Source organism: Synechococcus sp. PCC 7336 (genome assembly GCF_000332275.1).
GTDB lineage: Bacteria > Cyanobacteriota > Cyanobacteriia > Thermostichales > PCC-7336 > PCC-7336.
In genome coordinates this window covers 631,278-746,620 of the sequence record NZ_CM001776.1, presented here as the reverse complement: position 1 = coordinate 746,620, position 115,343 = coordinate 631,278, and the positions used below count along the sequence as shown (strand labels likewise).

At 53.7% G+C, this 115,343-nt stretch carries 106 protein-coding genes, 3 tRNA genes, 1 pseudogene and 1 CRISPR repeat array (2 of these 111 cut by a window edge); of the genes and pseudogenes, 54 read left to right on the top strand and 56 right to left on the bottom strand.

Features of this window, described 5'->3' with window-relative positions; all coding sequences use genetic code 11:
• On the top strand, nt 1–96 hold the 3' portion of the coding sequence (gene gltX, locus SYN7336_RS03655) for a glutamate--tRNA ligase (protein ID WP_017324565.1). 1,341 nt of this gene lie to the left of the window's left edge; 96 of the gene's 1,437 nt are visible here — the last part of the coding sequence; its start codon lies beyond the left edge, outside the window; the stop codon is at nt 94–96.
• 14 nt (nt 97–110) lie between these two features.
• Here gltX and SYN7336_RS03650 read toward each other — a convergent pair whose 3' ends face one another.
• Nucleotides 111–698: a hypothetical protein gene (locus tag SYN7336_RS03650; protein WP_017324564.1), complete on the bottom strand. Its 588-nt coding sequence runs from the start codon at nt 696–698 to the stop codon at nt 111–113.
• 179 nt (nt 699–877) lie between these two features.
• On the opposite strand from SYN7336_RS03650, the gene SYN7336_RS03645 reads away from it, so the two are divergent.
• Nucleotides 878–1,348: a hypothetical protein gene (locus tag SYN7336_RS03645; RefSeq protein WP_017324563.1), complete on the top strand. Its 471-nt coding sequence runs from the start codon at nt 878–880 to the stop codon at nt 1,346–1,348.
• A gap of 168 nt (nt 1,349–1,516) precedes the next feature.
• Nucleotides 1,517–1,786: a type II toxin-antitoxin system ParD family antitoxin gene (locus SYN7336_RS03640; protein WP_017324562.1), complete on the top strand. Its 270-nt coding sequence runs from the start codon at nt 1,517–1,519 to the stop codon at nt 1,784–1,786.
• A gap of 191 nt (nt 1,787–1,977) precedes the next feature.
• Here SYN7336_RS03640 and SYN7336_RS03635 read toward each other — a convergent pair whose 3' ends face one another.
• Together SYN7336_RS03635 and hypF are read right to left on the bottom strand one after the other, a co-directional pair.
• Nucleotides 1,978–2,214: a HypC/HybG/HupF family hydrogenase formation chaperone gene (locus SYN7336_RS03635; protein ID WP_017324561.1), complete on the bottom strand. Its 237-nt coding sequence runs from the start codon at nt 2,212–2,214 to the stop codon at nt 1,978–1,980.
• Between the two features lie 35 nt (nt 2,215–2,249).
• Nucleotides 2,250–4,718 carry a carbamoyltransferase HypF gene (gene hypF / locus SYN7336_RS03630; RefSeq protein WP_017324560.1) on the bottom strand — a complete coding sequence of 823 codons (2,469 nt, stop codon included), beginning with the start codon at nt 4,716–4,718 and terminating at the stop codon, nt 2,250–2,252.
• A gap of 347 nt (nt 4,719–5,065) precedes the next feature.
• Here hypF and SYN7336_RS03625 point away from each other — a divergent pair, with 347 nt between their 5' ends.
• Genes SYN7336_RS03625 through SYN7336_RS03615 form a run of 3 tightly spaced genes read left to right on the top strand, consistent with a single transcriptional unit; the run spans nt 5,066 to nt 8,598 of the window.
• Complete coding sequence (locus SYN7336_RS03625; RefSeq protein WP_017324559.1) at nt 5,066–5,473, top strand: VOC family protein; 408 nt, start codon at nt 5,066–5,068, stop codon at nt 5,471–5,473.
• Nucleotides 5,474–5,526: 53 nt separating this feature from the next.
• Nucleotides 5,527–7,179: a response regulator gene (locus SYN7336_RS03620; RefSeq protein WP_017324558.1), complete on the top strand. Its 1,653-nt coding sequence runs from the start codon at nt 5,527–5,529 to the stop codon at nt 7,177–7,179.
• A 12-nt stretch (nt 7,180–7,191) separates the two neighbouring features.
• Nucleotides 7,192–8,598: a sensor histidine kinase gene (locus SYN7336_RS03615; protein WP_017324557.1), complete on the top strand. Its 1,407-nt coding sequence runs from the start codon at nt 7,192–7,194 to the stop codon at nt 8,596–8,598.
• Between the two features lie 29 nt (nt 8,599–8,627).
• Here the strand turns inward: SYN7336_RS03615 and SYN7336_RS03610 are convergent, their stop codons facing one another.
• Nucleotides 8,628–8,867 carry a GUN4 domain-containing protein gene (locus tag SYN7336_RS03610; protein WP_017324556.1) on the bottom strand — a complete coding sequence of 80 codons (240 nt, stop codon included), beginning with the start codon at nt 8,865–8,867 and terminating at the stop codon, nt 8,628–8,630.
• Nucleotides 8,868–9,042: 175 nt separating this feature from the next.
• Here SYN7336_RS03610 and SYN7336_RS03605 point away from each other — a divergent pair, with 175 nt between their 5' ends.
• A complete protein-coding gene (locus SYN7336_RS03605; RefSeq protein WP_017324555.1) occupies nt 9,043–10,410 on the top strand; it encodes an MATE family efflux transporter in 1,368 nt (455 codons plus the stop codon).
• Here the strand turns inward: SYN7336_RS03605 and SYN7336_RS24275 are convergent.
• Both SYN7336_RS24275 and SYN7336_RS24270 read right to left on the bottom strand, forming a co-directional pair.
• Entirely contained in the window at nt 10,400–10,984 is a 585-nt protein-coding gene (locus SYN7336_RS24275; protein WP_051039736.1) for a hydrogenase maturation protease, read from the bottom strand. The two genes, SYN7336_RS03605 and SYN7336_RS24275, sit on opposite strands and share 11 nt — an antisense overlap.
• A gap of 224 nt (nt 10,985–11,208) precedes the next feature.
• Complete coding sequence (locus SYN7336_RS24270; protein ID WP_017324553.1) at nt 11,209–12,783, bottom strand: tyrosinase family protein; 1,575 nt, start codon at nt 12,781–12,783, stop codon at nt 11,209–11,211.
• A 297-nt stretch (nt 12,784–13,080) separates the two neighbouring features.
• On the opposite strand from SYN7336_RS24270, the gene SYN7336_RS03590 reads away from it, so the two are divergent.
• On the top strand, nt 13,081–13,284 hold the full coding sequence (locus SYN7336_RS03590) for a type II toxin-antitoxin system HicB family antitoxin (protein WP_017324552.1): 204 nt from the start codon (nt 13,081–13,083) through the stop codon (nt 13,282–13,284).
• Nucleotides 13,285–13,606: 322 nt separating this feature from the next.
• Here the strand turns inward: SYN7336_RS03590 and SYN7336_RS24265 are convergent, their stop codons facing one another.
• A complete protein-coding gene (locus SYN7336_RS24265) occupies nt 13,607–14,608 on the bottom strand; it encodes a RimK family alpha-L-glutamate ligase (protein WP_156820011.1) in 1,002 nt (333 codons plus the stop codon).
• Nucleotides 14,605–15,582: a hypothetical protein gene (locus SYN7336_RS03580; protein WP_017324550.1), complete on the bottom strand. Its 978-nt coding sequence runs from the start codon at nt 15,580–15,582 to the stop codon at nt 14,605–14,607. The genes SYN7336_RS24265 and SYN7336_RS03580 overlap by 4 nt, the downstream gene beginning before the upstream one ends.
• A gap of 365 nt (nt 15,583–15,947) precedes the next feature.
• On the opposite strand from SYN7336_RS03580, the gene SYN7336_RS03575 reads away from it, so the two are divergent.
• Nucleotides 15,948–16,021 (top strand) — tRNA-Arg (locus tag SYN7336_RS03575).
• 623 nt (nt 16,022–16,644) lie between these two features.
• Here SYN7336_RS03575 and SYN7336_RS30455 read toward each other — a convergent pair.
• Nucleotides 16,645–17,067: a hypothetical protein gene (locus SYN7336_RS30455; protein ID WP_156820010.1), complete on the bottom strand. Its 423-nt coding sequence runs from the start codon at nt 17,065–17,067 to the stop codon at nt 16,645–16,647.
• 390 nt (nt 17,068–17,457) lie between these two features.
• On the opposite strand from SYN7336_RS30455, the gene SYN7336_RS24260 reads away from it, so the two are divergent.
• A complete protein-coding gene (locus SYN7336_RS24260) occupies nt 17,458–17,721 on the top strand; it encodes a hypothetical protein (RefSeq protein ID WP_156820009.1) in 264 nt (87 codons plus the stop codon).
• 16 nt (nt 17,722–17,737) lie between these two features.
• Here SYN7336_RS24260 and SYN7336_RS03560 read toward each other — a convergent pair whose 3' ends face one another.
• Both SYN7336_RS03560 and SYN7336_RS32890 read right to left on the bottom strand, forming a co-directional pair.
• Nucleotides 17,738–18,145 (bottom strand): type II toxin-antitoxin system VapC family toxin, encoded by a 408-nt coding sequence (locus SYN7336_RS03560; protein ID WP_202951135.1) that lies wholly within the window; start codon nt 18,143–18,145, stop codon nt 17,738–17,740.
• Nucleotides 18,096–18,347: pseudogene (locus SYN7336_RS32890) on the bottom strand (type II toxin-antitoxin system Phd/YefM family antitoxin); the annotation flags it as partial. The gene SYN7336_RS03560 and the pseudogene SYN7336_RS32890, both read right to left, overlap by 50 nt.
• Before the next feature lie 518 nt (nt 18,348–18,865).
• On the opposite strand from SYN7336_RS32890, the gene SYN7336_RS03550 reads away from it, so the two are divergent.
• Together SYN7336_RS03550 and SYN7336_RS03545 are read left to right on the top strand one after the other, a co-directional pair.
• Entirely contained in the window at nt 18,866–19,918 is a 1,053-nt protein-coding gene (locus SYN7336_RS03550; protein WP_017324545.1) for an AAA family ATPase, read from the top strand.
• On the top strand, nt 19,918–20,616 hold the full coding sequence (locus tag SYN7336_RS03545) for a DUF4276 family protein (RefSeq protein WP_017324544.1): 699 nt from the start codon (nt 19,918–19,920) through the stop codon (nt 20,614–20,616). The genes SYN7336_RS03550 and SYN7336_RS03545 overlap by 1 nt, the downstream gene beginning before the upstream one ends.
• A 187-nt stretch (nt 20,617–20,803) precedes the next feature.
• On the opposite strand, the gene SYN7336_RS03540 is transcribed toward SYN7336_RS03545, so the two are convergent.
• From SYN7336_RS03540 to SYN7336_RS03510, 8 genes are all read right to left on the bottom strand, one after another.
• On the bottom strand, nt 20,804–22,252 hold the full coding sequence (locus SYN7336_RS03540; RefSeq protein WP_017324543.1) for a Ni/Fe hydrogenase subunit alpha: 1,449 nt from the start codon (nt 22,250–22,252) through the stop codon (nt 20,804–20,806).
• 356 nt (nt 22,253–22,608) lie between these two features.
• Complete coding sequence (locus tag SYN7336_RS24255; RefSeq protein ID WP_017324542.1) at nt 22,609–23,247, bottom strand: CBS domain-containing protein; 639 nt, start codon at nt 23,245–23,247, stop codon at nt 22,609–22,611.
• An 82-nt stretch (nt 23,248–23,329) separates the two neighbouring features.
• Nucleotides 23,330–23,875, bottom strand: coding sequence for a hypothetical protein (locus tag SYN7336_RS03530; RefSeq protein ID WP_017324541.1), 546 nt, complete (start codon nt 23,873–23,875; stop codon nt 23,330–23,332).
• Nucleotides 23,876–23,883: 8 nt separating this feature from the next.
• Nucleotides 23,884–24,600 carry a bidirectional hydrogenase complex protein HoxU gene (gene hoxU, locus SYN7336_RS03525; protein ID WP_017324540.1) on the bottom strand — a complete coding sequence of 239 codons (717 nt, stop codon included), beginning with the start codon at nt 24,598–24,600 and terminating at the stop codon, nt 23,884–23,886.
• On the bottom strand, nt 24,590–24,775 hold the full coding sequence (locus SYN7336_RS30450; RefSeq protein WP_156820008.1) for a hypothetical protein: 186 nt from the start codon (nt 24,773–24,775) through the stop codon (nt 24,590–24,592). Before SYN7336_RS30450 ends, hoxU begins: the two co-directional genes overlap by 11 nt.
• Entirely contained in the window at nt 24,759–26,393 is a 1,635-nt protein-coding gene (gene nuoF / locus SYN7336_RS24250) for an NADH-quinone oxidoreductase subunit NuoF (RefSeq protein WP_051039732.1), read from the bottom strand. Before nuoF ends, SYN7336_RS30450 begins: the two co-directional genes overlap by 17 nt.
• Nucleotides 26,380–26,907: a bidirectional hydrogenase complex protein HoxE gene (gene hoxE / locus SYN7336_RS03515; RefSeq protein WP_017324538.1), complete on the bottom strand. Its 528-nt coding sequence runs from the start codon at nt 26,905–26,907 to the stop codon at nt 26,380–26,382. The genes nuoF and hoxE overlap by 14 nt, the downstream gene beginning before the upstream one ends.
• A 136-nt stretch (nt 26,908–27,043) precedes the next feature.
• The gene (locus SYN7336_RS03510; RefSeq protein ID WP_017324537.1) at nt 27,044–28,054 is read right to left on the bottom strand and encodes a DUF4351 domain-containing protein; all 1,011 of its coding nucleotides are present in this window, start codon (nt 28,052–28,054) and stop codon (nt 27,044–27,046) included.
• 310 nt (nt 28,055–28,364) lie between these two features.
• On the opposite strand from SYN7336_RS03510, the gene atpD reads away from it, so the two are divergent.
• From atpD to SYN7336_RS03465, 9 genes are all read left to right on the top strand, one after another.
• Complete coding sequence (gene atpD, locus SYN7336_RS03505) at nt 28,365–29,738, top strand: F0F1 ATP synthase subunit beta (protein ID WP_017324536.1); 1,374 nt, start codon at nt 28,365–28,367, stop codon at nt 29,736–29,738.
• The gene (locus SYN7336_RS03500) at nt 29,735–30,148 is read left to right on the top strand and encodes a F0F1 ATP synthase subunit epsilon (RefSeq protein ID WP_017324535.1); all 414 of its coding nucleotides are present in this window, start codon (nt 29,735–29,737) and stop codon (nt 30,146–30,148) included. Before atpD ends, SYN7336_RS03500 begins: the two co-directional genes overlap by 4 nt.
• On the top strand, nt 30,135–30,455 hold the full coding sequence (locus SYN7336_RS03495) for an AtpZ/AtpI family protein (RefSeq protein ID WP_017324534.1): 321 nt from the start codon (nt 30,135–30,137) through the stop codon (nt 30,453–30,455). Before SYN7336_RS03500 ends, SYN7336_RS03495 begins: the two co-directional genes overlap by 14 nt.
• Nucleotides 30,456–30,545: 90 nt before the next feature.
• A complete protein-coding gene (locus SYN7336_RS03490; RefSeq protein ID WP_369791871.1) occupies nt 30,546–30,881 on the top strand; it encodes an ATP synthase subunit I in 336 nt (111 codons plus the stop codon).
• Nucleotides 30,871–31,548 (top strand): F0F1 ATP synthase subunit A, encoded by a 678-nt coding sequence (locus tag SYN7336_RS03485; protein WP_017324532.1) that lies wholly within the window; start codon nt 30,871–30,873, stop codon nt 31,546–31,548. The genes SYN7336_RS03490 and SYN7336_RS03485 overlap by 11 nt, the downstream gene beginning before the upstream one ends.
• 38 nt (nt 31,549–31,586) lie before the next feature.
• Nucleotides 31,587–31,865: a F0F1 ATP synthase subunit C gene (locus SYN7336_RS03480; RefSeq protein ID WP_017324531.1), complete on the top strand. Its 279-nt coding sequence runs from the start codon at nt 31,587–31,589 to the stop codon at nt 31,863–31,865.
• 4 nt (nt 31,866–31,869) lie between these two features.
• A complete protein-coding gene (locus SYN7336_RS03475; protein ID WP_017324530.1) occupies nt 31,870–32,652 on the top strand; it encodes a hypothetical protein in 783 nt (260 codons plus the stop codon).
• Nucleotides 32,649–34,205, top strand: coding sequence for an alternate F1F0 ATPase, F1 subunit alpha (locus SYN7336_RS03470; protein WP_017324529.1), 1,557 nt, complete (start codon nt 32,649–32,651; stop codon nt 34,203–34,205). The genes SYN7336_RS03475 and SYN7336_RS03470 overlap by 4 nt, the downstream gene beginning before the upstream one ends.
• Nucleotides 34,196–35,092, top strand: coding sequence for a F0F1 ATP synthase subunit gamma (locus SYN7336_RS03465; RefSeq protein WP_017324528.1), 897 nt, complete (start codon nt 34,196–34,198; stop codon nt 35,090–35,092). The genes SYN7336_RS03470 and SYN7336_RS03465 overlap by 10 nt, the downstream gene beginning before the upstream one ends.
• 44 nt (nt 35,093–35,136) lie before the next feature.
• Here the strand turns inward: SYN7336_RS03465 and SYN7336_RS03460 are convergent, their stop codons facing one another.
• Nucleotides 35,137–36,375, bottom strand: a complete 1,239-nt coding sequence (locus tag SYN7336_RS03460; protein WP_369791870.1) for a DUF790 family protein — start codon at nt 36,373–36,375, stop codon at nt 35,137–35,139.
• A 51-nt stretch (nt 36,376–36,426) separates the two neighbouring features.
• Nucleotides 36,427–38,391: a D-Ala-D-Ala carboxypeptidase family metallohydrolase gene (locus tag SYN7336_RS27655; protein ID WP_162139079.1), complete on the bottom strand. Its 1,965-nt coding sequence runs from the start codon at nt 38,389–38,391 to the stop codon at nt 36,427–36,429.
• A gap of 590 nt (nt 38,392–38,981) precedes the next feature.
• On the opposite strand from SYN7336_RS27655, the gene ppk2 reads away from it, so the two are divergent.
• The 4 genes from ppk2 to SYN7336_RS30445 all read left to right on the top strand — a co-directional run bounded on the left by ppk2 (nt 38,982) and on the right by SYN7336_RS30445 (nt 41,805).
• Complete coding sequence (ppk2, locus tag SYN7336_RS03445; RefSeq protein WP_017324525.1) at nt 38,982–39,953, top strand: polyphosphate kinase 2; 972 nt, start codon at nt 38,982–38,984, stop codon at nt 39,951–39,953.
• A 140-nt stretch (nt 39,954–40,093) separates the two neighbouring features.
• Nucleotides 40,094–40,225, top strand: coding sequence for a hypothetical protein (locus SYN7336_RS32600; protein WP_255346703.1), 132 nt, complete (start codon nt 40,094–40,096; stop codon nt 40,223–40,225).
• Between the two features lie 87 nt (nt 40,226–40,312).
• The gene (locus tag SYN7336_RS03435; protein WP_017324523.1) at nt 40,313–41,350 is read left to right on the top strand and encodes a hypothetical protein; all 1,038 of its coding nucleotides are present in this window, start codon (nt 40,313–40,315) and stop codon (nt 41,348–41,350) included.
• 257 nt (nt 41,351–41,607) lie between these two features.
• Nucleotides 41,608–41,805: a hypothetical protein gene (locus tag SYN7336_RS30445; RefSeq protein ID WP_017324522.1), complete on the top strand. Its 198-nt coding sequence runs from the start codon at nt 41,608–41,610 to the stop codon at nt 41,803–41,805.
• A gap of 12 nt (nt 41,806–41,817) precedes the next feature.
• Here the strand turns inward: SYN7336_RS30445 and pgl are convergent, their stop codons facing one another.
• Nucleotides 41,818–42,540, bottom strand: a complete 723-nt coding sequence (gene pgl / locus SYN7336_RS03425; RefSeq protein ID WP_017324521.1) for a 6-phosphogluconolactonase — start codon at nt 42,538–42,540, stop codon at nt 41,818–41,820.
• Nucleotides 42,541–42,895: 355 nt separating this feature from the next.
• On the opposite strand from pgl, the gene dnaK reads away from it, so the two are divergent.
• Nucleotides 42,896–44,815, top strand: a complete 1,920-nt coding sequence (dnaK, locus tag SYN7336_RS03420) for a molecular chaperone DnaK (protein ID WP_026100661.1) — start codon at nt 42,896–42,898, stop codon at nt 44,813–44,815.
• 254 nt (nt 44,816–45,069) lie between these two features.
• Nucleotides 45,070–46,029, top strand: a complete 960-nt coding sequence (locus tag SYN7336_RS03415; RefSeq protein ID WP_026100660.1) for a DnaJ C-terminal domain-containing protein — start codon at nt 45,070–45,072, stop codon at nt 46,027–46,029.
• Nucleotides 46,030–46,349: 320 nt separating this feature from the next.
• Nucleotides 46,350–51,466: a CRISPR direct-repeat array (repeat unit 36 nt; unit sequence GTGCTCAACGCCTTACGGCATCAATGGTTGGGGCAC).
• 245 nt (nt 51,467–51,711) lie between these two features.
• On the opposite strand, the gene cas2 is transcribed toward SYN7336_RS03415, so the two are convergent.
• From cas2 to SYN7336_RS03355, 9 genes are all read right to left on the bottom strand, one after another.
• Nucleotides 51,712–52,005 (bottom strand): CRISPR-associated endonuclease Cas2, encoded by a 294-nt coding sequence (cas2, locus tag SYN7336_RS03405; protein ID WP_017324518.1) that lies wholly within the window; start codon nt 52,003–52,005, stop codon nt 51,712–51,714.
• A 10-nt stretch (nt 52,006–52,015) separates the two neighbouring features.
• A complete protein-coding gene (locus SYN7336_RS03400; protein WP_017324517.1) occupies nt 52,016–53,677 on the bottom strand; it encodes a type I-MYXAN CRISPR-associated endonuclease Cas4/Cas1 in 1,662 nt (553 codons plus the stop codon).
• A gap of 489 nt (nt 53,678–54,166) precedes the next feature.
• Nucleotides 54,167–54,841 carry a type I-MYXAN CRISPR-associated protein Cas5/Cmx5/DevS gene (cas5, locus tag SYN7336_RS03390; protein WP_017324515.1) on the bottom strand — a complete coding sequence of 225 codons (675 nt, stop codon included), beginning with the start codon at nt 54,839–54,841 and terminating at the stop codon, nt 54,167–54,169.
• On the bottom strand, nt 54,841–55,704 hold the full coding sequence (gene cas7i, locus SYN7336_RS03385; RefSeq protein WP_017324514.1) for a type I-B CRISPR-associated protein Cas7/Cst2/DevR: 864 nt from the start codon (nt 55,702–55,704) through the stop codon (nt 54,841–54,843). The genes cas5 and cas7i overlap by 1 nt, the downstream gene beginning before the upstream one ends.
• 192 nt (nt 55,705–55,896) lie before the next feature.
• Nucleotides 55,897–56,289, bottom strand: a complete 393-nt coding sequence (locus SYN7336_RS03380; RefSeq protein WP_071590732.1) for an endonuclease domain-containing protein — start codon at nt 56,287–56,289, stop codon at nt 55,897–55,899.
• A 66-nt stretch (nt 56,290–56,355) separates the two neighbouring features.
• Nucleotides 56,356–57,786 (bottom strand): type I-MYXAN CRISPR-associated Cas8a1/Cmx1, encoded by a 1,431-nt coding sequence (gene cas8a1, locus SYN7336_RS03375; protein ID WP_017324512.1) that lies wholly within the window; start codon nt 57,784–57,786, stop codon nt 56,356–56,358.
• Nucleotides 57,786–60,071, bottom strand: coding sequence for a CRISPR-associated helicase/endonuclease Cas3 (locus tag SYN7336_RS03370; RefSeq protein WP_017324511.1), 2,286 nt, complete (start codon nt 60,069–60,071; stop codon nt 57,786–57,788). Before SYN7336_RS03370 ends, cas8a1 begins: the two co-directional genes overlap by 1 nt.
• 162 nt (nt 60,072–60,233) lie before the next feature.
• Nucleotides 60,234–60,863, bottom strand: coding sequence for a type I-MYXAN CRISPR-associated protein Cas6/Cmx6 (cas6, locus tag SYN7336_RS03360; RefSeq protein ID WP_017324509.1), 630 nt, complete (start codon nt 60,861–60,863; stop codon nt 60,234–60,236).
• Between the two features lie 12 nt (nt 60,864–60,875).
• Nucleotides 60,876–61,859, bottom strand: a complete 984-nt coding sequence (locus SYN7336_RS03355; RefSeq protein ID WP_017324508.1) for a YafY family protein — start codon at nt 61,857–61,859, stop codon at nt 60,876–60,878.
• A 336-nt stretch (nt 61,860–62,195) separates the two neighbouring features.
• Between SYN7336_RS03355 and SYN7336_RS03350 the strand changes: the two genes are divergently transcribed.
• Nucleotides 62,196–63,089: a sulfotransferase domain-containing protein gene (locus SYN7336_RS03350; protein ID WP_017324507.1), complete on the top strand. Its 894-nt coding sequence runs from the start codon at nt 62,196–62,198 to the stop codon at nt 63,087–63,089.
• Nucleotides 63,090–63,167: 78 nt separating this feature from the next.
• Here SYN7336_RS03350 and SYN7336_RS03345 read toward each other — a convergent pair whose 3' ends face one another.
• Together SYN7336_RS03345 and SYN7336_RS03340 are read right to left on the bottom strand one after the other, a co-directional pair.
• Nucleotides 63,168–64,868, bottom strand: a complete 1,701-nt coding sequence (locus SYN7336_RS03345) for a DUF262 domain-containing protein (protein ID WP_017324506.1) — start codon at nt 64,866–64,868, stop codon at nt 63,168–63,170.
• A gap of 53 nt (nt 64,869–64,921) precedes the next feature.
• On the bottom strand, nt 64,922–66,472 hold the full coding sequence (locus SYN7336_RS03340) for an NAD(P)/FAD-dependent oxidoreductase (protein WP_017324505.1): 1,551 nt from the start codon (nt 66,470–66,472) through the stop codon (nt 64,922–64,924).
• A gap of 315 nt (nt 66,473–66,787) precedes the next feature.
• On the opposite strand from SYN7336_RS03340, the gene guaA reads away from it, so the two are divergent.
• The 5 genes from guaA (at nt 66,788) to SYN7336_RS03315 (ending at nt 72,365) form a co-directional block, all read left to right on the top strand.
• Nucleotides 66,788–68,338, top strand: a complete 1,551-nt coding sequence (guaA, locus tag SYN7336_RS03335; protein ID WP_051039728.1) for a glutamine-hydrolyzing GMP synthase — start codon at nt 66,788–66,790, stop codon at nt 68,336–68,338.
• 74 nt (nt 68,339–68,412) lie between these two features.
• Nucleotides 68,413–69,942, top strand: a complete 1,530-nt coding sequence (locus tag SYN7336_RS03330) for a TM0106 family RecB-like putative nuclease (RefSeq protein ID WP_017324503.1) — start codon at nt 68,413–68,415, stop codon at nt 69,940–69,942.
• A gap of 365 nt (nt 69,943–70,307) precedes the next feature.
• On the top strand, nt 70,308–70,820 hold the full coding sequence (locus SYN7336_RS24230) for a phosphate-starvation-inducible PsiE family protein (protein ID WP_017324502.1): 513 nt from the start codon (nt 70,308–70,310) through the stop codon (nt 70,818–70,820).
• 94 nt (nt 70,821–70,914) lie between these two features.
• On the top strand, nt 70,915–71,991 hold the full coding sequence (locus SYN7336_RS03320; protein WP_017324501.1) for a 3-deoxy-7-phosphoheptulonate synthase: 1,077 nt from the start codon (nt 70,915–70,917) through the stop codon (nt 71,989–71,991).
• A gap of 119 nt (nt 71,992–72,110) precedes the next feature.
• A complete protein-coding gene (locus SYN7336_RS03315; RefSeq protein WP_017324500.1) occupies nt 72,111–72,365 on the top strand; it encodes a hypothetical protein in 255 nt (84 codons plus the stop codon).
• A gap of 195 nt (nt 72,366–72,560) precedes the next feature.
• Here SYN7336_RS03315 and SYN7336_RS03310 read toward each other — a convergent pair whose 3' ends face one another.
• A complete protein-coding gene (locus tag SYN7336_RS03310; protein ID WP_156820006.1) occupies nt 72,561–72,974 on the bottom strand; it encodes a hypothetical protein in 414 nt (137 codons plus the stop codon).
• Nucleotides 72,975–73,036: 62 nt separating this feature from the next.
• Here SYN7336_RS03310 and SYN7336_RS24225 point away from each other — a divergent pair, with 62 nt between their 5' ends.
• From SYN7336_RS24225 to SYN7336_RS03275, 6 genes are all read left to right on the top strand, one after another.
• Nucleotides 73,037–73,489 carry a phycobilisome linker polypeptide gene (locus tag SYN7336_RS24225; protein WP_017324498.1) on the top strand — a complete coding sequence of 151 codons (453 nt, stop codon included), beginning with the start codon at nt 73,037–73,039 and terminating at the stop codon, nt 73,487–73,489.
• Nucleotides 73,490–73,648: 159 nt separating this feature from the next.
• Complete coding sequence (locus SYN7336_RS03300) at nt 73,649–74,416, top strand: WecB/TagA/CpsF family glycosyltransferase (protein WP_227498593.1); 768 nt, start codon at nt 73,649–73,651, stop codon at nt 74,414–74,416.
• The gene (ftsE, locus tag SYN7336_RS03295) at nt 74,413–75,270 is read left to right on the top strand and encodes a cell division ATP-binding protein FtsE (RefSeq protein WP_255346702.1); all 858 of its coding nucleotides are present in this window, start codon (nt 74,413–74,415) and stop codon (nt 75,268–75,270) included. The genes SYN7336_RS03300 and ftsE overlap by 4 nt, the downstream gene beginning before the upstream one ends.
• A gap of 142 nt (nt 75,271–75,412) precedes the next feature.
• Complete coding sequence (locus tag SYN7336_RS03290; RefSeq protein WP_017324495.1) at nt 75,413–76,345, top strand: ABC transporter permease; 933 nt, start codon at nt 75,413–75,415, stop codon at nt 76,343–76,345.
• A 481-nt stretch (nt 76,346–76,826) separates the two neighbouring features.
• Nucleotides 76,827–78,251: a cation:proton antiporter gene (locus tag SYN7336_RS03280; protein WP_017324493.1), complete on the top strand. Its 1,425-nt coding sequence runs from the start codon at nt 76,827–76,829 to the stop codon at nt 78,249–78,251.
• 12 nt (nt 78,252–78,263) lie between these two features.
• Entirely contained in the window at nt 78,264–78,950 is a 687-nt protein-coding gene (locus SYN7336_RS03275; RefSeq protein WP_017324492.1) for an urease accessory protein UreF, read from the top strand.
• Nucleotides 78,951–79,018: 68 nt separating this feature from the next.
• Here SYN7336_RS03275 and SYN7336_RS03270 read toward each other — a convergent pair whose 3' ends face one another.
• Complete coding sequence (locus tag SYN7336_RS03270) at nt 79,019–79,222, bottom strand: hypothetical protein (RefSeq protein WP_017324491.1); 204 nt, start codon at nt 79,220–79,222, stop codon at nt 79,019–79,021.
• 298 nt (nt 79,223–79,520) lie between these two features.
• Between SYN7336_RS03270 and SYN7336_RS03265 the strand changes: the two genes are divergently transcribed.
• On the top strand, nt 79,521–80,309 hold the full coding sequence (locus SYN7336_RS03265; RefSeq protein WP_017324490.1) for an MBL fold metallo-hydrolase: 789 nt from the start codon (nt 79,521–79,523) through the stop codon (nt 80,307–80,309).
• A gap of 8 nt (nt 80,310–80,317) precedes the next feature.
• On the opposite strand, the gene SYN7336_RS03260 is transcribed toward SYN7336_RS03265, so the two are convergent.
• Both SYN7336_RS03260 and SYN7336_RS03255 read right to left on the bottom strand, forming a co-directional pair.
• Complete coding sequence (locus SYN7336_RS03260) at nt 80,318–81,019, bottom strand: diacylglycerol/polyprenol kinase family protein (protein ID WP_017324489.1); 702 nt, start codon at nt 81,017–81,019, stop codon at nt 80,318–80,320.
• A gap of 57 nt (nt 81,020–81,076) precedes the next feature.
• A tRNA-Lys gene (locus SYN7336_RS03255) sits at nt 81,077–81,148 on the bottom strand.
• 50 nt (nt 81,149–81,198) lie between these two features.
• Here SYN7336_RS03255 and SYN7336_RS03250 point away from each other — a divergent pair.
• The 5 genes from SYN7336_RS03250 to SYN7336_RS03230 all read left to right on the top strand — a co-directional run bounded on the left by SYN7336_RS03250 (nt 81,199) and on the right by SYN7336_RS03230 (nt 86,229).
• Nucleotides 81,199–82,638 carry an amidohydrolase gene (locus SYN7336_RS03250; RefSeq protein WP_017324488.1) on the top strand — a complete coding sequence of 480 codons (1,440 nt, stop codon included), beginning with the start codon at nt 81,199–81,201 and terminating at the stop codon, nt 82,636–82,638.
• A gap of 18 nt (nt 82,639–82,656) precedes the next feature.
• Complete coding sequence (locus SYN7336_RS03245; protein WP_017324487.1) at nt 82,657–83,811, top strand: FAD-binding oxidoreductase; 1,155 nt, start codon at nt 82,657–82,659, stop codon at nt 83,809–83,811.
• Between the two features lie 180 nt (nt 83,812–83,991).
• The gene (locus tag SYN7336_RS03240) at nt 83,992–84,477 is read left to right on the top strand and encodes a hypothetical protein (RefSeq protein WP_017324486.1); all 486 of its coding nucleotides are present in this window, start codon (nt 83,992–83,994) and stop codon (nt 84,475–84,477) included.
• Between the two features lie 73 nt (nt 84,478–84,550).
• Nucleotides 84,551–85,399: an alpha/beta fold hydrolase gene (locus SYN7336_RS03235; protein ID WP_017324485.1), complete on the top strand. Its 849-nt coding sequence runs from the start codon at nt 84,551–84,553 to the stop codon at nt 85,397–85,399.
• 209 nt (nt 85,400–85,608) lie between these two features.
• Nucleotides 85,609–86,229 carry a site-2 protease family protein gene (locus SYN7336_RS03230; protein WP_017324484.1) on the top strand — a complete coding sequence of 207 codons (621 nt, stop codon included), beginning with the start codon at nt 85,609–85,611 and terminating at the stop codon, nt 86,227–86,229.
• Nucleotides 86,230–86,270: 41 nt separating this feature from the next.
• Here the strand turns inward: SYN7336_RS03230 and SYN7336_RS03225 are convergent, their stop codons facing one another.
• Both SYN7336_RS03225 and SYN7336_RS03220 read right to left on the bottom strand, forming a co-directional pair.
• Nucleotides 86,271–87,626 carry a UbiH/UbiF/VisC/COQ6 family ubiquinone biosynthesis hydroxylase gene (locus SYN7336_RS03225; protein WP_017324483.1) on the bottom strand — a complete coding sequence of 452 codons (1,356 nt, stop codon included), beginning with the start codon at nt 87,624–87,626 and terminating at the stop codon, nt 86,271–86,273.
• Between the two features lie 403 nt (nt 87,627–88,029).
• Nucleotides 88,030–88,103: transfer RNA gene (locus SYN7336_RS03220), tRNA-Val, on the bottom strand.
• A 163-nt stretch (nt 88,104–88,266) separates the two neighbouring features.
• Here SYN7336_RS03220 and SYN7336_RS31640 point away from each other — a divergent pair.
• Nucleotides 88,267–88,404, top strand: a complete 138-nt coding sequence (locus tag SYN7336_RS31640) for a hypothetical protein (RefSeq protein ID WP_017324482.1) — start codon at nt 88,267–88,269, stop codon at nt 88,402–88,404.
• Nucleotides 88,405–88,582: 178 nt separating this feature from the next.
• Nucleotides 88,583–89,017, top strand: a complete 435-nt coding sequence (locus tag SYN7336_RS03210; protein ID WP_017324481.1) for a hypothetical protein — start codon at nt 88,583–88,585, stop codon at nt 89,015–89,017.
• On the opposite strand, the gene SYN7336_RS24220 is transcribed toward SYN7336_RS03210, so the two are convergent.
• The 7 genes from SYN7336_RS24220 to rfbC all read right to left on the bottom strand — a co-directional run bounded on the left by SYN7336_RS24220 (nt 89,005) and on the right by rfbC (nt 96,112).
• On the bottom strand, nt 89,005–90,426 hold the full coding sequence (locus tag SYN7336_RS24220; RefSeq protein WP_017324480.1) for a GTP-binding protein: 1,422 nt from the start codon (nt 90,424–90,426) through the stop codon (nt 89,005–89,007). The genes SYN7336_RS03210 and SYN7336_RS24220 overlap by 13 nt on opposite strands.
• A 59-nt stretch (nt 90,427–90,485) precedes the next feature.
• The gene (locus SYN7336_RS03200; RefSeq protein WP_017324479.1) at nt 90,486–90,824 is read right to left on the bottom strand and encodes a DUF1815 family protein; all 339 of its coding nucleotides are present in this window, start codon (nt 90,822–90,824) and stop codon (nt 90,486–90,488) included.
• Between the two features lie 519 nt (nt 90,825–91,343).
• Nucleotides 91,344–92,315: a hypothetical protein gene (locus SYN7336_RS31860; protein ID WP_017324478.1), complete on the bottom strand. Its 972-nt coding sequence runs from the start codon at nt 92,313–92,315 to the stop codon at nt 91,344–91,346.
• Nucleotides 92,316–92,509: 194 nt separating this feature from the next.
• The gene (gene rfbB / locus SYN7336_RS03190) at nt 92,510–93,607 is read right to left on the bottom strand and encodes a dTDP-glucose 4,6-dehydratase (RefSeq protein WP_017324477.1); all 1,098 of its coding nucleotides are present in this window, start codon (nt 93,605–93,607) and stop codon (nt 92,510–92,512) included.
• Nucleotides 93,608–93,615: 8 nt separating this feature from the next.
• Entirely contained in the window at nt 93,616–94,689 is a 1,074-nt protein-coding gene (locus tag SYN7336_RS03185; protein WP_017324476.1) for a glucose-1-phosphate thymidylyltransferase, read from the bottom strand.
• The gene (gene rfbD / locus SYN7336_RS03180; RefSeq protein WP_017324475.1) at nt 94,686–95,561 is read right to left on the bottom strand and encodes a dTDP-4-dehydrorhamnose reductase; all 876 of its coding nucleotides are present in this window, start codon (nt 95,559–95,561) and stop codon (nt 94,686–94,688) included. The genes SYN7336_RS03185 and rfbD overlap by 4 nt, the downstream gene beginning before the upstream one ends.
• Nucleotides 95,561–96,112, bottom strand: coding sequence for a dTDP-4-dehydrorhamnose 3,5-epimerase (gene rfbC / locus SYN7336_RS03175; RefSeq protein WP_017324474.1), 552 nt, complete (start codon nt 96,110–96,112; stop codon nt 95,561–95,563). The genes rfbD and rfbC overlap by 1 nt, the downstream gene beginning before the upstream one ends.
• A 710-nt stretch (nt 96,113–96,822) precedes the next feature.
• On the opposite strand from rfbC, the gene SYN7336_RS03170 reads away from it, so the two are divergent.
• Nucleotides 96,823–100,416: a calcium-binding protein gene (locus SYN7336_RS03170; protein WP_038025699.1), complete on the top strand. Its 3,594-nt coding sequence runs from the start codon at nt 96,823–96,825 to the stop codon at nt 100,414–100,416.
• Between the two features lie 168 nt (nt 100,417–100,584).
• Here SYN7336_RS03170 and SYN7336_RS24210 read toward each other — a convergent pair whose 3' ends face one another.
• From SYN7336_RS24210 to cbiD, 7 genes are all read right to left on the bottom strand, one after another.
• On the bottom strand, nt 100,585–101,307 hold the full coding sequence (locus SYN7336_RS24210) for a pentapeptide repeat-containing protein (protein ID WP_017324472.1): 723 nt from the start codon (nt 101,305–101,307) through the stop codon (nt 100,585–100,587).
• 71 nt (nt 101,308–101,378) lie between these two features.
• Nucleotides 101,379–102,074: a pentapeptide repeat-containing protein gene (locus SYN7336_RS27645; protein ID WP_017324471.1), complete on the bottom strand. Its 696-nt coding sequence runs from the start codon at nt 102,072–102,074 to the stop codon at nt 101,379–101,381.
• Nucleotides 102,075–102,145: 71 nt separating this feature from the next.
• Nucleotides 102,146–102,793 carry a pentapeptide repeat-containing protein gene (locus SYN7336_RS27640; RefSeq protein WP_227498592.1) on the bottom strand — a complete coding sequence of 216 codons (648 nt, stop codon included), beginning with the start codon at nt 102,791–102,793 and terminating at the stop codon, nt 102,146–102,148.
• Nucleotides 102,794–103,161: 368 nt separating this feature from the next.
• Nucleotides 103,162–103,353 carry a hypothetical protein gene (locus tag SYN7336_RS03150; protein ID WP_156820005.1) on the bottom strand — a complete coding sequence of 64 codons (192 nt, stop codon included), beginning with the start codon at nt 103,351–103,353 and terminating at the stop codon, nt 103,162–103,164.
• Between the two features lie 115 nt (nt 103,354–103,468).
• Nucleotides 103,469–103,771 carry a type II toxin-antitoxin system RelE/ParE family toxin gene (locus SYN7336_RS03145; protein ID WP_017324468.1) on the bottom strand — a complete coding sequence of 101 codons (303 nt, stop codon included), beginning with the start codon at nt 103,769–103,771 and terminating at the stop codon, nt 103,469–103,471.
• Nucleotides 103,761–103,949, bottom strand: a complete 189-nt coding sequence (locus tag SYN7336_RS03140; protein ID WP_017324467.1) for a hypothetical protein — start codon at nt 103,947–103,949, stop codon at nt 103,761–103,763. Before SYN7336_RS03140 ends, SYN7336_RS03145 begins: the two co-directional genes overlap by 11 nt.
• Before the next feature lie 207 nt (nt 103,950–104,156).
• Nucleotides 104,157–105,245, bottom strand: a complete 1,089-nt coding sequence (gene cbiD / locus SYN7336_RS03135; RefSeq protein WP_026100652.1) for a cobalt-precorrin-5B (C(1))-methyltransferase CbiD — start codon at nt 105,243–105,245, stop codon at nt 104,157–104,159.
• Between the two features lie 186 nt (nt 105,246–105,431).
• Between cbiD and SYN7336_RS27635 the strand changes: the two genes are divergently transcribed.
• Entirely contained in the window at nt 105,432–106,418 is a 987-nt protein-coding gene (locus SYN7336_RS27635; RefSeq protein ID WP_051039726.1) for a hypothetical protein, read from the top strand.
• A 128-nt stretch (nt 106,419–106,546) separates the two neighbouring features.
• On the top strand, nt 106,547–106,915 hold the full coding sequence (locus SYN7336_RS24190; RefSeq protein ID WP_017324465.1) for a hypothetical protein: 369 nt from the start codon (nt 106,547–106,549) through the stop codon (nt 106,913–106,915).
• A 7-nt stretch (nt 106,916–106,922) separates the two neighbouring features.
• Here SYN7336_RS24190 and SYN7336_RS03120 read toward each other — a convergent pair whose 3' ends face one another.
• From SYN7336_RS03120 to SYN7336_RS03110, 3 genes are all read right to left on the bottom strand, one after another.
• On the bottom strand, nt 106,923–107,753 hold the full coding sequence (locus SYN7336_RS03120; protein ID WP_017324464.1) for a M48 family metallopeptidase: 831 nt from the start codon (nt 107,751–107,753) through the stop codon (nt 106,923–106,925).
• Between the two features lie 81 nt (nt 107,754–107,834).
• Nucleotides 107,835–108,308, bottom strand: coding sequence for a YbjQ family protein (locus SYN7336_RS03115; RefSeq protein WP_017324463.1), 474 nt, complete (start codon nt 108,306–108,308; stop codon nt 107,835–107,837).
• A gap of 31 nt (nt 108,309–108,339) precedes the next feature.
• A complete protein-coding gene (locus tag SYN7336_RS03110; RefSeq protein ID WP_017324462.1) occupies nt 108,340–108,654 on the bottom strand; it encodes a YbjQ family protein in 315 nt (104 codons plus the stop codon).
• 393 nt (nt 108,655–109,047) lie between these two features.
• Here SYN7336_RS03110 and SYN7336_RS03105 point away from each other — a divergent pair, with 393 nt between their 5' ends.
• The 4 genes from SYN7336_RS03105 to SYN7336_RS03090 all read left to right on the top strand — a co-directional run.
• Nucleotides 109,048–109,656 carry a PEP-CTERM sorting domain-containing protein gene (locus SYN7336_RS03105; RefSeq protein WP_017324461.1) on the top strand — a complete coding sequence of 203 codons (609 nt, stop codon included), beginning with the start codon at nt 109,048–109,050 and terminating at the stop codon, nt 109,654–109,656.
• A gap of 281 nt (nt 109,657–109,937) precedes the next feature.
• Nucleotides 109,938–112,697: an isoleucine--tRNA ligase gene (ileS, locus tag SYN7336_RS03100; protein WP_051039885.1), complete on the top strand. Its 2,760-nt coding sequence runs from the start codon at nt 109,938–109,940 to the stop codon at nt 112,695–112,697.
• Nucleotides 112,698–112,952: 255 nt separating this feature from the next.
• Nucleotides 112,953–113,930 (top strand): NAD-dependent epimerase/dehydratase family protein, encoded by a 978-nt coding sequence (locus SYN7336_RS03095; RefSeq protein WP_026100650.1) that lies wholly within the window; start codon nt 112,953–112,955, stop codon nt 113,928–113,930.
• 12 nt (nt 113,931–113,942) lie between these two features.
• Nucleotides 113,943–115,343, top strand: partial view of an amino acid permease gene (locus SYN7336_RS03090; RefSeq protein ID WP_017324457.1) — the 5' portion only. 849 nt of this gene lie beyond the right edge of the window; 1,401 of the gene's 2,250 nt are visible here — the first part of the coding sequence; it begins with the start codon at nt 113,943–113,945; its stop codon lies beyond the right edge, outside the window.

Below are 115,343 nucleotides of genomic sequence, written 5' to 3'. Positions count from 1 at the left end.
TCGCTGCGCGGTCCCGATTTAATGGCTTCTTTTAACCTTTTGCATCGGCGGGGTTGGGCGATCGAGCGCCTGCAAGCTGTGGAAACATTGCAATAAGCAGACTGCCGAACTCAAGGAACTAATGTCAGCGGGCTATCCAGTAACAATCGAAAAGGTTGCTCTGCATTCAATACAATTGTGCGGGGAGCCGTTACATTGCCCGTCGTAGACCCTAACGCTGCCCCGGCGAGCACCGAAGCGATCGGAACTCCCCCGGTTAATGCTGCACTCAGCACCGTACCGGCAACTGCCCCAATCCCTGCATCGATCGCGATCGCTCCGGCCGACACTTGGCCGGGATCTTTGACATCGTGCAGCAGCGGCGAACTGGCTCGAATGTTATAAGCTCGTCCGTCCAGAATCATTAACGTGCCTAGAAACTGAGCTCCTCCCGGTCGCGGGTGCAATTGGCCCCGCACTGTCGTGCCGGGGGGAATAGCCAGAACACCTCTGGCATCGTAAATCGGCTCCGTTACCGTCAGGCTGATGGGATGAACGGCATCATTGCTCAACACTTGCTCTCCCGCTGTACTGGCCACAGTCAGTTGAGTACCGGTTTGCAGGCGCACCACACCCACATCCAGTTGGGTTTGAGCGGCAACCGGCAGCAGCATCGCAGGAGCCAATCCGATTGCCACAGCCACAAGACCGGAAAACATCGAGTGGGAGATCACAGCAGCAGCTCCTTTCAGTTCGGCGAGGACAAACCTATTGTGACCGCTCTTTAGAGTGAAGGCTTCTCATATAGTGTCATTTTCCGAAATTTCTCTTAGAGAAACACTATTAGTACGGTTAAGCCCCCTGAAGGGAGGATCGCACCCTTAACGACCTGAATTCGATGGCTCTGCATGGCCCTCACCCCCGACCCCTCTCCCTGGAGGAGAGGGGAGCAACAGCCTCAAACCTGCAATCTACGGTTCTGTTCCCCTTCCCCCAGAATTGTAGGAATTTCGCAACAGGGTTAGCAGCACTGGGAGATCGCGATCGCCGCTTCTTCCTCGAAGATGTCAACGCCGTCATCAATGCCCCCAACTTCTACCGTGACGGCAACGCCTACTTCGCAGGAGTCTGGGGACAAGCAGAAACAACCGCCCCTCAAGGGCAAACCCAGATCCTCAAAGCCCTCAGCCACACCCCTCTCTCCCTCGCCGAACTCTTCGAGAGATTGGGCTTAACCGCAGCAGAAAGTCAAGCGGCGATCGCCACCTTAGAAAGCCACGATGTCATTGCCAGACAGGCGGATGGAACCTATATCTACACCGTAGAATTGATGCGGCGCTGGGTCGTTCAAAATCTAGACACCTTATAGATAACTCAACCTTGCTGGACAGGGCCGATTGCAATCTCGCACCCACAAGTTTGAATGAGTGGGATTGTGCGGTAGAAAGCCCTTGACCACTGCCCATAAGAATGCGTGTAACGTTCCCTGGGGTTAAAATCGTAAGCAAAGCTATCGATCGCTCATTCAATTTCCTCAATGCAAATCGTCTTGGCACCCGAGCTAGAGCAGTTAGTCCAACGCCAAATTGCCAGTGGTAAATACCATTCAGCGATTGAAGTCCTCACAGCAGGTGTGCATTTACTCGAACAGCACGATGACATCTATCGAGGGCGGCTGCAGGAACTTCAACAGGAAGTCCAGATTGGTTGGAATGCGGCTCAACGAGGAGAACTCGTCGAGGGTGCTACTGCTATGGCTCAGATTCGGGCTAACTTGAAAAAGCGTCATCCATCAGAAAGGGAATGACGCCTCAGTTTTTTCTAACTCAGCCTGCGATTAAAGATATTGAGGCGATTGCAGACTATAAACTTCATTTGTGTTGAAACTTGGAGTTTTCAGACTAAATTCGGTTGAATTTGACGCGGGTTTGAATCCTATTCTCCGGGCAGACATGGCCCCACTCGGTTTCAATCGCCAGTGCAAGCCCATACCGGCAACTATTGACCGGCCTGCATTTGCTGCACGTCTCGCAACGTTTGCTCCGCCTCCCACTCATCCACGATCGCCAGTGCAAACCCCGCATGAACCAGAGCATAATCGCCCACATTGGCCTCGGGCACATAGGCCAAGCTAATGGTTTTGACCGCTCCGCCGAAACTCACTTTGCCCGCGCGCAGCAGGGGATCGTCTCCTTCGAGAATACTGAGAATTTTGCCTGGAACGGCTAAGCACACGGCGTTTCTCCCGAAATGAAACTCTGCTGCTGGCTTTACACCCTGTCTGGACCGCGCTGTAGAACATTGGCCGCAGCCACAAGCTGTCCGATCGCAATTCCCCCATCATTTGGCGGAATCTGGCGGTGCCAGTAGGGGTGCAACGATTCCTCTCGCAAGCGCTGAGTCACCCGCTGGAGCAGGTAGCGATTTTGAAAGCAGCCACCCGTCAATAACACCCGATCGCATTGCGACGCTTTAGCAACAGAGACGATCGCCTCCACCAATCCATTATGAAACTTCGCCACAATCTGTCCTAATGACAAACCTGCCCGAGCGTCGCTCAACAGGGCTGTGACGAGTGCGGTCCAATCCAAACTTGCTGGTTCTGGAGCATCCAGTCCTATCAAAGGGATCTCGTAGCTTGCCGAAGTGCGAACTCCCGCCAGCTGAGCCTCTAAAGCCATTGCCGCTTGACCTTCAAACGTAGCAATGTGTTTTAAGCCCAGAATTGAGGCGATCGCATCAAATAGGCGACCGACACTGGAGGCAAGCGGCGCGCGATAGGAATTCCGCAACATCGCCCGCAACACTGGGAGATCGCGATCGCTAAATGCCTGAAGGCCCCTACAATCCCGCTGCTCGAACAGCGCCTCCCCAAACACCTCGTACAGCAACCCGATCGCCGATCGCCTGGGTTCTTTGATAGCCCGTTCGCCCCCCGGCAGCCGAAATGGGCGCAGGCGAGCGAACCGTTCGAATCCCGCCTCCGCGACGCGCAAAAACTCGCCCCCCCAGATCGTCCCATCGCTCCCGTAGCCGGCACCATCCCACGCAACTCCGAGCATGGGAGAGTCCATCGAATTCAGAAGTTGATTGTCAGCCATGCAGGCCAAGACGTGGGCGTAATGGTGCTGAACCCGAATGACCGGCAAGCCCAGCCCCTCGGCCATGTGAGTAGAGCGGTAGTCGGGATGTAAATCGCAGGCCACAGCCACGGGCTGCAGGTCGTAGAAGCTTTCGAGATCGGCGATCGCCCGTTCGTAATGCTCGACGGCGGCCACCGTTTGCAAATCCCCCAGATGCTGGCTCGCGATCGCCTGTCCTGCCACCGCCACCGCGACAGTATTCTTCAGATGTCCCCCCAAAGCCAGCAGACATCCCCTAGCCCCTTCCCCCCTCGCGAAGCGTGGCGTCAGCCGTAATTCCGAGGGAAGGGGAACCGAACCGCAGATTGAGGATTTCAGACTGTTTCTCCCCTCTCCCTGGGGGAGAGGGGCCGGGGGAGAGGGCAATGCAGCGCCATCGAACCCAGCAGAAATCGGCAAGGGAGCATAGCCGCGAGCTCGCCGCAAAACCATCTCTCGCCCCGCCACCCCGCAAACGACCGAATCGTCCACGGCTCGAGCAATCGGACGGTTGTGAACCAGAAACAGATCGGCAACTCCCGCCAACGTTCGCAGCGCTACTGATTCATCAATGCAGAGGGGGTCTCCCCCCAGGTTGCCGCTCGTGGCCACCACCGGACAGCTCAACTCCTGCATCAAGAGGTGGTGCAGTGGGGTGTAGGGCAGCATGACGCCCAAATATGGAGTTTCGGGGGCAATATTGGGGGCTAGGTTCGGGGCAGGGGTGGCTTGTCTGCGCTGCAGCAGGACGATGGGCGCGGCAGGCGATCGCAACAGTCGAGCTTCTACATCGGATAGATGACAGTGGACACGGACCGCTTCGAGAGAGGGATACATGAGTGCAAACGGCTTGTCCGGTCGTTGCTTGGCCAAGCGCAATTGCCGGACTGCAGATTCGCTCTCGGCGATCGCCATCAAGTGAAATCCCCCCAAGCCTTTCACCGCGACTATTTTGGCTTGGCGCAGCGCTCCGATTGCATCGAATAGGGCATCGTCCCAGTCGGCAAGAGCATTCCCCTGTCGATCCCACAGTTCTATATGGGGGCCACACCGAGGACAGGCATTGGGTTGGGCGTGGAAGCGGCGATTGCCCGGATCGCGATATTCGGTCTCGCAAGCAGCACACATGTGAAAGTCAGACATGGTGGTGCGATCGCGATCGTAGGGGAGCCCTTGCAGGAGGCTGAAACGGGGACCGCACTGGGTGCAGTTGGCGAACGGATATCGATAGCGACGGTTGTCGGGATCGCGGATGTCTTGCAGGCATTCGGGGCAGGTGGCTAAATCTGGCGAGATGGCCGCTGTTATGAGGCCCGAATGGCTGGAGCGAATGCTGAAATTTCTATAGCCAAAGGGTTCTAGCCAGTCCTCTCGGCAGCGGGCGATCGCTGCCGCAGGCGGCTTGTCCGACTGGAGTCGGCGAACGAATTCGTGCAGTAGAGAACTTTCCCCTTCAACTTCGATCAGCACGCCCTCGCCCGAATTGCGCACCCAACCCTCTAGCCCTAAAGCGATCGCGAGACGGTATACGAACGGACGAAACCCCACCCCCTGAATGGTGCCGCTGAGGGTGAGGCGCAGTCTTTGTCGAGAACAGTGCGAGGGCGTTCTATCCACGTCAGTCAGAACTCCACGGAATCGCCAGAATCAATTGCTCTGATGCCGCAGCTTGAAGTTGTCGCAGCTTGAAGTTGTCGCAGCTTGAAGTTGTCGCTGGCTGGCTAGCCTATCAGCTCCGCCGCTTTCAGCGATCCCGAAGCTGACAGGTTCGACAATGTTCGACAATGTGAGGCATCTTTAAAGGTGACTTCGCGCCCCGAGCAGATCTGCTTTACGATACAGTCGCTGCTGCCAGACAGCAATCTGAACGGTTCAATCCATCGAGCGAGAGTGCTTTCGAGCTCGACGATCCGCGAGTTCACTGTTGAAGGCGATCGCCTTTTGTCCGGGAGAGAGATCGATTCATGCATTTTCAATACATTTACACTCGGCTGAATGTCGAAAATTTTCAAACCTGCAAAGCCTTCTATCGAGATGTGTTGAAACTGAGCATTAAGTTTGAAGATGACATGGACGAATACGTAGAATTCGACGCAGGCTCTATTCGCATCACTCTGTTCAATCGCAAAAAACTCGCTGGCTTTATTACCAGGGATGACTCTCTCAACTACGACACCCACAGTGCCCGTGTGGTTCTCTCATTTCAAGTCGGCAATATGGAAGAAGCGATCGCCTATCTCCGAGCTCGCGATATAGCAATACTCAATCCACCAACCAGCTATCCAGATCGAGGCTTTATCTCCACCTGTTTTCGCGATCCAGATGGCAACCTGATTGAATTAGAGCAAATGACAGATGTGTCGATCGTATAGATCTTCGATCTTCGATTGCAAGAACAGATTCAGATCGAAAGTAGGACCCCCCGATGGATAAGCCTGTTATTTTGACGATTGATGACGACCCTGCGGTGCTCCAGGCGATCGCCCGAGATCTGCGCAAACAGTATGGCGATCGCTTTCGCGTTGTGCGGGCCGACTCCGGTACGACAGCCCTAGAGGTGTTACAGCAGCTCAAGCTGCGAGGCGATACTGTCGCGCTGTTCTTGGCCGATCAGCGCATGCCAGAGATGAGCGGCGTCGAGTTTTTGAACCAGGCAGTAGACGTTTTTCCGCAGGCCAAGCGAGCACTGCTGACCGCTTATGCCGACACGAATGCAGCCATCGATGCCATTAACACCGCCCAACTGGATTACTACTTGCTCAAGCCCTGGGACCCGCCGGAGGAAAAGCTTTACCCAGTGCTGGACGATCTGATGAATGACTGGCAGGTCGGGTTTAAGCCCGAGTTTCAGGGGGTCAAGGTGATTGCCGATCGCTGGTCCCCCGAATCTCACGACTTGAGGGATTTTTTAGCTCGCAACCAAGTTCCCTATCGTTGGCTAGATATCGAGCATAACCGCGAGGCTCAGCAATTGGTGACCTACGCGGGGGAAAAAGACAATCCCTGCTTGCCAATGGTGCTGCTTCCTAACGGCGAGAAATTAGTCAAGCCCAGCACCACTCAGTTGGCTCAGCAAGTGGGCATGCAAACCGAGGCCAATCGACCCTTTTACGATCTAGTTATCGTCGGCGGCGGTCCGGCGGGGCTCTCCGCCGCAGTTTATGGCGCTTCGGAGGGCTTGCGCACAGTGACGATCGAGCGTCAGGCCCCTGGCGGACAAGCGGGTAGCAGCTCCCGCATCGAAAACTACTTAGGCTTTCCGGCAGGTCTCAGCGGCGGCGACCTGGCCCGACGAGCGGTGACCCAGGCCAAGCGCTTTGGCGTAGAGATCCTGACCCCTCAGGAGGCTAAAGCGATTCGACTGGAAGATAATTACCGCATCATCACTCTGTCAGATGGCAGGGAGGTTAGCTGTCACGCGGTCATTCTGGCGATGGGAGTAACCTGGCGGAGGCTAACTGTTCCGGGCATCGAGCAGTTTACCGGAGCAGGGGTGTATTACGGTGCCGCCCAAACCGAAGCAGCAGCCTGCAAAAATGAGGACGTTTATGTGGTGGGTGGGGCAAACTCCGCCGGTCAGGCGGCGATGCATTTTTCCAAGTACGCCCGTAAGGTTCGCATGCTGGTGCGGGGCGAGTCGCTCGCCAGGGGCATGTCCCGGTACCTCAGCGATCGCATTGCAAGCACCGACAACATCGAAGTATTGCCCTGCCACAGCGTCATTGAGGCGCAAGGTGGCGATCGCCTCGAACAGATCTCGGTCAAAGACTCTCAAACTGGCGAGGTCAAAACCTTTGACACCAGCTCCCTATTCATCTTCATCGGCGCAACCCCCGGGACGGAATGGCTCGATGGCGTGGTGCAGCGGGACGAGGGAAGCTTTATCTGCACGGGACCCGATGTGTCAGCCGCTAGCCCTTGGCCGTTGAAGCGCGATCGCTTTTTGCTCGAAACCAGCGTCCCCGGCATCTTTGCGGTCGGGGACGTGCGCCACGGCTCGGTCAAGCGGGTAGCTTCCAGCGTGGGCGAAGGGTCGATTTGCGTTTCGTTCGTGCATCGCCACCTAGCAAATGTTTAGCGGGTTGCCCCCATGCTCTGTTCGGAATCCTTATTGCAACTAGAAGCTTTCCAGGCCCTACCTGCCGAGCGGCTGGAGTGGATCTGCGATCGCGTCGAGCACATTCATCTGGCCCCGGGCGATGTGCTCGTGCGCGAAGGCGAACCCACCAAAGGATTCTTCATCCAGCTCAGCGGCCAAATCACCGTCAGCCGTCTGAGCCAAGGCATCGATATGCCTATTGGCCGTCACGAAAGCCCTTCCTTCTTTGGCGAAGTTCAGGCTCTTACCGAAGACCTCGTGCCTGTCACCCTGACTGCCGACACCGATACAGACCTCTACCGACTCAGTTGCAATGACTTTCTGGAGGTGCTTCACAGTTGCCGCGAGTTCGAAAAAGACATCTTTCGCACCGTCAGCAGTCGCCTGCGCGGTTTGGAGTCTTTCATCCGCAACCGGGAAAAAATGGCTGCTCTGGGCACTCTCTCCGCCGGATTGGCCCACGAACTCAATAACCCCGCTGCTGCCCTCGTTCGCGTCCTCAAGGATGTCAAACCCGCCCTGCTCGAACTACAGCGCATGAACCTGGTGTACGGCCAACGGCAGGTGGATGAGGCCCATACTCAGCAGTGGGTGGAGGTGCGCGATCGCGGTTTCGAGGCGATCGCCAATCCCAAAAATGACCCCTTGGCTCAGGGCGATCGCGAGGATGCCCTGACGGACTGGTTGGAAGACTACGGCGTAGAAGATGCTTGGAAGTTAGTCGACCCCCTTGCCGCTGCAGAGGTCGAGCCTGAAACTTTAAACTCGCTCGTGGCCCGCTGGCGCGACGACCCCACCGAGCTGCGAGACATGGGTCTGCGCTGGCTGGCCCTGTCTTTTGACGTGATGGGCATGATTAAAAACGGGCTGGATGGGGCCGAGCGCATCTCCACGCTGGTGCAATCGATGAAGTCCTATTCCTATATGGACCGTGCTGCCCAGCAGCGGGTCGACATCCACGACGGCATCGAAGACACCCTGCGCCTGTTTGCCTTCAAACTCAAGCACGGCATCAAAGTCGAACGACACTACAGCCAAGCTCTACCGGAGATCGTGGCCTTTGGCAGCGAGCTCAACCAGGTTTGGACTAACCTGATTGACAATGCCATCGACGCCCTTAGCGAAGCAAACCCCGACGCTGCAACGCCCACGATCGCCATTCGCACCTGCCAACAGGGCAATTGCCTCCGCGTTGAAGTAGAAGACAACGGCCCTGGCATTCCTGTCGAGATCGAAAACCGAATTCTCGAACCCTTCTTCACCACCAAACCCATGGGCAAGGGCTCCGGTCTGGGGCTCGATGTCGTGCGGAGGGTGGTCGAAAACCGTCATGGCGGCAGCCTCGCGATCGAGTCCGAGCCGGGACGGACCTGCTTTGCAGTATTATTGCCCCTTTAAGATCCGCTCTTGTCTGGCATTAGAGCCTTTTATGCTTCTCTGGAGGAAGCCCCATTCAACTCGCAGGCGAGCAGTCGCCCCAAAAAGAAACTGGTCATTTTCGCTCCGTAAGGAGAGTTCCACCAACGGGCAGGTAGGCTGCCTGCTGGCGCATCTAAGGAATAATCGAGTTCGTCGCAGCGACGCCAGCGATCCCCTCCGCGCCAGCCCAGGCGATCGCCCCACGCTTTGAAACCTCGAGTGTTCCCCGAGGCTCTGTAGCTAGGCAAAGAAAGTCTCAGGCGGAAAATACTCGACAGCCTTTCGGGCTAAAACTTCCAGATTGGGAGGTGTGAATTTGACAGCAGTTCGGGCGATCGCCTCGAACCGATGGCGACCTCGGATAGATGACTTGCACGGGGATTCCTGTCTTAGACTGACGGGAGAAACCATCGGCAACGATCTATGAAACGCACACTGACTGAAGGCCCTGTGGGCTCCCAGCTCTTCAAGCTGACGCTGCCGATGGTGTGGGGCGTATTTGCCATCATTGCATTCAACCTGGTCGATACCTACTTTATCGGTCAACTGGGCACAGCACAACTTGCGGCCATGAGCTTTACGTTTCCAGCAGTCATGACTCTGGGCAGTTTGGCAATGGGGTTGGGTGTCGGCGCGTCATCAGTGATTGCTCGGGCGATCGGCGAAGGCGATATGCGTCGAGTGCAACGGTTTACGACCAATAGCCTGACCCTGGCGCTGACGGTGGTCATTCTGTTCGCAGCACTCGGATTCTCGACCATTGACCCGCTCTTTCAGTTGCTCGGGGCTGGGCCGGAGGTCATGCCCTTTATACGGGAATACATGCGCATTTGGTATTTCGGCATGGTGTTTCTGGTGGTGCCGATGGTGGGCAACAGTGCCATCCGCGCTGCAGGAAATACCCTGACGCCCAGCATCATCATGACCCTCGCAGCAGCACTGAATATTGCCCTCGATCCGCTGCTCATTAATGGGGCGCTGGGCTTTCCTCGACTAGAGCTGCAGGGGGCAGCCCTAGCAACAGTGATTGCAAGAGCGATGACGCTGGTGGCAGCCTTGCTCGTGCTGCGCTTCAAAGAAAATATGCTTTCGATGCACCTGCCAGATCTAAAGGAAACTTTTTGGTGCTGGAAGGACATTTTGAGCGTCGGTTTGCCTGCAGCGGCATCGAGCGCGATCGTGCCGATTTCTATTGGCGCGATCGTCAGTTTTTTAGCGGTACACGGACCCGCAGCGGTGGCAGGATTTGGTGTGGCTTCGCGGATGGAGTCGTTTGCCCTGATTGCGGTGGTGGCACTGTCCGCGAGTATTGGTCCGTTTGTGGGACAAAATTGGGGGGCGCAGCAGTTCGAACGGGTACGGCTGGCGCTACACATGAGCTTTCTATTCTGTCTGGGGTGGGGCTTGTTGATGGCAGGTGGACTGGGACTGGGGGCGCGATCGCTCTCGACAATCTTCAATCGAGACCCAGAAGTTGTTGCCGTGGCAACACTCTATCTCTGGCTGGTTCCCATTAGCTATGGTGCAGCAGGCATTATTCAGGTGGCGAGCTCGGCATTCAACGCTATGGGAAAACCAATACCGTCGATTGTGATGACGATTGCTCGCATGTTTGTCCTCTATTTACCGCTGGCTTATGTAGGCAGTCGAGTTGCTGGACCCATGGGCATTTTTGCAGCAGCACTGGTGTCCAATCTGGTAGTGGGGCTGAGCGCTTATTGGTGGAATCGGCGGACTTGCAATTTGAAGCCTGCGGTCGAACTTGCTAAACGTGAAGTGCTCAGCCACTAGACCTGTCGCGAATTAGATTTTGCTTCTCCCGCTGGTGAGTTTCGATCGCTTTAGCAACAACGTCGATCGCCTCGACAACACCTTGTTGAGCTGTCTCGGAGAGGCGATCGCCCAAGGCAAAATTGACTCCCGGCACCAATATCCACCAGGCAGGCGGACAGTGCCCGTAGAGCTGTTCGGCCAGAAATAAGAGCGATCGGGGCTCGCTGATGTGGCTGTTGTAGGGTTGGGGCGATCGCGGTTCCAAGGCGATCGTCTGGACGGATGCGGCAGGGTCAGCAGGATAAGCATCGACAAAGATCGCCAAGCTGACACTGGCAATGGAGCAAGCCAGTTCGGGGGTGAGTTGATGGACGCAGAGGGTGCTGACGCCAGGTGGAGGATTGCGGGCGATCGCCTCCACCACGCGCCTCCCGACCCAATCGTCACTGCGCAGGCTACTGCCAAACCCAACGATCAGGATTGAGGACTGAATAACTTGTCCAACCTGCGTTGGGTGGCTCTGCATGGCTCTCACCCCCGGCCCCTCTCCCTGAGGGGAGGGGAGTAACAACCGCAAATCCTTGTTTGACACCCTATTCGATCCTCGTTCCTTAGCCTTGAGCGATCCGGCGATCGCTCTGCCCCGATCCTGCGCTCAAACTGTTACCTAAAAAACCAGTTCCTGAACCAGACCAAATTGAACCAACAGAGGTCAATTTGTGGTAGATGCCAACAGCGATCGCCACCAGCCCAGAATGACTTGAATTTCAGTAGCAGTACCGACAGCGTCAAATGAGGGACGGTCCTGCAAGTTTGCTATTTTAGCTTGACCACATCGGGAATGAAGTTTTCCCGTAGGTTTGGACCGCGATGCTGAATATCAAAACTGAACGTGGCCCCCTCCACCTCATCGGCAGGCACATTGCTCAAAGAGAAGTGGGCAATCACTTCTTGGTGGGTCAAGCAATTAGCACATCTGACCACATTGCGGCGACTGAGGACGGAATAGTGACCGAGATAGTACTTCTTCCCACTAGCCACGGTCGCATAGGCCAGCAACACGAACGAGCCTTGGAAGTGGGCGCGATCGATCCCCCGCACCATCAATGTCTGCGTACTAAACCCCGCCACCTCCTCCTCTGGGGCAGCGGGTTTTTCCAACGAGCCAGAGCCGTAGGTAAAGCCCAGATCCTTTTCGATGTTGACGCAGTCATTGGATGTGAAGATTGTCCCGAAGTTATCTTTGGCGAACGGGTAGAGAGGGGTCTCTAATGTGAGTTTGGTGCCGGGGGAAATCCCAGGAGTCGGTCCCTGACTATCGCTAGAACTCGTGCCGTAAAAACCATCAATAATCTCAATCTTGTCGGTCTTTCCATTTTGCTTCTGCCACAGCCAGAACATGCGATCGACGTTGCAATGGTGGAAGAAGAAAATTGGATCGAGTCCGGCGGTGTTGTTTTCCCCCATATCGCCATTAGCACCAGCAATCTGTCCCGATTCTCCAGCACCAGGCAGATCGAATCCGCCTACAGACAGGTGAATGTCATTGTGCGGCGCTTCTAAAGGGGTTACCGGAATGCGATCGGGATGATCTAAATGCCACTGACCGGCGGAGGTAGTGTTGGAGAAGACGGTGTAGTTGGGAGTCTTGAGGCAACGTTTGAATTGCCAGTAGATGCCGTTCTTTTTGGGGTTTGGGTCACTGGGGCTCGGTCCAGAGGTATGCGGTCCCGCACCGTGCAACCAAGCAGTGACATTTTGATTAAGGAGTTCGGTGTTGACGGATGAGTGGGGATATTTTGCGTTGTGGGCATCGGTTGCTGCGCGGGCTTCCGGCGTACCCACCAAGCCGGATAGAGGATATCGCACGGTCTCGTAGCCTGCGGGTTTAACATAATCCTGGTCGTCACCGGGCAATTGATCGGAAAGGGCTTCTGGCAAAACAAACGATCTCAGCGGGTTGTCGATTAGCTTGCCATCCAGTTCGAATTGTTCTTGGGTAAGGACGGTAGGGATCCCATGTTTCAGGGTTTCTTCGCTGGTTTCATCCCAGAAGGGCATGGTGACATCGGGTACGATGCTTTGCAAAGCTTGCTCTATTTTGTAGACGTAGACTCGGTGCCAGGTGGGAAAGAGCACGTTGCCGTGGTTGCAGTAGCCGCCCCAGTAGGTGTATTGGTCGGTGGTAGATAGATTATCGACGGCCTGTCGGTATGCGAAGGGTTCGCCGTGGTAGCCGCCAAGAACAAAGAAGGAGCGTTTGTCAGTAGCGGGAAGGGCTTGGATTCCTTGCCAAGCCCGAACGAGATCTTCAAGAGGTTTTTTGTTGCCGTTATCGTATTGCTCTTGAAGGTAACGGACTGAGTGCCGGACTTTCGGTTCAAACGACATAGAGAGCTTGTCCTATTGTGAAGACCTCATGATTATATTTCCTCTATCTTCTTTAATCATCTATAGAAATACGTTTTTAAAAGTTACTGAGCTACTTTACTAGTCTTATATTGACAAATGACGTTACCTATTACACATCTAGAGGGGGCCTTCTGCTGTCGAAGATTGTGGTTGTCAGCAACATAGAAACCAGTCCAATAGATGGAAAATCATCTTGACTATTGCTATTTTTCTAGTTCTAACGGATAGTGATAGATTTTTGGTATCTTATAGGTGCTCAACTAGCCGGGAGGTCTCATGTCACAGTCTTTCATCTTGGAGTATTGGAATGATGATGATTGGTTTGTTGGTCGCTTGAAAGGCGTTCCTGGAGTTTTTAGTCAGGGGCAAACTCTTGCAGATCTGGAGGAAAATATACGCGATGCCTATCAACTCATGGCTATAGAAGCGGAGCCTGCACCGGCAGAAGCAAAAACCAAGGAACTTATCCTTGAAGTATGAAGCGTAAAGGGTTTATTCGTGAACTAGAGAAATCTGCTTGTGTTTTGCATCGGCATGGCTCAAGACATGACATTTACCTGAATCCAGCAACAGGAAAAAATCTCCCATACCACGTCATACTGAGATCGAGAACAGCAACCTACTTGCCTACGGCGCTATAGCCGCCTGATTCTGTCCGAAGTTGTTGATAAAAAACAATAGAAAGACGCTTTTTTTTGGTCATACGGAGCGTACCAAAAATGGTACAAAGAATCAATCGATTGCTTGACTCTCCTTTGAGATAGTAGCGCTCAAGGGATGTTAAGTACCCTTTTCCCAATCCTCAATCGGTACGTCGTAACTGTACAATCCATTTCCGAATCATTTCACCAATTTCTACCGCAGGGTCCAGGCCTTTTGCTGCATACAGTTCGGGATAATTACCTGGAGAAGTGTTCTCATCGATCGCCATCGGCCCTTCCTCTGTCCAGATTGTATCGAAGCCGAGGATAGGACAATTCAGTGCTCGGCTGGCGCGATCGACCAGACTGATGTGAGCCTCTTGCAAAGGTTGTAGTTTGACTTCTCCACCCCGTTCGCTAGCATCAAAAACCTTATAGCCTTTCTCTCCTAATGGCACCATTTTGCTGGCTTTCTTCTGATAGCCATACATGATGCGATCGCCACACAGCGTGATACTGGTCCATCGTTTGGGGTCATTTTCGTAGTAGCGCTCTAGCAAAAAACCGCCATCCACAGAGTAGATGGTTGTCGAACGAATATAGCCAACGAGATCGCGCAAGAGTGCGGCACTATCCACCAGCGTGACTCCCTTGCCCCAACCGCCTCGCCGAGGTTTGAGTAGAGCGAGTTCCCAGCGTTCTAATAGCTGCTCTACCTCGACAGGAAAACTGGGGCCGCGAACATCAAACAGGACGAATTCCGGCACCCGCACACCTGCCCGAGCCAATTCCAAATGAGCCGTATATTTATCTACGGCAATTTCCCAACTCCAGGGATCTGGCAAGACAGGAATAGACTTCGCTAAAGTCTTCAGGACTTGCAAGTGGTAGGCATTGGGAGCTCGGTCTATCTCACAATACCAAAAGTATCCATTTAGCTCGTTGAGACAGACATTTTGGGTCCAGACGCGGCCTTGATGAATGACAGCATCGCGAAAGTCCAGATCGGTATGCAAGACGCAGTCTGGAAACTCGTTTAAATAGGCGATTAAGTTTGTCTGTATCGGCTGTCGCAAACATCCCCAACAGTTGGGATTGTTGTAGTTTGGCTCGCCCACTTGCGGGCGTGGCGGGATGCAGATTCCAACCTGTAGTGGTTTCACAATTGTAAAAGATATTCGAGTATAAGTTTAGGAATATCGTGCTGTTTTCTTTCTGAAAAAGTATGATGCAGCCATTGGGGTTGTGCGTTGACTTCTAGAGCTACAGTATGATTTTCCTTCGGATCGGCTTGAGGATTGGGAGAAATTAAATCTAAGCCAAAAATATCCAGAGGTAGACTGTGGGCGAGACAATCGACCCAGGCTTGATAGCGTTCGTGTAAAGTGTCCGTGACATCGATCGCCATTCCCCCCTGCCCGATATTCGCAACTTGTTTGACGGTCACCTTTTCCCCAGCGGCAGGGCAGTCATCCACTGTCATGCCAGCCTTTTCTAGCAACTGTAGCGTTTCATCATTGACGAGCAGCCGATTTTGCGGATTTTGCGTTTGGATCGAGCGATCGCGATCGGCCATGAGTTGCCCGATAGAAGAATGGCCATCTCCGGTTACATAGGCGGGTTCCCGAATGCAAGCAGCCACAACGCGATCGCCGATAACCTGTAGGCGCAGATCGTATCCGTCAGCCTGCTCTTCGATGACGAGCGTATCGGACGCAGCCCGTTGAATTGCCGTGTAGAGGCTCTCGATATCTCTCAGCCCCATAGTCACCCCTTCGCCGTTTGTACCCAGCGTAGGTTTGCAGACGACTTGGCTGCCGCTGGGAGCATCGGCCCAGAAAGTCTCTAATTGTTGTTGAAGGTCTGCAGCGTTGCGATCGAGCTGAATGCTGCGTGGGGAAGGGATACCACATTGGCGAAAAACTGACTTTGTGCGGTGTTTGTCGGCACAGAGCGCATCCACCTGTGGGGTTAGGCCGGGGTAAATACAGCCTTCAACAATCGTTACGCTCCGCTCGCGAGTGCGATAAATGACGCGGTCGCAGGGACTTTGAGACGGGTCGCCATCATAAATCGTTTCTATGCCAAGTCGCCGAGCAGCTTTTATCAAAGCTTGTTGGTGTGGATCCGCGCTCATACGGTTTTTCTCTAAACTTGGAGGGCACGCCAACCCAAAACGCCTCACTTGGCGCACGATGCCCGGTTCTTTAACACTGTAGATAGTCGGAGGTTACCGGAGATAACGGAAGTTTGCAAGTGGCTTGGGCGGCAGTGTAGCTACCAGGTACAGAGAAGCTCCACGCTGATAGACTGATACTCGATGACCTTGCAACCGCTTGTTGACAGCGTCTACCGTCCATTGCTTCCTGGGCATATCGCAGATGGCTCAAAAATGGCTCGAAAAAATGGGTTATTCTACGCCTTTCGAGTCTAATTCAAGCTCATCTGCATTGTCTAAAATGGCTGTAGAAGCTTACTCAAAGGTCTGTGAAGTAAGGTTTTGGGGCTGTGGCACAGTTGGATAGCGCGAGCGCCTCCTAAGCGCTAGGTCGTGGGTTCGAATCCCGCCAGCCCCGCTTCAATAATCAAGTCGAAAACCCTATAATACTTGACTTCTGGCTGTTGCTCTTGTCCAATGCAATTAGCAGCCAATGGCTCTTATTGGCCTTTATCGGGCAACATTTTAGGCAACATCTAGGCAACGCTAGGCAGCCATGAGCAGGCAAGATCGGTGGTCGCTGGAAGCTGTTAACAAACGGCTCAAAGGCAGCCGCGTTCGAATCAATCAAGTAAAACAATCTCTATATTTGAGAGCGACGTTACCGCCAAAGCCAGGGTAGGCTGCTCCAAAGCAACGACGTCTGCCCGTAGGGCCAGCTACACCCGAAGGCTTTGAATGGGCGGAGGCACAGGCTTACAAGCTCAATGCCGATCTGATGCGGGGAACGTTCAGTTGGGACGAATGGTTGATGCCCGGCGAGGAGAAATCCAGCAGCCTCAAGACCTGCGATCGCATCGAGGCATTCAAAGACTGGTATATGAGTCGAAATACTCTAACGGAAAAAACCTGGCAGCGACATTGGCAAAGGATCTTTAATCAACTTCAACCAAACAAGGAATTATCTGAGGGCGAGATCCTGAAAGTTGTTCTGCAAACACCGGCTAACAGTCGGTCCCGCAAGCTATGTTGCCAGAAACTTCAGAAATTGGCTGATTGGGCGGGCATCGAAGTCGATTGCCAGCCCAAGCTCATGGCATCCCACTCGCCTTCGCATAAATAGGTTTGCTGGGCTGCTTTGGGTTTGTGAGTGAAGAAGACTGTCGCTAGGACTCCATACTGGCTCCAGGGTTGATAGTCGGCGGGCAATTGGTCGGCGGGTACCCACGGGGCAATGCGTAATTTGCGGTGGTACTGCCCTTTGCTAGCTGGAATGGGGATAGCTATTGCCCAGAGCTTGCGATCGCCGATTCGCTTGGACTCGATTCCTAGCTGGAAGTGGGCAATGGCCTCGTCGGGGATGCCGCGATCGCGCAGCCAAGCTCGGGCGGGACCTTTGCGGCTGAGCAGTCTGCGGTGGCGTCTTCTCCTGTTAGGGAGAAGTGGTATTTGTGGGACGAACAAGGTGCTTGCAGTGCTATGGAGATTTTCCGGATGCTATTTACTTTGCGAGCCCTAGATGCGCTCAATCAGGAGATTGTCAGTGTGAGATTGGAGCTGAACGTTATGAAGGAGGAGTAAATCAGATATGAGATTCATTACAGAAGGATTACTCATACTGCGATATACAAAAAATCAGACCTAGTTTTCATACCAAATTTCCTGAAAATTATTCATCAATTTATGGGCAAGAAATCTGGAAAGCTCATCACATATATCAGTCATTGCAGCGCTCTCCCAAATGTTATTTGGCTGAACGTTCTATGTTAGATATTTACATCGCCAGTATATGTGCAATTTCAACCGAGAGAGGCTATGATTGCGAATGACTTGAAGGGTTTTCAGGGGTAGATGGTGTTAGATAGCGAACTTTGGAGTGATTTCGCAAATTATGAAAATTGTCTCTTGGCTTGGCAGAGAACTGTAAATGTGACCAGCCGGATGCTCCATGAAAAATTGGGAATGGAGATATTTGCATATAATCTCCAAGATAATCTCGAAGATTTAGTGGAGCAAACAACAAAGGAATACTTCTCCTACTCTCCTCTATCTGACCATAAAGTTTATGTACCAAAGCCATCGACAACTCTAAAAACTATCGCACAACTTTACCGTTAGGCTGATTTAAAATCTATCAATGCCCTACTGGCTCAAAAGGATTTAGTATTTCAACATCGAGAACCTTGAAATCGGCTACATTTCGCGTCACAACAATCAAATTATGCACACCTGCTGTGGCAGCAATCATCGCATCCTCATAAAGGGTGTCTGACTTGCGGTGCATCAGTCGAGCCCAGCTTCTAAACGTCGCTGCATCCATGGATAATACGTTGTAAGTCACAGCAACGAGTTCAAGCCAGGTTTTTATCTCCGCAGCCTTGGCCCGATCTTGCTCGCGCGTCACCTCAATACCCGCCTGAATCTCACCCAGTGTCACCGCTGACAAAAATAGCTTGGCATCGTCAACAAACTGCAACCATTCCACCACTAACCTATGCGGGCGAGGCTTTCGCAACTCCGAAACGACGTTTAGCTCGGCCACGCGCAGGTATCACGAGTTCTGTGCGCGCCGAGTCCGACAGCAGGAGCTGCTTGAGGGATGGGCGGGCAGCAGCCTGCAAGCGCCGCCACTCTTCCACAGACACCAGCACTGCAGCTTCCTTCCCACGCTTCGTCACTATCTGCGGCCCTTCTGACAAGCACGAGTCCAAGAACTTGCTGAACCTTGCCTTCGCATCTTGAACTGGCCACGTATGCTATGCATGGTTCACTCGCTAAAACTAGTTATATAACTAGTCTGCTGAATCATTACTGACCTGTCAATATCAAGTTAGGTTTCTGCTGTCCTTAAGTTTTGTTGGTAAAATTGGGGGGTGCTAGCCTGCGATCGCTATAATAATTGGCTTGGCTATTGCGAGTCGGCCATCAAACCTAACAATTCGCCGCAGTGGATGCTTGGCAAAACTGTCGATCTTAATTGAGAGTTTTCCTAGCACCGCTGAGCTCAAGGCCGTTAGGCAGCACAGATCGACTGCGACCTCGTGTTTCCTTGTCAACCTTTGCTCCAGAACTGAAATAATGGACATGCTCTTGACTACAGACTTATCCGATCTTTTTGATTAGAGATGCCAATTGAGTAATATTAGTAGACAATTAAGTCTGGTGCTTTGCAAAAGAGTAGATACATGGATTACCCTTGGGAGGTTATTTTTTGGATAGATTACGAAGGCTGACTCTCAAGGGATTTAAGTCTATCAAGGCAATGGATCTTGAACTGAACCCTTTAAATATTTTGATTGGAGCAAATGGTGCAGGCAAGAGCAATCTCATTTCGTTTTTCAAAATGCTGAATGAGATGATGGCTGAACGCTTTCAACACTATATTGGTACATCAGGACGTGCTCAATCTCTTCTATATTTTGGTTCCAAGATCACGCCTCAGATAGAAGCAAGACTAGAATTTGAAGTTAAAAATGGTTCAGACATTTATCTTATAAGGTTGTTTCATGCTGCTGCCGATACATTAATTTTCGCTGAAGAGTCCTTGAGTTTTTTAGAAACCGGTCGAGATTCTCCAAGATTAGATGATTTAGGTGCAGGACATCAGGAAACTAAAATCAACGAAGCAGTAAAGGAAGAAAAACAAACGGCAAAAGTCCTCAAATATCTGCTCGATCGTTGCCGTGTTTATCATTTTCATGATACGTCGGCTACCGCAGGCATCCGTCAATCCTGTTATGTTGGTAACAACCGGTGGCTCATGCCTGATGCTGCCAATTTAGCTGCTCTCCTTCTCAGATTTCGCGAAGGAGATGGGAATACAGCTTACCAGCGGATTGTTGGAACTATTCGGCTTATTGCGCCTTTTTTTAAAGACTTTATTCTCGAGCCAGATGCGTCTCATCATGTCATTCTCAATTGGAGAGAAAAAGATTCAGACCGAGTATTTGGACCGCATCAGTTTTCAGATGGAACTTTGCGTGCTATTTGCCTTGCCACGCTACTCTTGCAACCCGAAGATGAATTCCCGAAACTTATAGTTGTAGATGAGCCTGAGCTGGGACTTCATCCCTACGCCCTAAATGTTATCGCCGATCTTTTTAGTAAAGCATCTTTGCATACCCAAATCCTCATTAGCACCCAGTCTAGTTCTTTTTTAGACAATTTTCATCCTGAAGATGTGATTATTGTAAACCGAGAAGGTAAAGAGTCGAAATTCAAGAGGCTATATCCCGAAGAGTTGGAAATTTGGCTTGATGAATACAGCTTAGGAGAAGTTTGGGAGAAAAATGTAATAGGCGGAGGACCACATTAATGGCGCGCCTTTACTTATTCGCTGAAGGACAAACTGAGCAAACATTTGCGGATGATTTAATAAGGCCATATTTAGCGCAGCATAACGTCTTCATGAACAAACCGGTGCTTATTGCTCATGCAAAGAAGAAGGGGCGAATACATCGTGGTGGTGGTCGCAAATATACACCTATGAGAAATGACATAATACGGCTTCTTAAACAGGATCGAGCTGAAAATGCGTTTTTTACAACCATGATTGACTTGTACGCAATTCATCCTGATTTTCCAGGTTTGGCTGAAGCTAAACGTATAACGCAAAATCCACTTGAAAGGGTTGAATTCTTAGAACAAAAATTTGCAGAAGATATTGGCGACCGGCGATTTATCCCTTATATTCAGTTGCATGAGTATGAGGCATACCTTTTTTCTGAACCAGCTTGTTTTGAATACCTTAGTGCTGGGAAAATACGAGAAATCAAGACACTCCAGGATATTGCTAGCCAATATGAGACTCCAGAGTTAATCAATGATGGGCCGCAAACAGCACCAAGCAAGCGAATTATTGCTCAATTTCCTGATTATGGACAGTCAAAGTCTACCTTTGGACCGCAGTTAGCTGAGAGAATCGGTTTACAATCAATTCGGAATAAATGCTTACATTTTCATGAATGGTTAACAAAGCTCGAATCTTTGGATGAGCAATCAATTAGCAGTTGATTGCCTAACCACGCTCATGCACCCGACCGTCGAGAGATGAGCTATTGAAATTTTGTTTTGTTGGCGGCGGGTGATGGTCACCGTTAGGTTTCTGCTGTCCTTAAGTTCTTCTGGTGAAATTGGGAGGTGCTAGACTGCGATCGCCTTAATTGGTCTAACTATTGCAAGTTGGGCACTGGTCCTGCTCTCAATCTCTCCAAGCTTCATCGGCCAACCTACCATCGGGCTGGAATAACTGAATATGCAGGGGCATACCGGCAGCATGGGTGGAGCAACTGAGACAGGGATCGAAGGCACGAATGCCCGCTTCGACTCGATTCAACATGCCTTCGGGAATGGTCGGCCCGTGAATGTAATGGCGGGCAATTTGAGTCACCGTCCGATTCATAGCCAAACTATTTTGCCCCGTCGCAATTACCAGATTGACGCTGCGCAGCAGGCCGCGATCGTCCACTCGGTAGTGATGAAAGAGCGTGCCGCGAGGAGCTTCGCTCGCCCCAACCCCTTCCAACTGATTCACATCCGCCCGCGCCCGCAGGCGATCGCTCAATAAATCCTCCTCCTCCAGCCACCCTTCAATCCGCTCGATCGCTGCCAAGATTTCGATGAGCCGAGCGTAGTGATAGAAGAACGACGAATTGACCGTACTGCCCCCTCGCTCTCGATACTCTGCCAGTTCGCGATCGGCGAGTGGGGTGCCCATGCGATCGCAAACATTGAGGCGTGCCAAAGGCCCCACCCGATACATGCCACTTTCCAGCCGGCAGTGCTCGTCTCGATCGGGGTAGCCGAGGGGGCGATAGTAGGGAGACTTGAGGTAGGAAGTGGGCTCGACTGCCTCGCCGATATAATCCTCAAAGCGAGTGGGATCGAGGCGATCGGCAATGATATTACCGCCACTATCCACAAACCTGAGCTGGCCGCCGTAATGCTCCCAAGTGCCATTGCTGCTGACTAACCCCATAAACAGAGAGGGAAAATTACCGAAGATGTTGGCTTCTTCGGCATAGCGATCGAGCAAGCCTTTCAGCCGTTCCAGTGCGGCCAAAGTCGTCTCCCGTACCTCGGGAATCCAGGCGCGCAGGCGATCGCGTCCAGCCACCGTCAGCGCTTGCCGCACCCCTCCCGGCACCGCCCAAGAGGGATGAATTTTTTGACCCCCCACCTCCTCAATGACTGACTGGCCAAATTGGCGCAACCGTATCCCCTGTCTGGATAGCTCCGGTTCTGCCGCCATCAAGCCAAAGATATTCCGCCGAGCGGGATCGCTATCGAAGCCCAGGAGCAAGTCGGGGGAACTGAGATGGAAAAAACTGAGGGCGTGGGACTGGACGATTTGGCCGAGATTAATCAATCTGCGCAGCTTTGTGGCGGCGGCGGGAATCTCGACGGACAAAATGCGATCGCCCGCTTTGGCGGATGCCAGCAGGTGACTGACCGGACAAATGCCGCAGACTCGCGGCGTAATACCGGGCATCTCCCAAAAGGGTCTGCCCTCGCAAAATTTCTCAAAGCCGCGAAATTCCGTCACGTGAAATTTTGCCCCCGATACCTCTTCCGCATCGTCGAGATAAATCGAGATTTTGGCATGACCTTCAATGCGGGTGACGGGGTCGATAATGACGGTGCGAGACATATACGGATAAACCTCTTGCCTAAACCCAGTCTAGTCAGAAATCTGTAGTTTTAATGAGACACCTTTTAGTCCCCCTCACTAACGCTGTCGATCGCTGCATTCGCCCCCTAAATCCCCCATTCTGGGGGACTTGACGACAGTGCTAGCTGGGGTTTGGAGACAAGGAAGACGAACTGGAGAATCGCGGTCATTATAAGGTCTAGAACGAAGCCAACAGACTCTCACAAGTCCCCCACTGGTGGGGGATTTAGGGGGCCGAGTGCAATGCCTGAAAACTCCAGGTCTTAATATGGATAAGGTTTAAAGGCTAGGTGAGGGGAGTTTCAAATCCCTCGGGATGGAGAATTTTGCCAGCCTTAAAACCCCATATATCCTTCTAACAACATCTCGTAATCGTCTGTGTCTGCCATCTCTGGATGTGCTGCGAGATATTCTTCAAACGCCGATTGCTCAGGAGTCTCTGCCCGCTGGTGAGCCAGTTCTGCTTGGATGTCTGCAACCGCTCGCCACGCTTGTTTAGACTCTGGAGCCAGCAATCCTTTTTCTGACCCCACCATCCCAGCTCGATTGACCGAAGCCTGCAGTTGCTCTTCCAAGTCAGCGGCAGGGGGGCGATTGACAACATCAGTTTTGAGCAGAATGTCAGTGACGGAAACAATTCCGACGCTATCCCCTTGAATGACCGGCGCGCTGCGAATGCCCACTTCGGCAAACAGGCGGGCCACGTATTCCACGGCCAAATCGGGATTGACGACAATACAGGGCTTCGACATAATCTCGTAAACCTTGACCTGCTTGGGATCTTTGCCGTAAGCCACCACCTTACAAATCACATCGGTGACCGTGACAATGCCGTAGGCATCTTGGGGATGGCGGCGCTCTACTAATAGACTGCTCACCATATGCTCTTTCATCAGTTCGACCGCCCGAGCTACGGTTTCCGCACCGCGAATGGCGATCGCATTTGGAGTCATGATCTCTGCTGCTGTTGGCATTGTTAGCCTCCCCGTAGGGTCTATAAACTGCGATCGCAAATCGAGCGATGCTCAAGTCAAACGATGCTCAAGTCAAACCACCTCACCCAAATTTGATAAATTCTCGTCCCGCTAAATGAGGGACATTACCCTCCAACAGAGGCGCGATCGCCGCCCGAATTCGACTGGCTGGAGGGGGACATCCCGGCAGATACAAATCCACCGGCACCACCGCATGAACGGGCTCGACGCGATCGAGCAGGGGCGGCAGAATGTCACCCGTGTCGGGCAGGCCGGAATTGAGATTGTCCATCTCCACATAGGCTCTTTCTAAAACGGGCTGAGCATCCCCCAAGGGATTGCGCAGTGCCGTGACATTGCCCGTGACGGCACAATCGCCAAACGAGATCAGAAATTGGCTGCGATCGCGCACTTGCCAAATCATCTCTAAGTTGTCCCGATTGGCAACCGCTCCTTCCACCAACACCACATCCACCCCCGATGGATAGTCTTTGGTATCCATAAAAGGGCTAAACACCAGATCCACCTGTTTGGCTAACTCGAATAGCCATTCATCTAAATCGAGCAACGACATGTGGCAGCCGGAGCATCCTGCCAACCACACCGTTGCTAGTTTGAGCTTAGACATGCTATCTCCTACATCAACCACTCTTTGTTCTGACGGGCCTTGGCAATGAACTCTAGGCGATCTTTGTCGTGGACCATCTCCCCTACGGTGGAGCCGCGATTGAATAGCGCCCCCGTCGGACAGGCACTGACGCATTTGCCGCAGGAGGTGCAGCTTTGGGCCTCTCCCCAAGGCTGATTCATGTCCGCAATCACGCGGGAGGTGCGACCGCGACCGGCCATATCCCAAGTGTGTGCCCCTTCGAGCTCGTCACACACCCGAATGCAGCGGGTACAGAGGATGCAGCGGTTGAAATCGAGACCGAAGCGTTCGTGAGAGATATCGACCGATCGTTGGGGATGTTGGTAGGCAAACCGCACGCTATCCATCCCGACGGCGATCGCCAAATCCTGCAATTCGCAGTTGCCGTTCGACACGCAAACGGCACAAACATGGTTGCCCTCCGCAAACAGCAACTCCACAGTCATGCGGCGATACCGTTGCAGCCGCTCGCTGTCGGTGCGGACTTCCATCCCCTCCGCCACTTGGGTGACGCAGGCGGGCAAGAGCTTGGATTGGCCCTCCACTTCGCACAGACACAGCCGACAGGCTCCCACCTCCGAAACTCCGTCTAAATAGCACAGCGTCGGAATCTCAATGCCCGCCTCGCGAGCAGCCTGCAACAGGGTTTCCCCCTCGCGAGCCGTGATGAGTTGGCCATCGATCGTGAGGGTTTTAACGGCCATATTCCCCCCCCATTCCCGGCAACCCCACCGATAGGTCGAACGGTAGGAGCGTCGTACATTCCCGAGACAGTTCGGGGGTGCAGCTAATCGGTCGGTACAGCACTAGGAATGACAGGGCCAAGACCAGGGCCAAAACACCGAACAGAAAGAAGAGAAGCCTAGGTCGATCGAGCATCTGAAGATCCTCCTGAGGATGGGGAATGGCGAGCGGCGATCGCCGCGACATACTCGTCGCGGAAATGGCGCAGCGTACTGAAAACCGGATTGGGGGCAGACTGCCCCAATCCACATAAACTGGTGTATTTCACCATATCGGACAGATCTTCGAGCAACTCCAGATCCGCCAAACAGCCCCGACCCGAGCGGATTTTGTCCAGCAGTTGATAGAGCTGAACGGTGCCAGCGCGGCAGGGAATGCACTTGCCGCAGGATTCTTCCATGCAAAACTGCATAAAGAACTTGGCCACATCCACCATGTTGGTGGCACTATCCATCACCACCATGCCGCCCGATCCCATGATGGAGCCCAGCTCGGTCAGGGCCTCGTAGTCCACAGGCGTATCGAGTGCCTCTGCCGGAATGCACCCACCCGACGGCCCCCCCGTCTGCACGGCCTTCACCGCTCCCCCCTCGGGAACGCCACCCCCCATTGCCTCCACAATCTGTCGCAGCGGAGTTCCCATCGGCACTTCGATTAAGCCAGTATTGCGCACCTTGCCCGCTAAGGAAAACACCTTAGTGCCTTTGCTGCGATCGGTGCCAATACTGGCAAACCAATCGGCTCCCCTGCGAATGATGGCGGGAATATTGGCAAAGGTTTCGACGTTGTTGATGAGGGTGGGACATCCCCACAGGCCCGACTCTGCCGGGTAGGGAGGTCGGGGTCGGGGCAGGCCGCGCTTGCCTTCAATCGAGGCCATCAGGGCGGTCTCTTCGCCACATACAAATGCCCCAGCTCCAATGCGCAAGTCAATGCGGAAATCGAACGGCGATTCAAAAATTTGGCTGCCGAGCAAGCCGTAGCGGCGGGCTTGACGAATCGCGGTTTGCAGGTGGCCGATCGCCAGCGGATATTCCCCCCGCACGTAAATAAACCCTTGGCTGGCTCCCACGGCATAGGCGGCGATCGCCATACCCTCCAAGACGCGATGGGGATCGCTTTCCAACACACTGCGATCCATAAAGGCTCCGGGGTCCCCTTCGTCGGCATTACACACGACATATTTCGGCCCGGGGGGCATTTTAGCCACAGTGGCCCATTTCAACCCCGTCGGATAGCCAGCCCCGCCGCGTCCCCGCAAACCGCTGCGGGCAATTTCTTCCACCACCGCCTCCGCTGCCATCTCCCGCAACACCCGATGCAGGGCTAGATAGCCTTGGGCTGCAATGTAGTCCTCGATCGCCTCGGGGTCGATCTTGCCGCTGTTTTCTAAGACAATCCGCTGCTGCAGAGTATAGAACGGGTGCTGGAGATCCCCTTGACGCAGCTCGACGGCTTCTCCCCCCAGAGCCCGAACCACCTCCTCGGCTCGCTCGGGCAGCACAGTTTCGTATAAGTGCTCGTCCGGGTCGATGCGGACTAGAGGGCCTCTACTACACAGCCCCATGCAACCCACCCCACTCACCTGGACTTGTCCCCCCAATCCCCCCTCGGTGACGGCTTCCTCCAGCGCCTCCTTCAGGGCCGCCCCTCCCGCAGACAGACAACTCCCCACCGTGCAGCAACAAATCCGCTGCTTCTCCAAACGCCGCTGCCGCGTGGCGGCAATCTCTTGTAATTCACTCAGATCCACGCTGCAAGCACTCCTCCAAGCGGGCGATCGCCAGTGCGGGGGTTTGGTGCCCCTCCGTTTCCCCATCCAGCACCACAGCTGGTGCGACACCGCAGGCTCCCAAACATCGAGCAGTGACGAGAGACAATTCCCCGTCGGCGGTGGTTTCCCCCGCCGCTATCCCCGCATATCGCTCGATTGCCCCCAATACGGTGGGAGCCCCTTTGACGTAGCAAGCTGTTCCCATGCACACCACGCAAGTATGTGCCCCTTTGCGCTTGAGGGAGAAAAAGTGGTAGAAGGTTGCAACTCCGTACACCTGACTGGGGGGCAGCTTCAGGCTGTGGGCGATATAGAGGAGTAAATCTTCTTCCAGATAGCCAAACAATTCTTGCGCCCGATGCAACACCTCAATCAGCGCGTCCTGCTGATATTGGTGCTGTTTCATGGTGGCGTCCAGCAGGCGAAACCGTTTGTCCCCACTAGTGCGAGAGGGCGATCGCCGATCCGATGCAGTGTGGGTCTGAAGTCCCATCGACTTCCCTCTAATCGTTACCTTAGTAGACCTTCCCCCTTCGGGTGGACACCCATTGGTTGGTCATTGCCGCGCTGGAAATTTCCCTGGAGCTCGTGGCATCTTGGCGGAAGAGTCAGCCCCCTGAGTCTGAAGATTACGAGTCAGATGACCTTTGGGCCAAGTATTCGGAAAGTTGTTCGAGTGAGTCAGCGGCTAAGACTGTATCGAGTAATCCTTCTAGCTGCACTACCGTAAGCTCCCGAAGTTGAGTCTGAAGTGAAGTTGGAATAGAGCTAAATCGACTTGCCAATAAACGCAGCAGCATGCGTAGCGCTTCTTGTTGTCGCCCCTGTTCGAGTCCTTGTTCGCGCCCTTGTTCGAGCCCCTGTTCGAGCCCTTGTTCGAGCCCTTTGGCCAGACCAATTCTTTCCACGCTGCTGATGTAAGGCATCCTCTGCTCCCGCTCGTAAGCTTGAATCTCTTCCCAGACCTCTCGCTCCAATTCCTCCGGCAATGCCATCACCCAATCGATGAAGTGGAATAGCTGGATGACATCCTCGCGCTCGAAACCCCGCCCGTACAGCCGTCGAATCAACCGCAGCTTCCACTGCAGGCGATCGCGCTGGTCTCGACGGGTGGCTTGTGCCTGCAGGTGAGCCATCGCAATGGTCGCAAACGGATTGCTGCTGGCCTCCAATTCGGCCCATCTTTGCTTGTAGCCTAGCAATTTTGCGGTGAGAAAGCGGAACTCCAGACGACAGCCCAAGACCTCGCGGACAAATTCGCTGGGATGCCAATTGGGACTAGTGTCGCAGAGGATGGCTAAACTCGCCACGGGGCGACCGTAGCGCTCGGCAATGCGGGTGTTGTAGATGTACATGCGTTCCGGGAAGGAGTCATCTTTGTTGCCCTGCACTTCCACATGGATGAGAATCCACATGTCCAGTCCGTCGAGTAGCCAGACCCGGACCAGTTTATCTGCATAGCGACGGCCCAGCTCGGCATCGCGAACAACTTGCTGTAACTCTTTGTCGAGAAACTCGTAGGGACGCGACCAGTCAATTTGGGCGTGGGCGGCAGGGAAGAAGAACTGGAGACAGGGCTCGAAGTAAATCTCCAGCACCTCTTTCCAGGGAGTATCGAAGTCTGCTCGGGGTGCGGGCATATCTCGGGCGAACCACAAAGTCTGACTCTAGAGTACCGCTAGGGCAAGGCCGAGGCTGCCGCTAGGTCCTCGCAGCCTGCCAGCCGTAACTGTAGACTGCATTGACGAACCTCAATTGGCCGGTAACTTTTGAACGGGAAATCTCCCGACCGCAAGATGGCAATCGGACAGCATCGCAAACTGGGCCTTTGTGAATTGTTGTGAGGAAATGCCAGCACTCTGGCACTTGGCTCTGTGCTCTTTCTAGAAGCCACATTAGAGTTCTAGGTACAGGGCGGAGCGGTCCTCAGCCAGAATTGAGGCAGTTGCAATGAATCGAGGCAAAGTCGTTTCGTTTCGGGGTAGCGTAATCGACGTGCAATTTTCCCAGCAGCTTCCCAAACTGTACAGCCAGTTGCGGGCGGGGGAAGATGGCCGCGTCGTGATTGAGGTCGTGGAGCAGCGCGATGCCGAGACGGTCAGAGGCATTGCCTTGACCCCAGTTGCGGGTTTAGCTAGGGGATCGCCCGCGATCGCCACAAACCAACCCCTCCAGGTACCCGTAGGCCAGCGCTTGCTCGGTCGGGTGTTGAATGTGTTTGGGGAAACCGTCGATCGCAAAGAACCGATCGTGGGGGGAGAGTGGCGATCGCTCCATCGAGCTCCCGTCCCGCTATCGCAACGCTCTACCCTCTCGGAGGTTTTAGAAACCGGCATCAAAGCGATCGACCTGCTCGCCCCATTAGAGCGAGGGGGAAAAGCTGGCTTGTTTGGCGGCGCCGGCGTCGGCAAGACGGTCTTAATCGCCGAGACCATCCACAACATGGCAAGTGGGTACGAGGGCATCGGCATCTTTTGCGGCATTGGCGAACGCAATCGAGAAGCTGAAGAGCTGTATCGGGAAATGCAAGCGGCGGGAGTGCTGGATAACACCATCATGGTCTTCGGCCAGATGGACGAGCCTCCCGGTGCCAGGTTTCGGGTGGGGCATGCTGCCCTGACAATGGCGGAGTATTTCCGCGACGATGCGAAACGAGATGTCCTGCTGCTGATTGATAACATCTTTCGGTTTATCCAAGCCGGACAGGAAGTCTCTGGCTTAATGGGGCGGCTGCCCTCTCGGGTGGGCTACCAGCCCACCTTACTGACAGACTTGGCTGAGTTTGAGGAGCGCATCTCCAGTACGGCAACCGGTGCAATCACCTCCATTCAAGCGGTCTACGTGCCAGCCGACGATTTTACCGATCCCGCCGCCGTCCAGACATTCGGTCACCTGTCTTCCTCGATCGTGCTGTCTCGCAAGCGGGCCAGCGAGGGGTTTTATCCGGCAGTTGACTTGCTGCGCTCCAGCTCGAAAATGCTGACGCCGACTGTGGTTGGGAACAGACATTACCAAATTGCTCGGGAAGTCAGACGCACGCTAGCCACTTACGAACAGTTGAAGGACATTATCGCCATGCTAGGCATCGAGGAACTGTCCCAAAGCGATCGCCAGATGGTCGATCGCGCCCGCAAGCTGGAGCGATTTTTGACGCAACCCTTCTTCAGTACTGAGCAATTTACTGGCAAGAGCGGCAAGTTGGTCTCTCTGGAGGCCACCATTTCGGGCTGCGAAAGCATTTTGAATGACGAGTTTGTTCGTTTTTCGGAGCGATCGCTGTACATGATTGGGGCCATCGACGAAGCAGGAGTACAGGGGGCATGAGTACCGAAATGAAGTTGAAGGTCTTGCTGCCGACAGGGGTTTTTCTCGTGGCCCGCGTCAGCAAAGCGATCGCCGAAGCGGCCAATGGCTCCTTCTGCTTGTTGCCCAATCACATCGATTTCGTTGCCACCCTCGTACCCGGTATTCTGTCGTTTGACTCTGGTGGAGATGGAGAAGTCTTTCTCGCGATCGATCGGGGCGTCTTGGTGAAATGCGGCTCGGAGGTGTTGGTGGCGACTCGACAAGCAATTCGGGGGGACGATCTAGACACCTTGATGCAAGCCGTGGAGGAGCGCTTTCTTGCCTTAGACGAACGAGAGAGGCGATCGCGCTCTGCCCTCGCTAAGCTGGAGGCAAGTTTTGTGCGGGGGCTGGCCGAAATGAGAGGGATCGGCAATGACAGAGCCTGACGATTTAACGACTCGAAAACGGCGTCACTTTCGGAATACCTTTCGCCAGAGCATTCGGGATAAATCGACTCGAAAACAGCAGGCAAGGCAAGAAGGGGAAGGTGGAGTCTTATTTTGGATGGGAACCTTTGGCCTCGTGGGGTGGAGCGTCACTGTTCCCACGCTCATTGGAATTGCGATCGGGGCTTGGATCGATCGGCAATGGCCGAGCCGCTATTCCTGGACACTGATGCTATTGTTTGCTGGCGTAGTGCTGGGCTGCTGGAATGCTTGGTTTTGGATTCGAGAGGAAAGCCAGGATGATTGAGGGTAAGCAGTTTCTAACCATATTTTTCTCGACGAATCAATGCAACACTGATTTGAACGATCGTCCCAAAACGTCTCATTCCGATCGAAAATGCTGCTAAGAGAGATTATTATGAACCTAAATTGGCATCTATTCACTGCCTTGCCATTGGGCTTTGGGCTCGGATACTTTTACTTTGGGATGCTCTGGCTGACAGTACGACAATTGCCGAGCACGCAATGGCCAATCCGATTATTTGTCGGCAGCTTCCTGGGTCGATTGACGGTTGCTCTCATTGGTATTTATCTGGTAACGAATGGACAGTGGGAACGGGCACTGGCCTGTCTGGGAGGGTTCCTGTTGGCTCGCAGTCTGCTAATACATCGCTTACAACTCAAGCAACTCCAATGGAAATCACACGTAGAGGAGTCGCAGCATGGAAATTAATCCTGACAATATTATCCTTTTGCACTTAGGCGATATTGGTCTGAATGCCACGATTCTCTTCACCTGGTTGGTTATGGCAGTTTTAGTTGTCGGCTCCTGGCTCGTCACGCGCAATCTGTCAGTAGACTCACAGATCTCGAATTGGCAAAATGTACTTGAAATTATTGTGGAATCTATCTCCGGCCAAATTCGCGATGCCAGCGAGCAAGAACCGGAGCCGTATTTGCCGTTCATCGGGACTCTCTTTCTATTCATTGCGATTGCCAATCTGCTGGCAATCGTGCCGTTTTACATATCGCCCGCCGCCTCTCTCTCGACCACATCCGCGTTGGCGCTCTGCGTTTTTGTCGCAGTGCCTCTGTTTGGCATTCGAAAAGTCGGTTTACTGAGTTATCTCGAAAACTATATTCAACCGACGCCCTTGATGTTACCCTTCACACTCATCGGCGAGATTTCGCGGACGGCATCGCTCGCAATTCGCCTGTTTGGAAACATTATGAGTGGCAATCTGCTGGTGGCGATTCTTGTATCGCTCGTGCCATTATTCATTCCTCCTGTTATGCAAGCATTTGGACTATTGATCGGGGTGATTCAGGCATATGTCTTTTCCATCCTGGCAATGGTCTATATTACGTCTGGAATGCGCACTCAACAGACGCTCGACTGAGATAACACATTCAGCAGGCTTCAAGAGAGAAATAGATAATGGATAATCTCGGTTTGATTGGAGTTGTCTCGATTATTGTTTCGGGTGCGACCATCGCGATCGGCTCGATTGCACCCGCGATTGGAGAAGGATTAGCGCTGGCTCGCGCTTTGGGTGCTTTGGCCCAACAACCCGATCGCGCCAATACGATTACGCGCACCTTATTTGTCGGTTTGGCACTGGTTGAATCCACCGCGATTTACTGCTTTGTGGTTTCCATGATTCTGCTATTTGCCAATCCTTTTTGGAACCACTTTTTAGAAAGGTCGGGGGGGTAATGCAGTGTCGATTAATTGGTTCACCTTTTTTGCTCAAATTGTCAATTTTATTATCTTGGTATTACTGCTGCAGCGTTTTTTGTACGGTCCCATCACTCAAACAATGCGCGATCGCCAGCAGCGGATTGACGATCGCTGGCAGGAAGCCGAGCGGCAACAGGCGGAGGCACAACGGCAGGCCGAGCGCTATCGCCAGCAGCAGCAGGAGTTAGAACGAGAGCAGGAAGAACTGATGTCCGAGGCAAAGGCCGCAGCGGAGGGAGTGCGCCAGGATTTCATCAGACAGGCCCGCATGGATGTCGATCGCTTCCAGGCGGGCTGGCAAGGGGCAGTGGGACGAGAACGGGATGAATTCCTCGCCACTTTAAAGCAGCGGATCGCTCGCGAGGCTTGGGCGATCGCCCGTCGCGCCTTACAAGATGTGGCCAATGTCGAGATCGAACAGCGGGCCGTAGCCGTCTTGCTCGAACGCCTCAAAGCTTTGGAGGAGCGGGAGCGAGCGCAACTGCTGGAATCTTGGCGGGAGTCCGGTCGGGATCTTGCCGTTCGCAGTGGTTTCGACCTTTCCCCCCAGATGCGCCAGAATTTGCTTGACGGCCTGCGAGAGCAGCAGTTGCTCGGCGGAGATGGAGTGCAGTTTTCCACCTCGCCGGAGTTAATTGCGGGGATTGAGCTGCAGGCAGGCGATCGCGCCATCGCCTGGAGTTTGGACTCTTACCTAGAAAATTTAGAAGAACGCTTTTCTACAGTCTTATCAAACCATCGAGGAGGAGTGGAAATGGGATGAATGGAGACTGTCAAAAACCGTTGCAAGCAACGCTGGAAGAGACTTTCGAACTGATGGGGCGATCGCTAGAGAGCTATCGCCCCGTCCTGGAGTCTCGCGAGGTTGGCAGCGTTCGATCGGTCGGCGAGGGGATCGCGACCGTTGCAGGGCTGCCCAACGTCAGAGCGGATGAACTGGTACGCTTTGCCGGTAACGTCTACGGCATCGCATATAACTTCGATCCAGACAGTCTGGGCACGATCTTGCTGGGGCCGAGCGAAGCCCTCGCAGTGGGGGACAAGGTGCAGCGGACCGGTCGTATCTTAGACGTTCCCGTGGGCGAAGCGCTCTTGGGTCGGGTGGTGGATGCCCTCGGTCGTCCGCTGGATACCTCGGGATCGGTGCAAGCAGAGGGCCGCCGCCCTGTCGAGCGACAAGCCCCGCCATTTATGGACCGGGCTCCCGTAGAAGTCCCCCTGCAAACGGGGCTGAAGGTGGTGGATGCTCTTATTCCCATCGGTCGCGGCCAGCGAGAGCTGATTGTGGGCGATCGCCAAACGGGCAAGACAGCGGTTGCCGTGGATACCATTATCAACCAACGGGATAAAGGGGTTATCTGCGTGTATTGCGCCATCGGCCAGCGGTCGTCGAGTGTGGCCGAGGTCATTGGCGATTTGCGCGATCGCGGTGCGATGGATTACAGCATCGTGGTAGTCGCAACCGGCGAAGACCCGCCGGGGTTGCAGTACATCACCCCTTACGCTGCCACCACAATGGCCGAGTATTTTATGGAGTCAGGCCGCGACGTTCTGATCGTTTACGACGATTTGACACGACATGCTTGGATTTATCGAGAACTGTCGCTATTGTTGCGCCGTCCCCCCGGTCGAGAAGCCTATCCGGGGGATATTTTCTACCTTCACTCCCGACTGCTGGAACGGGCCACCCATCTCAAGCCGGAGTTGGGGGGCGGTTCGCTGACGGCTTTACCCATTGCAGAGACGCAAGCCCAGAATATTGCGGCTTACATTCCCACTAATCTCATCTCGATCGCCGACGGACAAATCTATTTGTCTCCCGATCTGTTTCAGCAGGGCATCTTACCGGCAATCGACGTGGGCCAGTCCGTCTCGCGAGTGGGCGGCAAAACCCAACTGTCGGCCTATCGGGCGGTTGCGGGCGACCTGCGGCTGTCCTACGCTCAGTTTCAAGAGTTGGAAGTGTTCGCCCGCTTTGGCACCCAACTGGATGAGGAGACCCACCGCATGCTAGAGCGGGGACGGCGGGTGCGCGAAATGCTCAAACAACCCCAATCCCAACCCCTGTCGGCAGAGGAGCAAATTGCGGTATTGCTGGCGGTCAGTGGCGGGATTTTCGATCGCATTCCCATCCCTGACGTTGACGCCGCCGCTCGCGCCATCCGCACAGCCGTGACAGAACAGTTACCCCACCTTTGCGATCGCATTAACGCGGGCGATCCCCTCGACGATGGCGATCGTCAAGCCCTCTTGGAACGAGCCCGCAAAGCGATTGCAAACTTTGAATCTGACAAGGCAGGCCAGAGATGGGACTGACGCCAGAAGCACTGCAAGCCAAGATCGAGAGTGTGGAAGACTTGCAAGCGATTGTAAAAACGATGAAGGCCCTCGCCTCTGTCAGCATTCAGCAGTATCGCAAGGCGATGGAATCGCTCGAAGATTACAGCCGAACCGTTGAAATGGGCTTGCAAGTGATGCTCCAGCAGCAGCGTTTTTCCGATCGATACGGCCCAGACTTGTTGCCGAAAAGCACCGCTGCGGGACGGGTAGGAGCGCTTGTTTGGGGATCGGATCGGGGCTTGTGCGGCCAATTTGACGAACGGATCGCAGCTTATACAGCAGAGCGTTTGAAGGGGCTGAAGATAGAACCGGCGAACATCTCGATCGCAGCTATAGGCGCGCGGATTGAGACGCCGATGGGCCATCGGGGCTATCCCGTTGCGGAAACAGTTGCGGTACCGAACTCGGCCACAGAAATTATGCCTGCGGTGCAGAATCTATTGTTTGCGATCGAGGAGTGGCGATCGCAGCAGCAGATCGAGCGAATTCTATTGTTCTACAACCGTCCGCTGACCGCTGCCTCTTATCGCTCGTACTCTCTGCAGTTATGCCCAGTCGATGCGAGCTGGCTGCATCGCTTGCAGGATCGGGAGTGGCCCTCCCAGGCCCTACCCATGTTTACAATCGACGCCAGACAGCTATTCTCTGAGTTCATTCGCGAGTATTTCTTCGTCAGTCTTTATCGAGCCTTTGCTGCCTCTCTGGCCAGCGAAAACGCCAGTCGCCTTTCCGCCATGCAGTCTGCCGAGAAGAATATTGAAGAGCGTCTAGCGGAGCTCAAAGCCCGATATCATCGCCAACGCCAAAGCGCGATTACCGCCGAGCTGCTCGACATTGTGGCTGGTTTTGAAGCTTTAACGTAAGAGTCACCTTAAAAAGACATTCTAATTCTTGAAGGGGAGCCAGCTTATTCGTCCAAAACCTCTAAGACAGCCTTGGGCGATAATTTGTGCTTAAACCAGACAATCGGTACTGAAACCTGTTGGAGCTTCACGCCAGCCTTCTCCAGATTGAGTCGTTCGGACACCGCCAAGATCAGATCCTCCCGCTGCGATTGGTGCACTTGAGAAAACTTCTTGCGCAAATATTCCGGCCGCCAATACCCGACAATTTCCAGCAATCGCGATCGCCCATCGGCATGCACCAAGCGAAAATCGGGAATCATGACACTACCGGGGATGGGGATCAGATCCACCTCTCGCTCTAGTTTCCAGTCGGTGCCGAGCTTGTCCCAACGGGAGGCAAACGATTCTTCCAGCATGCTGTCGTAGGGTTTGCCGGGGGGGTAGTGGGTGACCAGACCGCAGTCGGAGTCGAGGGTGTAGCGGTACTGGCGGTATTCTTTCGTGTAGAAGTCGCGGATCTTGAGGGTAGCGGCCAGACTCCATTTCGTGACGTGGAGCAAGGCTGGCAGCAGTTTGGCGATCGCCAGCCCGTAGCGGGTGCTGGGCTTAAACAAGCTAGTGGGGCCGTCCACCGTAATGGTGAAGCCGCGATCGGCATCCCCTTCGATATAGGCCATTAATTGAAACAGTTTGAGATAGCGAAATAACAGCTTGTATTCGCCCGGATCGTTGCGGTGGGCGTTGAGGGTGATGTGGGTGGCTTTGTAGAAGATGCCTTGCACTTGGGAAAGGTTGAAGCGGTGCAGCAGCGCCTCGGGTGTGGGGGCGTCGAATTCGCTGAGGATGCGGTTCTCTTGCAGGTCGGCATAGAGGCCGGTTTGGATTTGCTGGGGATGAATTTCGCGCTCGAGTTCCTGGCTGAGCTGGGTGGCGAGAGTAGCGAGCGTGCCTGCAGTATTGGTTGGGATTGAGGTGGTTTGGGCGGCGAGACCGAAGACTCGCTGGCGCAGCATGGGCGGATCGAGAGGGCTGACGATGTCAAAGGAGCAGAAGCTGCTTTTGAGGATATGGGCCAGACCGCGACGGAGGCGATAGTCGGGGCTGTCTCCTTCTAGGTCTTGCAGTTGGCGATCGAGCGTGCCTTGAGTTTCCCCTTGGCTGGCGGCAAAGGTAGAAATTAGATCGGCGGCGATCGCCAGATTGCGCTCGTTTAACTGCAGCCGCAGCGGCACAACAGATTCGCCATTGCGGCGAAAACTCAATAGGTCAGTGGGCAGCATGGCTCGTAAGACCCATTCCAAACAGAGATATCCGATCCAATTTACATTGGAGAGGGGCAACGACCCAACGGCTCAATAGGGCCATTCCACGGGCTTTCCATTGATGCGTTCTCGAATATCCAGATGTAAAAAGCCCTTAGCCTGACCCAAGCCAATTCCTCCTACCTTAGGGTTTTGTCTCAGGATGTCGAGTAAACGGTTGTAGTTGCCATCAGTGGGATGGATGTCCAGTGCTTTAAAGGGAATGTGCATGCTGCCCGAACTGCCCCCCACTTGAGAATTGATCGGTTCTGGCCTAAATCCAGAGGTGATAATCAAGGGCTTTCCGTAAGCGCGACGAACTTCGCCAAAGACCTCCGCCAGACGTTTGGCATTCTCGACTTCAGCTGGTTGAGTGGGCCAGCGCTGCATGCCTTTAGTGGCTTCACCCCACGTTAAGGGCACCCCCAGCACAATAAATTCATGTTCGAAAACTCGCCCTCCAGTCGGCAGTGTTTTAGAGATCCCCGCTTGCCTGCCTGCATTTTCGTTAGTCATCTCATTGCCAGTAGGAGACTGTTCGGCAGCAGCCGAGTGGGGAACTCCGAGAGCATCCATTAACAATCGAGCGCTACCGGGACCAATCAGGTCGGGATTTGCTTGGCTGGCGCTGCCTTTGAATCTCTTCCAAGCGGAACGCAGTTTATTGACATCGTCGCTCTCGCTCAGAAAGCCGAGATGAATGAGGGCTGCTTCAACTGAAGCGGTCAGCTCGCTATCCCAATCGGCAATGCTAATGGGCTCTTCCACCCGCTCTAAAACAGCCGCAATGCTGCTAACGGGCATCACATCTGACGCGGCTGAACTTGGAGTCAGAGATTTGGCCTCAGCTAAGCTTTTAAGATAAGCAGTATAAAATTGGGCGCGGGCGATGACATCCGAACTATAGTCTTCACCTGTGGTACCCCGATCCAACCCCTCTTTAGATTGAACGTTACCAACCCCTGCGTTATAGGCAACGCACGCCCCTTTTAAAACATATACATCCTCCCAGGTGGGCTGCTTTTGCCGGACCTGTTGGCGATAGTCTGCCAAAATTCCTGCCCCCTGTTCGAGATGTGCCTCGCTGGCCGGATCGCCTCCTAACCCTGCTTGAGTGTGGAAGCGGCGATCGACTTGCAATAAACCAAAGGCATTGCCGCGATCGCCCAGTCCCCCTTGCAGTGCTTTTCCCGCTCGGGATTCGCGACTGGCGATCGCCGCGAGCAGAGCTGGTGGCAGATCGAATTGAGCTCCCACTTTTTCGAAGCGGTCCTCAATCGGCAAGATTTGTGGCAAATCGGTTTCGGCCATTTTTCTAGATGCAGCAATGCCACCCGCAAGTCCATCTTGGCTCGCCGTGATGGCCGATGCTCCCGTTGTGGGCGCTGTCGCCAGTGCTTCATCCCAAGGGTTAGATCGAATTTGAGCTGTTTCAGCTGTAGGGGGTACGGATTGCGCGGGTTGTGGTGTAAAGGATTGCGCGTCAGGTTCTTCGAGGGCAGGGGGTGTTGAGGAATCGCCTTCTGTTTGAGAGGGTAGTTGTTTTTGAGACGTTCTATCCTGCACCTGACTGGCAAGGCGATCGAGCTCGGCCTCGTCAATGCGATCGACAAACCTTTTCAGAGCAGCTTTCAAGATCGCTTTGCCGCCGTACCCACCCACAATACCAATCGCGATCAGCGTTGAGGCGGCGGCATCCTCCACACTTTGCCCGCTGCTAGTTGAACTGACAATCAAGGTAAATGCGACGAATGCCCCGGCAACACCGACTAACACGTCCCCCACAAAACCAGGCTTAATGCTATTTTCATCCCCTTTAGCAGTGGGGATCTCGAGTTTGCCATCATTCAGGATGGAATAAATCAGCCCCCCAAACCACCCGAACAATGCTAGAAGGAGCCAGTTATTATCAATACCATTTAATTCTCGAATAATAATCTCAGCGATAGGATCTCCCGCTATAATTTCATTAGAAGCACCGCTGGCCAACCAAGCCAATACGATTGTTAAAACCACTCCAATCGCGAACGAAATAATAAAAACTGTCCAGCGCGCTCCTAAAGGTGTCAGCGACCAAATTGCGAGCAAGAAGAACAAGGCCCCTAAAAAGACTTCAAAGGGTAGAGAAAACAATGCAACAATTGCAAATCCGATCGAGAGGATGATTATAATTCTTATATACTTATTAACAGAGACAGAAACAGACTGGGTATCACTATCCCCATCTTGAGATGTATTCGGGTGTCTAAATTCCATATTTCTACATCGCTCGTAGTTGTTTGTTGTGAATTTAAATCTAACAAGATTTCGAGGCAGGAATTTCAACGATCTATGCAAGGAACAGAGCGTAATACTATAGGCGTTCTCGAATGTTACAGGTTGCAGCCCAAAATAAGATTATGCTAAAACAAAACCAAACTCTACAAAGTCCCCATCAAAAATAGTTATCAAAAGTTTACGTAAATTTAAGGGAGGCTAGATTTTTTATCAATATTTTCGTTTGTTATATTCAGGATGGGATGCTTATCCCGCTAGGAGGAAGATAGCATACTCACTTCATTGATAACTGGACGAGTGGCCTTCTAGACATAATTTCACTGGGAGATATGGATATGCCTAAAAAAAACAAAACCAAAAAGAGCTCTCATCAAAATGAGAAAGCTAGCGATCCTTCCTTAAGGAAACAAGAACTAGATCGCTTATCAAAATTGAAATATAAAAAAGAGAGGAAAAAATCTAAACATAAGATTCAACAGGCCAGGTTTATTCATAACGGTGGTCTGAAGATCGAATCTGCAGCGAAGAAGTTAACAAAAAAGACCTATGAAAAAGAGCTGAAACGATTGCAGCTAGAACTCGTTAAACTGCAGGAGTGGATTATCGAGAAAGGCTTGAAGGTTGTTGTGATTTTTGAAGGGCGCGATGCGGCTGGAAAAGGTGGCACTATCAAACGAGTTATGGATTGTTTGAACCCTCGTTTCTGTCGAGTCACGGCACTAGGTAAGCCTAGCGATCGCGAAAGAACACAATGGTATTTTCAACGTTATGTGGCGAACCTTCCTGCGGCAGGCGAAATAGTATTGTTCGATCGCAGTTGGTACAATCGAGCTGGTGTCGAAAGGGTGATGGGGTTTTGTACTGAAGAGGAATACTACGAATTTCTCCGCTCTTGCCCCGAGTTCGAGTGTATGCTCAAGCGGGCCGGAATCGTTCTGATCAAATATTGGTTTTCAGTCAGTGATGAAGAGCAAGAAAAACGCTTCCAAGAGCGAATTCAAAACCCTAGCAAACAATGGAAGTTGAGTCCGATGGATTTAGAGGCCCGAGCGCGTTGGGTAGATTACTCAAAAGCAAAAGATGCCATGTTTGATGCCACAGATATTAAGCGATCGCCTTGGTATGTCGTGGATAGCGACAACAAACGTAAAGCTCGACTCAACTGTATTGCCCACCTATTGAGCATGATTCCCTACAAAAATCTCGCCCCAGAGCCACTGGTCTTGCCTCCTCGACAGCAGGATAGCGAGTACCTGCGACCGCCAATATCGCTACAAACTTTTGTACCCGAAATTTATTGATCGTTTGGATGGCGAAGATCGTTACAAGCTGCGATCGTTCGATGGGGACGGGCGCTGTTGGCTGCCGGAAATGCAATTATTTTTAGGGGGTTGGCAGGGGACGAGGGAGAACCGGCAGGGCTTTTGGCTGCGCTGGTGGAATGAAACTGGGGAATTGCTGCTGTGGGGAACCGAGCTCGGCGATCGGGAGCGTCGGGGCCGATGCTGAAGCTCAGCGGGCCGAGCAGTTGGCCGCTCAACTGCGGGCGGCGGGTATCGAACCGGAGGTTTAACGCGATCGAAACCTGACCGAAAAAAATGGAGAGCCACCCGAGAGGTGCGTGCCATAATGATGCGGCAGTTTCTTTGCTTGCCCCTGGATGAGTCCTACTTCCGAATTGACGGCCACCCTCACCCCCGAAGTCTTGGATGGAGTGGCAACGCTCGATCTGTCCTTGCCCGATCCCGAAGACGATCGCCTCTCGGAAGCGGAATTTATCCAACGGGTGGATGCAGCCTGGTTGGTGTGCGATCGCTTCGACCTGCAATCGGATATTTGGCGGGGGCGGATTTTGCGGCTAATTCGCGATCGCGAAAAACTGAATGGCGGCGGGCGCGGGCAGGGGTTTCTCCACTGGCTGCGGGAGCGGGAGATTGGTAAAAGTCAGGCTTATCGCTGGATCGAGTTAGCCGATAGTGCCGATCGGTTATTGACAGACGGCCAATTAGAGCCAGAATCGATCGAGCGATTTAGCAAGCGGGCCTTTGTGGAAACCGCCCAGGCTGCGCCAGAGGTGCAGCAAATGGTGGCAGAGGCGGCTCAGCGGGGCGATCGCATTACTCGCCGAGAAGTGCGTCAACTCTCCGACGAGTGGACCGCCATGACCTCCGATCTCTTGCCCGCAGAAGTCCGGGCTAAAGCAGCCGAAAATGTCATTCCCACCCGCTATTTGGCTCCGCTCGTGCGCGAAATGGAGAAACTGCCCGAAGAACACCAACACACAATCTCCACTGAGGTCGCCCGCAACCCCGATCTAGAAACCCTCAAAGAGGCCACTGCTTCGGCCCGCTATTTGTCGAAATACATCGAATCTGCCGCGCGCGTACAGGCGCTGACTGGGGCAGACGTGAATCTCGAAACGGCCTTAGACGAATCTCTGCGGATTGGTTGCTTGAATCAAACTGCGGATCTCGTCAATCAAGCGGCACAACTCGAACAGGCGATCGCAAAGGTTTACACCACCTGGAAGCGGTTGGGAAATTTAGCAGACAAGCTTGACGGGCAAAGTGGCGCCAGTACGCCCCACCTGCGATCGCTGCTAGAAAATCTCGACAATCTCGCCAGCAGCACCCTCGCAATTCAACTGGGCCTCAGCGATGCCGCCCGCACCATTCGCCTCCATATCGAGGAGGACTGACAGAAGGCGCCGCTACGCAAAACCGCCTTCAATTGTGCTTGCTACCAACTGTTGGACTCGCGGGCGCATTTGATAAAGTTCCAAGACATAGATCTAAGTAGACGATGAGTTAAGGATGAATCTCTTTTGGACTGACTCTAACCGCAAAGTGGGGGGGGATCGCAGATGGGGTTCAGGTAAGGGCAGTTCAATGTCTGAATAGAGAGAGATCTCGTCCGGCTCAGAAGGGCTGACAGCGACATTGGAGAAAGGAGATCGTGGCAAAGACTTTACAGCTACTGGTGGATTTAGCGATCGCTACAGCCGTAGCCACAGCCCTGGGTTTGTCTGCTCTAGCTCCCGCCGAGCCCTCAGTCCAGCGCCCCAATGACGAATCTGCAGATTCTGCCGAGCTAGCACGAGCCGTCCCCGCAAGGTCTATCTTTGCCTCAGAAGACTGGTTGGTACTGCGTTAGAAGTTACGGACGCTACGGCCCCGCTCCCACCAACGGCAACGCCGCTGCTGCTGTCCGATCGCACAGCCAAATCAATTCTCCATGCGGCTGAATGGACTGGGCGGGCAAACCCGCATTCGTCGTCAGCAACGTTTTCACAATCTCCGCCTTTCCGGCACCCGCAAGCCAAAACACCACCCGACGACTGGCATTGAGGGCTGGGAATGTCAGCGTTAAACGCGGTTCCCCCGACTTATTTCCCACAGTTACCCACGCTTGAGAATTCAACGCCTCCGTTGCGGGGAATAACGACGCAGTGTGACCATCCCCACCCACCCCCAACAACGTGCAATCGATCTCGGGCCAGTCCCCTTTGAACACCTCGCGCAGGCGATCGCCGTAGGTCGCCGCATCCACCTGCGGATTGCCCGCACCGGTTGGAAACGGGAAAATCTGGGATGCAGGAATGGGCACGCGATCGAGCAGTGCCTGTTTTGCCATGCGGTAATTGCTATCGGGATGGTCCTGTGGAACGTAACGCTCGTCCCCCCAAAACACATACAGCTTGTCCCAAGGCAAATCTGCAGACGCCAACCCCTCGTAAAACACCTTGGGGCTACTGCCTCCCGAGAGTGCAACGGAGAAGCAGCCGCGCTCGGCGATCGCCTCAGCCGCCCACTGTTGCCACAACTCGATCCCCCGCTGCACCATAGACGGCACATCGGGACGAATGTCTAACTGCCAAGACTGCACCATAACTGCTTCCAACCGCGATCGCACAACTCAATTGACTCGCTAACCACTCTAGCGGCAGCCTCCGCTGGAGGCACCTTCAAGGGAATTACCACTCGGGAGGTGGGGTTTTCTCTACAGCCTTCCTCAGACTGGCTTTCTATCATGCAAATACTACTGTCAACGCTCTTACGAGTCGCACAGTAGGGAGGCTATGCAATCGTAAATCAGATTTCCAGTTGCAATCGGCGATCGCACCTCCAGAAATAGCGACCAGAAATGGCGATATATAACGATCGCTCGTTCCTTGCACGCACATCACTAGCATGCAAGTCGCTAAGCCAACGCCCGAATTGCAGCACAAGGAGGCCAGTCGTTCATGGGTAAAGTAGTCGGAATCGACCTGGGAACCACTAACTCAGTGGTCGCAGTCATGGAAGGGGGACAACCCACTGTTATTGCCAACGCAGAAGGCACCCGCACCACGCCGTCTGTAGTGGGATTCAGCAAAGATGGCGATCGCCTCGTCGGTCAAATGGCTCGCCGCCAATCGGTGCTCAACCCCGAAAATACCTTCTACTCTGTCAAGCGCTTCATCGGACGCAAGTACGACGAACTCAATCCCGCGACTTTGGAGGTTCCCTACAAAGTCCTCAAAGACGAAAAGGGCAATGTCAAAATCAATTGCCCCCGTCAGAACAAAGAATTTGCCGCCGAAGAGATTTCGGCGATGGTGCTGCGCAAGTTGGTGGACGAAGCTAGCAAGTATCTGGGCCAGACTGTGACCGAAGCGGTCATCACCGTTCCCGCTTACTTTAACGACTCGCAGCGACAAGCGACGAAAGATGCCGGTCGCATCGCTGGTTTAGAAGTCAAGCGCATTATCAACGAGCCCACTGCAGCTTCTCTGGCCTACGGTCTCGACAACAAGAGCAACGAGATGATTCTCGTGTTCGACTTGGGCGGCGGTACCTTTGACGTCTCCATTTTAGAAGTGGGGGACGGCGTGTTCGAGGTGAAATCCACCAGCGGCGACACTCAGTTGGGTGGCGACGACTTCGATAAGAAGATTGTGGATTGGCTGGCTGCAGAGTTTAAGAAAATGGAAGGGGTAGATCTGCGCAGCGATCGCCAAGCCCTGCAGCGTCTGACAGAGGCCGCCGAGAAGGCCAAGATCGAGCTATCTAGCGTCGCAGAAACTAGCATCAACCTGCCTTTCATCACGGCTACCGCCGAAGGCCCCAAACACCTCGATCTCAAACTCTCCCGAGCCCAGTTCGAGAAAATCACCTCCTCGCTATTCGATCGCATTCGCCATCCGGTCGAGCAAGCTATCCAAGATGCCAAGCTGAGCAAGTCCGACATTGATGAAGTCGTACTGGTGGGCGGTTCCACCCGCATCCCTGCCGTCAAGCAATTGGTGAAAGACATCATTGGCAAGGAGCCCAACGAGTCGGTCAACCCGGACGAAGTGGTGGCCGTGGGTGCCGCGATTCAGGCGGGCGTGCTGGCGGGCGAAGTCAAAGACGTTCTCTTGCTAGACGTTACTCCCCTATCTCTGGGGGTAGAAACCTTGGGTGGCGTGTCCACCAAGCTGATTCCGCGCAACACCACTGTGCCCACCCGCAAGTCCGAGACTTTCTCGACTGCGGAGGACGGCCAATCTTCGGTCGAGATCCACGTCATTCAAGGCGAGCGCGAAATGGCCCGCGACAACAAGTCTCTGGGTCGGTTCAAGTTGGATGGCATTCCTCCCGCCCAACGGGGCGTTCCTCAAATTGAAGTGACGTTCGATATCGATGCCAACGGTCTGTTAAACGTATCTGCGAAAGATAAGGGCACCGGCAAGGAACAAAGCATCTCGATCACGGGGGCATCTACCCTGGAAGGCGGTGAAGTCGATCGGATGGTGAAAGATGCCGAGCAGCACGCTCAAGAGGACAAAGAGCGTCGCGAGAAGATCGAGCGTCGCAACCGGGCCGACAGCTTGGCCTATCAAGCAGAGAAGCAGATTGGCGAGCTCGGCGATAAGATTCCCGCCGATAAGAAAGCTAATCTGGAAAGCTTGATTAAAGAGGTGCGCGAGGCGATCGAGCAGGATGATGACGAGGCCATCCAGGCGAAGGAGTCGGCTCTACAAGAAGCACTGTATGCCGTCAACAGCGATCTCTACCAGCAGGCAGGCGCAGCTGATGGTGCTGCCGGACCTGGCGCTGGTGCTGGAGAAACCGCTGGCGAAGCGGCCAGTGGCGGCAGCGATGAGGATGTCATTGATGCCGAATTCACTGAATCCAAATAAGCGCGTGCTAGATCGTTGGCTGACTGAAACCAAAGCGCAGTAACGTGCGACGCGACTGGGTGTGCTGTTCGATCTTGGCGGCGCACCCCTTCGTTCGTAAAGCTTAGAGCCGCAATATCCTAGCGGATAGCGATTTCCGATGGGGCGACACTAGGGAATACTGAAAGTGTTACGCTGCGCGATCGCAAATTCTCCGCCACAGTTTGATCGGAGAGGCCGAGTTGGGGCGAGATCGGGCAGTTGAGGAAAGCGAAATGCAAAATTTTAAGGACTATTACAAAATTCTCGGAGTGGGCCGCAGCGCCAGCACAGACGACATTAAGAAGGCTTATCGCAAGCTCGCCCGCAAATACCATCCCGATGTCAACCCCGGCGACAAGTCGGCTGAGGAGAAGTTCAAAGACGTCAGCGAAGCCTACGAAATCCTCTCCGACAGTGGCAAGCGCCGCAAATACGACCAGTTCGGTCAATATTTCAACCAAGGGGGATTTCGCACGGGCGGGAGGACTGCCTACAGCAGCCCGTTTGGGGATTTCGATCCGGCGGTGGGTCAAACAGTTGATTTCAGCCAGTTTGACGATTTCCAAGATTTTATCGATCAGTTATTGGGCCGCATGGGGGGCGGCGGACGCAGTTACGGCCCGAGCTCGGGTTTTCAGACCGGTGCCAGGGGACGTACCGCCCAAAGCTACAATGCCGAATCGCTGATTCAACTGGGTATTATCGATGCCTACAAGGGCGGGCAGCAACGGTTGCGAGTGGATAGCTCTCGTACGTTGACCGTCAACATTCCCCCTGGAGTTACGGATGGCAAGAAGATTCGCCTGCGGGGGCAGGGCCATCCCAATCCCAGCGGCGGCGCAGGAGATCTCTACCTCAAGGTTAAAATTAAGCCCCATCCGTTCTTCCGCCTAGAGGGCTCTGATGTCTATTGCGATTTGCCGATATCGCCAAGCGAAGCTGCTCTGGGGGGGGCAGTGGATGTGCCGACCCTGGATGGAGAAGTGAAGCTCAATCTGCCTGCTGGGGTTCAGTCGGGGCAGAGGCTGCGCTTGGGCGGTAAGGGGTTTCCGAAGGGGAAGGGCGATCGCGGCGATCAGTTTGTGGTGATTCAGGTGAACGTTCCCAGCAACATCACAGAACGGGAGCGAGAGTTGTACGAGCAACTCAAGCAGGTGCAGTCCTACGATCCGCGATCGGCGATCGCGGTGTGAAATTTCCCTTGCCTCTTTCCAGGCCCGGGTCGAGAGGTTCTAACCCACGATTGCGAAATCGGGATACCATTCCCAAGCCTCAGACACCAGCATTGAGACCGATGTGTTTGAATTTGCCCTACTGCGGCAAAAGTCAAATGGCGATCGCTTGCAAATGAGTGCCACACCTGGCGGGGTGACACTACAGCTCAGGAGGCAGGTCTAGCAAGGGTTAGGGGATTGCCAAGAGGCAGAAAAAAAGCTAGGACGTCATGAATTACACCTAGCTTTCCAAATAATCATGGAACCATTCTATCTATCAAACCCTGCTCGCTCCCAAGCTCAATCCTCGTGAACGACATCAATGGTTGGGGCACCAGTCATTGCTAACTCTGCCGCTTATAAATCAATGTGCTCAACGCCTTACGGCATCAATGGTTGGGGCACAAATTGCCTAATAACGACTCTTTGACCTAGTTCTCGTGCTCAACGCCTTACGGCATCAATGGTTGGGGCACTTGGAGTGGCCCGAGCCCACCATCCGTGCCGATGAGTGCTCAACGCCTTACGGCATCAATGGTTGGGGCACACTAAGAAAGGTAAAATTATTCTGCAGTTTTCTCAGTGTGCTCAACGCCTTACGGCATCAATGGTTGGGGCACAACAAGTCAGCCACGCGGACTGCGATCGCTTGTAGGGTGCTCAACGCCTTACGGCATCAATGGTTGGGGCACGGTGAGTCGTGCCAGCAACATTACTTTCAGATATGTGCTCAACGCCTTACGGCATCAATGGTTGGGGCACATTATGCCGCGCATCCTTCCACTGGGGTGTGGTGGTGCTCAACGCCTTATGGCATCAATGGTTGGGGCACGGCTGGTTGACCTGAGATCCTTCTCGCTCGATTCGTGCTCAACGCCTTACGGCATCAATGGTTGGGGCACCCAAACCATTTGTTTGGTCACTGGTTGCGTCTTCGTTTGTGCTCAACGCCTTACGGCATCAATGGTTGGGGCACTTGGCTTGCTGGGTGGTGGAGATCGCACTGCAGGTCTGTGCTCAACGCCTTACGGCATCAATGGTTGGGGCACAGACAATCCTAGCCCTCATCCACTCCGCTTATCCTAGGTGCTCAACGCCTTACGGCATCAATGGTTGGGGCACGAACGGATTCGCCAAACCCCGAAAGATTATTGGAGTGCTCAACGCCTTACGGCATCAATGGTTGGGGCACTGGAAGATTCAAGTGCCGATCTTGTATATTTCAAAGTGCTCAACGCCTTACGGCATCAATGGTTGGGGCACCTCTGGGCTTAAATTCTTCGGCTCTTCTACCACCCGTGCTCAACGCCTTACGGCATCAATGGTTGGGGCACCTTTAAATATTTAATATTGATACTACAGGAGGAGAGAGTGCTCAACGCCTTACGGCATCAATGGTTGGGGCACGGGAGGTGCATGACAGGCTCAGTGAGTGCGAGGGTAGTGCTCAACGCCTTACGGCATCAATGGTTGGGGCACGCCATTATTTCCTTCCAAGCTGCTTTTTCTTTCTGGGCTCAACGCCTTACGGCATCAATGGTTGGGGCACGTAGCCCCCAACTGCTCTTGCAGCTTGGTACCTGGTGCTCAACGCCTTACGGCATCAATGGTTGGGGCACAGTCTACGTCAAGGGCCTCACTAACTCTGGCATGGTGCTCAACGCCTTACGGCATCAATGGTTGGGGCACTGGGAGGCTTGGGCATACCGATGCGGGGCTGAAGGAAGAGTGCTCAACGCCTTACGGCATCAATGGTTGGGGCACGGCTACAGTGTGTCGTCCCCACCGCCACAATCGACGAGTGCTCAACGCCTTACGGCATCAATGGTTGGGGCACCTCTCTCTGCTTTCTTCCTTATGAGAGAGATCTGTGTGCTCAACGCCTTACGGCATCAATGGTTGGGGCACCAAAAGCATGGACAAAGCATTTAGGGGTTCAAAGGTGCTCAACGCCTTACGGCATCAATGGTTGGGGCACGATTTAGCTTTGAAAAGCCGTTAGCCCCTGTGCCTGTGCTCAACGCCTTACGGCATCAATGGTTGGGGCACCGTACCGCCTCCGCAATCGGTTGTTAGGCGATCGCGTGCTCAACGCCTTACGGCATCAATGGTTGGGGCACTCTTCTTCCCCCTGCAAGATCGGGGCAATAGACTGATGTGCTCAACGCCTTACGGCATCAATGGTTGGGGCACCTCTCAAAAATTTTCAATTATCTGCACTATCTCGTGCTCAACGCCTTACGGCATCAATGGTTGGGGCACGTGCTCCTCGGCCCACGGGCACTCAATATTGATCGTGCTCAACGCCTTACGGCATCAATGGTTGGGGCACTAGAGCGGTCATGACTTTTTTCCTTTGTTTTCGAGTGCTCAACGCCTTACGGCATCAATGGTTGGGGCACAATAGTTTCTATGGAAAACAAGCCAGATAGCATCGTGCTCAACGCCTTACGGCATCAATGGTTGGGGCACGCGATAACGCTGGCGGCTCGAACCTTAAAATTAGGTGCTCAACGCCTTACGGCATCAATGGTTGGGGCACGATTGGCAGTGAAAGAGAAGAAGACACTGTCTACCCGTGCTCAACGCCTTACGGCATCAATGGTTGGGGCACTTACTAACCCCTAGCTGTGTCTTTAACTGTTCGAGTGCTCAACGCCTTACGGCATCAATGGTTGGGGCACAGTCGACGATGGTCAGGATCAGCTTATCCAAGTCCCGTGCTCAACGCCTTACGGCATCAATGGTTGGGGCACGTGGGAGCAACAAGGCGTGGTAGTCCTCGGGGACGGCGTGCTCAACGCCTTACGGCATCAATGGTTGGGGCACCCAAAAGGGAGCGTGCTATTTGTGTCGCAGATCGCCGCGTGCTCAACGCCTTACGGCATCAATGGTTGGGGCACGCTACCACAATTATCTTGTAGCTGTGGTAGCTGGGTGCTCAACGCCTTACGGCATCAATGGTTGGGGCACACTCCAACCAGCAAAAATCTCTGGATGTGCGGAACAGTGCTCAACGCCTTACGGCATCAATGGTTGGGGCACTTCTTTCAAATCGTCAGTTAAACAAGTAGAAATATTAAGTGCTCAACGCCTTACGGCATCAATGGTTGGGGCACGAACTTCCTGCCCTGTTATCCTTAAGCTGATTCCGCGTGCTCAACGCCTTACGGCATCAATGGTTGGGGCACGTCAATCTTTCTGTAACTAAAGGATTGATACCCGGAGTGCTCAACGCCTTACGGCATCAATGGTTGGGGCACGGTAAAGAAACGAGAGAATCGACCTTGGCTGTCAGCGAGTGCTCAACGCCTTACGGCATCAATGGTTGGGGCACGATCTCCGAAGTCCCGATTTGCGATGACGCTGAGAAGTGCTCAACGCCTTACGGCATCAATGGTTGGGGCACCTACTTTCTTCTCGAATACTCAGGACACTGTCGACGGTGCTCAACGCCTTACGGCATCAATGGTTGGGGCACCCGACTAAAGATGCTCCCAGTCTGACCGACACACGTGCTCAACGCCTTACGGCATCAATGGTTGGGGCACTGGCAGGACTTCGTGGTTCTCTCTAAAGGGCTTGTGTGCTCAACGCCTTACGGCATCAATGGTTGGGGCACATTGCCCACAAGCAGATCCCAGTGGGTATGCTCCCTGTGCTCAACGCCTTACGGCATCAATGGTTGGGGCACCAAGCTTGACGGTCTGTCGGAGTTCCGGGTACTCGTGCTCAACGCCTTACGGCATCAATGGTTGGGGCACGCTCAACTAGGTAACGACGCAAGATCCGAATTGTGTGCTCAACGCCTTACGGCATCAATGGTTGGGGCACGAAGGTGGTGGTCATTTGTTTGTCTCTCTTTGCTTAGTGCTCAACGCCTTACGGCATCAATGGTTGGGGCACTCTCCTAGATTAGACTCGTGACGAAAACCCCGAGCTCGTGCTCAACGCCTTACGGCATCAATGGTTGGGGCACTATCGTAAAAGTGTGTATCTGGATTATTTATATTTTGTGCTCAACGCCTTACGGCATCAATGGTTGGGGCACACGTTCCAAACGTTGTACAGTATGCGGATTATTATGGTGCTCAACGCCTTACGGCATCAATGGTTGGGGCACAGGTCTACAACAGCCATTAGCTAAATTTGCATTGAGGTGCTCAACGCCTTACGGCATCAATGGTTGGGGCACTAAGAGAGTAAACCCCTCTCTCTCAGTAGGATCTTCGTGCTCAACGCCTTACGGCATCAATGGTTGGGGCACCACGCACAGCGCCCGGATCCTGGGTCTGACCGGACGGTGCTCAACGCCTTACGGCATCAATGGTTGGGGCACGTTGTAAGATTGTCTCCTGCCGATACAGCGGCAAGGGTGCTCAACGCCTTACGGCATCAATGGTTGGGGCACATATGGTTAAGACCAACATCCACGATACCGTTGGGAAGTGCTCAACGCCTTACGGCATCAATGGTTGGGGCACATTCGCCTGGAGCCGGCATCTTCCCCGTAAGTGCTGTGCTCAACGCCTTACGGCATCAATGGTTGGGGCACCTATTCCCTGTAGATTCTGCTTCTGATTCTTGCCCAGGTGCTCAACGCCTTACGGCATCAATGGTTGGGGCACGAAGCAGACACTGAAGGCAGCAGTTGCAGGAGCCATGTGCTCAACGCCTTACGGCATCAATGGTTGGGGCACTTGGCGTACTTGTACTCTCGGCCCCAAAGAGTGTGTGCTCAACGCCTTACGGCATCAATGGTTGGGGCACGTCATTATATGTTTTTTGCTTGAAATTTTCTTCCATGTGCTCAACGCCTTACGGCATCAATGGTTGGGGCACATTTTCACTTAGCGTCGGTCGATCGATCTATAGCGTGCTCAACGCCTTACGGCATCAATGGTTGGGGCACAAGTACTGCCTAGTTACCAGGACGACTGGATGAAGAGTGCTCAACGCCTTACGGCATCAATGGTTGGGGCACCGGATAGATACTCCACCGTCAAATCGCCTGAATTCGTGCTCAACGCCTTACGGCATCAATGGTTGGGGCACACAGTGGGAAAACTTGGCAGGAGGGAGTTTTGGGGTTATGTGCTCAACGCCTTACGGCATCAATGGTTGGGGCACCGATTAGGGCAAGTTGAGCACGATCGTCGTCGATGTGCTCAACGCCTTACGGCATCAATGGTTGGGGCACTAGATAGTTTACTTTGGCTAGGGTAATACTCTAGTAGTGCTCAACGCCTTACGGCATCAATGGTTGGGGCACTGGGTTTGGCTGAAAAACTAGCCAACTTTTTGGATGTGCTCAACGCCTTACGGCATCAATGGTTGGGGCACCTGATTGGCCTGCAGAAGCCCGTGCAGTGTTTATCGTGTGCTCAACGCCTTACGGCATCAATGGTTGGGGCACGGCGATCGCCAAAGCCCAGACCAGACAAAGCCTCTGAGTGACTTTGGCAAGCACCTCAGATAGTTTAGCAAAACTATCAAAAAATGCTGACAGACAACCGTTCATCAGCAATTGAACCTCAGACAGAGCAACGTTTTTAGCCCTTACAAGCACCTCAACCCCCGCTCGCCCCCTCAATCCCCTAGCCCGTCAAACGATCGGAGCAATTCCTCCCCCCAAAAAACGAACGCGCGCAGATCCATGCATCAAAAAATCTGGAACCCCTGCTCCTCCACAGGCCAAGCCTCAGGACAATTACACACCTGAATCCTCTCCACACAACGATTGCACAACCCCACCACCAACAAACTATCCTCCGCTGCCATAATCTCCTCCAACTCCCATCTCAACCGTTCCCGCTCTCGCAAATTCAAGCGACAGCGAAAAATCGATAACTGTAAACTCTCCCCATACCCCTTCAACAACTTAAACACCTTGCGCCATCGCTTTGGATCGCGAATGTCGTAACAGACCAAATACCAATGTCTCGGTTCCGCCATAATCTCCCCCCTAACGCACCACTAACTGCGCAAACAACCCACCTTCCCCCATCCACTCCTTCTCCAATAACCGCACCTCCAACTCCAACAAACGCCGATAGGTCAGCGAATAGCCCGTCATCGGGTGCTTCCAAGACTCAGCCTTGCGTCGCTCGTACAGCCCAATAAACTTCTTACAGCCCGCATCGCTCAGCCAAACCTGCTCGCCCCTCACCTCAAAATCACCCTTTACATCCCATTGCCCTCGATTAATCGATCCCACAATCGGCATATCCACCAACGGCACCCGAAAAATTTCCATCAAATCGAGTCCCAGTGGAGCCGCCTGCGATCGCGGTTGGTGATAAAACCCCAAGGCAGGCTCTAATCCCACCGCTAAAATCGCATTCATGACATCCTTGAGCAGCAAGGCATACCCAAACCCCAGCAAGGCATTAAAGCGATCGCGAGGTGGCCTGCGATTGCGTCCCTCAAACCGCAACTCCTCTGGCACTCCGTCTGGCAGCACCGCAGGCAGCGCCCCAAAATACAGCGCCGCCACATTTCCCTCTAATCCCAACAGCGAAGCGATCGAATCTGCTCGCTCTATCCGCTTGAGCAGCACCTTAATCTGAGCGATCGCCCCAACCAACGAATCTGGCACAGTCTTCAACCTGCGCTTAGCTCGCATCAAAAACTGGCGTTGCCCCCTCCCCCGACACCGGGCCAACTGTCGGGCCAGTCGCAAACAGGTCTCCCCATCCGTTAGCGCCTCGTACTGCCGAATTCGCCGCTGAATACTCCCCTGGCGATCGTCGAAACTGCCGATATAGCGGCCCCCTCCCGACACCCAATGCACCCCGACATCGTTAGCCGCACAAAAATGCAGCGCCTGAGTCGAGATCTGCGAAAAACTATGTAACACTATCTGAGCCACCTGCCGCACCGGTAACGTTTCCATCGGGCAGTCTCGCCGCTGAATTTTCAGTTCGTCCCCTTTTCGCCCCACCCGCGTCCCTGGTTCCAAAACATGGATAATCTGTCGCGGGTCATCGGCAGGAAATAATCGGATTGGCTGCCACTCGCGCTCGTGGGCCAACCGCGCCTCCTCTGGCAAACACACTGGAGCCAACGAACAGCGCGTACACAAGCGCTCGTTCTCCGTTACCGGCGGTCGAGCAGGAGAATTGCGCAACAGCCGCGCCCGCGCGATCGCTTCTCTCACCTCCGCCCGACCGCGATCGTCCAACGGCACCCGTACCATGACATTGTCGGCGTGATAGCGAATCCGCCCTTCGCGAATCTCAATTCCCTTCGCCATCTCAATCAAATAGGCATAGGCAAGAATTTGTAGGCGATCGCTCTCCCAAGCCTGGGGTTGTTTATTTTCTCCACGGCAGCATCGCCCCCGCTTGTGCTCGTAGGGAATCACCATACCGTCCCGAGTGCGCATTGCATCCACTCGTCCGCGCAAGCCCAGCTCTTCGCTTTCGAGAAACCAATCTTCCCAATCCTCCCCCTCTTGTTTCTCCAGCTCTACATGCAGCCGCCGTCCGGCAAATACCGCTGCATCTTGCGTGTACAGTTCCTCCACTTCTTCGAGGTAAAACAGTCGCTGGCAGTAGGCCAGCGCGTGTAGTGCCGAGACTCGGATGGTTTCCCGATCGGCAGATATTCGAGATAAAGTTTGCATTACTACCTCAAAACCTGATACTTATTGGCGTTTGAGTAGTCGAAAGAAGTCCCGTTTTTAACATTCCCGGTAATTCTCAAATCATTCTGCGCGATCGGGTGTAAGCTGCCGATCCGATCGACATGAGTTCGATGACGCCGAATGGCCCTCACCCCCAGCCCCTCTCCCAATTTTGATACTGCTGGCCAATTTAACATTTAGAAATATTGGCATGGTGCAAGTCCTCTGCATGGCCCTCACCCCCGGCCCCTCTCCCAAACTTGGGAGAGGGGAGAAACAGCCGAAAATCCTTACGGGGCCTTGTTCCCCTGCCCCCAAAGTTGGGGTAGGGGTTAGGGGAAGGGGGCCACAGGCATCTAGACAAATGGCCAATGTTTCGGAATATGAATTTCGCCAGCAGCATCAATTTTGGGAGAGGGGAGTCACAGCCGGGAATCTCTATTTGTGTCAAGTGTCTCTTTTCGGGCTGAAAGAGATATCGCTTAGGAGTTAAGCTCTAGTGCGCTTTTCAAGCTTGGCCTCTAACCCGTCTGCAGGATATGGCTCCTGGATGCTAACCCAACAGCAATCTTCAAATGTGTCAGATAGCGTGAAGCGCTGGAATGTGCCTCGCGTTGTAGATCGATCGATCCAAACGGGCAAGCCGATGAGCCCTCGCGGGTCTTTGACCAACCATCGAACCGAGCCATCGGACTCGCGATAGCTTCGTATGCCATTGACCATTGCCCAGGACTCGCCTAGGCTCAGACCGCCAAACCGCGAAATGCGACCGGGGGTTGTGAGGGCGATCGCCACGCGATCGGCTAGCGTCACATCAGCAGTTTCCTCTGTCGAGTTCAGCCGCAGAACCAGTCGCAACCCCGTCAGCAATTCTTGAAAATTAGGCTTTGAGAATTGAGCGCTGGAGTAAACCCCTTGGTGCTTTTTACTGAATTTGTGATGCCGCTGTTTACGAACAATGCGCGAAATTGGGACATCATCGCCAATGATGCCGATCGCCACCTTCACGCCCAAATGTGCTGTTAAATCTTCCTCACCCACCAGCGATAGAAGACATCCATAAACAGTTGATGGAGGCGGATAGCGATAGGTTTCTTTGTAGTCCCGCGCAAAACTGCGGGGGAAACTCGTACAGGGACAGTCGAGATACAGCCAATCTTCCATTAAGCTAGTACCCCCACTTTCGTCAGCCGCGCCTTTGCTGCATCTTTGGCTGCTTTTACCCCGTCGAAGACTTTGACATTAAGATTGCGCAACTTCTGACCGTAGGGGGTTTTTGCGACTTTTCCACCCACGACAACCTCTCCTGCATCAACATCGCCAGCTTGAATGACCCGCTCTAGCTCGGTACAGCCGACTTCCTCACCGATGCGCTTGAAACACCCCATAATCCAGGGGCTCGGGTCGTCCGTGACCCGCAACACGATTGACTCGGGACGAAATTCATACAGAAATCGCGAGTGATTGCCACCTACATGACGGATGCCCACTAGGGCTTCGAGTAATGCTCCAGCGCGTGCGGACTGCTTCAAATGTTCGGGCGTTAGGGCGATCGTGTACTGGTAGGCCGTACAGTGCATCTGGGTACTGTGGATTGATTTATTATCCTTTGCGCCACCCTTGGAGCCAAAGGCCACATCGCCCCAATAGGGGTCGAGACTCATCGCACGACAGACTTCTAGCGCGCCACGCCGCTTCACGGTTGCATTTTTGTTGTTCTTGTCCTTCTTGGCGTCCATATATCCGAACAGATCGTCGTCGATAAATTTCTCGGCGCTGCATCGTTCGTCTTTGAATTCATATTTGTCGGTATCGGGATCGAAGGTACGGTTGATTTCGCCGGGGTAGTGATGCTGGAAATATTCCCGCATTGCCCAGCGGATCGCTTCGGCGCTGACCGTGGTGTACTGGTCGTTGCCGCGCGTGATGGTTTGTAGTGTGGCTAGAGTGCTGCCATCGCCTTCTCCGCGATTGTTGGCGGCAACGGCAGTGGGAGTAACGATGGTGGCGAATAGATGGGTTGACATGAGAGTCTCCTAGAACGTGCTGGCGAGATTGCGATGGTGTGATGGGTCTGGCCCTCACCCCCGGCCCCTCTCCCAAGTTTGGGAGAGGGGAGATAGAAGTTGTCTTGGCTTGTTCCCCTTCTCCCAAAATTGGGAGAAGGGGCTAGGGGATGAGGGCCAGTGCAAGGTCTGCCAACCTTGACAGCAGTACCCCTAAGCCCCAGTCCCTGGGGGCGATCGCGATGTTGCTGCGCGATAGATCGCATCCAGAACTGCATCGAGATCGTTCAAAACCTGTTGGTTCGCGAACCGAATTACCCGACAGCCATAGGCTTCCATAGCTTGCGTTCTGGCTGCATCTACCTCTGTGCGATCGTCGTGAACTGCACCATCCACTTCGATCGCGAGCTTGCATGCCGGACAGTAAAAGTCCGCAATAAACCTGTCTATGGGATGCTGACGCCGAAAGCGCAATCCACGAAGCTGTCGGTTCCGCAATGCTTGCCATAAACAGGCTTCCGCAGGTGTTAGCTTTTTCCTAAGCTGCTTGGCCGCACGGTCGAGTTCTGGCGTAGTGCCGCGAATACGATTGGAAGTCTCTTTCATCATGACTACCCCGATACAAAGTCTGTTGAGTTAGGCCACATCCATCTCAAAGCCTTCAGCTTCTGTTTAATCATTGAGGTCGGCGTCGGAAATATCGGGGTCTGCTTTGCCCTTGCTTTCATAGGTGGCGATCGCCAACAAGGCTAAATCCCGAGCTTTGCGCCAGTTTTCATCGCTATGAATCCAGCTTGCGATCTGTATTCCCTTGCCCCGTGCTGCGCTGCTACGGTGTTGGCTGATAAAGTTCACCAGAGCTGACGCAAATTCTTGTTTTGTGCTCGGACGCTGCAATCGATAGATTGCCTTATCTGTGACCTGTCCGTAATCCAGTTTGCGCCCCTGCTTTTGTGCTTGCAAAATCTGTCCGCGCAGAAAGGCACTAAATGCCCCCTGTACCGCCTCGAATACAACACGTTCTTCATTACCGAGATTTTGAGTCATTTTCACTAATCCTTCTCGTTCGTAGAGTTGATTTGCTTTGCGAAACTCGTAAAAACCTACATACCAGGGCTTGTCTGTAATAAGGTTGTCTGCAATCCAGGGCAAGACAGTCGATACGGCAAACCAAGTATCCCCTTTGTTGTTAACTTTGACTTTCGCGGGGAAGAGTAGTCGTGCAGTTTTGTAGAGATTCAACGTTTCATCTGTAACGCGCACGCGATGGACGGCCTGTTTCAGATACGCTTGGTTCTTGTTCCAGGCTTGTCCGCCTAGTTGATAAACCTCGCAGTACTGAAACTTGAGTTTTTCCGCATTCTCAACTGTTTTTCCTTGCAGTAAAAACCTCAGTCCAGACTCTCCTGCTCCACTCGCGCAAAAATTCGCATACGTGCGACCGGATTGCTTCTGACGGCGCTTGATCGACTGTTTGAGGTTGGTCACTTCTGGAATGACCAAAGCCGATCGCAAGTTAGGCAGTTTGTAATACCCACAGGCTAAGGGAAGAAATAGCAGCGCTAGGAAGCCCGGTGGAGCCTCTTTGTACGCGCCGTTAACAAAGCATTCCAGCAACCCTGGCAAGTGATGTCCCTTCAGCGTGATTTCAGACTTGAATGTTCCTTTGTTAGTGAATGCATCTTTGAAATCGCGAGTGTAATAACAGTCGATGAGAGGTTTATAGCTGACGATCAGCTCTGGCTGCGCCGGATCGACTGAAAAACTCAACGACTGCAGGCTGTCCAACTTGCGCTGCTGGTTGTGTTGCAGCAGAGTAGACATCACACCCTGCGTAAAGGTATATCTTGCCTGTGGATCGAGCTTGAGTGCGGGAACATCCAGATAGCCATCTTCAACCGCATAGGTACGCTTAACGATCCATTCAACCGCCTCGCGATCGCTCCCCGACCATGCCAACCGAACCTCATCCTCTGTCACCTCCCACTCCAACGGCGCCTTCTCTGGCGAAAGCGAATCGAGCGCTAGCGCCAACCCTGCAATGCCTGCCCGATGAGGTAGCAAGGTATTGGGATCGAATAGTGAAAGCGTCATTTCAGTCATCAGATATTACTTCCTTTTGCTGATTTGATAGGGATCGCCCCCTTTTCCGTGCAGTAGTCCCATGCGTCCGAGGGCGCGACTGGAAACCCTTGATGGCGCGGCCATTGGCCCACCTGCTTGGGATTTGCAATCAGCGGCACGGCGTAGCGACTGAGTTGGCTGCGCCCTTGCTTGCCGAATAGAGGGCGATCGCGTTCGAGTAAACAGGTAATCGTCGCGCCACTCTGACGTAGCGGGCCAGGATAAGTTCGCCATTCCCCCTCTAGCAGTACTGAATGTCGCTCTGGCTTCAGCGTGAAGTCTTCTTGTTCCAGCCATTGTGCTAAATCTGCCTGACTGACATCCCCAGAAAACTCCTGCACCATAGCTAATCCGCGAGTTCGCTCGTCAGGACTGTAAGGGTGCTTTTTAAGATCGGCATAGAAATAGGCATCCAGAGCGCGATCGCAATACCGTCGATTCAACCTTCCCAAACGCTGAATCAGAGCCGCAGGGGGAGCAATCTGAGAAATCAGCAGCGTGGCCGATAAATCGAGCGACATCTCTGCCACTTGAGTCGCGATCGCTAACACGGGTTTCTTCTGTTCCTGCTTAAATGCATCCACTACCTCCCGGTGATGCCTGACCCGATCTTCATAGCGATAGCGACTGTGATAGAGCTTTGCATTTAAGCCTCGCCGCTGTGCCTCCTCATACACCGCCACAGCCGTACTGACCTGATTGCAAACCCACAGCACTTTCCCGTTCGACTTCAGTTCTGCTTCGACTCTCTGCCAGTTAGGCTTTTCCGCATCGTGAAACTGATATCGGGGTTTTGCCTCTACTTCTGCTGGCCCCGACACAATCGAGAGCGGTTCGCCCAATGCCTGTTTAATCGCGTCCAACTGCGGTGGCAAAAATGAAGCAGACATCAGCAAAACGGGTGCTTTCACCGTTTCCAGAAACCGCAGCAGCGCTCCAAATAGGGACTTATCATAGCAATGCACCTCGTCAAAAACGAACGCAGCATTCGCCAGTGCCGGGAAACAGTACATCGGGCGGCGATGACATTGCATCAACCCCAGCACCGCATCCACCGTGCAAACAGTCACCTTTTTTTCCCAAGCCTCAAACGAATTCAGCTTGATGCTCGCTTCGTTCTCCGTGCCATCGCCAGCTTCCTGCTCCTCTCCTGTGGTCGTCAGTTCTAGATTCAGCTTCGCTAGCTCCAGATCCACTGAGGCTCGCGAGTGCAGCAACACTGAGGCCACTTCATCCTGTACGTAGTCGATAAAGCCTTCCGTACTCGTCCCTGTGGTTGGGTAACAGAAAAACAGCTTGCGTCCTACCGCGTGCTGCTTTGCCCAGAAGTATGCGCCCACAGTTTTGCCCGTACCGCATCCTGCCCGAGCCAATCCCACCCGAGTTACGATCGCACCAAGCTTCTTTTGAAACTCACGCGGCTCGTTGTCTCCCAAGCGCGCACTGCTGATTCCTGAGATCTCTTCCAGTGTCAGAGTGTGGGTAATCGAGTCCTCGCGAATCCAGCGATCGAGCTGGAGATTGCTGTCTCCGATTGCCGAACCAATGGAATCCCCCGCTACCAGCAAAGCTTTGACAACAGCAGTCAGGACAGCATTGCAGTCCCATTCGAGAAAGAACTCTTCAATCTGCGATCTCCGCTGCGGCACCACATCTTCCGACCATTCAGAAATCGGATGCACTTTTAATTTGATGCTTGAGGGACAACCAAGCTGTTTCATTCCAAATCGCAACACCCGCTTGAAATCAGGATGATTGAGGTGGCAAGTCACACGATCGTCGCCGCACGAACGCATTTTGCCCAACTCTTCATGATTGCCAAAAGCATCTGTGCGCCCCATTTTTAGGTGGTGTCCGCCTGCAGCCGCTAAAGCAGTCGTGAAGTCACCATCTGCTTGCTGGAGCCAGTCTCGAAATTCCCAAGCCAGAAAGATAGATAGAGCTTCGTGACGCAAAAGTTGCGGCCGATCGAGCGCGTGCCGTTTCGGACTAGCATCAGGCATCCAATACCGAACTACACCCTGAAAATGGTCGCTCGTCTTCCCCCAGTCGTGCAAATATGCTGCCAGCCGCGCTGTTTTTCGAAGATAGTCGAGATCGCAGCCAAGATCGAACTGTTCGACAAGGCGATCGCCCAGTGTTTCCACCAAGAGCGTCACCGCTCGCACCACATCTGCCGTATGACCGGCCAAGCTATACGATCCTCTCCAGCGGCCTTCCACAGATTTTGCCAACAAGCGATCGGGCTTCAATTTAGCTGACATTCCTACATCCTTCTAGACGGCAAACCAGTTCAACAACCAACTGTCTACTCCCTTCCCTTCCCTCAAGAAAAACTTGGCAAAGGATCGAGATTTGAGGCTGTTCTTTTCCTCCCCTCTCCCAATTTTGGGAGAGGGGCCGGGGGTGAGGGCCATTCAGAGCTTTCACACTCCCTCCTTGACGGGATAAAACCAACCACAGCCAAAATGCTTCCTTCCCCCCAACCCGCAACGCTGAAGCGCGATCGAATCCTCTGCCTTTAAGTTCTCGACAACCACTCCAAAGCCCACCACCTGTTTGTCTTTCACCTTCAAGGCACGGCGAGCCAAGTCTCCATCTCCATTGCTATCAATCGCCACACTGGCCTCAATTTCCAACCGCGCCAGAGCTTTCTGACATGACTCCAAAAAATGAAACGGCATTTCAGAATGGTCGATCGCCTCTAACTTAATGGTGACCAAACGAGCTTTCAGTACCTGAGATGGCTCCAACAGAGCAATCTGGGGACGTACCAACCGAATCAAATGACCCTGAATATCTAAGACAGAATTTTGGAGCTTGCGATACCACTCTTGAACTTGTTCTGCCGGACATCTCAAGCGCAGCTTCGAGCGCCGATCGAGATACACCATGCCGTGGCGATCGGGTATTCCAGGCACGCTATACAGCAACACATCTGCAGGAAAGTCCTTCCCTTCTAGCACCGTCTTTTTCAATGCAGAATAGAGTGCATAGCCATGATCGGCAAGCAATGTTTTGCCTCTTAAAGAAAATCGAATTTCGAGAAAATTCACATTGACCTCCCATCAATCTGCAACCGGACAATAGAGTTTGCACATTTGCTCGACTTCCCCCCTCACCATCTCCACCAACTCCGGCGGTTGGAGGACTCTCGCCCCCCTGCCATACCCCAACACCCAACGCTTCAAGTCATTCATGCCCCCCACCTCCATCTGCAACGTCAGCGAGCCATCCGAATGCTCTTCTAGCGCTTGCGAAGGATGCCAGCGCCGCTCCCGAATAAACGGCGCAGTCGCAGCATCGAACCAAATCCTGACCACCTGCGCAACACCGCCCACCTCGTGCTGAAAGATCATCGCCAAATGGTCGCGGGCATCAAACGTCGGATCGCGCTGAAACAGTTCCTCCAACACCTGTAATTGCTGAATTCGATCCACCCGGAACCAGCGGATTTCCTTCCGCCGATGACAATATCCAATCAAGTACGGATTCGTACCGCGATAGATATGCAGTAAGTAGGGGTCCACCTTGCGCTCGTTATAGACATTCCGGCCTGCTGTGTAGTACGTCATCCACACAGAGCGAGATTGCAAGCAGGCTGTTTCTAGGCCGTGCCAAATCGCCGGATCGAGGTCAATCTCAGCCCCCGACCGAAACAGAATCTGCTCGTCTGCCATCTGCTGTAAATCCACCCATTCCTGCTCGGGAAGTCGAGTCGCCAAGCGCGCGATCGCCGATTCTAATTGCCTTTGGTAGACCGACCCCGAATAAGCTTTCAACATGCGAGCCCCCAATGTTAGGGCAAACAACTCTCCATCTGTGATGGGCACTGACGACAGTTGCCAACTTGTCTCTGTGTAGTGATGCCCCCGACTGCGCGAGTATTCCAACGGTGCGCCAAAGCGATCGCGTAGAAAGGCCAAATCGCTGCGAATGGTGCGATCGCTGACCTCGAGCTCTGCTGCTAGTGTCTTTGTGGTGTGTCTGTTGGCGCTTCTCAGCAAGGCATCGAGGTGCAAGAGCCGCTCCAAATAGCGAGGCTGAATCACAATTGGGTACCGTCTGACCGATCGCAATGTTAGTCGAGCAACCCGGCAAAATCACTTCCGCCTTCAAAAATTGGGACAATGCCTCTAAAACTCCCAGAACCAGCAATCGAGTTAAAAATTTTAGCTCTACCGTTCCGGTTATGTTGTCCGCCGCCCAGAAAAGTCCAAAACCCTTATCCAGCGAGGCTTCTATGAGATCTCGTCCATTAAAGAAGAGTGTTTTGCCGTCAACCCAACTGCCAACAGGGCTTTGAGCCGCTATCGGAGTTGGCCTAGCATACTAAGTCCGGTAGAGCCTATACTTACCAATCAACGTTGAGAATTAAGGAAATTGCCATGCGCCTGCCAGATTTCATCATCATTGGTGCTCCAAAGTCTGCGACTACGACTCTTGTTTCTTGCTTGCGCAAACATCCCCAGATTTTCATCTCTACGCCAAAGGAAATTGGCTACTTCTCTCGCGATTATCTGTATGAACGCGGATTAGACTGGTACTCAAACTTTTTTAAAGAGGCTAAGCCCGAACAAGTCTGTGGAGAAGCATCAACCGAATATTCCGGCAACTTAGATCGAACCAATACCGTAGAAAGAATGTATTCAGCCATACCCAATATCAAGTTACTTTATTTGATGCGGCATCCAGTTGACCGAGCTTATTCTCATTACCTTCACAAGATGAGAGCGCTCGAATTGCAGGGAAAAATTAAATCGGGACAAGGTATCACTTTTGAAGACGCCATTGAAGAGCACAAAGAAATACTGGACTTCAGTCATTATATCAAACAAATCAATCGTTATCTGTCTGTATTCTCTAGAAGCTCGTTTCATTTTGCTTTGACTGATGATTTTATTGGAAATATAGATGAAGAATTGGTTGCTATTTATGATTTTCTGGGAATAGATAAATATCCGAAACAGCTTGACATGGCCGTGGAAAAACACTATTCAAAAACCATCCTAAACGAAAGTGTAACTCGGTCTAAAGCTCTTCAACCTTTAAGATCGATGCCTGGATACAGGCAAATTCTCAATTTCTTTCCTAAAGAAGTAAAAGATCGCATTTATGAGTTTGTAAAAAATAGCTTCTATGGAAATCTAATTGAAAAACAGAGATTCATTCCCTTTCCCATGCTCCCAGAGACTCGCCAACATCTTCTGAACCTTTTTTCTGGTTCAAATCAAGAGCTTTCTTGTTTTTTGGGAAGGGATTTGTCTGCTTGGTCTCGCTGATCGGCAGATATAACATGTTGAGCATCTCGAATTCAAAACTTTTCAATACTTGAATTGAAAACAAGATATTTTTGAAGACTACAAAAAATCAGATCTCCAGATCTCGATCGCTCTTTTGGCCATATCTTGCTGACGATTGAGAATACTGTCTGGCGTCCACTCTTCAGCCGCAATCTCTTGAGTCAAGTTATATGCACTTTTGGCGTATACATCCTGTTTGGCTTGATATGCGTCATTCCCGACTCTACGATTAAAGTTTGGCTCTAAGGGGGTGAGATTGCCAAGTCGATATACCATATCCTCGATTTCATCATCGGTAAAATTGAGTCTCCATTCGTTGGAAGGAGATTCGGGTAGAATATGCTCAATTGAAAAGCTGTCTTCATTATCAACTCTGCTCGATCGATCTGCCTCCAGCTTGGTGAGAATATATCTAACCAGTTTTTTCTTTTTGCCTTTTGTAGAGATGGCAAGAAAGCTGAAGTCTTGCTGGAACTTCTCGTCGGCTACATAAGCTGGGCGTAAAATCTCAAAAACCTGTCTGGGACGAGTAATTTCTTCAGACGCGATCTTAATGGCGACGCTATTATATAAAGACTCTAATTCGTTGGGATTTAATCCACTGACAACACTATATCGAAACGAAATTATAGAAGTAAGTTTTAGAAGGCGGATGTAATCTTCGGCGGAAAATTTTTGATATGCCGCGAATAGAGCTGGATATGCTTGCTTGACGCGAAAAAGAGCCAGCTCGCGCACATATTGCCTGCTTTCTGGCCTATCGATCCAGAATTCATCATTAGGGTTCCCCAGAGCGATGAAGAGACTGCTGTAGTTCTCAAGCTGGTCGAGCAATTCAAATGCCGAACGTGCATCTGTCACCGATCGCCGAACCATCTTAAACAAACGCCCTCGCCTTACCCTGGTATGTTTGAGGCTGAGATAATATCTCAAAAACTCTGGAAACTTCTCCATCTGAACCGTATTGGCAATTCGTCTCCATTGCCTTTGGGCTTCGTGTAGATCGTCTGGCCCGCGAAAAAGAGAAAAGAGATAGTTTTTTAATAGATCTGTAGAACTGAGCTCGATTCCGCGAGCATTCAAGGTCTCAAATACAGTGTATGCATTGAGTTCATCCTCAACATTGATTTGTATAAATAAGAGTCTTTGTGCGATAGTATCTGTCAGAAATTCAGCCAATAGAACTCCTTCTTTTAAGATCTCAGTAAGCTCATCTAGTTGACGAGTGGAATATTGAAATGTCTTCCAAAGTAGTTGATTGGATTTTGAAAGAGAGCGAATATTCAATGGTTCTCTAAGGTTGATTAAGTTGCTTTGATAAAAATCATTGTTGTTTTCATTCAAGAGTAGTTTGCTAGAGTAACGTAAAGAGCGAGGGTCTTTATCTCCTAAGTAAGTTCGTTTGAGAATTTCTTGGCGATCTCGATTGGCATCTTCCTCAATACCCTGTTGTACGAGAAGCCGAATTTTTTCGATGACAGCAATAGCAATGATGCTGAGGGTGGCCAATCGCTGTTGGCCGTCGATGACGGTAAATTCTTTGTCAGATGTGCCCGAGCTCTGTAAAACGATGGCTCCCATGTAGTGGCTAATACTAGGATCGCGATGCAATGAGAGAATGTCTTGCCAAAGATCTTCCCAGTTTTCCTCTTGCCAGGAATAATCTCTTTGAAAAGGCGGCACTCGATAAATTTTCCCATTGCTAATGAGATCGCCAAAGCTGGTCGTTCGAGTGTCTAAGAGGTTTACGCGAGCCATATATTGAGATAATGCATTCTGAGTTGAGATGTTTACAGTCCAACACCTTCTATTCAACTATGAAAGTCTCCGCCAGAGCCGTATTTCCAGGCTTGTAGGCGCTGGTGCCAGCGATATCGGGATTTAGGCGGGAGCGAGTCGATCTGGGGGAGTAGGGCTTGGCCCAGCGGATTGAGGAGGCTGTAGGTGCCCAGAGCCGCGTAGTGGCGGGTCCAATCCAGAAAAGCGGGCAGGCCCACTTGGGGAAGGATTTTGAGGGCGATCGCCGGGTCGATGGCCGAAGTGCGCAGCAGGGCTTGGGCGAGGGCGGGGAATTGAACGACATCTTGTAAGAATGGCTTGAGAACATCGTCACCAGCTTGTTGCATGGCTTGGAAGACAGCGATGAGAAGGGTGTTGATGCGATCGGGGGGGAGCTTTTGGTTCACTCTGGCGCTCATCGATCGCTGAAACAACCAGGTGACGGACAAGTTGGGCTGATACGGTTGCAGCAGCGCCAGATCGCTCTGACTGAGGCTGTCGCTAGACAGGGCTTCGTCAATCCCCTTATCTAACCTCGCGAGGTGGCGCAGCATGGCTCCAAAACCGCCGAAACTGAGGGGAGACTGGCTGCCGCTGCTATCGCCGATGGGCAAAACGCGATCGCTGGGGGCTGAGAGAGGACTCTGGCGGTAGCAAGGGAAAAAACCGAACAGAGCGCGCTTCCAAGTGAGTTGGGCCAGCTCGATCGCCTGATAGTCTGGCAGCAAGCGCAAATACTCGTCGAAAAATGCTTCCAAACTGGGGCGCTCTGGGTGGGCGTCCAGGTAGGTGAACAGGTAGGTCGTGCGGCCATCGCGGGCGGGAAATGCTTCCCAAAAGTACTGACATTGGCGCTGCAGGGGGGTGAAGGAGACTAGCAGATCGCCGCTTTCGTTGGCGGCGTAACCTCGCGCGCAGGTGCCGACAACAACACACACAGCGTCTGGTGTCTGGCCGCAACGGGCCTGGCGGGCGATCGGGGAAAAGTGGCCCATCGCATCGAGCAGGAGTCGGGTTTTGAGAGGGGTTTCGCCCGCTTGCACGCAGACGCCATCGGGGTGAATGGTGGCACGGTCGAAGGGAGTCCGTTCCAAGAGCGTCCCGCCACTGGCCAGGAAGCGAGTTTTGAGGGTTTCTAACAGAAAGACGGGATCGACGCCAAGATTGAGCACGTCGCGCACCCAGATATCTTCTCCCCCTAGAAAGCTGAGGCGCACGGGATTAAATTCGGTGGCGATCGCCTGTTCCAATTCCGCTGGCGTCAACAGCTCCAGCTCGACCAATACCTCCAGCTCGCGCCGCGAGATATTCCACTCCTGCTCCCGCCCTTTTAATGGACCGCGCTCGATAACCGCAACCTTCCAGCTCCGCCGAGCCAAGGCAGCCCCGATCGAAATGCCCAGCGTACCGCCAGCAATGACAACATCCCAATCCGGTTCGCCGAGTGGTGCGGAACTGTTGGTCACAACCTCGGGCACGGTCAGTGCCCCTTGCCGCAGAGCTGTCCAGCGGGCATCTGCTCGCTGCAAGTTGCTATAAGTGTTTCCCGGTAAGGTTGAGAGAATTGCTTGGGTGAGGGTCATCGGATGGCAACAGTACGTGGCTCGCAGACGATACCGATCCTAGTTCGGCAGACAGCGATCGCGCACATCTTTGGCTGGCAGCACGGGGGGATAGGGGGAGATGAAAGTGCTACGATGGCCTGAATACGGTGCAGTCGCCTAGCTGAAGATATGCGCGGGACACCAGCTAGGGCAAGACTTCCAGCGTAGGACGCGAACGATAGTGCAGGCAATCTGTAACGAGGGACAGCTGTGACCGCTCCGACATTATCCGAACCGGATGTCCGAGTTCAGGAGAATAAAGCCCCAGCCTCTGGCCAGATCGGCGATCGCCAGATGATTGCCATTCTCGACTTTGGCTCGCAATACTCAGAACTGATTGCGCGACGCATCCGCGAGACCAAAGTGTATTCGGAGGTGCTGTCTTATCGCACGACGGCCGAGCAATTGGCCAAGCTGAAGCCGCGCGGCATTATCCTCTCCGGCGGACCCAACTCCGTCTACGACGACTATGCACCCGTTTGCGATCCAGAAATCTGGAATTTGGGCATTCCCATATTGGGGGTTTGCTACGGCATGCAACTGATGGTGCAAGCTCTGGGGGGCAGGGTGGAGCCTGCTGAAAAACCGGAATACGGTCGGGCCGAACTGTCGATTGTGGACCCCACCGATCTGCTCACCAATGTCGAAGATGGCGGCATTATGTGGATGAGTCACGGCGATTCGGTGACTCGGCTGCCAGAGGGGTTTGATATCCTGGCCGAAACGCAAAATACTCCCCATGCAGCGATCGCCGATTGCGATCGCAAATTCTACGGCGTCCAGTTCCATCCCGAAGTGGTTCACTCTGTAGACGGGCAAGCCACCCTCTGCAATTTTGTCTATCACATCTGCAAGTGCGACCCCACTTGGACAGTCGAAGCTTTTGTGGATGAAGCGATTCGCGAAGTACGGGCCAAAGTGGGGGACAAGCGGGTCTTGCTAGCCCTCTCTGGGGGGGTGGATAGCTCGACGCTGGCCTTTCTGTTGCACCAGGCGATCGGCGACAATCTCACCTGCATGTTTATCGACCAAGGGTTCATGCGTAAAGGGGAACCCGAGCGCCTCGTAGAACTGTTCGAAGACAAGTTCCACATTCCGGTGGAATTTGTCAAAGCCCGCAAGCAATTTCTGGCCAAACTCGAAGGGGTCACCGATCCCGAGCGCAAGCGCAAGATTATTGGGGCAGAGTTTATCCAAACTTTTGAAGTGGAGTCGAAGCGGTTGGGACCGTTTGACTATCTGGCCCAAGGCACTCTCTACCCCGACGTGATCGAATCTGCCAATACCAATATCGATCCCAAAACGGGCGAGCGGGTGGCGGTGAAGATTAAGAGCCACCACAATGTGGGCGGTTTGCCCGAAGACTTGCGGTTTAAGTTGGTGGAGCCTTTGCGCAAGCTGTTTAAGGATGAGGTGCGCCAGGTGGGTCGTGCCTTAGGGCTGCCCGAAGAAATTGTTATGCGCCACCCCTTCCCCGGCCCGGGCCTAGCCATTCGCATTATTGGCGAAGTCACTGCCGAACGTCTCAATATTCTGCGGGATGTGGACTTTATCGTGCGGGAAGAAATTCAGCGCGCCGATCTGTATTTCGAGGTTTGGCAGGCGTTTGCAGTGCTGCTGCCCACCGTTCGCTCGGTTGGGGTCATGGGAGACAAGCGCACCTATGCCTGTCCCGCCGTGATTCGCATTGTCAGTAGCGAAGATGGCATGACCGCAGACTGGTCCAAATTGCCCTACGAAGTCCTAGAGCGCATGTCGAACCGCATCGTGAATGAGGTGGAGGGCATCAATCGGGTGACCTACGATATTACCTCCAAGCCCCCCGGGACGATTGAGTGGGAATGACGAGTTAGACTCTGTTTCCGCAAGACAAAACATCCGTTCCCCTCTAAAGTGGAGGCAACGATTCTCTTGCTGTCATGAAGTGGATTGCGGCTGAAGATTTACTCAGCTTTAGACGCTGTCGCCGACAGCCCTATCTGCGGCACTTCGGCTTGCAGGAACAGCAGAGTTCCCCCAGTGATTTTCTCTTGCAACTGCGGCAGGGGCGAAAACAGCAGCGGCAAGCCCTCCAAACCAATGCCCCCGGTATAGATGTCGGTGCTGCCTATACCCAGGCTTGGCCCGAGCTCTACGCTCGGGTTTTGCACACTTTGGAGCTGATGGAGGCGGGAGACAATCGCATTTATGGCGGCGTTCTCTGCCATCCCCTCAACCTGCCGGGGCAGCCACTCCTAGTGAGCTGCCCCGATGTCTTGGTGCGATCGCCGCTACCGGACTGCGGGACGGTGGGGATCGCCTCTACTATCCACCCCCGGCATCGCCACTGGACTTACCAACCGGCGGATGTTCGCACCGGCAAGCGGGTCAAACCTGGCTATGCGCTGGTACTGGCCCTACACGCGGAAGTCTTGCAATTGTTGTGGGGTCACACCTCTGAATCGGCGATCGCCATTTTGCGCGACAACAAATGGCGCACGGTCAACTTAACGGCTGCCCGCCAGCAGGCCCGCCAACTGCTGCGCGAGTACGTTGCTGCCATGAGCGCAGACAGCTTGCCGGACGTGTATGTCACCCGCAGTCGCTGCAATCTCTGTACCTGGCAGGAACACTGCCGCGATCTGGCCCGCCAGCAGCACCCCCTCACCCTGCTTCCCGGCGTCACCGCCACTGCCTATGCAGCCCTGCAGGAGGTGGGGCTGATTGCGGTCGATACTCTGGCGGAAGTCAGTCCAGAAGCCATCCAACATCTACCCGGCATTGGCCTGACTGCTGCCCGCCGCCTGGTTCGACAGGCTCGTGCCACTGCAACCCAAGCTGCCCTGCCCGCTCGTGCCTTCAGCTTGCCGCGATCGCCGATCGAACTGTATTTCGACATCGAGGCCGAACCCCAACAAAATGTTTCTTTTCTATTGGGGGTACTCGCGGTCAACCGCCAACATCCCGACAGTCAGTTTTATCCCCATCTGGCCGAAACCCCTGCTGACGAGGCTGCTGGCTGGGCAGCATTCGTGCAGCTGACCCAGCGCTATCCCAGCGCCCCAATTTATCACTTTCATGCCTTTGAAGTGCATGCCTGCCGCCAACTTGCCGAACAATACGGCACCCCTCGCGCCACTCTGCAACAAATCCTCAAGCGCATGGTGGACCTGCACGAAATTGCCCGCGAATGTGTGGTCATGCCCGTGGAAAGCTATTCCCTCAAACATGTGGCGCAATGGCTGGGTTTTCGCTGGCGGCAGGCCAATGCGGGCGGCGCTCAAGCGGTATATTGGTATACTCAGTGGCTACAGACCGGCGATCGCTCCTTTTTAGAGGCAGCGGCAATTTATAACGAAGACGACTGTCGCGCCACCTATCATCTCAAACGCTGGTTGGAGCAATGGCAGGCCAAACACTACCCCGATCGCCCCAGTGATTATATGACCTGTAAAATATCTGCTTCTTAAACCGACAGGCTTCTTAAGTGTTCCTCAGCGCTTTCTCATCCAGACTCGCAATAATTCGAACCATAGATTTACAAAACGAAATGACGAGTGTGGTTTTGTACGTACTCATCGCTTGGGCTCCTCGAGATAATTGAGGCTCGACTGGCTGCCACTTGTGGCAATCGCTGCTCGTGCAATTGATGGGCCGAGGCTCGAGCATCGTTAGCAAATGACCGCTATTCCCTATCTGTGCAACCTGCGTATCTTTGCAACCTGCGTATCTGCACAAACTGCGTATCTTTGCAAACTGCAATCGATCGATTGAACGCGATCGATGTTTTTGTTTTTTGACATGCAATTGCGATCTTAAAGGAGTCTTTTGTCCGGTGACCCAACTATCCTCGCGCTCTTCCTCTAGCTTTTCGTCAAGTTCCAATCGCTATCCGACTAGCCACTGGTATTCCTGGTTTAACCGCAGTTGGATCGTGCGGACTCTGGAAGCCACTCAAGACCTAATTGTTGTATCCCTTTGCATCGGCTTGCTCGGGGTGATGGCCATGGAACTGGTGGAGATGTTCCGCTCGATGTATCCCCAAGTGAATTTCGGACAGGCTACCTCCGATATTTTAACCCTGCTCATTTTTGTCGAGTTATTTCGCCTGCTGGTGATGTATCTGCAAGAGCACGAAATTTCGATTGAGGTGGCCATGGAAGTCTCGATTGTGTCCGTGCTGCGGGAGATCATCGTACGAGGGATTTTGGAAACAGCCTCGGCTCAGATTTTATGTGCGAGTGTTTTTCTCTTGGTCTTGGGCGGACTGCTGTCGGTACGCAATTATATGAAACACCGGAACGAGGCCAGTTTGGGAATTGTCCAAGGGCCATTTTGCGAGCTTTAATCGATTCTTAGTCGTTTTTGGACAGGGACGAGCCCATAATAGAATGGGTTTTCCTGACAGCTTGGCTTGAGAGTACGAGGTTAATTGCAGCAGTATGCACCGAACTTACAATTTGCACGTTGTCGACACTCGTCCTCTCTTGAGTCCCGCGATGATGCACGAAGAACTGCCTTTATCCGAGGCGGCTGCAGATTTAGTGCAGACGTCGCGATCGCAAATTCGCAATATTCTGACCGGTGACGACCGCCGCCTGCTCGCGATCGTCGGTCCCTGCTCCATCCACGATGTCAATGCGGCTGCAGACTACGCCCAGAAGCTGCTTCCCCTGCGGCAGGAGTTGAGCGATCGGCTCGAAATTCAGATGCGGGTTTACTTCGAGAAGCCGCGCACGACGGTGGGTTGGAAGGGGTTGATTAACGATCCCCATTTAGATGGCACGTTTGATATCAACCAGGGGTTGCGGCTAGCTCGCAAGCTGCTGATCGACCTCGCTGAAATGGAAGTTCCGGCAGCAACGGAGCTGTTAGATCCGATCACGCCGCAGTATTTGGCAGACATTATTGCTTGGACGGCGATCGGGGCGCGCACCACCGAGAGTCAGATTCACCGCCAGATGGCCTCGGGTCTGTCGATGCCCGTGGGATATAAGAACAGCACGGACAGCAGCATTACCTCGGCGGTCAATGCCATCACTTCAGCAAAATCTCCCCATCATTTTTTAGGGGTAAACCACCAGGGGATGGCCAGTATTGTGGCAACGACCGGCAATCCAGACGGACACTTGATCCTGCGGGGCGGTCGCAAGGGGACAAATTTCGATCCCGATAGTGTGGCAAAGGCTGCGGCAGATTTGCAGACCCACAACTTGCCCTCTCGCATGATGATCGACTGCAGCCACGGCAACAGCAATAAAGACCACCGCAATCAGCCACGGGTGCTGGAGGCGATTGCCGCACAGGTGGCGAATGGCTCCGAGTTCATTATGGGTTGTATGATTGAGAGCCATTTGGTGGAAGGCAAGCAGCCTATCCCCCACGACCTGTCAGAGCTGACTTACGGGCAGAGTATTACAGATGCCTGCGTGGATTTTGAGACCACTGAGGTGATGTTGCGATCGCTGGCCGATGCGGTTGCCGAGGGTCGTCCCACTCTACACGTTGCAGCGGTCTAGACTGGTGTTACTGATTCTGTCTTTGCTTTTGCAGAGGGAGCTTCCTCCGGCGGCGTTCGCGATTGTCTCGTGGAGCAGGGATCGATCGGTTGCAGTATTTGTCTGAAGGAGTGCGATCGATGGCAGATAAAGATGACATAATCTATCCCCGTTTTCCTTTTCGAGGAGACTTTACGCCGGAAGATTTTGTCTTCAACGCTAACTTACAAGAGTTTGCCTTAAAGATTGGTTATATTGTTTCGCTACAGAGCAATGGCAAGCTCACCTCGGAAGAGTCTTACCGGCAAATTAAAGCCCTGTGGAAAGAGTTGAAAATTAGTAAAAAAGAGCTGGGTATTGGCGATCGCAACGAGCGAGATTCGCAGTCTCAATAAACTGGCTCGCCCCCCGCAGGCTATCCGAGTCACGGACACAAGTGAATTTGTGTCAGCATAGAGGAGAGGCAAACTGTATAGTCTTTGAGTCTCTGGCGATAGACGGATGTTCGGTCTCGCCGCTCTCGCCCTCGATCCCTGACGAACCCATGATAAAATTCGCCCTCGATCCGACCGAACTCATTGCCAGAAATGCTAAAGCTGAGGCTGTTTGCGCTCCACGCACAGTCCATCTGGAGCAATATCGTGAAACTTACCCAAATCTTGCTGCCCGCAGTTCTCGTGCTGACTGCATTGACAAGCGCAATCGCCGCCCAACCAGCCGAGGCACAATCCTACATTGGTCGCGATCGAACGAGAGTGATCGGGCCTGTTTCTTCGCAAACGTATCCCTGCTACCGCAATCGGCGTGCGGGCTTCAGGCGAACCCCATTGATTGGCATCGATCGCCATCGCGATCTCCGTTTCAGTCGGCGTCGCCGTTTCAGCCGCCATCGCCGTTTCAGCCGGTTCGATCGCGGGGGATCGACAATTATCGTCCGCTTTTAACCTCAAGCACTGAGGACCTTGGCGATCGCTCGACCGACGATCGCCCTCCACCCCAAACAATCGCAGGCAACACCCAGCGGTACAATGGTTGATGGCGTTTTAAGATTTTAAAAAGATTTGCTATGGGTATTTTGCTTGCCTACGAAGGTCGAGAATTTGGCGTGGAGCGGCTTGACGACACTCTCCCCAGTAGCTCCGAGACAAAGGTGATGGCAGCCACTGGAGAGGGTCGGGTCATCCCGGTGGGGGCGCGGGTGGAATTAAAAGGAGACGGTTCCATCGAGGGGCAATACGAGGTTGTGCGGGCTTTATCCCCTGCCGCTCCCCGGGGCTGGCGGTTTTACCTCAATGGCGTGGCATCGGACAGCGCGCCGTCCGGCGTTGCTGCCAGTCCAACGGCTGCCGATGACGGTAACAACTCAGCCAAGAGATTTGCCATTCGGGTGTCTGGGGCCCAAGGTGCTGTCGTACGGCAAAGCGTGCAGACGATCGAGGTGCCCTTCTCCCGCCTCTCTACTGAAATGAAACGGCTGAACCGCATGGGCGGCAAAATCGAGAGCATCACCGCTCTTTAACTAGGACTCGAGGTCCAGCCATAGCAGCCGCAAGCAGCCGCCGATCGCCGATTCGGCGGCTTTGCCATTGAAATCTCTAGATATCGAACGTATGGTGGTTAACGATCGCGATCGCACACTATCTGTTGTGTTAGAGCTAAGTGTTTGTGTGAAAGCCAAGTGTTTGCGTCAGAACTAACGATCCGCCACGTCTTGGGGTTTCCAGTCCACATTCCCGCTCGGAATGGGGCAAGCACCTGCGCTCCCTTTGACAGCTACTTAAATTGGATTCAGCAGCGGATCGAACAGCAGCAGCCCACCCACACCGTTACGGTGAATGCCGAGATGGTGATGTTGGGACGCAGAGACGAGCAATTTGCTCGGATCTTGCAGACCGCCGATCTGCTCGCACCCGATGGCGCGGGGATTGTATTGGCTCTGCGGCTGCAGGGGGTGAAGATTTTGCGCTGCCCCGGCATCGAGCTGTCCGAGCGGCTGGTGTCGCTCGCCGCCCGTCAGAGGTGGTCTGTGGCGGTTGTCGGAGGCCAGCCGCAGGTCTGCGAGCGGGTGTTGCAGCAATGGCGCGCTCGCTATCCCGACTTAGATGTAGAAGGACATCACGGGTATTTCGATGCTGAAGGGGAGAGGGAGATTGTGGCGCAGATGCGAGTACAACAGCCGCAGTTAATTTTTATCGGTTTGGGATCTCCCCGACAGGAATATTGGATTCGATCGCATAGAAATGCTGTCCCCCAGGCTACTTGGATTGGCATTGGCGGCAGTTTGGACATTTGGGCGGGCACCAAACAACGGGCTCCTCAATGGCTGCGCGATCGCCATATGGAGTGGTTGTACCGGCTCTACAAAGAGCCCTGGCGCTGGCAGCGCATGTTGGTGCTGCCTCAATTTGCTTGGCACGTAGTGGTGAATGGAGTATTGGCAAAATGACTCAAAGCTTACCTCGGGCGCAAAGCCTACCTCAAGCTCAAAGCCTACCTCAAGCCCAAAGCTTACCGCGAATGCCTGCCACACCGAAGGCTCGCGGTCGTGCGGCTGCAGCTCGACATCCCCTGCAGGCTGCGACTTCGCCTCAACGCCAGCCGGTCCCCCGGACTAGCGGTCAGGAAATGGTGCGATTGCAGCAGGTGAGTAAGGGCTACGGCCAACAGATGCCTGTATTGCAGGATGTGAACCTGCAGGTTGTCCCCCGCGAGTTTGTCTTTATCACCGGAGCCTCTGGAGCCGGGAAGTCCACTCTCTTGCGGCTGCTCTACGGAGCCGAACGGGTGACGCAGGGGGAGGTGATGGTGGCCGGTATGGATCTCAGCCACATTCGATCGCGATCGCTGGCGATGTTGCGCCGTCGCGTTGGTGTGGTCTTTCAGGATTACAAGCTCTTGCCCAACCGCACTGTGGGGGAAAATGTTGCTTTTGTGTTGCGGGCACAGGGGCTATCGCGGGCAGAGGTGAAGCGTCGCTTGCCTCCAGCCCTCAAAATGGTGGGATTGATGGATAAACGCGATCGCTTCCCCCATCAACTATCGGGAGGCGAACAGCAGCGGGCCAGCTTGGCGAGGGCGATCGTCAACACCCCGCCCCTACTCTTGGCTGACGAGCCCACCGGCAACCTCGATCCCGAAAACTCCTATTTAGTACTGCAAATTTTGGAGCGCCTCAACTCCTTTGGCGTCACCATCATCATGACCACCCACGATCGCGTCTTGATCGATCGCACCTCCCACCGCCGCATTCACATCGAAGGGGGGCAGCTTATGGAAGGAGGGGGACTAGCACCGTTCTAACGTAACAATCTGCAATACTTTTGCGCCGATCCTATATACCCTACATATACTGGTTGAGTTCGGCTATATTCGGTCTAATTCCCCTACATCTAGGGGCTAAGTTGGAAATTGGGGTCGCCCCACGAGTGAGGAGGATGGCAGCGTGACGAGTGAACTGTCGGGACTGACCAATTTCACGTCTCGGTTTTTTACCAAAATTGACTATCTGATGCGAGAAACCCTGTTGGGTTTGCGGCGCGGCGGCTGGTTGAACTGGGCGGCTGTGAGCACGCTGATGGTGTTGCTGTTTTTGGTGGGCATTAGCCTGCAGCTCTCTTGGGGGCTGGAACAGACGTTGCAGTCCCTGGGCAGTCAAGTGGAGATTTCTGCGTTTTTGCGCTCGGATGTGGAGGGCAGCAGTCTCGCAGACCCCATTTTGGGGCTGGATGGCGTCGCCCAGCTTCGAGTCATTGACAAAAATGAAGCCTGGAAAGATTTATTAGATGCAATGGGGACCGCCGATCCCCAAACCACTGCCGCCGAACTGGGTTCCAATCCCTTGGTGGACAGTCTGCGCATCCAAGCTCAATCAGCCGAGTATTTACCGGCGATCGCCACGGCAGTGAAGCGATTCTCTGGAGTTGATGAGGTTTACTACGGCAGCGAAGTGGTGGAACGGTTGGGGCAGCTTCACGATGGCCTGCAGGTGGGGACGATCGCCATTTCCGGCGGCCTCACCCTGACCACGGTGGCTGTGATTACGACGACGATTCGCCTGATTGTGATGGCTCGTCGCCGCGAAATTGAAGTCATGGCGTTGGTGGGGGCCACGTCCACTTGGATTTATCTGCCATTTATTTTGCAAGGGATCTTTTTTGGCGTGGTGGGGGCGATCGCCGCTTGGGGGTTGGTGCTCGGCTCGCAACAGCTGCTGGGAGACGTGCTCTCTCACCTCTTAGCCATGCCATTCCTCAAAATTGCCGATCCCTCCTCCTACTCCACCTTCGGTACGCTGCCCCTGACGCTCTTGGCCATCGGCACGGTCTTGGGGGCCACGGGTAGTTTAATCGCCGTGCGCAAAACCGCGGTGCGATAGAGATTGCAGAGTTCTGCGATCGCCCCAAGCGGCCTAGCATTGATGGCTCAATCTTGTCGTATCTCTCGTGGCAGATTCCGATCCCGCCCCTAGACAATGATAGGGACTCACTGGAATTGCGCGCGGGGAGCAATGTCTGCTTCTCGCCAGTCCCCAGCGCAAATGGCGGCTTCTAGCGAGAGCAGTGCCACATATCGCACATCTGCGAACCGGTCGTCCTTTTCGAGTCTAAACTTAAAAGCAAACCTTGAATTTTCATTAAGCAGTACCCTATTGATTAACCTGTCAAATCCGAGTCGATCGAGGTCGAACCTCACCTCAATTGTGCGATTTGGCATCTCTCGCAGTTTTACTTGCACGCCACGTGCATTGATTTCATCCCTCTGCCGTTTAGAGAACTGTTCCCTTGCTGCTATTCAACCCTTGTTTGGCCAGCGATGTCGCGTCAGCGGAGGCAATCTCCGCGCCAGACGGCACCCTCATGCTGGTCTCTGTTTTGCTTTCTCTCGTAGTCATTTACCTCGCCAGCAAAGTCATGGGCGAGCTGTGCGCTCGGTTTAATTTACCTGCTGTTTTAGGCGAATTGCTCGGTGGCGTCCTGGTGGGCGGCTCGATTCTGCACCTACTGGTCTTTCCGGAAGGGGCGATCGCCCCTGGGGAACTGGCGGAGTTGGCGCAGTCCTCCCGCGTGATGCAATTGCTGCAGTCAACCGGCGGCGTCAGTGCCGAGGCTTTGGGGCCACTGTTTGTCTCCCAATCGGAAGTGATCGAATTTCTGTCGGAATTGGGGGTCATTATTCTGCTGTTCGAGATTGGCTTGGAATCCGATTTGACGGAGCTCTTGAAAGTGGGACCGCAAGCGGCCGCAGTGGCTGTCGTAGGGGTCACAGTTCCTTTTGCGATCGGTACGCTGGGCCTGCTGTATTTCTTTCATATCCCCACAGTGGCCGCCATTTTTGCCGGGGCGGCCCTCACCGCCACCAGTATTGGCATTACCGCCCGCGTCTTGGCAGAACTGCAGCAACTCAGTTCCGGTGAAGGCCAAATCATTATTGGGGCTGCGGTACTCGACGATATCTTGGGCATCGTCATTCTGGCTGTGGTGGCGGGCTTGGCCAAAACTGGCGAGGTGGATTTAGCCAATGTCGGCATCATCATCGTCAGTGCCGTGCTTTTCTTGGTGGGGGCAATTATTCTGGGTCGCTTTCTGTCCCCTTACCTGGTATCAATGCTCGACGGCATGCAAACGCGGGGAACCTTTTTAATTCCAGGACTGATTGTGGCCTTCGTGTTGGGCTATATCGGCCAAATTTTGCAGCTAGAGGCGATTTTGGGGGCGTTTGCTGCCGGCTTGATTTTGGCTGAAACCGACAAGCATCACGAGTTTGAAGAGCAGATCAAACCGATCTCGGATTTTCTCACCCCCATCTTTTTTGTGGTTGTGGGTGCTAAGACCAATTTGGCAGTGCTCAATCCCTTCGATCCCAATAATGGCGAAGGCTTAATCGTAGCTTCATTCCTCGTGGCTGTTGCCATCCTCGGTAAGATTGCGGCTGGCTTGGGGGCGTTTGGCGGGAAGAAGGTGAATCGCTATGCCATCGGCGTGGGGATGATTCCCCGGGGCGAAGTGGGTTTAGTATTTGCCGGTGTGGGGGCCGCTAGCGGAGCGCTACCTCCTGCCCTAGATTCCGCCATTATTGTGATGGTTATTGTGACCACCTTTGTCGCACCCTTATGGCTGCGCTCGGCCTTTAAGGGCGGGGCCGCCGAGCCTGCAGTGCTGGCTGAAGGGGAAGCTCCGTCACTCGACGAGTTGAAGGCTTCTGTGGTGGCTCAGGATGCGGCAGCGCAAGAGTTGGAGCCGGTTGAGGCGATCGCCGCCGAAGCTGAGAATCCGGGCACTTAGAGGGGCTTTGGGTTGTCTCCGATAGGCGATCGCCCGGCCATCGATCCACTGTTGTGGCTGCTGCAGATCTCGGATTCTGCTTTGCCGATTGGCAGCTATTCCCATTCGTGGGGGCTAGAGACGGCTATTCAGGGCGATCGCATTGTGTCGGCGGAGCAAGCTCGACAGTATCTCGCGGGGCTGCTCCATCAGGCGATCGCCCCCCAGGAGGGGGCTGCCTGCGCTCTGGCTCACGCCTATGCCCTCCGCCACGACGATCGCGCTTTTATTGCCTTGCAGGCCCACCTCACCGCCGCCCGCTGGGCCGAAGAACCTTTGAAGGCCAGCTTGGATTTGGGGCAACGCTTGCACCGCTGGGCGCAGTCCACTTGGAACTTGTCTTGTCCCGAAACTGAGTCGCTGCATCACTGTGCAGCCTTTGGCTGGTTGTGTGCGGAGGCAGGTGTCGGAGGTGCGGACGCAGTTCGAGCTTATTTGCTCGGTTCGATGACAAATTTAGTTTCGGCGGCAGTGCGACTGATTCCGTTGGGACATTCTTGCGGGCAGCAGGTGTTGGCTCAATTGCACAGCGAGATTGCGGCGGTTGTGCCCAACTGTTTGGCGGCGGAGTCTGGCGATCGCCTGCATAACTTCGCTCCTCTGCTGGAGCGGGACTGCCAAGCCCACCGGCATCTCTACACCCGTCTGTTTCAGTCTTGAGGATACTGGGGGAAGGGTGTCTGAAGGGCGATCGTCCACTCCAGCACAAGCGCCAAATCAAGATGACGTCATGTTTGGAGAAGTTGGGCATACACATCATCCTCGGTGTTATCCCACACTGCATCTAACGATACTTGACTTGCTTGCAGCCAAAACTCGGCTTCACCATCAGGAAGCAGCGTTACCAACACTTTTGTCCCTTCTGGCAGTTCTGTTGCCTCCAAAAGCTCAATCTTTCCTTGGCGAATCGTAGCCCAAAGCGTTTTCAGCATATCTATTTTGTAAATGGTTCCGCTTTGATTCTATGTCTCAATTCCTGCGATCGCCCTCCCGAACTTCCCGAAGCACTGTACTGAGAGGTTTGCAGCCTGTATGGATCGCCTGCAGGGAGAAACTGCCTAGTTTGTGGCGATCGCCAATTCTCTCCCGAGCATCGCTCGCGGCGACAACACCTAGCCTGAGATGCGCGCACCCCTCCAGCAGCAGGCAATCGTTTTAGGATAAAGTACTTAACGAACGATCTCAGGCGTATCTTCTTAGTTCGCTGGCACTTGGGAGTATGACATAAGCATGCAGCGACGAAAATTTCTTCAAATTGCTGGTTCGATCTTGGGAGGCTTGGGGGCAGGCAGTGTCGTCTTACCTCGCAGTTGGGCTCAAGAGAACGCCAGTCTTCCGCCAACAGCAGGGGGCTCTCTGACAATTGAGTGGCTGTATCACAGTTGTGTCTTATTTCAGGCGAACAATCTCAATATTCTGGTCAACCCCTTCCGGCCAATTGGTTGCACGGCAGGTTATCCTACCCCCGATCGCATCGCCGATCTCGTCCTGTTGAGCAGTCGCCTGTTGGATGAAGGGGCCATCACCTCCGTGGCAGGCAACCCTCGCGTTCTATTCGAAGCGGGAGACTATCGCGTCAACGGGCTGCGCATTCAAGGGGTGCGTATGGCCCGCAAGGGACTGTCCAGCGGCCGTCAATTTCCCCCCAACATCGCTTGGCGCTGGACGATGGGCGGCATCGATATCGTCCACTTGGGCGGCGCCGCAGATAGAATTTCTCGCGAACAGGAGATTTTGCTGAGCAAGCCCGACTTGATGTTTGTGCCCGTCGGTGGCGGCCCGAAGAACTACGATGCCAGCGAAGCGATGGCGGCGATCGATGCCTTGCAGCCCAAAATGGTGGTACCCACGATGTATCGCACGGAATTGTCGGGGGAAGAGTGCGATCTGGAGGGGATCGAGACCTTTTTGCAATCTCTCAATGGTTTGAATGTCTCTGCCCTGGGCAGCAACCGCCTGACTCTATCTGCCAGCCAGTTGCCTGAAGAGGGCACGACGGTTCGGGTGTTTCCCTCTTAGCTTTGAGATCAATTGAGGGCTCGAAACAGCCAGAAGCTGAGGGCGGCACTGGCTAAGGGCACTGTAATATTATCGAGGCCGCGCCAGGAAAAGACTTCTAACGCGGTGGCGATCGCCGCAATGGCGCTGGAACCGAGGGCGATCGCCCAGACGGGCATCCAGGCCCCGCTGCCCCAGTAACTGTGGACTGCGGCCACTGCTGCAATTGCCACGGCACTCGCCAGCCACATCGCGAGCGACCCTTCCCAACTTTTGGTCATGCCTGCAACAGTGTAGCGGTGGCGGCCCCAATGGCGACCGATCAGGGCGGCGAGGGCGTCTCCCCATGTCATCACCAACACGCCGATGGCGGCATAGGCATGCCAGCCGGAATGCCAAAAGACAGCGAATAGGATGGCAATGCTGGCAGCGTAAAAAAAAGTACCGTAGCTCTGGCGATCGACCCCGTTGAGGCTTTGCAAAATCTTGACGCGATAGGACAGCAGGGCTATCAGGCTAAATGCAGCCGAGACGATAACAGCCACTGTGCGAGGGATGTCGAACAACCAGGCCAAGATAATGATATTGCCAATACCGATGTGAATGACTTTGCGTACCAGCTCGCCATCCACTTGGCGGCTGCGCAACCCCTCGGCGATCGCAAATACCAAGCCCAACCAAATCCCGTAGCAAGCGAGCTGTCCCCCCAACCCTACATCTACTGTCGCCATATTGAATGTCTCTACCAGCCGCAACTGAGACTTAGGGTAGTGTATGAGGGGTTGAAATGGGTTGGGAGGGATTCGAACCCGCGGCCAGTCGGTTAAAAGCCGAATGCTCTACCACTGAGCTACCAACCCGCGTGCTTTGCGCATTAACCACTATAACAACTGGTGTTGGGGTTTTGACAATGAATTATTGGATTCGTTCCGCCCGAGTTCCAGTCGAAACTGCTACTGGAGAATACGGCACCCCCTGCCAGTACGAGACGGTGGATGTAGGCATTGCCGATCGCCATATTGCTGCCATTCAACCCGCTAGCAGTCAAGCTCCTCCTGCCGGATCGACCGTAATAGATGCTGCCGACCGGCTACTCCTGCCGGGATGGGTCAACGCCCACACCCATTCGATGGAAATGTGGACTCGCGGCCTGATTCCTCCCCTGCCGTTGGAACTGTGGCTGGCCGAACTCTATACCCATCCCATTCAAGAGGTGGAGCAGATCTACTTAGCTGCATTGCTGACTGCGGTTGAAACCCTGACCTCGGGCGGCACCACAGTAGTCGATCACCTAGTCTTAATTCCCGGGCACGAGATCGAGTCTCTGGCGGCGGCCGATCGCGCCTACCGAGCCACCGGCATCAGAGCGTACATTGCCCCCCTACTTCAAGACGAGCCCTTCGAATACAGCCTGCCCGGAGGGCGGACCCTAGAGCCGTCTGCCGCGATGCTTACTACTGACGTGCTGGCTTTGATGGAGGAGATCGTCCAAACCTTCCACCACCCTGAAGAGGGCATGCAGATCGCGATCGCCCCCACGGGCATTCAACTGTGTAGCGATGACTTGTTTCAGGGCTGCGCGGCATTGAGCGATCGCCACAACCTCTGCCGCCACGGCCATTTACTCGAAACGCTGGCCCAGGTGAAATTAGCCCGCGAGAAGTTGGGCCGGTCGGCGGTGGAACATTTGGCCGATTTGAGTTGGCTGGGGCCGACCACCTCGATGGCTCATTGTGTTTGGTTGAGCGATCGCGATATCGAACTGATGGCGGAAACGGGCACGACTGCCATCCACAACCCCTTGAGTAACCTGCGTTTGGGCAGTGGCATTGCCCCGTTGCTCAAGCTGCGCGAGCGGGGGGTGAATGTGTCGTTTGGCTGCGATGGAGCGGCTAGCAACGATGGGCAGAGCCTGTTTGAAGTGCTCAAGATTGGCTCCATGCTGCACAACATCACAGATTTTGATTATCGCCACTGGATCTCGCCGCAACAGGTTTGTCAGATGGCCAGTGCGGGCGGCGCACGCGGGCTAAACTGCGATCGCTTCGGCCAGTTGGCCGTCGGGCAAGAGGCCGATTTAGTGCTCTACCGACCTGACGATCTCTCCCTGCTGCCCGCCACCGATCCCCTAGGGCAGCTCATTTGGGGCCGACCGGGGGATGTGGTGGATAGTGTTTGGGTGCGCGGACGCCGGATATTGAGGAATGGACGAGTGCTGGGCGTCGATCGCACTGAACTCATGCAAAAGCTGCGCAGTTACGATGGCTGGCTCGGGGTTCCCGATCGAGACTCCACCAGGCGCGATCGCCTGGAGAAGCTTTATCGCAGTGCGATGGATTTGCCCAACTGACCTTCACTCCCTCGAACGATGCCTGAAACGATTCCCACTACTGCCGATATTGTCGCGATCGGGGGTGGCATCAACGGCCTCTGCATTGCTCTGCATTTGGCTCGACGAGGTTGCAAGGTTGTCTTGTTGGAAAAAAACTTTATCGGTGGCGGTCCGACGGGGCGATCGCTAGCGGTTATCTCCCAGCACTACACCCGCCCCGCCCTCGCGAGATTAGCCCGCACGAGCCTCGAGATTTTCCGCAACTTCGAAGCACATTACGATGGCGGGTGCGGTTGGGTGGAAGCGGGGTTGTTGGTGTTGGTGGGAGCGACAAAAGCAGCAGAATTGCAGCAGGCTGTGGCAATGCAGCAGGCCCAATCGATCGCGGTCGAACGGGTGCCAGCCGAGCGCCTGCCCGAACTGGACCCCCGTCTCGAACGGGAGGATGTGGCGATCGCCAGCTATCAACCCACCGCCGGATATGCCAATCCCCAACAAACCCTGCACACCCTCCAACAGGCGGCAATTGCAGCAGGAGTCCAGATCTGCGAGGGGGTGGCGGCGATCGAGGTGTCAGTGGGAGACAGTGCGGTACGGGGCGTTGTGACGGAGGCCGGAGCGATTTCAGCTGCGGTGGTGGTGGATGCAGCGGGGCCTTGGGCGGCAGCGATCGCCTCTAGCGCGGGTACCGCCTTGCCACTGGTTTCCTGTCGGCAGGTGATGGCAGTTTTGCAGCGATCGCCGGACTTTGGCAGTCCCCATCCCATTGTCAATGATTTCATCGGGGGGATCTCGTTTCGCTCGGAGGGACAGGCCACCTATGTAGGCCGGTTCGATCGCCGCCAGACCGAAGATCCTGTTGGACCCGATGACTTTGACGAAACGGTGCCGGGGGAGTCAGTCAAGAGATTAGCGGACGCTTGGAAACATCGCTATCCCTGCGGTGCGCGATCGGTGACTTGGGGAGGCTGGTGCGGCCTTTACGACGTAACCCCCGACTGGATGCCGATTGTCGATCGCCTAGGGCCAGAAGGCTTCTACGCCTGCTGCGGGGGCAGCGGCCACGGCTTTAAATTTGGCCCCCTGTTCGGGCAATTGCTGGCGGACTGGATTGTCAGCGGAACGCTTGCAGAGACCGATCTGACGGTGTTGAGTGGGCGGCGATTCCTACCCCGTGTCGCCACCCCGTGAATCCTTACTTGCCACAGCACTGCGGCAGAACTGCGCACTGCCGCAGGTGCCTTGGGGAACGCCGCCGAGTAAAATAAACTTTTGATAAAGTCAGTTGAGGCACTTGCTTTAATGTAAATTCTACTCAATGTAAATTTTACTTGCGCGCTCACATTATGGAGCCTGTGAATCCCAACCAATATGAATTTGCGTAAGGCGATCGACCAACTGGAAGAGACCATCCTTTCTGGCCTCCACATCCCTCTCACCCGACAGACGTTGCTGGATGAGGAGGTGATGCTCGAACGGTTGGACGATATTCGCGTGAATTTGCCTCAGGCGATCGCCGAGGCGGAGGAGATCGTCAAGCGTCAAAACGAAATTGTGGCTCAGGCCCACCGTTATGCCGATGAAATTATTGCGGCGGCTCAGTTCAAGCGAGAGCAGATGTTGAATCACACCGGTATCGTGCAGCAGGCAGAGAAGCAGGCGTCAGAGATTCGCAGCTATGCTCAACACGAGCGGGAAGAGCTGTTGCGCCATGCCATGGGCGAGGCCGACCAAATGCGATCGGAAATGGATCGCTATGCCGATCGCATGTTGCAGGAGTTGGAAGAGCGGTTATCGCAGACACTGCATGTGATTCAAAATGGCCGAGTCCAGTTAAATTCGCAAGCCAATCCCTAAATCGCCAGCTCGGTTTGCCGCCTCCCCAACAAACACGTTAAGCTCTCCCCAAACCTCAGAGAGAGCGGGAACCGTGACTGTGCAAAAGCGCCGATTGACCGTCGAACAACTCAATTGGTGTTATCGGGAAGCCCAGCCCAAGGGAGCAGAAGATCGCTTGCCCATTGTTCTGTTGCACGGCATCCTCTGTCAGAGCTTCGGCTGGCAACCACTCTTACCCCTGCTGGCCGCACAGGGACATCGCGCGATCGCGCCTGACTGGCTGGGCTTCGGTCTGTCAGACCAGCCAGATGCGAGTGAGTTTGCCTATACCTCTCAAGCCTTTATTAAAGCCTTCTCCGGTTTTGTCGACGGTCTCGGCTTGAAGCAATTTTCGTTAGTGGTCCAAGGTTTTGTCGGTTCGATCGGACTGCAGTATCTGGCGCAGAATCGCGATCGCATCGATCGCCTCGTTATTCTCAATGCCCCCTTCTTCACCGCCGCCAAACTACCCTGGAAGCTGCAGCAACTGGGCCTGCCCCTGATCGGGGAAATGCTGACGCAAGATCCCCTCTGTGTCGATCGCACCCTGGAGGGGGGCGGCGGCAAAATCGTCAGCGAAAGCGATCTTGAAGTTTATCGCAATCCCTATTTGAGAAGCTCGAAAGCGGGGCGATCGCTTTTAGCCACCGTACGCAACCTGCAATTGCGCGACAGCATGAGGGAGACTGAAGCCGTTCTGGCCAATTGGCGGCAGCCCAGCTTGGTGCTGTGGGGGGAGAAGGATGCGTGGCTCCCGGTCGAGCTGGCAGAACGAGCGGCGCGATCGCTGCCCAAGGCTGAATTCAAACGGATTGCAGGGGCCGGACACTATCCCCAACTGGACGAGCCCGAGGCGGTGGGCGAGATTGTGGCCCCGTTTTTCCGCCGGCAAGTGTTTTAAGTCCGGGATTTGAAATCGGGATTTCCACCGGCAAGATCGGAGCATCTCTCAACTTAGATTTCCTGTTAACCCGAAAAATCCGTAAAAGTACGCAGAAGGTCGCTTAGGCAAACGCGAGACAGTGTGTATCCTCTGCTCAGAACGAGAGTCAACGTCTGGAACTGGCGTTCAATCTACAGCTCAATTGTTCTGAAGCGAGATCGAAACCCATGCGTGGCGAACCCTTTTTGTTGACGTTGGTTGAGAATCCCACCCATTTTTTTCAGTGGGCAATCATCATCGTAGTATCGATTTGCCTGCACGAGTTGGGGCATGGCTTGGCTGCGATCTATGAAGGAGACGACACCCCTATCCGCATGGGACATATGACCTGGAACCCGGTCGTTCACATGGGGGTGCAGTCGCTGGTGTTTTTGCTCGTGGCGGGGATTGCTTGGGGCGCAATGCCAGTCAACCCCTCAAAATTCCGCTCGGCTTACGGCGATGTCATCGTATCTGCTGCAGGGCCTGCCACCAACCTGGCGATCGCCTTAGTCTGTGCCTTCATCGTCAATCTGGCTCTCGCCTTCGGCTACCCCAACGCATTGGTGCCCACACTGAACTTCCTCGCCTTTGCTGCACAGGTCAACATCGTTCTGTGCCTGTTCAACCTGCTGCCGATCCCCCCCTTAGATGGCTATCACGTCTTCAGTAAGTTCTTTCCCGAACTGCGATCGATTGAAGGGACACCCTTTGCCTTTGCAGCCCTCTTTATACTCTTTTTCACCGGATTGTTTAGCGGTCTATGGGATTTGGCGGATTGGGTCATCCGTTTGCTGATTAACACCTGATTGCTGGTGAGAGAGGATACCCAGCCACCCTCGACCCAGCCTTAAGACACCACACCCTCGCGAACCGGCTCTAGCGATCGCCCCAAAGGCCGACCGTCAATCAAGTGAGCCCGTCGCCCCCCCAACCCCATCGCCTGTCGCATCAGCCAGCGTTTGAGGGGCGGTAACAGAGGCAGTGCCAGTAACCCCAATCTCCGCAGCCACTGCAGGGGCCAAAGTTGATTGGAAAAGAGCCGATTGGCTGCATCGGTGGCGAATAAAACGGCTCCATTATCGAACCGCCGCCAGTGCTCGTAGCGCTGCAATACCGCCAGATCGCCAATATCCTCTCCAGCCGCCCTCGCCTCCACCAACACCTGTGCTAGGGCTGCCACATCCCGCATCCCTAAATTCACCCCTTGCCCGCCAACGGGGTGAGTGGAATGGGCGGCATCGCCCACCAAAGCAAACCGGGGTTTCACATAGGTGCGACTGTGCGATCGCTGTGGGGTGTAACAGGCACGAGGGCCGACCGACTCGATCGCCCCCAACTGCGGTCCAAACGAGGGGGACAGTGCTGCGATGAAATCGGCATCGCCGAGAGCCATGAGGCGATCGCGCTCCGTCTCCCGAATCGTCCACACAACGCAACTGCGGCAAGACTTTACTTTGCCGGCAGCCTCGCGCACGGGCAAAATGGCAAATGGCCCGCTGGGTTGAAAGCGTTCGAACGCAGTTTGGCTGTGCGGGCGAGCGGTAGTCACAGTAGCCACAATACAAGCTTGACCGTAGCCCCAGCTCGAAACGGGAATATTAGCATTCTGCCGCAGACGCGATCTCGCTCCATCCGCCGCCACCAACAATCGCGATCGCAGCCAGCGCACCTCTTCTCCTGCAGGGGCGATCGCCACTGCTACCGCATCCTGCTGATGCACCACCTGTTGCACGCGGGTGGATGAGAGCAGTTGCACGTTGTCGCAGCGATCGAGAGAGTCCAACACCCCCATCTGCGTCACCCAGTTGGGCACCACATACCCCAACGCCTCTGCCTGAATCTCGTCGCGATGGAGCGTTGCCACCTGTGAAAACTGACCGTCCGAGACCTGAATGCGATGAATGGGCGAGACCCCCAACTGACTCATCTGCGACCAGATGCCCATCGCCTGAAACATCCGAACGGTGCCTAACGCCAGCGCACTGGCCCGTCCGTCGGCACCCAACTCTACCGACCCCGATCGCTGCAGGTCGAGCGCACGAGCCTCAATCACTTTGACCGTCAACTCCGTCTGCCCCAACGCCGCCGCCAGCGTCGCCCCCACCATGCCGCCCCCCACAATCAGCACGTCGCAATCGAGGCGATCGCCACAGGACTCAAGGTCAGAAGAGGGGACAGTCAAAGCGGCAAGTGGCAAAGTCATGCAGAAAATCGGCGATTGCTAAAAACTGTTAAGGCAAGAATTAGCCTTAAGCTGAATGCCGGATTGTTAGAGGATTTCCTTGGAGAGCGTCACTGAGGCGGAGTTGCCTGATTTACGCACTTTGGTAGTTGGGAGTTGTGAGTCTGGCATGATTTTAGCCCAGTATTATAGTTTTAGCCCAGCATTGTCATTACAGAGTAATCACGGCGATGTCTGTCGTCAAGGATTTGAGGGGACTGCATGACTGGCGTCAGATTCGGCAGTATTGAGCGCGAGCTCGATGAAGTTTTCGGTGATTTGTAAAGTTGCGATCGCCGTGTAAATAGCCAATCCCTCGATAGACGTGCAGTCGCAGTTGTTGCGCCAAGGCTAGACCCCTTATGTGGCATGGGTTTTGAAAGAATGGACACAACTGGACTCGAACCAGTGACCCCCACGATGTCAACGTGGTGCTCTAACCAACTGAGCTATGCGTCCAACGGATCGCTAGCATATCACAGGAGTTTCCCCCCTCAATACAGCCCAGCGGACGGAGACCTCACTCTCTCAATCGCCAGCTCGACGCCACCAAATCCACGCACCTCCAGCCACAGTTGAATGAGATAGACTATCAGCGGTGTCGTTTTAGAGATATGAAGCCGTGGCTAATTTTAACCGAGGCATCGTGAAATTCCAGGGTGCTGACAGTCCGATCGCCATCGCCATCTCGACCAGCATTGTGCTGGGAGTCGTCGGGACTCTAATTTGGTGGGCACTCAACTACGCCTATATCATTTAGCCTCCAGTCCAAACTCCACAACATTTCACTTCAAACCCGAACCTACCTCCTCCCAGTCGATCCCCTCGGCTGTTGTAGAGTTCCCCAAACAGCATACTGACAGTGGATTTACGCATTTAACAGGCGATAAAATCACTTAGAATGCGCCATAGACCCGTTCATTCAGTGCGTTCTTGCCATGCTGCCCCTGCTACCCAGCCGCTGTCCGACGCCCGAGCGAGATCGAGAGCGCCCCCAATCCAACCCCCCGATCGGGCGAACCGTTCCAACTCACCTGCAACCTAGGCCAGTCTTGAGTCTGAACGCCGGGGAACAAATTCTGCTGGTGGAGCTAGTGCAGGAAGCCACGCTGTCGAGTCCAGTAGCGATGGTGTGGGTACGCCCGCAATTGCTCGTGACGCGATCGCCAGATTCCTTCGAGGCCATCTCATTGCCACACACCTCTGACTTGCTGTGGCCAGCCATTCACTTCCAACCGGCTTATGCCGAAGATGTATTGCAGTACTGGGATCGTGCCAGCGATCGCTCTTTAGAGGAAGCAAAACAGCGCTTGCACCAATTTTTAAGACGAGCTTGGCAAATCCAACAGGAAGCAGCCTGTCAATCCGCCTGAGCATCCAGCTCCAATCGTCCCTTCAGGTCGGATTTAATGCGGGCCACAATTGAGGCATCGTCAATGCTGTCTAAAATTTGGGAGATAGCAGATTTCGGGCCTTGTGGTCCCCACGATGCGCCGCGCGCGAGATAGTATTTGGCTGCTTTGCCGATGGCATAAGAGGAGACACCAGCGACCCCCGCCTGAGTCACAGCAACAGAGGCATAGGCTCCTAGCGAGAGGCCGCCGGTCACAGAAGCGGCCCCCCCAAATAACGATTTGAGCGATCCCAACCCGAGGGTGGCCAACATTTCCCCCGCACCGATGCTGCCCATACTCAAAGCAATAGTGCGCAACAGCTTCGTGGCTCCCGCGCGGGTCATGGGAATGCCGTAGAGCTGCGACAGTTTGAGAATCAGCACTACATCCACCACGGCACCGCCAATCGTGTCGAGAATGGTGACGGGATTGAGGGCGACGGCGGCAGCCTTAATGCGAGCGGCATTCCACACTAAGCGATCGGCATATTCGCCGCGAATTTCGAGTTTGCGCTGCACGATCTGTTCGTTGATCTCGTCGGCAAATAGCAAGGTATTGAGGGCCATCAGCGATCGCCCTTCTCGATGCAAAATATTCAAAATCTTGAGCTTGAGTTGCTCCACCTGTGGCGGTCCGTCCACCAATTTGGCGCTGAGGGTGCCATCTCGGTTGACGACCGGTTTAGCGATGCGCGGTGCAGAAGCTGCCATAACCACTTCATCGGGGGAAAGCAATTGCTTGACGCGATCGTTGCGAATTTTGTCGTAGACTGTCTGTCGATCGGCGTCGGGGAATCGATCTACCTTGTTGAACACCAACAAGATGGGCTTATTGGCTTCTCGCAATTGTGCCAGCGCCTCAAACTCCACCCGCGTCATGTCGCCCGAAATCACAAACAGGATCAGTTCTGCTTGGCGGGCGACTTGGCGGGCTAACTCAGCCCGCTCCTCCCCATCCACTTCATCGATGCCGGGGGTGTCGATCAATTGCAGTTGCACCCCGCCAATTGGAGGGGGACTGACCCGGACGATGGCTGTACTGCTGAAGGTCGAACGCATGGGGCGATCGCCTGTCACCGGTTCCCGGCTAACTTGCCAATCGACGATCTGATGGTGCTGAGTTACTCCGTGGATGGGGCCTGTTTGGAAGATCGATCGGCCTGCTAAAGCATTCAGCAACGAAGACTTACCCGTTCCCACGCGCCCAAACGCTGCAATCTGTAAGATGTTGTTTTCTAACTTGGTCGAAAACTCTTCCAGATCGTCCAGATCTCGCTCTAGTCCAGCTTTTTCGCGATCGCTTAAATCCAGCGAAACCACTAACTGGCGCAGGCTCTGTTTCGCCCGTTGAAAATTGAGATCGTCCTGCAGTGAAGCCCACTCAGGCATAGACTATCCTCGACATGTGATTTCAGTCTATCGCGAGCGGACTCGGGGTCGGGGACCGGCTAAACCCTTACGACCTCGGTTGCTTCAGAGGCGATCGTCGACTCTTTGACCAGATCGGCCAACTCCTGCAGTTGCTCGATCGCTTCGCCCCCTTCCAATTTCATCAATTCGCGATCGTCGCGCATTTCCGTCCAGCTAGTGGCACATTCAGATACCAAGAACCGGATCAGGTGACCGTCTTGCAGGCTCACCATAAACGAGGCACTTTCGGAATCATTCCCGCAGGTGTAGCAAGATGCCATATACCCCCGCCGTTCTAGAACAATGGCTAATGCCTGCAAGCTCATAATCAAATCGCGAACGAAATGACGGTTTTGTTGGGCGAGTCTAGTAAACATTCCACTCCTCCAGATATCGCGTTTGCGAAACGTGCGCGGGCAACAAGATGTCAGGTTTAAGGTAGGCAATAGTAGTATTTACCTAATGTAACAGAATATTACAGTTTTGTCTGACACTGCGCGTATGTCCTTGAACCGGTGAGGCGAATTAAAGCAACACTATCGAGAAGCTGATGGAATTGAATGTTCGTAGCAAACATCTCCGCGATGCCGACTGCAATATCTCGAACTCAGCCTCGGGATTCAGCCTCAAACAGAATCCAAGATCGCTGAATTTCACAGTCGATTTGGAGTTCTCCCCTCAAGCTAGGTGGTGTGAATAATCCTTCTCCCATTGTTTCTGCAATGGCGCCTTCCAATTCCCAACGGGTCTGTCGAGCTAGGAAGAGCGCATGGAACACGATATGTCTGATGACTTCTGGAATTTCCCAGAAACAGTTAGCTCGATTTTAGCGAACTGCTACGGTTCTCGGCACCCTTCTACCGCAAAGGTCGATACACCTCTGAAAACTTGTGGCCTTAACCTCTGTAGCGATGCCGCCCGTGTCTCATCCAAACAAATGCACCTAGGACTAAGATTCCCATTCCTGTATGGTGTTCGAACGGGATTGGGGTGGGCATCGGAGTGGGCATCGGAGTGGGCATCGGAGTGGGCATCGGGGTAGGCATCGGAGTGGGCATCGGGGTAGGCATCGGATCTGGTGTTTCATCATCGTCATCTGTGCCGATCGCAAAGGGAAGGATACCGAGAGGCAGCAGCCCCAAAGCACCTAGGCCAGCCAAACTAGGGCCGGCAGCAGCGACCAGAGGTACCGCCGGAAGTACCCCTACAATGGGACAGTCTTCCTGAACTTTGACGATATAGTCATCAAAGTCGCGATCCTGATCGGGTTCTGCCACCAATAGCGCTCCGGTGTCTTCCCAAAAGATCAGCACTGGCTCGCAGGAGTCTTCTTCTTCCTCACTGCTGCCACTGTCTGATGCAGGCTCGACCTCATTCTCTAAAACAGCAAGTCGCTCGCCATTGGGGTTTAGTTCATCTAAAAGATAAACCGAACCGGCATCTCGGCCTGCAAACATAGACTCCAAGACAAATGTGTAGTCGCGGCCCGGTTCTAGAATAAATTCTCCCAGAGTGCGTTCTACCGTCACGCCTGGGCTGCCTAAAAAGTCTAGCGAAGTGCCGAAGTCATTGATGTAGGTCGACGGTGCAAACACGCTCTCTGACTGGCTTGCAGTGCTTTCAGGTGCGAGTAAGATTTTCACCTCGCCCGTTTCCAGATCCACAATCCCAAAACTGGACTGGTAAGCGCCGTGGGACTCGACAAATTCGACCTCAATTCGAGTGGCCTCCTCCACTCGCAAAGGACTAGTGTGCCCTAACTTAAATTCGATCGCCATTGCCGCAGGGGCAGTCAGGTGAGCGCTCAGCCAGGTAGCAGTAGCAGCAATAGAGAGCAGAGACCGGTCAGACTGTAGAAAATTAAACACGAAATGTGCACGCCTGCGAATTTTGCGTAACTTCTAGGAGTTTATTTTGACATCGTAGTTCATTTGTGGTGTTTTTCCAGTGTTTTTTCGGTGGCAATACATATTTTTTTATGCATTTAGGTTGCAGTTCATTCGGGCTGGGTCAATGGAGCGCACCACGCGGAGTCACCCTCAAGGTGCAGTCCCGCCCCAATTTAAGTCGCTGTTGCCCTTTCGGCATACCAAGTTTGGTAATAGCGCCGATATTCTTCAGACAGCAGCGGCTGCCACCAATCAGAATTCTCTAAATACCACTGCACCGTCTGCTCCAATCCCACCTGCCACGTCACCGATGGCTCCCAGCCCAACTCTGTCCGAATTTTAGTGGCGTCGATCGCATAACGGCGATCGTGGCCGGGTCGATCCTTGACGTACTGAATCAGGTTTCTCGCCGGACGAATGGGCAGGACGGGAGCCAGCCGATCCATCAAATCGCACAATGTTGTCACCAAATCGATGTTTGCGACCTCGTTGTGACCGCCAATGTTATAAGTCTCCCCTGGCTTCCCGGCACGAATCGCAGTGTCGAGAGCGCTGCAGTGATCCTTGACGTAGAGCCAATCCCGCACATTTTGACCGTCGCCATACACCGGCAACGGCTTACCTAACAGAATATTGATGCAAAACAGGGGAATCAGTTTCTCGGGGAAGTGATAGGGGCCGTAGTTATTGGAGCAATGGGTGATCAGAGTCGGTAGGCCGTAGGTGTGGAAGTAGGCTCGCACCAGGTGGTCGCTACCTGCTTTGGAGGCAGAATAGGGGCTGTTGGGGGCGTAGGCAGTGGTTTCGCGAAAGGCGGGATCGTCTGGTCCCAAGCTGCCGTACACCTCGTCAGTGGAAACGTGCAAAAACCGATCGCCTGCAGGTCGGCCTTTTGCTTCCCACCACTGCCGGAAGGCTTCTAAGAGTGTGAAGGTACCGACTACGTTGGTCTGCACGAAAGCCGCCGGTCCCAAAATGGAGCGATCGACATGAGATTCGGCGGCAAAATGGGCCACAGTATCGATGTCTGCTTCGGCGAGGAGGCGATCGACCAGTGGGCGATCGCCAATATCTCCCTGCACAAAGCGAATATCTAGCCCGTCCAAATTGGCACGATTGCCTGCGTAGGTGAGGGCGTCGAGCACCACAACGCGATCGCCGGGATAGCGATCGCACCAATGGCGGACAAAATTGGACCCGATAAACCCGGCCCCGCCGGTGATCAAAATGTGCCGAGCGGTCCGTTTGTTGTTGTCGGGACTGATTTCCACCAACGATCTCACACCAATTCGACTTGGGAATCTTTCCCCAAGGCAAATCTTAGGGCTTTAGGGCGGTTGGGGGCGAGTTTTAAATGCGATCGCTCGCCAATGAGGCTATCCACAATGCGTTGGTCGATCCCTTCAATCTTGGCCTGTTCCAAAATCACGCTGTGCTCGATATCTGCATCGATGAGCGTGACCCCATCCCCAATACTGCTATAGGGACCGATAAAACAGTTTTCCAAGTGGCAGTTGCGACCGATCGCCGCCGGCCCCCGCACCGTACTGTTGCGAAGCACCGAGCCCTCGCCAATGCGGACGCGGCCCAACACCTGACTGCCCTCCTCCACCGCGATCGCAATATCGGCTTCCAACTGCGTATCCAAGATAATGCGGTTGGCGGCCAGCAAATCGTCCTTCTTACCGGTATCCAGCCACCACCCTTGCAGTTGCCGCGCTTCCACCGCTCGATCCGTGCGAATCAATTGCTGAATGGCGTCGGTAATCTCCAACTCGCCGCGAGTTGAGGGTTGAATTTGGGCGATCGCCTCGTGAATGGCAGGGGAGAAAAAGTAGACCCCCACCAAGGCTAAATCGGACGGGGGGACTGGCGGTTTTTCCACCAGTTGCAGCACTCGCCCCCGTGCATCCACCTCCGCCACCCCAAACGCAGTGGGGTTGGGTACTTGCTTGAGTAGAATGACCCCATCCAATTGCTGCCCTTTAAAGACATCGAGGAATTCGTCCAAGCGATCTTGAATTAGGTTGTCCCCCAAATACATGACAAAGGGATCTTCACCCAGAAACGGTTGGGCCACCTTCACGGCATGGGCCAAGCCATCGGGGCTGTCTTGAATGATGTAGGTAATGCGAGCCCCGAAGCGATCGCCATCCCCCGTCTTTGCTTGGATCTCGTCCCCCGTCTCGGGATTGAGAATAATGCCGATATCGGTAATACCTGCTGCCACAATACTTTCAATCCCATACCAGAGGATGGGCTTGTTGGCGACGGGGACTAGCTGCTTGGCCCCCGTGTGGGTGAGGGGGCGCAATCGAGTCCCTTTACCGCCCGAGAGAATCAGTGCTTTCATGTCAGGTACTCTTGTAACATTTGTCTCAAGCTAGCTCGCCAGTGGGGGGGGGCTTGGCCCAAGAGTCGGGCAATCTTGGCCGTTGCCAAAACTGAGTAGGACGGACGGCGGGCAGGGGTGGGATAATCGGCCGTGGCGATCGGTTCTACCCGCCGGATTTGCAAGGGACCATGGTCGATCGCGCGCGCTTCCTCAAAGATCGCAACTGCCAGATCGTACCAACTGGCGACGCCGCTGTTGGTGTAGTGGTAGGTGCCGTAGGTGTCGGGACCGAGTTTAGGCAGGCAAGCGGCGATCGCCTCAGCAATATCTTTGGCCCACGTCGGACTACCCACCTGGTCTGCAACGACCCTCAACTCCTCCCGACTCTGACCCAACCGCAACATGGTTTTGACAAAGTTACTCTGCCCTTTGGCCCCATACACCCAAGCAGTGCGGAGGATGCAATGGCGATCGCAGTGCTGGCGTATCGCCTCCTCTCCCGCCCATTTCGTCTGTCCGTAAGCTCCTAATGGCCCCGTCGGGTCGGTTTCGAGATAGGGGCTGCCGCGATCGCCAGCAAAGACGTAGTCGGTAGATAGATGCACCAGTGTCGCTCCCACTGCCGCCGCGGCTAGCGCCAGTTGTCCCGGAGCTTCGCCATTCACAGTTTGGGCCACAGCCAGCTCGCTTTCAGCCCGATCGACCGCCGTATAGGCTGCGGCATTGACGATCGCATCTGGCCGTAGCTGCTCGATGGCCGGTCGAATCGTCTCTACCTGAGTTAAATCCAGTTGCTGTCGCCCCCAGCAAGTGACAGTCCCTAAAGCAGCCAAGGGCTGTTGCAGTTCTCGGCCCACCTGACCGTTACTGCCCAACAGCAAAATGCGCATTACTCAAACACCTCGGCATCGCGAAAGGCGGGTGCTGCTAAGTCTTTCTCGGAGAGCACCGGCTCGACCCCAGCATTGAGGGGCCAGTCGATCGCCAGCTCGGGATCGTCCCAGCGAATACTGCGTTCCTGTGCAGGGGCGTAAAAATCCGTGGTTTTATAGAGCACCTCCGCCACTTCGGACAGCACCAAAAACCCGTGGGCAAACCCAGGCGGCACCCACAATTGACGCTTGTTTTCGGCACTCAAGCGGTCTCCTACCCACTGCCCGAAGCTGGGAGAGCTGCGGCGAATGTCTACGGCTACATCAAAAATTTCCCCTGCCACCGCGCGCACCAACTTGCCCTGCACCTGTTGAATTTGATAGTGCAGTCCCCGCAGAATCCATTGTTTGGAGCGGGAATGGTTGTCCTGTACGAACTGAACCTCGGGCGAGACGCGATCGGCAAAGACCTGTTGGTTGAAACTTTCGTAAAAGAACCCCCGGCGATCGCCAAACACGCGCGGCTCGATGGCAATCACATCGGGAATCTGGCAGGGAGTGACCTTCATGCAAACCTTCACGCAGTATCGGGTAGACCCACTCTGAGACTGCAGCAGCAAAGATCGGAGCTGGACCGATTTAATCCTACAGCCCCAACCGTCCGTAAGGGGGTTCGAAGGGAGTTTGGGGTTCGAAGCGATGCAATTTTAAGCTCGGAATTCAGATTTGGATAGTACGTAAAAACGCTTAAATATAATAACAACATGATATTTATCGGTGCATTTACACGTTCTTTAAAATATCTAGAATTGATTTAATACAAAACGTAGATTTGAAAACTTAAGGTTGCATAGGTGGTCTCACCTCCACGAACCGTTTGTCGTGAATCGGTCTGAGGCTTTAGCTAGCGATCGAAATTGATATTCCTAGGTGAACCCCGTCTAAGCAGAGACCCATAGTTTTGAGAATGTGTCTATTAGACCCTCTCACTAGCGCTGTGGCTCGCTGCATTAGCCCCCTAAATCCCCCATTCTGGGGGACTTGAGTACAGTTCCAGTTGAGGGTTGGGAGGCAGAGAATGTAATGGAGATCGTGATGATTAAAGTTGTAGAACGAAGCCAATAGCCTCTCGGAAGTCCCCCACTGGTGGGGAATTTAGGGGGCCGAGTGCAATGCCTGAAAACTTCAGATCTCAATCTGGATAGGGTTTGTCAACCTTCATAGAATTTACCACCTCGCCTGCACTAGCATTCACGTTCACTCTTAAAGGAAAAGCCCGATGCCTCAATTAGCTAACGACACCTTTTCTGTAGATCTGAGAGGTGAAGACGACTTTAGTTCCATATTTGATGTCACAGTAGTACGAGTTACAGATGTCGGGATCTTTGATGAGGTTTCAGGCGATCCTATTAATAGTATGACTTTCTCGTTGGTAGGTGGTTTTTTCCCTTTTACAAGTCTTCAAATTAATGGTCCAGCTAACAGCAATAATACTATTGATGCTTCTGGGGTCACAGGAGCTAATTTCTCTGATGGTGAGGGCCGTATCATCCTCACAAGCCAAAACGGCGATGACACCTTAATCGGCTCTACATCAGTCATCACATTCTTGAGTGGTTTTACAGGAAACAATACCTTAATTAACGGTATAGTTTCTACGGCATTAGTTGGTGACATTATCATTAGTGAGAATGAGATACGAGCTATCGATCCATTTGGCAATGAATCTGTAAATACCATCGAAAATATATTAACTCTTCAACTTACTTCGATAGGAGCTGAAGTTGAATTGATTGATGTTAGAGGGTTTGTGTCCAGTGGTCTACTTTTTGAAGAGGCTTCACCGGAAGGTTTCGCTATAGCCTTAGAGATTGATGCTCTTTCGGGTAATAGTGAAACTATTTTTGGCCTGGATGATGATACACTACTCTTCGATTTTATTGTTGCAGGTGCAGGAAATGACGTTGTCTTTGCTGCCGCAGGAAATGACGTTATTGATGGGGGTGCTGGCGACGATCGCATAGATGGCGGGACCGGAAATGACCTCATATTCGATCCTAGTGGACTCAACTTCCTTAATGGAGGTATTGGTGATGACAACATTCTTGGAGGTAGTGATAGCAATACGATTATTGGCGGATTGGGGTTTGACTTTCTACAAGGGGGTATCGGCAATGATGTCATCCGTGTTGGAGAACTCGACTCATCTCTAGAGCTAGATCCTGAGGCCGAAAGGAACGAGGTATTGGCCTTATCAGGTGATGACTTGGTATTTGGGGGAATAGGGAACGACACCATTAATGCTGGGTTGGGTAACGATCGAGTCTTTGGTGAAGGTGGTAACGACCAAATCCTCCTTAGTATCTTTACTGATGTAGCTTTGCTCGACGAATTTTCCGAAGGATTTGGGGGCTTAGGAAACGATACGATCCTGGGCGGGGACGGTATTGAGCTGATACGAGGGCAAGGTGATAACGATCTGCTTGATGGGGGTATCGGAAGAGATTCCCTGTTTGGCGGCTCGGGAAACGATACTCTGGTGGGATTCGATCGCGATGCCATCTTGAGTGCTGGAAGTGGCAATGATTTTATCATTGATGACTTCGATGCCGCCGACCGTATTGAGGGTGGATTAGGGGAAGATACACTCTCAATTGTTGGAGATTTTGAAAGCTATACTTTGACCAGAGATACCCTCGATCGGACATTAAATGGCGAAGTCCTGACAACTAGTTTCTCTGGTATTGAAAATATAGAACTGCAAGGGTTTAACAATAATAATAGTATTACTTTTGATGTTCGAGAGTTTGCGCGAGAACTTGCTTTAGTTGGAGGTCTTGAAGATGATGATTTTATCGTTTCTGGTAGAGGAAACACTACAGTCTTCGGTTTGACTGGAGAGGATACACTTACGAATGAAATCAACCAAGATCGAATCCTAGATAATTTTCAAATCCAAGTCGGGAACAACAACTTAATTACCCATAATAGCATCGAGCGCTTCGAGCTTATTGGAGGAGGAAATGGAAATGTGCTGGATGCATCTGACTTTAGCCTGACAGGGGTAATTTTGAGTGGTCTAGGCGGACAAGATACTCTTTCTGGTGGCTCGCAGGATGATTTGCTGATTGGTGGTTCGAATATCGATACTGTAAAACGGATAGGCACTGGTGATGTAGTTGTTAGCAATACAACTTTTCAAGTTGGTGATGTCTCCGATGTTGATGTTGATGACCTTCAGGAGATTCCTAGCGATATTGCTCTGACTGAAATTGATGAGAAAGATACTCTATCCAGTATTGAAAGACTCGATATTCAGGTCGAAGGAAGTGTTGGCGCAATTATCGATGTAACTGAGTTTAATCTTGGCAATTCAGGGCTTACAGGCGGAAATGGTGGAGATCTATTGATCTCGAACGCAGGGCGAGACACCCTCATTGGAGGTGGTGGCGATGACACGCTTTCGGGAGGTGCTCTCAACGACGAATTCATTGGTGGAGCAGGTACAGATCGCCTAATTGAGAAAGCTGATGTAAACTTCGAAGTTCTTAGTGTCGTTAACTTTGCTACTAGCGATCCAAGCTCTGCAGGATTGAATGAAACAATATTGTTTGGCTTGGGTACAGATAGCCTGAGCGGACTTGAAGAATTATATCTAAACGGTGGAGCAAGTAGTAATCGAATTAATGTCGCAAGTTTTGATGGGGTTTCGTTTTTGAGAGGGTTTGGTGGTAACGACACCCTAGTTGGAACTAATGGAGGAGCGGATACGATTCAGGGTGGAAATGATGATGATTTTTTGGGTGGAAGAGACGGCGATGATGAATTAGACGGTGGGGATGGCATCGATGTAATTATTGGCAGTAGAGGAGCCGATAATATTACTGGAGGAATGGGTGACGATCGCTTGTTTGGTGCCAGCGATCGAACTACTCAAGTTTCAGATTTTCTTGATGAAGCCAATTCTGGAGTAGTATTGATTGAGCAGCTTGATACCATAATGTTTTTCAATATAGGAGGTGGCGGCGATCGTCAAGCAATTAATACAATTGCAGGAGAAGAAGGTGACGATATTGTTGTTGGTGGAGGAGGTGACGATGTACTGTTTGGTGATTTTGTAATTTTTGACTTAAGTGATTCTTCCTCAGATACGATAGGTAATGACACTTTGTTCGGTGGTAATGGTAAAGATTCGATATACGGTGGTTTGGGCGATGACTCAATTTTTGGAGAGCAAGGAAATGACACTATATTTGCAGGAAACGGTCTAAATACTGCATTCGGAGGCAGAGGTGACGATCTCTTATTTGGCGGCGACCAGACAGATGACCTTTTTGGAGGATCTGGTTCGGATATGCTATTCGGTGGAGGAGGTAATGACAGACTGGTGGCAGATACTGTCGATGACTTTTTGTTTCCCGGTGGAAACGACATTCTCAACGGTGGTGCCGGCAATGACATGCTTGAAGCTTTGGGTGTTAACTTTACAGAATCATCTCGGCAAGGGCGAGACATCCTTACAGGTGGTGCCGACCGAGATGAATTTATACTTCGTGCAACGACTTCAGTCTCTGGAAGTTTCTACGATGGCCAAGAAGTTGCTGTGATTACAGACTTCACGATAGGAGAAGATACTGTTGTCTTGACACAAGGTCGTCAGTCTGACTTCAGGTTGACAGAGGCGATTCTTGATGGAGGGAGACCTTATCTGGCACTCACCTACCAGAGATCCTTTTCAGGAGTCGGTATCTTTCCGGGTTTCGAATTTCCTGTAGGACTCGATCTGGGAGAAGTTGTTATTGCATTCTTTGATGGCTTAGATTCACAATCTGGCTTGGATTTAGCTAGCAATCAGTTTAGATTTGGAGATTAATTTAAGTGAGCAAGAGTAAAAGACAACTTATTGTTGGAGTTGAGTAAAATGGTAGTACAGAAGCTAGATTATTAGCTTCTAAAATTTTCATCAATATATCTGCTGTAACATCAACGTCCGCTCACGATCGATGTTGATGTTGCAAGGCTTACTCATGTTCTCAGGCATTTATGGATCGCGATCGTAGCTATCTCTGGAAGGAGGTGGATCGAAACCTTCTGGCCAGTCCGTATTAGCGTTGTACTGAATATTTTCAAGATTGACACCCTCAAGTCTGGCTCCACTAAGGTTTACATCATTCAAATTGGCATTCGAAAGTATAGCAAGCCTCAAATCGGCATCAGTGAAATTAGCACTGGTGAAATCAACATTGCTGAGATTGGCATGACTGAGATTGGCATGACTGAGATTGGCATGACTGAGATTGGCATGACTGAGATTGGCATGACTGAGATTGGCATGACTGAGATTGGCAGCAGTAAGATTGGCAGCGTTGAGCTTCGCGTTGGAGAGAGTGGCACCGTTTAGCCTAGCTCCACTGAGGTTAGCCGAGATAAAGATTGCAGAAAAAAGCTGGCCAGACTTTATGTCAGCACCACTGAGATCGGCTTCGTTTAGTACTGCAAGTCCAAGCAGAGCGTCAGTGAGGTTAGCACCAGATAAATTAGCCCCTTTGAGGTTTGCTCCGAATAGATCGACGCCTTGCAAGTTATTCCCACGGAAATCTCCTCCTCTGAGATCTAAATAACTGAGGTAGCGATCGCTAAGGTCGGTCCCCTCAAGCTTCGATAAACGATGCCATCTAGTCAGCGTTGTATGAATGTGTGGGATCGAGAATGTCACCCCAAATATAGCGATGACTGCAAGAGTAATGGGAAGATATAGTTTCATGTTAGAAAAGGATGAAATGGAAACTTGAACTACATTTTTACATTCAGAAAACTATTTGCAAACTACCTTAATTACTGTAGATTGAAGTCGTAGCTATCTCTGGAAGGAGGTGGATCGAAACCTTCTGGCCAATCCGTATTAGCGTTGTACTGAATATTTTCAAGATTGACACCCTCAAGTCTGGCTCCACTAAGGTTTACATCATTCAAATTGGCATTCGAAAGTATAGCAAGCCTCAAATCGGCATCAGTGAAATTAGCACTGGTGAAATCAACATTGCTGAGATTGGCATGACTGAGATTGGCATGACTGAGATTGGCATGACTGAGATTGGCATCAGTGAGATCGGCAGCAGTAAGATTGGCAGCGTTGAGCTTTGCGTTGGAGAGAGTGGCACCATTAAGCCTCGCTCCACTGAGGTTAGCTGAGATAAAGATGGCAGAAGCGAGTTGGCCGGACTGTATGTCTGCACCAATGAGATCGGCTTCGTTTAGCACTGCATGTCGAAGAAGAGCGTCAGTAAGGTTAGCACCAGATAAATTAGCCCCTTTGAGGTTTGCTCCGAATAGATCGACGCCTTGCAAGTTATTCCCACGGAAATCTCCTCCTCTGAGATCTAAATAACTGAGGTAGCGATCGCTAAGGTCGGTCCCCTCAAGCTTCGATAAACGATGCCATCTAGTCAGCGTTGTATGAATGTGTGGGATCGAGAATGTCACCCCAAATATAGCGATGACTGCAAGAGTAATGGGAAGATATAGTTTCATGTTAGAAAAGGATGAAATGGAAACTTGAACTACATTTTTACATTCAGAAAACTATTTGCAAACTACCTTAATTACTGTAGATTGAAGTCGTAGCTATCTCTGGAAGGAGGTGGATCGAAACCTTCTGGCCAATCCGTATTAGCGTTGTACTGAATATTTTCAAGATTGACACCCTCAAGTCTGGCTCCACTAAGGTTTACATCATTCAAATTGGCATTCGAAAGTATAGCAAGCCTCAAATCGGCATCAGTGAAATTAGCACTGGTGAAATCAACATTGCTGAGATTGGCATGACTGAGATTGGCATGACTGAGATTGGCATTTCGGAGATTGGCATCAGTGAGATCGGCAGCAGTAAGATTGGCAGCGTTGAGCTTTGCGTTGGAGAGAGTGGCACCATTAAGCCTCGCTCCACTGAGGTTGACCGAGATAAGGATGGCAGAAGCGAGTTGGCCGGACTGTATGTCTGCACCAATGAGATCGGCTTCGTTTAGCACTGCGAATTCAAGCATGGCGCCAGTAAGGTTAGCGCCAGATAAATTAGCCCCTTTGAGGTTTGCTCCGAATAGATCGGCGTCTTGCAAGTTATTCCCACGGAAATCTCCTCCTCTGAGATCTAAATAACTGAGGTAGCGATCGCTAAGGTCGATACCCTCAAGCTTCGATAAAAGATGCCATCTAGTCAGCGTTGTATGAATGGGTGCGATCGCGAATGTCACCCCAAATATAGCGAGGACTGCAAGAGCGACGGGAAGATGTAGTTTCATTTTCAAGAAGGAGGAGAGGTAAAACTGGACTACATTTGTACATTCAGAAAAAAGATTCGCGAACTCCCTTAATTGCTGTGGATTGAAATCCGTAGGTATTCCTGGAAGGGGTGGATCGAAGCAATCTGGCCAGTCAGTTTTAGGGCGTTCGGCGATAGCGTTTTTTCACGACATCGCTTATCGGGAGCTAGCCCATTCACCTGATTTTGATTGCACTTTTATATTTGCATGAAGAGCGTATGTATTTTATTTTAGGCTAAATTTTACCTTGGAGAAAGTTTTTTGGCGCAAGTTTACTTGATGATGGTTTAACCTGGCGGCTATTCGAGACTTTTCCATCGACTTTGTTCGTCCAACTCGCGAGTGTGGGAAAAGAGTTGATGCTGGTAGGTGGACTCGCTGGTGGCAGAACAGATGTAGAAGTTAGAGATTGCCATGGCGATCGCCAGAATCACCTTCACGTTCCCGAGTCTTTCTATATCGGGGACCCGATCGAGTTGAACATCTACCACTGTGCTGGCGATGAGCTTCCGCAGTCTGGCTTTGCATCGATCCAATAGGGTGATTGTGGCCTGGGTTGCCAATGCAATGCAGTTGCTATCGGTTTGAGGTTAATTCAATCAATCTTCAAGACACATCACTCTGATGCTCGAGATCGCGGCTGCCGTGAACAACCGTAACGATCGCAACTCTTTCAGCCGATCGCTCAACTAGATACATCATGCGATATCCCTGAAAAATCAGCTCGCGCACCTCTATATCATCCGCTTCTGGCACTTGCCGACCCATCAGAGGTAAATCGACCAACCCCTCCACTGCCACCATCACCTGCTCCACAAACTGCTGGGCATATAGCGGCGAATCCCGAGCAAGATAATCGCGAATATCGAGCAGGTCCTCAACCGCAACTGCCGACCAGTCAATTCTCACGATTCAATAACCGTTGCTTCACCTGCTCGTGAGACAGTGTACGACCTTCCTCAGCAGCCTCTAGTCCGGCCTCGATCTTCTGCCGGATATATAACTCGTACATAATGTCGTCCAACGTTGCCTGCTCTGGCAATCGGTCAATCAACCGCCTAGCCACATCCTTAGCTGTTCCTTGCATCCATCTCTCCCATGAGGTGAAAGAGTAGCAGACTATTTTTGGGGTCTCTTCCCATTCCCTTGCGGGTACGCTGCCGCCGTTTGGCTATGGACCGATTGTATCAGTTGCGAGACTCCGCTTCGTTTCGGCTGGTCTGCTATCCATCCCCGCATTCGCCTTCGAGAGCGTACTGCACTTCCACAAAATTCAGCGAACGGGTGACAGCCTCTAACTCTTCCGCCAGCAGTTTAACTCCTCGTCTGCAGCCCGATCGCGACTGACGATCTGCCCTTGGCGATCGAACAGGATGGTACCGATCGCGGGCGTACGATCGGCATATTTGCGGGCATAGGCTTGTGCGTTTTGAGTAATGCGTTCTGCTAGCGAGCCAAACACAGTTTCGGACCATCCCGCCCGCACGAGATGCGATCGCGCTTCCTCCGCCGTCGCCGCTGCCAAAATCTGCTCGATCTCCCCCATCGGTACCCCCACCCGCACCGCCGCCGCCGCCAGTATCTCCAGCTTGGCGTCGGCCACATGACTGGAGGTGTGAAAAATCCCGCCCGCCAATTTGAGCAACTTGCCGTGATAGCCAATCAACAGCACCGATTCCACCTGCAACAGCGCTGCTTCCACCAGCATTGCTCCAATCCAATTGGCGGTCTGGACAATGCGATCGCCCTCAATGCCCAGCCGCGTCGCCACCCGCTGCCCGTTACTCCCCAAACAAAACACCAAATGGTCGTGCTGCTGCGCTGCCTGCCGCAGGCGATCGCGAAACCCCTCCAAACTCTCGCTGGCTGCTAAGGGCTGCGAAATGCCGCTGGTGCCCAATAGCGCTAACCCTTCCAGCACCCCAAACGCCTCATTCGAGGTCCGCTGTGCCAACTGGCGTCCTTGGGGCAAGACAATCCTCACCCTCGCCGTGACTCCCTCAGGTACTGACGGCTCCACATTTGCCCGAAACAATTCTCGCGCGTACCGATAAATTGCCGGTTTTCCCGCAGCGGTTCTTCCCAGTCCTTCACCGGCTTCGAGCTGCAGGGCATCCTGTTGGCGATCTACGAGCTGAACGTAGGCCCAGATGGGGGTATTGCGCGTCAGGTCTAAGTTGTCTCCCGGATCGCTGCGGGCGATCGCCAGTGCAGCGCCCTCCCCCAGCTCGGCCACCTGCTCGATCGGAATCTCCACCACTTCGGGCATTAGATTGACTTCAACTGAGGCATCTGGCCGATGGGGAGACGCTAAAAGATGGCTCAGCGCTGCTTTGGCAGCAGCAACCGCAAATACAGGCAGTGTGTAGCCGGAACGAGCCATGTCGAGACCTGGGGGAGTGGCAAGCTTGGACGAGGGGCGGCGGTGGAGCGCAATCGCTTTGACGCGATCGCCGCAGGGACTAGCGCACCGACTAAGATAAAACATAAGTCAAACACTAAATGTCTGGGACTCGATGACTTTTCACCCAGACGCTAGAAACAGTTCCGTCAGTCTGGGGATGCTGCCATGGAGAATATCGAACGGCGATCGAACGAGGGATTCGCCACCCGCGTCATTCCCCTCGCTTTATGCGCTGGCATCCTCGCGTTCGTCCCCGCTCTCAGCAGCCGCGCGGGCGAATATTTCACCGAAGAAACCACCAGCTCTGCAGTCGATATTGTCCGAGGCTGGAACCACACTCAAGACACCTATACCGTCACTGTCACCAACAGTACCCGCAGTCGCCTGCAAGTCCCCCTCGAAATCAGCGGCGCTCAAACCTGCGGTCTCGCAGCACTCGCCCTCAGCGACGGCAGCACCCTCTCCATCGGCAGTCTGGATAGCGACTGTACCTTACCGCTCTTTCCCTATCTCGATCGCCTGATCAACCAGCAAGTAGAAACCCTCCTGCTCACCCTCGACAATCAGCTCGTCGAAATTCCTACGACCGCAGGCGATCGCCTCGCCCTCGCCCGAGTCGCCAATCAATCCCGCGAGATTTACCTCACCTTCCAAGACGAAGTGGCCAAAGCCGTGGCCTTCTATACGGGGAATTCGACTCCACCGACCGCCCCAGCCACTGCTGCTAATCCCGCACCCAGTACTGCCCCTCCAACCAATCCAAATGAGTCTGCGAATCCCGTGGCAGCGAATCCCGGCCCAGACCCTGTTGCTCCCCCTACAGCCCCCGAACCGATTGCAACACCCGCCCCTGTCGCAGCCAGTCCTGCCCCTCAGCCGGAATTGGTCATTGTGGGAGAGATTCGCGAAGAGGCCGTAGCGGGCGGCAGCAAGCTGGTGGTGCAAGCCATCAATACCAGCACGCTATCCGTGCTATCCGCTCGCGCTCGGTTTGAATTCACCTTCAATAACGAGGTGGTCGATACCCGCACCGTTGCCTTTACTCCCGGCACGGTCGACCCTGGCGTCACCGCTACCGCAGAAGTGATCAAAACCGAACAAAACTGGGATGCAGTCAGCGTTAGTTTTGTCTGGGATCGTCCCATTCAATAACGGCGGGATAGAGACGCGGCCTGCAGGCGCTCTGTCGATTTTCGCAGCTACATCGAGATCTAGCGATCGCATCTCCCAAACATCATCTAAGGTATGGAGTATCTTCACTCTGCAGCGGGAACTCAGGTATGGCGATCGTTTCAGCAATTTACGGTGCGTTCCTCACCGCCCTCGGGGCGATCGGCTATTTTGCCAGCGGGCAAGCCAGTAAGACAGCCCTAATTCCCTGTGCATTCGGAATTCCCATCCTGCTATTGGCGATCGCCGCTTGGCCCAAACCCAAATTCCCCAAAAAATTATTGGCTGCAGCCATTGGCATCGCTGTACTGGCCTTTTTAGGAACAGCCAGTGGCTTGCCAGGTGCTCTAACTTTGCTGACTGGCGGCGATGTGGAACGAGTGCCAGCCGTGGTTTCTAAAGCGGTGGTGGCGATCGTCTCTCTGGCTTACACCATCTATGCTGTGGCCAGCCTCGTCAGACAGCCGCAGGAAGCCTGAACAGACTTTAGTAGGGCAATGGCTCGACTTCCCCCGACATCGACCAACCCCGTTCTTCTGCCAGTCGATACAGCCGCTCGATACGATCGCGGGTGAGGGGATGAGTGGAAAAGTAGTCGGCCACCCGCTTGTCGTGCCCCTGCTCTAATAGATGCTCGAAAAAATCGAGACTGCGATCGCCGTGGCCGTAGCGATCGACCACCGCCGCCAGGGCAAATTCATCGGCTGTAAACTCTTGCCTGCGACTGTGCCTCAATGCCGCTAACTGACTGGTGACAGACACCACCTGCGCCGACGAATTCGCCGTCGAACCCCCGATACCCAGTGCGGATGCTAGCATGACAAACACCAACGATCGCCCCAGTCCCCGCAAGGCATCTCGTTCCTCAAAATGTCCCAACTCGTGGGCCAACACAAACGCCAGCGCGTTTTCCGACTGCACCGAATCCAGCAAGCCCTCGGTCACCACCACATGCCCCCCCGGAAACAGACCGGCATTGGGGATGGATTCGTCCAAAACACGAACAGTCAGTGGGGCTCGCTGCGCAGAATCGCGATCGCGCAATGAATTGAGCAGATCCTCAACATAGTCGAGACGTGGCTCGTCGCGATCGGCGCGTTCCAAGGCTTGCACGGGTATTACCCGCCGTCCGATCTCCACCTCCATTTCAGGGCTAATGCGCCCGACCAATTGCTCGGCCACCCAACCCAATCCCAGATAGAGTGCCAGCGTCACCGACACTACGACCCCCAACAAATAGGCAAAATTGCCCAAAGGATTGATAGGTGTGACATTCACCTCTTCGGCGATGTCTTTCGGAACGTAGTTTGAGTTCATGAGGGAATATCGCAGCCTATTGTTGATGAGTCCTTTGTCGCCTTCCCACTCGGCGAGCCATAAAAAACGACCGCTCCGATCTTAGCGGGGCAAGCTAGCAGGCTCTTGCCGAATCCCCGTCCCGTAGGCTGCCACCTCGATCGCCACAATTCCCTGATTGTTGGAACTGCCCACATTGGCTGTTTCTAGACGCACATTGGCAATTTGGCTGGCCCCCCAGTCCACCGCCTGCTCTTTGAGTCGCAAGATCGCCTCCCGCCGAGCCCGATCGAGCACGGTCTCGTACACCATCACTCGACCGCCGACTAAATTGCGCAGCCCCGCCACCACAATTTTGAAGTAATCGGCGGAAATCACCACACTCCCCACAAACAGCTTGCCTTCTGTATTGGCAGACAAAGCCTGCTTTGCACCAAAGGTCACCATCGGGATGTGACGGGTTTGACGCTCCCGCTGCCGAATATTGTCATAGTGCTTGCGTTCGATTGCGCCGCCCGCCAGCAGCCCTAACAGCATCAAGATTGCAAACGCAATCAGTCCGACGAGTGCATCCATATCGATTTCCCAAGCCTTCTATCAATCGCGACTACTCGACCCGCACTGCAGTGCCGTAGGCATATAACTCCGCTGCTCCAGCCGCAATCGAGGAGGTGGCAAACCGAATGTTGACCACCGCATTTGCCCCCAGTTGCTGGGCCTGCGCCACCATGCGATCGGTGGCCTCTTGACGAGACTCTTGCAATAGCTCCGTATAAGCTCTGAGTTCTCCCCCGACCAAGTTCTTAAATCCCGCCAAAATATCCTTGCCGACATTTTTGGCTCGAATCGTATTGCCCTGTACCAGACCGTAATGCTCCGCAATCCGCTTGCCGGGAACCCCTTCAAGAGTTGTCAGAATCACAAGCTGCCTCCTTTGTCCGCCCCGATCGCCGCAAGTGGGCGAGGGCTCTATTCGAAATCTTAGCGACCCTCTGTGACCGCCGCTCCTCTCCGCAGGATTTTCTTTCGATTGCCCCCAGTCGAGACTCCGTACAGTCAATCCGTGTTTTGTAAACTTACATACTTAAAATTCGAAGAGCTCAAAATTTACCTTGGCATATCTAGTGGAAGACACCTACGAAAAGTACGTATATTTACTGAACTTTGAATAAGCTATCACTCTGCACGTAAATATTTTGCTGACTGGGCATACAATGCTGTCGTACGGCTTACTCCCTCGTAGATTATGTCACTTCAAAATTTCTGTCGTTTAGGATACATAGGCGCGATCGCTGGTTTGGCCCTGACGAGCCCAATGTCTATCAAAACTGCCCGGGCTGCGCAATTGACCTTTGACTTTAGAGTGCAGCAGCCCGACCAAACAAGTGTGACGTTTGCCGACACTAGCGGAACTCTGGACGTAGTAGCCACTGCTTTTTTAGGACCTTTGGGCTCTCCCAGTCTGGCATTGGTCAACCCGACTCCCAACGGCCTCGGTATTGACAATGGCGATGCGCCTAACTCTGGGGTTGGCGACAGCGTCATTGATGGACCTGACAGCGACAATGCTGGCGAATTTTTGGTTTTAGATTTCGAGCAGGCTGTACGACTCACATCGGCAACCTTCTTCACCGGCAGCAACCCCCTCGGTACTGGCGCTCAAAATGACAATTTCACGCTGTTTGTCGATGGAGTCTTGAGTGTTGACCAATTTCTACTTGCCCCTGCCAACACCCCCACGGTTACTTTTGGCTTGTCCGGCCAACAGTTCATCTTTACTGCAACGGGAGCCAATGACAATTTCCAACTGTCTGAATTAGTGGTTGTTCCCATTCCCGAGCCCATCACCTTATTGGGCACGGCGATCGCCGGTGGATTGGGTTGGGCTTATCGGCGCAAGCATTCGAATTCCAAAGCAGTATAGTCGGCGGCGCCATCGCGACTGTACTAAAATCGACACGTGTTGTGGGACGATGGAAAGTTGGCCTCGATTGCCGTTTCGTCTGTAACTGAATGAGGCTCTCTCATTCCCGATTCTTCGACCTAAATTCCTACACTTATCTCAATATCGCTGACTTGCCCATAGGTTTCTACAATATAGGGAATGTTCGGCTGTTCAGTGTGAAGAAATCTCCCGTGAGCGAAGCTACCCCCACCGCTGTTGACTACAAGAGCACCCTCAACCTGCCCCAAACGGAATTCTCCATGCGGGCCAACGCTGTTCGGAAAGAACCCGAGATTCAACAGTTCTGGACCGATCTCCAGATCTACGAAACGCTCGCAGACACCAACCCTGGCAAGCCCTTCGTCCTGCACGACGGCCCCCCCTACGCCAACGGCGACATCCACATGGGCCACACCCTCAACAAAATCCTCAAAGACACCATCAACAAATACCAGATGCTCAAAGGGCGCAAGGTGCGCTACGTGCCCGGTTGGGATTGCCACGGCCTGCCGATCGAACTGAAGGTGCTGCAGAGCATGACCGCCGAACAGCGGCAACAGCTCACTCCCCTCAAACTGCGCTACAAAGCACGGGATTTTGCTAAAAAGGCGATCGCCCGCCAGAAAGCAGGCTTCCAACGACTGGGCATCTGGGGGGATTGGGAGCATCCCTATCTCACCCTGCAACCGGAATACGAAGCCGCCCAGATTGAAGTATTCGGCCAAATGGCCCTGAAAGGCTATATCTATCGCGGCCTCAAAGCTGTCCACTGGAGCCCCAGTTCCCAAACGGCCCTGGCCGAAGCCGAACTGGAATACCCCGGAGGTCATATCTCCCGCAGTATCTACGTGGCTTTCCCCATCCAGTCATTGCAACCCGAGGCAGCCGCATACTTAGCCGACTACATGCCCGATCTGCGGGTGGCCATCTGGACCACCACTCCCTGGACCATCCCCGGCAACTTGGCTCTGTGTTTCAACGGCGAACTCACCTATGCGGTGGTGGAGTCGGAGACGTTCGGCAATCTAATTGTGGCGGCAGATTTGCGCGAAGCGCTGGAGCAAAAACTGGGGGAATCGCTCGAAGTCAAAGTGACCTTCCCCGGCAAGGTAATGGATCGGAGCGAGGGCCAACACCCCCTCTACGATCGCCCCAGCCTCTGCGTGCTCGGCGACTACGTCACCACTGAATCGGGCACCGGCATCGTCCACACCGCCCCCGGTCACGGCCAAGACGACTTCAATACTGGCCAGAAATACGGTCTGGAGATCCTGTCTCCTGTCGATGCGCAGGGGAAGTTTACCGCAGAAGCCGGGGAGCGCTTTGTCGGTCTGGACGTACTCTCGAAAGACAAAGCCACCAGCGGCAACCAAGCGGCGATCGAGGCCCTGTCAGAAGCGGGGGCGTTAATGAAGCAAGAGCCCTACGGCCACAAATATCCCTATGACTGGCGCACCAAGCAACCCACCATCTTTCGGGCCACCACCCAATGGTTTGCCTCGGTGGAAGGCTTCCGAGATGCGGCGCTGAGAGCCATCAAACAGGTGAAGTGGTTTCCGGCGATCGGGGAAAACCGGATTACGGCAATGGTGGGCGATCGCTCCGATTGGTGTATCTCCCGCCAGCGCGCTTGGGGGGTGCCCATTCCCGTGTTTTACGACGCGGAAACGGGCGAGGCATTACTCAACGAAGAGACAATCGCCCACGTGCGCGACATCTTTCGAGAGCAGGGGTCCGATGCTTGGTGGAAGTTGTCAGTGGCAGCGCTGTTGCCCGAGCAGTATCGCAACACCGATCGAACCTACATCAAAGGCACAGACACGATGGACGTCTGGTTCGATTCCGGTTCCTCTTGGGCGGCTGTGGCCGAGCGGCGACCGGAACTGCACTATCCCGTCGAACTCTATCTAGAAGGCTCCGACCAACATCGGGGCTGGTTTCAATCCAGTTTGCTCACCTCCGTCGCCGTCCACGGCTGTGCCCCCTACCAGTCGGTCCTCACCCACGGGTTTGTCTTGGACGAGAAGGGCCAAAAGATGAGCAAGTCCCTCGGTAATGTCGTCGATCCGCTGGTGATTATCAATGGCGGCAAAAACCTGAAGCAAGAGCCTGCCTATGGTGCCGACGTTTTGCGGCTGTGGGTGTCGAGTGTCGATTACAGCGGCGATGTGCCCATTGGCAAAACCATCATCGGCCAAATGGCGGATGTGTACCGCAAGGTGCGCAACACGGCTCGATTTTTGCTGGGCAACCTAGCCGATTTCGATCCCGCCCGAGATGCCGTTGCCTACGAGGATTTATCGGAGCTCGATCGCTATATCCTGCATCGCCACCGCGAAGTTTGTCTCGAAATTACCGACGCCTTCGAAACCTACCAATTTTTCCGCTTCTTCCAGGCGGTACAAAACTTCTGCGTGGTGGATCTGTCCAACTTCTACCTGGACATCGGCAAAGATCGCCTTTACATCAGCCATGCCACGGCCTCCCGCCGCCGTCAGTGCCAGACCGTGCTGGCTTTAATACTGGAGAACTTGGCTAAGGCGATCGCCCCCGTTCTCTCCCACATGGCTGAAGATATCTGGAGCCACTTACCCTACGCGATCGAGGCCCAGTCGGTCTTTCAAGCGGGTTGGCTGAATTTGCCAAAGCAATGGCACCAGCCGGACTTAGCGGAGGATTGGGTGCTGTTGCGGCAAGTGCGCGACGAGGTGAATAAGGCTCTGGAAGTGGCTCGCACTGAGAAGCGAATTGGGGCATCGGCGGAAGCTAAAGTCGTGCTGGCAGTAGGAGATTTTCACCTGTACGAGTTGTTGAGCGAGCGGGCTGACTTCTTGCGCTACCTCTCGATCTCGTCCCAAGTGGAGTTGAGGCAAGGGGGGAAAGGGATTGCCGTCGAGATTCAACCTGCTGAAGGGACGAAGTGCCTGCGGTGTTGGAATTACTCCACTCAGGTGGGCCATTTTGAGGCACATCCCGAATTATGCGAGCGCTGTGTGAGCGCTTTGGCAGGAGAGTTCTAGGAGTCATTGGCCTGCAAGCTTTTTAGGCATATCCTCAGAATGACAGGTTTCTGTCTCAACGCGGTTGAGAAGGTGCCAATTTAGATGATGTGGCAATGCCTGATGGTTCTAGATCCCTCCAAGACTTTGGCTAGAGAACTGCGATACCACTGTCACGATGTCTCGAGTTCCGCAATCGAATTCGTGCTTAATCGATCGAATTCGTGCTTAATCGATCGAATTCGTGCTTAATTTTAAGAACCATAGGAGGAGATTTTGAAATACTTTCTCACAGGTGCTACGGGGTTTGTTGGCGGACGAGTGGCCAGACAGCTTGTGGAGCAGGGGCATACCGTCGTTGCACTCATTCGCGATCGCGCTAAAGCGCAGGCACTTGAGGAGCTGGGTATAGAACTTCACGTCGGCGATATTACCGACAAAGAGAGTATGCGATCGCCCATGACGGGAGTGGATGGTATTTTCCACATTGCTGGCTGGTACAAGCTCGGCGTTCGGCATCAGGGCGCTGGCGAGCGGATCAACGTGCTGGGGACGCGCAATGTGTTGGAGTTGATGCAAGAACTCGACATTGCTCGGGGGGTGTACACCAGCACCTTAGCGGTAAACTCCGACACCCACGGCAAGCTCGTAGACGAATCTTTCCACTATACGGGCAGCCATCTGAGCGAATACGATCGCACCAAAGCCGCCGCCCACGAGATTGCCCGAGACAAAATTGCGGAGGGGCTCCCCCTCACGATTGTGATGCCGGGGGCGATTTACGGATCGGGGGATACCAGCAGTTTGCGCACCACGTTCGTGCGATACCTGCAGCGGGAGTTGCCCGTGATTCCCAAACAAACGGCTTTTTGCTGGTCGCATGTGGAGGACACCGCGCAGGCCCATATTTTGGCAATGGAGAAGGGAAAACCCAGCGAGACTTATATCATTGCCGGACCAGCTCATACCCTGACCGAGGCAATGATGGTGGCAGAGCAAATTACCGGCGTACCCAAGCCTACAGAGATACCTCCCATGTTCTTGAAGCTGATGTCAGTTGTGATGGGAGTGGTGGAAATCGCGATCGCAGTCCCCCCAACCTTTTCGGCTGAAAGTTTGCGGGTCTTAGCCGGAACAACCTACCTGGGCGACAACTCAAAAGCAAAACAGGAGTTGAGTTACCAGCCGCGATCGCTGGAAACCGGTCTGGCCGAAACCCTGATGCACGAGATGCAGCTACTCGGCATGTCGTGAACGGATAGGACTATGGCTTGGCGGATTTTTCGCGGCTGGCGACAGGCTGGCACAAAACAGTCAAAACCCCACTCATCAGATTTCCCCGAGGTCAAGCGCTACAACACCTTCGAAGGGGTGTTCAAGCCAACCTTGCTGACCATCCTGGGGGCCATCATGTACCTGCGGGTGGGGTGGGTCGTGGGCAATGCTGGCTTGCTGGGGGGCATGCTCGTAGTCTTGGCTGCAATCAGCATCACGCTGGCAACAGGCTTGTCGATCGCCTCCATTGCCACCAATACGCGCCTCGGTGCAGGTGGCACCTATGCCACGATCGCCAAATCGCTGGGGCTGGAAGTGGGAGCCGCAGTCGGTATCCCGCTATTTTTATCTCAGTCTCTGGCAGCCACCCTCTATCTGATCGGTTTCCGCGAGGGCTGGCTGTCGATTTTTCCCCAACATCCTGCCATTCTGGTGGACTTCGGGGCTTTTGCCGTCGTGTTTGCCGTCGCCTTTATCAGTGCGGGCTTGGCCTTTCGGCTGCAGTATTTAGTCTTAATCCTCATTATCGGCTCCCTGATCTCGGTTTTCGCCAGTCCCGTCACTTGGGACCCGGTGGTCTCTCCCCAGCTGTGGGGAACGTTTCCCGGTCAAGTGGAAACTGGCTTTGTCGGGACCGATTTCTGGGGAGTGTTTGCGGTGTTTTTTCCGGCAGTCACCGGTATCTTGTCGGGGGTGAATCTGTCGGGAGAGTTGGAAAACAGTCGCAGGAGCATCCCGATTGGCACCCTCTCCGCCATTGGCGTCAGTGCTGTCGTTTATCTGGGCTTGTGCTGGTGGCTGTCGCGATCGGGCACGCCGTTCCAACTGGTTCGCAACTACACGATTTTGGCCGAACGTTCCCTCTGGCAACCGGCTGTTGTAGCGGGGCTGCTAGCAGCAACATTTTCGGCAGCCCTGTCCTCCTTCGTCGGCGCTCCCCGCATTCTGATGGCGTTAGGCCGAGATCGCACCATTCCCGCAGGTCGGTGGGTGGCTAGCCTGTCGCGCAACGGCGAGCCCCGTCGAGCCCTGGCGATCTCGGGGTCGATCGTCGCGATCTCGCTGCTACTGCGCAACCTCAACGCGATCGCCTCCCTGATTACCATTTTTTTCCTGCTCACCTACGCCACTGTCAATCTGGTGGTGGCGATCGAAACCAGCCTGGGATTGATGACCTTCCGTCCGACGCTGCGATTGCCGCTGCTGGTGCCGCTATACGGCTTATTCGGCTGCACGGTGGCGATGTTTGCGATCGATCCCCTTTTTAGCCTGAGCGCTTTGGTGGTGGCGATCGCCATCTCCTTGCGCATTGCCACTCAAACCCCCATTCGTCGGACGGGGGAAGCCCGCAGCGGTCTGTTTGAAGCCTTGGCCCAATGGGCTGCCACCAAA

Excerpts from the sequence above, each read along its gene's own strand:
- SYN7336_RS03260 (WP_017324489.1), bottom strand. The coding sequence starts at position 81,019 with ATGGCGACAGTAGATGTAGGGTTGGGGGGACAGCTCGCTTGCTACGGG.
- dnaK (WP_026100661.1), top strand. The coding sequence starts at position 42,896 with ATGGGTAAAGTAGTCGGAATCGACCTGGGAACCACTAACTCAGTGGTC.
- SYN7336_RS03345 (WP_017324506.1), bottom strand. The coding sequence starts at position 64,868 with ATGGCTCGCGTAAACCTCTTAGACACTCGAACGACCAGCTTTGGCGAT.
- SYN7336_RS03625 (WP_017324559.1), top strand. The coding sequence starts at position 5,066 with ATGCATTTTCAATACATTTACACTCGGCTGAATGTCGAAAATTTTCAA.
- SYN7336_RS03245 (WP_017324487.1), top strand. The coding sequence starts at position 82,657 with ATGCCTGAAACGATTCCCACTACTGCCGATATTGTCGCGATCGGGGGT.
- hoxE (WP_017324538.1), bottom strand. The coding sequence starts at position 26,907 with ATGGGACTTCAGACCCACACTGCATCGGATCGGCGATCGCCCTCTCGC.
- SYN7336_RS03380 (WP_071590732.1), bottom strand. The coding sequence starts at position 56,289 with ATGAAAGAGACTTCCAATCGTATTCGCGGCACTACGCCAGAACTCGAC.
- SYN7336_RS03580 (WP_017324550.1), bottom strand. The coding sequence starts at position 15,582 with ATGAGCGCGGATCCACACCAACAAGCTTTGATAAAAGCTGCTCGGCGA.
- SYN7336_RS03265 (WP_017324490.1), top strand. The coding sequence starts at position 79,521 with ATGCAGCGACGAAAATTTCTTCAAATTGCTGGTTCGATCTTGGGAGGC.
- SYN7336_RS03620 (WP_017324558.1), top strand. The coding sequence starts at position 5,527 with ATGGATAAGCCTGTTATTTTGACGATTGATGACGACCCTGCGGTGCTC.
- SYN7336_RS03315 (WP_017324500.1), top strand. The coding sequence starts at position 72,111 with ATGGCAGATAAAGATGACATAATCTATCCCCGTTTTCCTTTTCGAGGA.
- guaA (WP_051039728.1), top strand. The coding sequence starts at position 66,788 with ATGATTGCCATTCTCGACTTTGGCTCGCAATACTCAGAACTGATTGCG.
- cas7i (WP_017324514.1), bottom strand. The coding sequence starts at position 55,704 with ATGTCAACCCATCTATTCGCCACCATCGTTACTCCCACTGCCGTTGCC.
- SYN7336_RS03280 (WP_017324493.1), top strand. The coding sequence starts at position 76,827 with ATGCTGGTCTCTGTTTTGCTTTCTCTCGTAGTCATTTACCTCGCCAGC.
- SYN7336_RS03615 (WP_017324557.1), top strand. The coding sequence starts at position 7,192 with ATGCTCTGTTCGGAATCCTTATTGCAACTAGAAGCTTTCCAGGCCCTA.
- SYN7336_RS03105 (WP_017324461.1), top strand. The coding sequence starts at position 109,048 with ATGTCTATCAAAACTGCCCGGGCTGCGCAATTGACCTTTGACTTTAGA.
- SYN7336_RS03115 (WP_017324463.1), bottom strand. The coding sequence starts at position 108,308 with ATGGATGCACTCGTCGGACTGATTGCGTTTGCAATCTTGATGCTGTTA.
- SYN7336_RS03270 (WP_017324491.1), bottom strand. The coding sequence starts at position 79,222 with ATGCTGAAAACGCTTTGGGCTACGATTCGCCAAGGAAAGATTGAGCTT.
- SYN7336_RS03330 (WP_017324503.1), top strand. The coding sequence starts at position 68,413 with ATGAAGTGGATTGCGGCTGAAGATTTACTCAGCTTTAGACGCTGTCGC.
- SYN7336_RS24210 (WP_017324472.1), bottom strand. The coding sequence starts at position 101,307 with ATGAAACTATATCTTCCCATTACTCTTGCAGTCATCGCTATATTTGGG.
- SYN7336_RS03435 (WP_017324523.1), top strand. The coding sequence starts at position 40,313 with ATGAGTCCTACTTCCGAATTGACGGCCACCCTCACCCCCGAAGTCTTG.
- SYN7336_RS03250 (WP_017324488.1), top strand. The coding sequence starts at position 81,199 with ATGAATTATTGGATTCGTTCCGCCCGAGTTCCAGTCGAAACTGCTACT.
- rfbD (WP_017324475.1), bottom strand. The coding sequence starts at position 95,561 with ATGCGCATTTTGCTGTTGGGCAGTAACGGTCAGGTGGGCCGAGAACTG.
- SYN7336_RS03370 (WP_017324511.1), bottom strand. The coding sequence starts at position 60,071 with ATGTCAGCTAAATTGAAGCCCGATCGCTTGTTGGCAAAATCTGTGGAA.
- SYN7336_RS03320 (WP_017324501.1), top strand. The coding sequence starts at position 70,915 with ATGCACCGAACTTACAATTTGCACGTTGTCGACACTCGTCCTCTCTTG.
- SYN7336_RS03170 (WP_038025699.1), top strand. The coding sequence starts at position 96,823 with ATGCCTCAATTAGCTAACGACACCTTTTCTGTAGATCTGAGAGGTGAA.
- SYN7336_RS03490 (WP_369791871.1), top strand. The coding sequence starts at position 30,546 with ATGCTGCTAAGAGAGATTATTATGAACCTAAATTGGCATCTATTCACT.
- SYN7336_RS03470 (WP_017324529.1), top strand. The coding sequence starts at position 32,649 with ATGAATGGAGACTGTCAAAAACCGTTGCAAGCAACGCTGGAAGAGACT.
- SYN7336_RS24270 (WP_017324553.1), bottom strand. The coding sequence starts at position 12,783 with ATGTCGTTTGAACCGAAAGTCCGGCACTCAGTCCGTTACCTTCAAGAG.
- cas8a1 (WP_017324512.1), bottom strand. The coding sequence starts at position 57,786 with ATGACTGAAATGACGCTTTCACTATTCGATCCCAATACCTTGCTACCT.
- SYN7336_RS03185 (WP_017324476.1), bottom strand. The coding sequence starts at position 94,689 with ATGAAAGCACTGATTCTCTCGGGCGGTAAAGGGACTCGATTGCGCCCC.
- SYN7336_RS03510 (WP_017324537.1), bottom strand. The coding sequence starts at position 28,054 with ATGCCCGCACCCCGAGCAGACTTCGATACTCCCTGGAAAGAGGTGCTG.
- SYN7336_RS03240 (WP_017324486.1), top strand. The coding sequence starts at position 83,992 with ATGAATTTGCGTAAGGCGATCGACCAACTGGAAGAGACCATCCTTTCT.
- SYN7336_RS03415 (WP_026100660.1), top strand. The coding sequence starts at position 45,070 with ATGCAAAATTTTAAGGACTATTACAAAATTCTCGGAGTGGGCCGCAGC.
- SYN7336_RS24190 (WP_017324465.1), top strand. The coding sequence starts at position 106,547 with ATGGCGATCGTTTCAGCAATTTACGGTGCGTTCCTCACCGCCCTCGGG.
- SYN7336_RS03140 (WP_017324467.1), bottom strand. The coding sequence starts at position 103,949 with ATGCAAGGAACAGCTAAGGATGTGGCTAGGCGGTTGATTGACCGATTG.
- SYN7336_RS03650 (WP_017324564.1), bottom strand. The coding sequence starts at position 698 with ATGTTTTCCGGTCTTGTGGCTGTGGCAATCGGATTGGCTCCTGCGATG.
- cbiD (WP_026100652.1), bottom strand. The coding sequence starts at position 105,245 with ATGGCTCGTTCCGGCTACACACTGCCTGTATTTGCGGTTGCTGCTGCC.
- SYN7336_RS03230 (WP_017324484.1), top strand. The coding sequence starts at position 85,609 with ATGCGTGGCGAACCCTTTTTGTTGACGTTGGTTGAGAATCCCACCCAT.
- SYN7336_RS27645 (WP_017324471.1), bottom strand. The coding sequence starts at position 102,074 with ATGAAACTATATCTTCCCATTACTCTTGCAGTCATCGCTATATTTGGG.
- SYN7336_RS24225 (WP_017324498.1), top strand. The coding sequence starts at position 73,037 with ATGGGTATTTTGCTTGCCTACGAAGGTCGAGAATTTGGCGTGGAGCGG.
- SYN7336_RS03540 (WP_017324543.1), bottom strand. The coding sequence starts at position 22,252 with ATGTCTCGCACCGTCATTATCGACCCCGTCACCCGCATTGAAGGTCAT.
- hoxU (WP_017324540.1), bottom strand. The coding sequence starts at position 24,600 with ATGGCCGTTAAAACCCTCACGATCGATGGCCAACTCATCACGGCTCGC.
- SYN7336_RS03500 (WP_017324535.1), top strand. The coding sequence starts at position 29,735 with ATGAGTACCGAAATGAAGTTGAAGGTCTTGCTGCCGACAGGGGTTTTT.
- SYN7336_RS24220 (WP_017324480.1), bottom strand. The coding sequence starts at position 90,426 with ATGCCTGAGTGGGCTTCACTGCAGGACGATCTCAATTTTCAACGGGCG.
- SYN7336_RS32600 (WP_255346703.1), top strand. The coding sequence starts at position 40,094 with ATGAAACTGGGGAATTGCTGCTGTGGGGAACCGAGCTCGGCGATCGGG.
- SYN7336_RS03605 (WP_017324555.1), top strand. The coding sequence starts at position 9,043 with ATGAAACGCACACTGACTGAAGGCCCTGTGGGCTCCCAGCTCTTCAAG.
- cas5 (WP_017324515.1), bottom strand. The coding sequence starts at position 54,841 with ATGGAAGATTGGCTGTATCTCGACTGTCCCTGTACGAGTTTCCCCCGC.
- SYN7336_RS03640 (WP_017324562.1), top strand. The coding sequence starts at position 1,517 with ATGCAAATCGTCTTGGCACCCGAGCTAGAGCAGTTAGTCCAACGCCAA.
- SYN7336_RS03550 (WP_017324545.1), top strand. The coding sequence starts at position 18,866 with ATGGATCTTGAACTGAACCCTTTAAATATTTTGATTGGAGCAAATGGT.
- SYN7336_RS03480 (WP_017324531.1), top strand. The coding sequence starts at position 31,587 with ATGGATAATCTCGGTTTGATTGGAGTTGTCTCGATTATTGTTTCGGGT.
- SYN7336_RS03210 (WP_017324481.1), top strand. The coding sequence starts at position 88,583 with ATGCTGCCCCTGCTACCCAGCCGCTGTCCGACGCCCGAGCGAGATCGA.
- SYN7336_RS03590 (WP_017324552.1), top strand. The coding sequence starts at position 13,081 with ATGTCACAGTCTTTCATCTTGGAGTATTGGAATGATGATGATTGGTTT.
- SYN7336_RS30450 (WP_156820008.1), bottom strand. The coding sequence starts at position 24,775 with ATGCTCGATCGACCTAGGCTTCTCTTCTTTCTGTTCGGTGTTTTGGCC.
- rfbC (WP_017324474.1), bottom strand. The coding sequence starts at position 96,112 with ATGAAGGTCACTCCCTGCCAGATTCCCGATGTGATTGCCATCGAGCCG.
- SYN7336_RS03400 (WP_017324517.1), bottom strand. The coding sequence starts at position 53,677 with ATGCAAACTTTATCTCGAATATCTGCCGATCGGGAAACCATCCGAGTC.
- SYN7336_RS03495 (WP_017324534.1), top strand. The coding sequence starts at position 30,135 with ATGACAGAGCCTGACGATTTAACGACTCGAAAACGGCGTCACTTTCGG.
- SYN7336_RS03350 (WP_017324507.1), top strand. The coding sequence starts at position 62,196 with ATGCGCCTGCCAGATTTCATCATCATTGGTGCTCCAAAGTCTGCGACT.
- SYN7336_RS03465 (WP_017324528.1), top strand. The coding sequence starts at position 34,196 with ATGGGACTGACGCCAGAAGCACTGCAAGCCAAGATCGAGAGTGTGGAA.
- atpD (WP_017324536.1), top strand. The coding sequence starts at position 28,365 with ATGAATCGAGGCAAAGTCGTTTCGTTTCGGGGTAGCGTAATCGACGTG.
- SYN7336_RS03340 (WP_017324505.1), bottom strand. The coding sequence starts at position 66,472 with ATGACCCTCACCCAAGCAATTCTCTCAACCTTACCGGGAAACACTTAT.
- ppk2 (WP_017324525.1), top strand. The coding sequence starts at position 38,982 with ATGGATATGCCTAAAAAAAACAAAACCAAAAAGAGCTCTCATCAAAAT.
- ileS (WP_051039885.1), top strand. The coding sequence starts at position 109,938 with ATGCGGGCCAACGCTGTTCGGAAAGAACCCGAGATTCAACAGTTCTGG.
- SYN7336_RS03120 (WP_017324464.1), bottom strand. The coding sequence starts at position 107,753 with ATGAACTCAAACTACGTTCCGAAAGACATCGCCGAAGAGGTGAATGTC.
- SYN7336_RS03485 (WP_017324532.1), top strand. The coding sequence starts at position 30,871 with ATGGAAATTAATCCTGACAATATTATCCTTTTGCACTTAGGCGATATT.
- SYN7336_RS03225 (WP_017324483.1), bottom strand. The coding sequence starts at position 87,626 with ATGACTTTGCCACTTGCCGCTTTGACTGTCCCCTCTTCTGACCTTGAG.
- cas2 (WP_017324518.1), bottom strand. The coding sequence starts at position 52,005 with ATGGCGGAACCGAGACATTGGTATTTGGTCTGTTACGACATTCGCGAT.
- SYN7336_RS03545 (WP_017324544.1), top strand. The coding sequence starts at position 19,918 with ATGGCGCGCCTTTACTTATTCGCTGAAGGACAAACTGAGCAAACATTT.
- SYN7336_RS03200 (WP_017324479.1), bottom strand. The coding sequence starts at position 90,824 with ATGTTTACTAGACTCGCCCAACAAAACCGTCATTTCGTTCGCGATTTG.
- pgl (WP_017324521.1), bottom strand. The coding sequence starts at position 42,540 with ATGGTGCAGTCTTGGCAGTTAGACATTCGTCCCGATGTGCCGTCTATG.
- SYN7336_RS24255 (WP_017324542.1), bottom strand. The coding sequence starts at position 23,247 with ATGCCAACAGCAGCAGAGATCATGACTCCAAATGCGATCGCCATTCGC.
- SYN7336_RS27635 (WP_051039726.1), top strand. The coding sequence starts at position 105,432 with ATGGAGAATATCGAACGGCGATCGAACGAGGGATTCGCCACCCGCGTC.
- SYN7336_RS03645 (WP_017324563.1), top strand. The coding sequence starts at position 878 with ATGGCTCTGCATGGCCCTCACCCCCGACCCCTCTCCCTGGAGGAGAGG.
- ftsE (WP_255346702.1), top strand. The coding sequence starts at position 74,413 with ATGACTCAAAGCTTACCTCGGGCGCAAAGCCTACCTCAAGCTCAAAGC.
- SYN7336_RS03530 (WP_017324541.1), bottom strand. The coding sequence starts at position 23,875 with ATGTCTAAGCTCAAACTAGCAACGGTGTGGTTGGCAGGATGCTCCGGC.